At 44.6% G+C, this 98,439-nt stretch carries 84 protein-coding genes, 1 other RNA gene and 1 pseudogene (1 of these 86 cut by a window edge); 61 read left to right on the top strand and 25 right to left on the bottom strand.

Annotated elements, in window-relative coordinates; all coding sequences use genetic code 11:
• The first annotated feature begins 4 nt into the window (after positions 1 to 4).
• Together phoR and R7P67_RS13335 are read left to right on the top strand one after the other, a co-directional pair.
• The gene (phoR, locus tag R7P67_RS13340) at positions 5 to 1,303 is read left to right on the top strand and encodes a phosphate regulon sensor histidine kinase PhoR (protein WP_005383667.1); all 1,299 of its coding nucleotides are present in this window, start codon (positions 5 to 7) and stop codon (positions 1,301 to 1,303) included.
• Positions 1,303 to 2,262 (top strand): PstS family phosphate ABC transporter substrate-binding protein, encoded by a 960-nt coding sequence (locus tag R7P67_RS13335; protein WP_017821959.1) that lies wholly within the window; start codon positions 1,303 to 1,305, stop codon positions 2,260 to 2,262. The genes phoR and R7P67_RS13335 overlap by 1 nt, the downstream gene beginning before the upstream one ends.
• A 34-nt stretch (positions 2,263 to 2,296) precedes the next feature.
• Here the strand turns inward: R7P67_RS13335 and ppx are convergent, their stop codons facing one another.
• Both ppx and ppk1 read right to left on the bottom strand, forming a co-directional pair.
• The gene (gene ppx, locus R7P67_RS13330) at positions 2,297 to 3,802 is read right to left on the bottom strand and encodes an exopolyphosphatase (protein ID WP_262653860.1); all 1,506 of its coding nucleotides are present in this window, start codon (positions 3,800 to 3,802) and stop codon (positions 2,297 to 2,299) included.
• Positions 3,786 to 5,876, bottom strand: a complete 2,091-nt coding sequence (gene ppk1, locus R7P67_RS13325) for a polyphosphate kinase 1 (protein WP_262653858.1) — start codon at positions 5,874 to 5,876, stop codon at positions 3,786 to 3,788. The genes ppx and ppk1 overlap by 17 nt, the downstream gene beginning before the upstream one ends.
• A gap of 207 nt (positions 5,877 to 6,083) precedes the next feature.
• Here ppk1 and R7P67_RS13320 point away from each other — a divergent pair, with 207 nt between their 5' ends.
• The 5 genes and pseudogenes from R7P67_RS13320 (at position 6,084) to phoU (ending at position 11,542) form a co-directional block, all read left to right on the top strand.
• Complete coding sequence (locus R7P67_RS13320) at positions 6,084 to 8,288, top strand: ABC transporter permease subunit (RefSeq protein ID WP_262646160.1); 2,205 nt, start codon at positions 6,084 to 6,086, stop codon at positions 8,286 to 8,288.
• 30 nt (positions 8,289 to 8,318) lie between these two features.
• A pseudogene (locus tag R7P67_RS26800) lies at positions 8,319 to 8,550 on the top strand (phosphate ABC transporter, permease protein PstA); the annotation flags it as partial.
• 128 nt (positions 8,551 to 8,678) lie between these two features.
• Entirely contained in the window at positions 8,679 to 9,992 is a 1,314-nt protein-coding gene (gene pstA, locus R7P67_RS13315) for a phosphate ABC transporter permease PstA (protein WP_406707384.1), read from the top strand.
• A 2-nt stretch (positions 9,993 to 9,994) separates the two neighbouring features.
• Positions 9,995 to 10,813: a phosphate ABC transporter ATP-binding protein PstB gene (gene pstB, locus R7P67_RS13310; protein ID WP_005381745.1), complete on the top strand. Its 819-nt coding sequence runs from the start codon at positions 9,995 to 9,997 to the stop codon at positions 10,811 to 10,813.
• Between the two features lie 30 nt (positions 10,814 to 10,843).
• Positions 10,844 to 11,542, top strand: coding sequence for a phosphate signaling complex protein PhoU (gene phoU / locus R7P67_RS13305; protein WP_005381744.1), 699 nt, complete (start codon positions 10,844 to 10,846; stop codon positions 11,540 to 11,542).
• 62 nt (positions 11,543 to 11,604) lie between these two features.
• Here phoU and ppk2 read toward each other — a convergent pair whose 3' ends face one another.
• The 3 genes from ppk2 to R7P67_RS13290 all read right to left on the bottom strand — a co-directional run bounded on the left by ppk2 (position 11,605) and on the right by R7P67_RS13290 (position 14,090).
• Positions 11,605 to 12,381 (bottom strand): polyphosphate kinase 2, encoded by a 777-nt coding sequence (gene ppk2, locus R7P67_RS13300; protein WP_318086000.1) that lies wholly within the window; start codon positions 12,379 to 12,381, stop codon positions 11,605 to 11,607.
• Positions 12,382 to 12,451: 70 nt separating this feature from the next.
• Positions 12,452 to 13,195: a copper homeostasis protein CutC gene (locus tag R7P67_RS13295; protein WP_395228340.1), complete on the bottom strand. Its 744-nt coding sequence runs from the start codon at positions 13,193 to 13,195 to the stop codon at positions 12,452 to 12,454.
• A gap of 283 nt (positions 13,196 to 13,478) precedes the next feature.
• Positions 13,479 to 14,090 (bottom strand): peroxiredoxin C, encoded by a 612-nt coding sequence (locus R7P67_RS13290; RefSeq protein ID WP_005381738.1) that lies wholly within the window; start codon positions 14,088 to 14,090, stop codon positions 13,479 to 13,481.
• Positions 14,091 to 14,289: 199 nt separating this feature from the next.
• Between R7P67_RS13290 and R7P67_RS13285 the strand changes: the two genes are divergently transcribed.
• The 3 genes from R7P67_RS13285 (at position 14,290) to aceA (ending at position 18,864) form a co-directional block, all read left to right on the top strand.
• Complete coding sequence (locus R7P67_RS13285; RefSeq protein ID WP_005383681.1) at positions 14,290 to 15,195, top strand: hydrogen peroxide-inducible genes activator; 906 nt, start codon at positions 14,290 to 14,292, stop codon at positions 15,193 to 15,195.
• A 606-nt stretch (positions 15,196 to 15,801) separates the two neighbouring features.
• Complete coding sequence (aceB, locus tag R7P67_RS13280) at positions 15,802 to 17,430, top strand: malate synthase A (RefSeq protein ID WP_017820561.1); 1,629 nt, start codon at positions 15,802 to 15,804, stop codon at positions 17,428 to 17,430.
• A 120-nt stretch (positions 17,431 to 17,550) separates the two neighbouring features.
• A complete protein-coding gene (gene aceA, locus R7P67_RS13275) occupies positions 17,551 to 18,864 on the top strand; it encodes an isocitrate lyase (RefSeq protein ID WP_005381733.1) in 1,314 nt (437 codons plus the stop codon).
• Positions 18,865 to 18,987: 123 nt separating this feature from the next.
• On the opposite strand, the gene R7P67_RS13270 is transcribed toward aceA, so the two are convergent.
• Positions 18,988 to 19,437 carry a CBS domain-containing protein gene (locus R7P67_RS13270; RefSeq protein ID WP_017820562.1) on the bottom strand — a complete coding sequence of 150 codons (450 nt, stop codon included), beginning with the start codon at positions 19,435 to 19,437 and terminating at the stop codon, positions 18,988 to 18,990.
• A gap of 312 nt (positions 19,438 to 19,749) precedes the next feature.
• Between R7P67_RS13270 and R7P67_RS13265 the strand changes: the two genes are divergently transcribed.
• The 8 genes from R7P67_RS13265 to R7P67_RS13230 all read left to right on the top strand — a co-directional run bounded on the left by R7P67_RS13265 (position 19,750) and on the right by R7P67_RS13230 (position 27,902).
• Positions 19,750 to 20,916, top strand: a complete 1,167-nt coding sequence (locus R7P67_RS13265; protein ID WP_053302967.1) for a trypsin-like serine protease — start codon at positions 19,750 to 19,752, stop codon at positions 20,914 to 20,916.
• Positions 20,917 to 21,184: 268 nt separating this feature from the next.
• Positions 21,185 to 22,237, top strand: a complete 1,053-nt coding sequence (queA, locus tag R7P67_RS13260) for a tRNA preQ1(34) S-adenosylmethionine ribosyltransferase-isomerase QueA (RefSeq protein ID WP_262653855.1) — start codon at positions 21,185 to 21,187, stop codon at positions 22,235 to 22,237.
• 147 nt (positions 22,238 to 22,384) lie between these two features.
• On the top strand, positions 22,385 to 23,521 hold the full coding sequence (gene tgt / locus R7P67_RS13255) for a tRNA guanosine(34) transglycosylase Tgt (RefSeq protein WP_005381727.1): 1,137 nt from the start codon (positions 22,385 to 22,387) through the stop codon (positions 23,519 to 23,521).
• A gap of 177 nt (positions 23,522 to 23,698) precedes the next feature.
• Positions 23,699 to 24,028 carry a preprotein translocase subunit YajC gene (yajC, locus tag R7P67_RS13250; RefSeq protein WP_005381725.1) on the top strand — a complete coding sequence of 110 codons (330 nt, stop codon included), beginning with the start codon at positions 23,699 to 23,701 and terminating at the stop codon, positions 24,026 to 24,028.
• Positions 24,029 to 24,049: 21 nt separating this feature from the next.
• Positions 24,050 to 25,906, top strand: a complete 1,857-nt coding sequence (secD, locus tag R7P67_RS13245; RefSeq protein WP_005381724.1) for a protein translocase subunit SecD — start codon at positions 24,050 to 24,052, stop codon at positions 25,904 to 25,906.
• Positions 25,907 to 25,920: 14 nt separating this feature from the next.
• Entirely contained in the window at positions 25,921 to 26,868 is a 948-nt protein-coding gene (secF, locus tag R7P67_RS13240; protein ID WP_005383689.1) for a protein translocase subunit SecF, read from the top strand.
• Positions 26,869 to 27,032: 164 nt separating this feature from the next.
• Positions 27,033 to 27,449 carry a hypothetical protein gene (locus R7P67_RS13235; protein WP_017633921.1) on the top strand — a complete coding sequence of 139 codons (417 nt, stop codon included), beginning with the start codon at positions 27,033 to 27,035 and terminating at the stop codon, positions 27,447 to 27,449.
• Positions 27,450 to 27,590: 141 nt separating this feature from the next.
• Positions 27,591 to 27,902, top strand: coding sequence for a hypothetical protein (locus R7P67_RS13230; protein ID WP_017633920.1), 312 nt, complete (start codon positions 27,591 to 27,593; stop codon positions 27,900 to 27,902).
• A 70-nt stretch (positions 27,903 to 27,972) separates the two neighbouring features.
• On the opposite strand, the gene suhB is transcribed toward R7P67_RS13230, so the two are convergent.
• A complete protein-coding gene (gene suhB, locus R7P67_RS13225; protein ID WP_005381722.1) occupies positions 27,973 to 28,776 on the bottom strand; it encodes an inositol-1-monophosphatase in 804 nt (267 codons plus the stop codon).
• A gap of 231 nt (positions 28,777 to 29,007) precedes the next feature.
• On the opposite strand from suhB, the gene trmJ reads away from it, so the two are divergent.
• The 20 genes from trmJ (at position 29,008) to R7P67_RS13125 (ending at position 47,790) form a co-directional block, all read left to right on the top strand.
• A complete protein-coding gene (gene trmJ, locus R7P67_RS13220; RefSeq protein WP_238854681.1) occupies positions 29,008 to 29,727 on the top strand; it encodes a tRNA (cytosine(32)/uridine(32)-2'-O)-methyltransferase TrmJ in 720 nt (239 codons plus the stop codon).
• Positions 29,728 to 29,852: 125 nt separating this feature from the next.
• Positions 29,853 to 30,359 (top strand): Fe-S cluster assembly transcriptional regulator IscR, encoded by a 507-nt coding sequence (gene iscR, locus R7P67_RS13215; protein ID WP_005381720.1) that lies wholly within the window; start codon positions 29,853 to 29,855, stop codon positions 30,357 to 30,359.
• A 28-nt stretch (positions 30,360 to 30,387) separates the two neighbouring features.
• Entirely contained in the window at positions 30,388 to 31,602 is a 1,215-nt protein-coding gene (locus R7P67_RS13210) for an IscS subfamily cysteine desulfurase (RefSeq protein WP_005381719.1), read from the top strand.
• A 38-nt stretch (positions 31,603 to 31,640) separates the two neighbouring features.
• Entirely contained in the window at positions 31,641 to 32,024 is a 384-nt protein-coding gene (gene iscU / locus R7P67_RS13205; RefSeq protein ID WP_005381718.1) for a Fe-S cluster assembly scaffold IscU, read from the top strand.
• A 70-nt stretch (positions 32,025 to 32,094) separates the two neighbouring features.
• Complete coding sequence (gene iscA / locus R7P67_RS13200; RefSeq protein WP_005381717.1) at positions 32,095 to 32,418, top strand: iron-sulfur cluster assembly protein IscA; 324 nt, start codon at positions 32,095 to 32,097, stop codon at positions 32,416 to 32,418.
• A 55-nt stretch (positions 32,419 to 32,473) separates the two neighbouring features.
• Positions 32,474 to 32,989, top strand: coding sequence for a co-chaperone HscB (gene hscB, locus R7P67_RS13195; RefSeq protein WP_017820566.1), 516 nt, complete (start codon positions 32,474 to 32,476; stop codon positions 32,987 to 32,989).
• Positions 32,990 to 33,010: 21 nt separating this feature from the next.
• Positions 33,011 to 34,864, top strand: coding sequence for a Fe-S protein assembly chaperone HscA (hscA, locus tag R7P67_RS13190; protein ID WP_053302969.1), 1,854 nt, complete (start codon positions 33,011 to 33,013; stop codon positions 34,862 to 34,864).
• Between the two features lie 13 nt (positions 34,865 to 34,877).
• Positions 34,878 to 35,216 carry an ISC system 2Fe-2S type ferredoxin gene (gene fdx / locus R7P67_RS13185; RefSeq protein WP_005381713.1) on the top strand — a complete coding sequence of 113 codons (339 nt, stop codon included), beginning with the start codon at positions 34,878 to 34,880 and terminating at the stop codon, positions 35,214 to 35,216.
• Between the two features lie 44 nt (positions 35,217 to 35,260).
• Positions 35,261 to 35,455, top strand: coding sequence for a Fe-S cluster assembly protein IscX (gene iscX / locus R7P67_RS13180; protein WP_005381711.1), 195 nt, complete (start codon positions 35,261 to 35,263; stop codon positions 35,453 to 35,455).
• A 161-nt stretch (positions 35,456 to 35,616) separates the two neighbouring features.
• Positions 35,617 to 36,915 carry an aminopeptidase PepB gene (pepB, locus tag R7P67_RS13175; protein ID WP_262653851.1) on the top strand — a complete coding sequence of 433 codons (1,299 nt, stop codon included), beginning with the start codon at positions 35,617 to 35,619 and terminating at the stop codon, positions 36,913 to 36,915.
• Positions 36,916 to 37,010: 95 nt separating this feature from the next.
• A complete protein-coding gene (gene ndk / locus R7P67_RS13170) occupies positions 37,011 to 37,436 on the top strand; it encodes a nucleoside-diphosphate kinase (RefSeq protein ID WP_262653849.1) in 426 nt (141 codons plus the stop codon).
• A gap of 373 nt (positions 37,437 to 37,809) precedes the next feature.
• The gene (locus R7P67_RS13165) at positions 37,810 to 38,937 is read left to right on the top strand and encodes a bifunctional tRNA (adenosine(37)-C2)-methyltransferase TrmG/ribosomal RNA large subunit methyltransferase RlmN (protein ID WP_017633913.1); all 1,128 of its coding nucleotides are present in this window, start codon (positions 37,810 to 37,812) and stop codon (positions 38,935 to 38,937) included.
• Between the two features lie 435 nt (positions 38,938 to 39,372).
• Positions 39,373 to 40,323, top strand: a complete 951-nt coding sequence (rodZ, locus tag R7P67_RS13160; protein WP_005381700.1) for a cytoskeleton protein RodZ — start codon at positions 39,373 to 39,375, stop codon at positions 40,321 to 40,323.
• Between the two features lie 6 nt (positions 40,324 to 40,329).
• Complete coding sequence (gene ispG, locus R7P67_RS13155) at positions 40,330 to 41,448, top strand: flavodoxin-dependent (E)-4-hydroxy-3-methylbut-2-enyl-diphosphate synthase (RefSeq protein ID WP_005381699.1); 1,119 nt, start codon at positions 40,330 to 40,332, stop codon at positions 41,446 to 41,448.
• A 26-nt stretch (positions 41,449 to 41,474) separates the two neighbouring features.
• Positions 41,475 to 42,743: a histidine--tRNA ligase gene (gene hisS / locus R7P67_RS13150; RefSeq protein ID WP_262653846.1), complete on the top strand. Its 1,269-nt coding sequence runs from the start codon at positions 41,475 to 41,477 to the stop codon at positions 42,741 to 42,743.
• Positions 42,744 to 42,869: 126 nt separating this feature from the next.
• Complete coding sequence (locus R7P67_RS13145) at positions 42,870 to 43,484, top strand: YfgM family protein (RefSeq protein WP_005381697.1); 615 nt, start codon at positions 42,870 to 42,872, stop codon at positions 43,482 to 43,484.
• A 12-nt stretch (positions 43,485 to 43,496) separates the two neighbouring features.
• On the top strand, positions 43,497 to 44,657 hold the full coding sequence (gene bamB / locus R7P67_RS13140; RefSeq protein WP_005381696.1) for an outer membrane protein assembly factor BamB: 1,161 nt from the start codon (positions 43,497 to 43,499) through the stop codon (positions 44,655 to 44,657).
• 167 nt (positions 44,658 to 44,824) lie between these two features.
• Entirely contained in the window at positions 44,825 to 46,321 is a 1,497-nt protein-coding gene (gene der, locus R7P67_RS13135) for a ribosome biogenesis GTPase Der (RefSeq protein ID WP_017820569.1), read from the top strand.
• 59 nt (positions 46,322 to 46,380) lie between these two features.
• Positions 46,381 to 47,256 carry an alanyl-tRNA editing protein gene (locus R7P67_RS13130; protein WP_262653844.1) on the top strand — a complete coding sequence of 292 codons (876 nt, stop codon included), beginning with the start codon at positions 46,381 to 46,383 and terminating at the stop codon, positions 47,254 to 47,256.
• Positions 47,257 to 47,565: 309 nt separating this feature from the next.
• The gene (locus R7P67_RS13125) at positions 47,566 to 47,790 is read left to right on the top strand and encodes a zinc ribbon domain-containing protein (RefSeq protein ID WP_031780210.1); all 225 of its coding nucleotides are present in this window, start codon (positions 47,566 to 47,568) and stop codon (positions 47,788 to 47,790) included.
• A 13-nt stretch (positions 47,791 to 47,803) separates the two neighbouring features.
• On the opposite strand, the gene xseA is transcribed toward R7P67_RS13125, so the two are convergent.
• The gene (gene xseA / locus R7P67_RS13120) at positions 47,804 to 49,135 is read right to left on the bottom strand and encodes an exodeoxyribonuclease VII large subunit (RefSeq protein WP_262653842.1); all 1,332 of its coding nucleotides are present in this window, start codon (positions 49,133 to 49,135) and stop codon (positions 47,804 to 47,806) included.
• Between the two features lie 231 nt (positions 49,136 to 49,366).
• Here xseA and guaB point away from each other — a divergent pair, with 231 nt between their 5' ends.
• The 5 genes from guaB (at position 49,367) to R7P67_RS13095 (ending at position 56,885) form a co-directional block, all read left to right on the top strand.
• Positions 49,367 to 50,833, top strand: coding sequence for an IMP dehydrogenase (guaB, locus tag R7P67_RS13115; RefSeq protein WP_017633908.1), 1,467 nt, complete (start codon positions 49,367 to 49,369; stop codon positions 50,831 to 50,833).
• Positions 50,834 to 50,953: 120 nt separating this feature from the next.
• A complete protein-coding gene (guaA, locus tag R7P67_RS13110; protein ID WP_262653839.1) occupies positions 50,954 to 52,507 on the top strand; it encodes a glutamine-hydrolyzing GMP synthase in 1,554 nt (517 codons plus the stop codon).
• A 165-nt stretch (positions 52,508 to 52,672) separates the two neighbouring features.
• Positions 52,673 to 54,196 carry a Na+/H+ antiporter NhaC family protein gene (locus tag R7P67_RS13105; protein ID WP_054730033.1) on the top strand — a complete coding sequence of 508 codons (1,524 nt, stop codon included), beginning with the start codon at positions 52,673 to 52,675 and terminating at the stop codon, positions 54,194 to 54,196.
• A gap of 212 nt (positions 54,197 to 54,408) precedes the next feature.
• Positions 54,409 to 56,112 (top strand): chitinase, encoded by a 1,704-nt coding sequence (locus R7P67_RS13100; RefSeq protein WP_262592590.1) that lies wholly within the window; start codon positions 54,409 to 54,411, stop codon positions 56,110 to 56,112.
• 182 nt (positions 56,113 to 56,294) lie between these two features.
• Positions 56,295 to 56,885 (top strand): acetate uptake transporter, encoded by a 591-nt coding sequence (locus tag R7P67_RS13095; RefSeq protein WP_005381682.1) that lies wholly within the window; start codon positions 56,295 to 56,297, stop codon positions 56,883 to 56,885.
• Between the two features lie 100 nt (positions 56,886 to 56,985).
• Here R7P67_RS13095 and R7P67_RS13090 read toward each other — a convergent pair whose 3' ends face one another.
• Positions 56,986 to 58,533, bottom strand: coding sequence for an alanine/glycine:cation symporter family protein (locus R7P67_RS13090; protein ID WP_005381681.1), 1,548 nt, complete (start codon positions 58,531 to 58,533; stop codon positions 56,986 to 56,988).
• A 307-nt stretch (positions 58,534 to 58,840) separates the two neighbouring features.
• Positions 58,841 to 60,097 carry a D-amino acid dehydrogenase gene (locus R7P67_RS13085; protein WP_025768866.1) on the bottom strand — a complete coding sequence of 419 codons (1,257 nt, stop codon included), beginning with the start codon at positions 60,095 to 60,097 and terminating at the stop codon, positions 58,841 to 58,843.
• A gap of 106 nt (positions 60,098 to 60,203) precedes the next feature.
• On the opposite strand from R7P67_RS13085, the gene R7P67_RS13080 reads away from it, so the two are divergent.
• From R7P67_RS13080 to R7P67_RS13065, 4 genes are all read left to right on the top strand, one after another.
• The gene (locus tag R7P67_RS13080) at positions 60,204 to 61,115 is read left to right on the top strand and encodes a LysR substrate-binding domain-containing protein (protein ID WP_262653836.1); all 912 of its coding nucleotides are present in this window, start codon (positions 60,204 to 60,206) and stop codon (positions 61,113 to 61,115) included.
• Between the two features lie 119 nt (positions 61,116 to 61,234).
• The gene (locus R7P67_RS13075; RefSeq protein ID WP_054579031.1) at positions 61,235 to 62,503 is read left to right on the top strand and encodes an O-acetylhomoserine aminocarboxypropyltransferase/cysteine synthase family protein; all 1,269 of its coding nucleotides are present in this window, start codon (positions 61,235 to 61,237) and stop codon (positions 62,501 to 62,503) included.
• Between the two features lie 208 nt (positions 62,504 to 62,711).
• On the top strand, positions 62,712 to 64,043 hold the full coding sequence (locus tag R7P67_RS13070; RefSeq protein WP_262653835.1) for an aspartate aminotransferase family protein: 1,332 nt from the start codon (positions 62,712 to 62,714) through the stop codon (positions 64,041 to 64,043).
• Positions 64,034 to 64,873: a 3-keto-5-aminohexanoate cleavage protein gene (locus R7P67_RS13065; protein WP_053306537.1), complete on the top strand. Its 840-nt coding sequence runs from the start codon at positions 64,034 to 64,036 to the stop codon at positions 64,871 to 64,873. The genes R7P67_RS13070 and R7P67_RS13065 overlap by 10 nt, the downstream gene beginning before the upstream one ends.
• A gap of 74 nt (positions 64,874 to 64,947) precedes the next feature.
• Here R7P67_RS13065 and R7P67_RS13060 read toward each other — a convergent pair whose 3' ends face one another.
• The 4 genes from R7P67_RS13060 to R7P67_RS13045 form a co-directional block, all read right to left on the bottom strand.
• Positions 64,948 to 66,315 (bottom strand): Na+/H+ antiporter NhaC family protein, encoded by a 1,368-nt coding sequence (locus R7P67_RS13060; RefSeq protein ID WP_017635705.1) that lies wholly within the window; start codon positions 66,313 to 66,315, stop codon positions 64,948 to 64,950.
• Positions 66,316 to 66,495: 180 nt separating this feature from the next.
• Positions 66,496 to 67,083: a DedA family protein gene (locus tag R7P67_RS13055; protein ID WP_262653833.1), complete on the bottom strand. Its 588-nt coding sequence runs from the start codon at positions 67,081 to 67,083 to the stop codon at positions 66,496 to 66,498.
• Positions 67,084 to 67,287: 204 nt separating this feature from the next.
• Positions 67,288 to 68,823, bottom strand: coding sequence for a bifunctional GNAT family N-acetyltransferase/carbon-nitrogen hydrolase family protein (locus R7P67_RS13050; RefSeq protein WP_104978836.1), 1,536 nt, complete (start codon positions 68,821 to 68,823; stop codon positions 67,288 to 67,290).
• Between the two features lie 120 nt (positions 68,824 to 68,943).
• Entirely contained in the window at positions 68,944 to 69,825 is an 882-nt protein-coding gene (locus tag R7P67_RS13045) for a LysR family transcriptional regulator (protein ID WP_226083927.1), read from the bottom strand.
• 398 nt (positions 69,826 to 70,223) lie between these two features.
• Between R7P67_RS13045 and R7P67_RS13040 the strand changes: the two genes are divergently transcribed.
• Positions 70,224 to 70,787: a porin family protein gene (locus R7P67_RS13040; RefSeq protein WP_138940408.1), complete on the top strand. Its 564-nt coding sequence runs from the start codon at positions 70,224 to 70,226 to the stop codon at positions 70,785 to 70,787.
• 121 nt (positions 70,788 to 70,908) lie between these two features.
• Here the strand turns inward: R7P67_RS13040 and R7P67_RS13035 are convergent, their stop codons facing one another.
• The 4 genes from R7P67_RS13035 to smpB form a co-directional block, all read right to left on the bottom strand.
• A complete protein-coding gene (locus R7P67_RS13035) occupies positions 70,909 to 72,048 on the bottom strand; it encodes a lipase family protein (RefSeq protein WP_005383744.1) in 1,140 nt (379 codons plus the stop codon).
• Positions 72,049 to 72,051: 3 nt separating this feature from the next.
• Positions 72,052 to 72,603, bottom strand: a complete 552-nt coding sequence (locus R7P67_RS13030) for a DUF6795 domain-containing protein (protein WP_017820578.1) — start codon at positions 72,601 to 72,603, stop codon at positions 72,052 to 72,054.
• Between the two features lie 821 nt (positions 72,604 to 73,424).
• Positions 73,425 to 73,792: a transfer-messenger RNA gene (gene ssrA, locus R7P67_RS13025) on the bottom strand.
• A gap of 66 nt (positions 73,793 to 73,858) precedes the next feature.
• Positions 73,859 to 74,344, bottom strand: a complete 486-nt coding sequence (gene smpB, locus R7P67_RS13020) for an SsrA-binding protein SmpB (RefSeq protein ID WP_005381642.1) — start codon at positions 74,342 to 74,344, stop codon at positions 73,859 to 73,861.
• Between the two features lie 119 nt (positions 74,345 to 74,463).
• Between smpB and R7P67_RS13015 the strand changes: the two genes are divergently transcribed.
• The gene (locus R7P67_RS13015; protein ID WP_005381641.1) at positions 74,464 to 74,907 is read left to right on the top strand and encodes an SRPBCC family protein; all 444 of its coding nucleotides are present in this window, start codon (positions 74,464 to 74,466) and stop codon (positions 74,905 to 74,907) included.
• Positions 74,897 to 75,256, top strand: a complete 360-nt coding sequence (locus R7P67_RS13010) for an RnfH family protein (protein WP_005383746.1) — start codon at positions 74,897 to 74,899, stop codon at positions 75,254 to 75,256. Before R7P67_RS13015 ends, R7P67_RS13010 begins: the two co-directional genes overlap by 11 nt.
• A 100-nt stretch (positions 75,257 to 75,356) precedes the next feature.
• On the opposite strand, the gene bamE is transcribed toward R7P67_RS13010, so the two are convergent.
• The 5 genes from bamE to nadK form a co-directional block, all read right to left on the bottom strand.
• On the bottom strand, positions 75,357 to 75,716 hold the full coding sequence (gene bamE, locus R7P67_RS13005) for an outer membrane protein assembly factor BamE (RefSeq protein ID WP_005383748.1): 360 nt from the start codon (positions 75,714 to 75,716) through the stop codon (positions 75,357 to 75,359).
• Positions 75,717 to 75,958: 242 nt separating this feature from the next.
• A complete protein-coding gene (locus R7P67_RS13000) occupies positions 75,959 to 76,441 on the bottom strand; it encodes a GNAT family N-acetyltransferase (protein WP_005381636.1) in 483 nt (160 codons plus the stop codon).
• A 21-nt stretch (positions 76,442 to 76,462) separates the two neighbouring features.
• Positions 76,463 to 78,127 carry a DNA repair protein RecN gene (gene recN / locus R7P67_RS12995; protein WP_005383750.1) on the bottom strand — a complete coding sequence of 555 codons (1,665 nt, stop codon included), beginning with the start codon at positions 78,125 to 78,127 and terminating at the stop codon, positions 76,463 to 76,465.
• Positions 78,128 to 78,293: 166 nt separating this feature from the next.
• On the bottom strand, positions 78,294 to 79,484 hold the full coding sequence (locus R7P67_RS12990; RefSeq protein WP_005383752.1) for a DUF3103 domain-containing protein: 1,191 nt from the start codon (positions 79,482 to 79,484) through the stop codon (positions 78,294 to 78,296).
• Between the two features lie 265 nt (positions 79,485 to 79,749).
• Positions 79,750 to 80,634: an NAD(+) kinase gene (nadK, locus tag R7P67_RS12985; RefSeq protein WP_005381631.1), complete on the bottom strand. Its 885-nt coding sequence runs from the start codon at positions 80,632 to 80,634 to the stop codon at positions 79,750 to 79,752.
• A 146-nt stretch (positions 80,635 to 80,780) separates the two neighbouring features.
• Here nadK and grpE point away from each other — a divergent pair, with 146 nt between their 5' ends.
• The 4 genes from grpE (at position 80,781) to dnaJ (ending at position 86,683) form a co-directional block, all read left to right on the top strand.
• The gene (gene grpE, locus R7P67_RS12980) at positions 80,781 to 81,377 is read left to right on the top strand and encodes a nucleotide exchange factor GrpE (RefSeq protein WP_021034134.1); all 597 of its coding nucleotides are present in this window, start codon (positions 80,781 to 80,783) and stop codon (positions 81,375 to 81,377) included.
• Positions 81,378 to 81,794: 417 nt separating this feature from the next.
• Positions 81,795 to 83,069, top strand: coding sequence for a dicarboxylate/amino acid:cation symporter (locus R7P67_RS12975; protein ID WP_005381625.1), 1,275 nt, complete (start codon positions 81,795 to 81,797; stop codon positions 83,067 to 83,069).
• 347 nt (positions 83,070 to 83,416) lie between these two features.
• Positions 83,417 to 85,330: a molecular chaperone DnaK gene (dnaK, locus tag R7P67_RS12970; protein ID WP_005381623.1), complete on the top strand. Its 1,914-nt coding sequence runs from the start codon at positions 83,417 to 83,419 to the stop codon at positions 85,328 to 85,330.
• A gap of 204 nt (positions 85,331 to 85,534) precedes the next feature.
• Complete coding sequence (dnaJ, locus tag R7P67_RS12965) at positions 85,535 to 86,683, top strand: molecular chaperone DnaJ (protein ID WP_005381620.1); 1,149 nt, start codon at positions 85,535 to 85,537, stop codon at positions 86,681 to 86,683.
• Between the two features lie 69 nt (positions 86,684 to 86,752).
• Here the strand turns inward: dnaJ and R7P67_RS12960 are convergent, their stop codons facing one another.
• A complete protein-coding gene (locus R7P67_RS12960) occupies positions 86,753 to 87,184 on the bottom strand; it encodes a type IV pilin protein (RefSeq protein ID WP_262653864.1) in 432 nt (143 codons plus the stop codon).
• A gap of 103 nt (positions 87,185 to 87,287) precedes the next feature.
• On the opposite strand from R7P67_RS12960, the gene R7P67_RS12955 reads away from it, so the two are divergent.
• The 6 genes from R7P67_RS12955 (at position 87,288) to tadA (ending at position 92,655) form a co-directional block, all read left to right on the top strand.
• Complete coding sequence (locus R7P67_RS12955; RefSeq protein ID WP_262653862.1) at positions 87,288 to 87,797, top strand: GspH/FimT family pseudopilin; 510 nt, start codon at positions 87,288 to 87,290, stop codon at positions 87,795 to 87,797.
• Positions 87,778 to 88,395 (top strand): PilW family protein, encoded by a 618-nt coding sequence (locus R7P67_RS12950; RefSeq protein WP_262653828.1) that lies wholly within the window; start codon positions 87,778 to 87,780, stop codon positions 88,393 to 88,395. The genes R7P67_RS12955 and R7P67_RS12950 overlap by 20 nt, the downstream gene beginning before the upstream one ends.
• On the top strand, positions 88,392 to 89,645 hold the full coding sequence (locus R7P67_RS12945; RefSeq protein ID WP_005381607.1) for a hypothetical protein: 1,254 nt from the start codon (positions 88,392 to 88,394) through the stop codon (positions 89,643 to 89,645). Before R7P67_RS12950 ends, R7P67_RS12945 begins: the two co-directional genes overlap by 4 nt.
• The gene (locus R7P67_RS12940) at positions 89,635 to 90,045 is read left to right on the top strand and encodes a prepilin-type N-terminal cleavage/methylation domain-containing protein (protein ID WP_213966985.1); all 411 of its coding nucleotides are present in this window, start codon (positions 89,635 to 89,637) and stop codon (positions 90,043 to 90,045) included. Before R7P67_RS12945 ends, R7P67_RS12940 begins: the two co-directional genes overlap by 11 nt.
• Before the next feature lie 288 nt (positions 90,046 to 90,333).
• Positions 90,334 to 91,893 (top strand): AbgT family transporter, encoded by a 1,560-nt coding sequence (locus R7P67_RS12935; RefSeq protein ID WP_017635695.1) that lies wholly within the window; start codon positions 90,334 to 90,336, stop codon positions 91,891 to 91,893.
• 213 nt (positions 91,894 to 92,106) lie between these two features.
• Positions 92,107 to 92,655 (top strand): tRNA adenosine(34) deaminase TadA, encoded by a 549-nt coding sequence (gene tadA / locus R7P67_RS12930; RefSeq protein ID WP_213874906.1) that lies wholly within the window; start codon positions 92,107 to 92,109, stop codon positions 92,653 to 92,655.
• Between the two features lie 588 nt (positions 92,656 to 93,243).
• Here tadA and mltF read toward each other — a convergent pair.
• Entirely contained in the window at positions 93,244 to 94,821 is a 1,578-nt protein-coding gene (mltF, locus tag R7P67_RS12925; RefSeq protein ID WP_031779069.1) for a membrane-bound lytic murein transglycosylase MltF, read from the bottom strand.
• Positions 94,822 to 95,120: 299 nt separating this feature from the next.
• Between mltF and purL the strand changes: the two genes are divergently transcribed.
• Positions 95,121 to 98,439, top strand: the 5' portion of a protein-coding gene (gene purL, locus R7P67_RS12920) for a phosphoribosylformylglycinamidine synthase (RefSeq protein ID WP_137281754.1). Its footprint extends 575 nt past the window's final position; the window shows 3,319 of its 3,894 coding nt (coding positions 1–3,319); the start codon lies at positions 95,121 to 95,123; its stop codon lies beyond the right edge, outside the window.

The following is a 98,439-nucleotide window of genomic DNA, read 5'->3' as shown; positions in this document are numbered from 1 at the left end:
ATGAGTGGTTGAAAGATTAACGTGGAAAAAGCTGGCCTGGGAGCTGGCTTTTTTTTACACCCCATGGGTGATAGTAGGTTGGATATTCGGTTATATGCCGTGGTTGCTTTTGGCAGCTACGGCATTGCAGCTTGTGTGGCATTTGCATAACCAAGTACGTTTATCTTCTTGGTTATGGGATGAAAAACGCCTCACGCCACCGTCTGGTAGCGGTAACTGGGAATCTTTGTTCAATGGGTTGTATCGCTTACAACAGCGCCAACGCCGCAAACGAAAAGAGCTTACTAATCTTATTCGTCGATTCAGAAATGGTGCAGAATCGCTACCCGATGCGGTAGTGGTATTCCGTGCTGAAGGCAATATTGTTTGGTGCAACAAGCTGGCTCAGCACTTACTGGGCTTCCATTGGCCAGAAGATTCAGGTCAACCTATCTCGAATCTCATTCGTACACCTGATTTTATCAAGTACCTCAACAAGAAAGACTTCTCAGAGCCATTAGAAATGCGTTCACCACTCAACGTCGAACGGATGCTGGAATTGCGTATCGTACCGTATACCGAGGGGGAGCACTTGATGGTAGTGCGTGATGTGAGCCAGTTAAAACAACTTGAGGGAATGCGTCGCAACTTCTTTGCCAACGTATCTCATGAACTGCGTACACCAATGACGGTGCTACAAGGTTATTTGGAGATGACTGAAGACCCTGATATGGTCGTGGGTCCAATGTGGAGCAAAGCTCATGGTGTCATGACGGAGCAGCTTAACCGCATGAACAGTTTGGTGAACCAACTACTGACACTATCTAAAATTGAAGCGGCACCTATGCATGAGCTTGAGGAAGTCGTGAATGTGCCCGCGATGCTTGAAGTGTTAGAAAAAGAGGCGGTTAGCCTTAGTGGGGACAACCAACATAAATTGAAATTTGATGTTGATGCTAGCCTACGCGTGCTGGGCGATGATGACCAGTTACGTAGTGCTATCTCTAACCTCGTTTATAATGCCGTCAAATACACACCGCCTGGTGCGAACATTAATGTTCGTTGGTTCCAGACCTCTCAAGGCGCATGCTTAGAGGTGGAAGATAGTGGTGATGGTATTGAACCTCAGCACCTCCATCGACTTACTGAGCGTTTTTATCGAGTGGATAAAGCAAGATCACGTGATACTGGAGGAAGTGGTTTAGGGCTTGCCATTGTAAAACACGCGCTGAGTCACCATGACTCTCATTTAGAAATTCACAGTGAAGTAGGCGTGGGCAGTAAGTTTTCTTTCGTATTGCCTGAGCGTTTGGTGGTGAAATAATGGCTTTACGATTGGCAAAAACATTCAGTTTATTCGCGCTTGTTTGTTCCTGTATGGCTGGCGCTCAAGATAAACCATTGCCGAGTTATCATAAAACGACGGGGATTGTCGGGAACTTGCTCTCTGTTGGCTCCGATACACTTGCGGGTATGACAACGCTTTGGGTTGAAGAGTTTAAATCCATTTACCCGAATATTAATGCGCAAGTCCAAGCGTCTGGCTCTTCTACTGCCCCCCCAGCATTGACCGAACAAACAGCTCAGTTTGGTCCCATGAGCCGCCCTATGCGTTTAAGAGAGGTTGAAGCGTTTGAACGTGAACATGGCTACAAGCCAACTGCGCTCAGGGTCGCCATCGATGCAATCGGTATTTTTGTTCATCAAGATAATCCAATTCAAGGGCTTAACTTTAGTCAGTTAGATGCTTTGTTTTCTGCCACGCTACGCTGTGGTGAAAGTCAATTTGTCACAAACTGGCAGCAACTCGGTCTTGAATCACAGTGGGCAAAGCGAAACGTCCAGTTGTTTGGTCGTAACTCCGTTTCTGGAACTTACGGTTACTTCAAAAGCAATGCCTTGTGTGGCGGCGATTTCAAGACCCGAGTTAACGAGCAGCCAGGCTCCGCGTCAGTTGTGCAAGCTGTAGCGTCAACCATCAGTGGAATTGGTTATTCCGGTGTCGGTTATCGAGTGGCAGGCGTGCGCTTAGTCCCTGTAGCTAAAATGGGAAATGACTATGTGACTCCAACGCGAGAACATATTGTTAGCGGTAAGTACCCACTATCACGTTACTTATATGTTTACGTGAATAAGCATCCTGATTACCCATTAACACCAATTGAAGCTGAGTTTATTCGCTTTATCTTTTCTGCTCAGGGACAAGCGTTGGTTGAGAAAGATGGTTATGTGCCCATTACGGCAGACTTTGCAGAAGAAGAGTTAAAAAAAGTCGGCCTGTAAGCCGACTTTTTATTTAGGTATGGACAGTACGAGATCAGAAAGTGAGTGTCCACTTCGCGCTGTCCCAACGTTCTTGTTCTTCCTGTAAATCCGCGTGAAGTAATTTATTGTTTTCTAGCCATGCTTCATCTGTGCAGGTGAGAATCCATTCGTCATTTTTGATAGATAAGGTGATATCAGGCAATGGATCTTCATTACGCTGCCCATTTAATACGACAGAAAGTCGTAATATTTTGATGAGGCTTATAACGTCACTCTGTTTATAGAGGTTGAAATCTGGTAGTTCTTGCAATTTGAGCGCTTTACGCTGGAAGCGAGCTAATGTTGCAAGCACTAATTGCTGCTCACGGTTGAAGCCTTGTAGGGTGGAGTGCAACAGAATATAAAAAGAGTGGCGATGGAAACTACGCAAGTTGATACTTAATCCGACTTCATGAAGCAACGCTGCCCACTCTAGTAAGTCAAATAACTCACTCTTTTTCTTAATGCCTAGTTCAGAGCGTACCTGACATAACATCTCACGTGCATGCCCCTTAACACGAGCGGCATGCTCTAAGTCGACTCGGTGCTTGTTGGCTAAATTTTCTGTGGTGCGCATGCGAATATCGGAGCGTGCGAAACGTTCTTCCATTTCGTACAACAGGCCTTCGCGTAGAGCACCATCGGAGAAAAACATTTGCTCAATGCGAAGCGCTTTGAAAATCGCGGACAAAATCGCTACGCCTGCTGCGAATACGGGTTTACGTTCTTCTGTTAGACCCGCCAGCTCAATATCTTCAATGGAATCAAATTTACACAGAGTTTCGATAAGTGTATCCAGTCGACTCGCTGTGATCAGGCCATCTTCAAAACCTAATCCTACTAGCACTTCTTGAATCGCTTTGATGGTTCCTGATGAGCCGAGAGCAATATCCCAGCCCTTTTTACGATATGTTGAAGCGATGGACTCGAGTTTTTGTTCGGCAGCTAACATCGCCTTGCTGAAGTTCTTTCCTGACAGTTTGCCGTTTTTAAAGTGTTGCTCTGTAAAACTGACGCATCCCATCTGTTTACTGTTGAGAAGTTCAGGCTCAAATTCTTGTCCAATAATCATCTCGGTACTGCCGCCTCCGATATCGATGACTAGTTTGGAGTTGGATTCTACTTGAGTGTGCGCGACGCCTAAGTAAATCAGGCGGGCTTCTTCTTCTCCAGGGATAATTTCTATTGGGAAAGGCATCACTTCTTTCGCACGCTCGATGAAAAGGTGGGCATTTTTAGCGCGTCTTAGTGTGTGTGTGGCGGCGATACGTACATTTGACTCATCAAGCCCTTGCAACCTTTCAGCGAACATGGCTAAGCATTCTAGCGCACGCTCCATTGCGGCGTGACTTAAGTTCAATTCACTGTCGAGTCCTGATGCTAAGCGAACACGTTGTTTATGACGACTAACCAGTTGTAGGTCACTGCCGACAACTTTGGCCACCACCATATGGAAACTGTTTGAGCCGAGGTCTATCGCGGCAATGTAGCGAGTATCTTGTTCAAGTATTTGAGGCATCTGAATTTTGTTTTCTAGTTTGCTTTTCTATATTTTTAAGATAGTCATAGATAGCGATTTGAGAGCGAACTTTTTTGCGATTACCTCGTGGTACGTAAGCGTTACTCATTTCTTTATCTATTAAACGAGCCTTTACTGTATCGGTAAAATGGATATTCGTTATATCAATAATTCTCTGTTTCAAACGTGGATCACGGACTGGTACTGCTACCTCGATACGGTGATCAATATTTCTTGTCATCCAGTCTGCGGAGGAGATATAAACTTGCGGATCGCCATCATTGTGGGTGATCACCACGCGAGGGTGCTCAAGAAAGCGGTCAACAATACTGATGATGCGAATATTGTCGCTGATCCCCTCAATGCCCGGTACTAATGAGCACATGCCTCGAATGATCATGTTTATTTTTACACCGGAAGTACTTGCTCCATAAAGCTTATTGACGATGCCTTTATCGACTAGGTTATTGACCTTAATCGTAAGAGCGGCTTTTTTCCCTAGCTTGGCATTCGCAATTTCATTATCGATTAAGCGGTAGATTTGGGTTCGAGAATTACGAGGAGATACCATAAGGTGATTGAACTTCACTGGTCGGTATGGATTCTCAATGTAACCGAAGACATTACGGACTTCATTAGTGATTTCTTGATCTGCCGTAAGCAGGGAGAAGTCGGTATAAATTCGTGCCGTCTTCTCATGGAAGTTGCCTGTGCCGATGTGTGCGTAGCGAATAATTTCTTCACCTTCGCGGCGGCTAATCATCAGTAGCTTTGAGTGAATCTTAAGACCAGGCGCACCAAAGATGACGTGCACACCCGCTTCGGTTAATACTTTTGACCATTCGATATTGGCTTCTTCATCAAAGCGAGCTTGCAGTTCGACGACTACAGTGACATTTTTGCCGTTGTGCACCGCATCAATTAAAGAGTTCATCAAGCGAGAATCTTTCGCGACGCGATAAATGTTAATCTTGATACTAAGTACTTTTGGATCGAAGGAGGCTTGGCGCACTAATTCACTAATGTGGTCAAAAGTGTGGTAGGGATAATAGAGCAGAATATCTTTCGCTTTAATCGCGTCAAAGCTGTTGGCATAACCTTCGAAATCGGCACATTTCATTGGCGGGAGAGGTTTATTTTCAAGATACTCTCGTCCAACATTTGGAAACCCGATGAAGTCTTTAAAGTTGTGATAGCGTCCGCCGGGGATAAGATTATCGTAGTTAGAGATATTAAGTTTGTTACACAGAAACTCTAACATTTGAGGCGGCATATCGCGTTCGTAGACGAAGCGAACGGGCTTTGCTGTCAGTCGCTGATTGACACCCTCTGACATTTGTTCAAGCAAGCTGTACTCGATTTCATTGCGTAAATCGTATTCAGCGTCACGCGTCATTTTCATCGCATAGCCGCTAAGCTCATCATAATCAAAAAAGCCTTTGAACAGCTCGTCCAAACAGTGGCGGATAATATTATCAAGTAAGATGATGGTTTTTCGACGCTTTCCTTTCTTTTCTGGTACCATCACAAAGCGGGGAAGGTGATCGGTCGGAATTTCGATCAGAGCGTACTGGTAATGTTCTTCTTTACGCAGTTCTACGGCGATGTAAGCGTACTCGTCTTTGAGAAATTGCAGAACATCGATCTCGTCTTTCATTAGGAGGGGAGTGATATGCGGCATTACCTCTCTACGGAAGTATTTCGCGATCCACTTTTGTTGCGATTCATCCAGTTGTTGCTCGTTGACCAAGAAAATGCGACGTCGTGCCATTTCTCGAATCAATTCGCTGTAAAGCTCATCAAATTGTTCGTTAAGCTTTAGTGCTTTCGACTGCATTTTGGTTAACAGTCGTTTAGGGCTATCACTGCCACCGCGCTCTTGGCTGATTAGGATTCTGCGCTTCACGTCCGCAAAGCGTACTTTGTAAAATTCATCTAAATTGTTGGAAAAGATCCCAAGAAAGCGAATACGTTCGATCAAAGGGACGGTTTTATCGGCAGCTTCTTGTAATACTCGTTCGTTGAAAGACAACCAACTCAGCTCTTTTTCTATATATAGTTTTTCTGCGCTCATAACCTTACCTAGCCAAAAGTGAAGTAATACGTACTCATCTTGGAAAAATGGATGAGTGAGAACATTATGAGATTTTCATTACAGATTTATTTCATACCACGCATTGCATAAGAGTTGTATTCTTTTCAGGTGTTTAATGTGATCTGTAATATAATTGTCATCTTAACGACATATTCTAGTACTAAGTCAAAAAAGGTAGAGATTTAAATGGCACAAGCCGAGTTTTCATTGCAGGAAAAAGATAAGAAACGACTGATAAAAGATCGTTTAGTTCGACTTGCAGTGACATCCGGTGGTGTCGGCGTACTCGCGGCGCTTATTTTGATCTTTGTCTACCTCGCCATGGTGATCATTCCGCTTTTTTCTGATGCGGAGATCAAAACCAACCAAGCCATTCGAGCCACTCATATTGAAACACCACTTGCGATTTCAGTGGATGATTACGCTCAGCTTGCGTTCGTCCTAACCCAAAGTGGTGAGATTCAATATTTGTCGATGGACGAGCCTACGAAACCTGCGGTGTATAAACAGCAAATCGTCCAGAAACCCGTCGCTTTCTCTCAATCTGCTCCTGGGCTAGGTTGGTATGGATTTGTTGATGGGCAGGGTAAAGCGAACCTTTTCAAGCCAGAATTTAATGCCACGTTGAGAGAAAATACACGTCCTCCGGAAGTGATTGAACTAGACACCAGCATGGATCTGACACTAAGTACGCCTCAAGATCCTGTGACTCAGTTTGTATTTGCAGCTTCGACGCCCTTACCAACGGTTGTTTGGCAGACGCAAAGCGGTGAAGTGAAAGCTCGCTGGCAAGTGGCTTCGTCTTTGGGTACGCCTCCTACAACGATCGATTTTACGTTCTCTTCAGGTTTTGATACGCCTCAGCAAATGTTATTGACACCTGACGGTGAAACGCTTTATTTGCGCGATGGCTCTGAGTTGATCGTGTTAAAGAAAACCGCACGTAAATTTGCTGTGCGAGAGGTGGTCGATCTCACTCAAGGTGATAAGAAGCATTCCGTTCGTACGATAGACTTATTGGCTGGTGCTTACTCGCTTTTGGTGACGCACAACGATGGTCGGGTGTCGCAATGGTTTGATACGCTGCAAGAAGAAAAACGCACGTTAACGCATATTCGTGATTTTAAATTGGCATCAGAGCTTAAGTATTTGTTGCCGGATTCTCATCGAAAAGGATTTTATAGCTTTTACACCAACGGCACGTTGCAAAGCCATTATACAACCAGTGAAAAACTGGTGTTGTTTAAGCGTGCGTACAATCAAGCGCCCGCAATCGCAGCAATGTCTAACAATGAACGCTACTTAATCACTTGGCAAAATAATGCGTTAAATGTTGCGGAAGTGGACAATACCTATCCGGAAATTTCATTGTCTTCATTATGGCAAGAAGTGTGGTACGAAGGGTATCCTGAGCCTGAATTTGTGTGGCAATCGACTTCGGCGAGCGATAACTTTGAGGCTAAGTTCAGCCTAGTACCTATTGCGTTTGGAACGATAAAAGCGGCGATGTTTGCGATGCTGTTTTCAGTACCGCTCGCAGTGCTAGGTGCTATTTATACGGCTTACTTTATGTCGCCACGCATGCGTCGTGTAGTAAAACCGTCGATTGAGCTAATGGAAGCACTGCCGACGGTGATCATAGGTTTCCTCGCGGGATTGTGGTTCGCGCCTATTGTCGAAGATCATTTGATTACGATCGTCGTTATGCTGTTTGTTTTGCCCTTGAGCACCATGATTATGGGCGGGCTATGGGCATTAATACCGCAACCTTTGCGGAATCGTCTGCCTAATGGTTGGCATGCTTTAGTGCTCATGCCTGTCATATTGGTACTGATTGGGCTTGGAGTGTGGATTTCGCCTACGATTGAGCAGACGTTCTTTGGTGGCGATATGCGCTTATTCTTAACCGAGCATGGTATTGGTTACGATCAACGCAATGCATTGGTGGTGGGGTTAGCGATGGGGTTTGCTGTTATCCCGACGATTTTTACCATTGCCGAAGATGCCATTTTCTCTGTACCGAAGCATTTATCGGATGGCTCTTTGGCATTAGGGGCCACGCCTTGGCAAACTTTAATCTATGTTGTCTTGCTTACTGCAAGCCCAGGTATTTTTTCTGCCATTATGATGGGCCTGGGACGCGCTGTTGGCGAAACCATGATTGTGTTAATGGCAACGGGCAATACGCCATTAATGGATTGGAATATTTTGGAAGGATTGCGCAGCCTGTCGGCGACCATCGCCGTTGAGTTGCCAGAGTCGGAAGTTGGAAGTTCGCATTATCGCCTGCTGTTCCTAGCTGCATTGATTTTATTTGTGTTTACGTTTGCAGTAAACGCGCTTGCGGAGTGGGTTCGTCAGAGACTGAGAGATAAGTACCGTGCGTTGTAATAATGGTTTGAATAAAGAGCGAGTAATAACGTGTTAAATTGGATTCGTTCTGGCGCACCGTGGATATGGCTAACAGGCGGTGCAGTCAGCATCAGTTTGTTGTCGGTATTAGGGTTGTTACTCCTTATCGGCTGGAAAGGCCTGACTTACTTTTGGCCAGCGCCCTTGTATCAGTGGAATGTTGCAGCGCTGACTCCTGTACAAGGCGAAGTGCTACATGAAAATACTATTCTGATTGGTCAGGTGTATGAGCGCAGCTTTGTACCGAAGAGTTATTTGCCTGAAAGCGCAGCACAACAGTTAGAAGACGATGAAGATTTTGCCACGCGACTCAGTATCAAAATCGCTAACCGAGAGTTGTATCCCGCCGATTTTATCTCCGTATTACAAATGCAGTTGGATGAGCCCACGACGCCAAAAGAGTGGGCGGTGATAGAGCGCAGTAGCGGTGGTTATTTCTTTGGTAAGCTGGTGGCGTTTCAAGATGGCGATAATATATACACCAGTGATATTCAATCGGTACTAAATAAAAAGCTTGATGATGCAGAAACTCTGCGCCATGAGATTGATTCTTTGGTGGTCGATCAGCTCAAAGAGCTTGGTTGGAAGCTAGAGCAGTTGCGATTAGAAAAGCGCAAGCATGAATTGAATGACACGCTGACAGAAAGCTTCTTAAAGGAAAATCAGACGAAAAAAGAGCAGATAGAAAAAGCGCTTGCGACGTTAGATTTGCAACTTGATGGTTTACGACTTCAGCTCTCTGACTACGCCTTGATTGCCGAGGATATGACCGGGTTACAAGTATCGATTCCGCTCGAAGATATTTTGGACTACTGGTATCCAAACCAAATGTCACTGCCTGATAAAGTCATGCATTGGGGAAAACAGGTTTGGAAGTTTTTATCTGAAGATCCAAGAGAGTCAAACTCCGAAGGAGGCGTGTTCCCTGCGATATTTGGTACGGTTTTCTTAGTACTCATTATGTCGATCATTGTGATGCCACTTGGGGTGATCGCCGCTATCTATCTACATGAATATGCTAAGAATAACGCTCTAACCAGAGTTATTCGTATTGCGGTTATAAACCTAGCGGGTGTTCCATCGATTGTTTATGGCGTGTTTGGTTTAGGTTTCTTCGTTTATACGATTGGTGCCTCTATCGACAACGTATTCTATGCGGAGAAGCTACCGGCACCAACCTTTGGTACGCCGGGTTTGTTATGGTCAGCACTAACTCTTGCTGTGCTGACGCTTCCAGTTGTGATTGTGACGACAGAAGAAGGTTTAACTCGAATTCCGAGCTCCGTACGACATGGCTCTCTGGCACTTGGTGCAACTCAGTTCGAAACGCTATGGCGCGTGGTTTTGCCTATGGCGACGCCAGCTATTATCACAGGTTTGATCCTTGCGATTGCGCGTGCAGCTGGCGAAGTAGCGCCACTGATGCTGGTGGGAGTCGTGAAATTGGCATCCAGTTTACCGGTTGACGGACAATTCCCTTATGTGCATTTGGATAGAAAGTTCATGCATTTAGGTTTTCACATTTACGATGTTGGCTTTCAAACCTCCAACATCGAAGCGGCGCGACCATTAGTTTATGCTACCTCTTTCTTACTCGTGACAGTGATTGTCGGGCTAAACTTAACAGCAATCAGTATTCGCAATAATTTACGAGAAAAATACAGAACGTTAGGACAAGATTAAGTATGTTTAATTTTGATAGTACATTAGGTTATGAGCCACCATTGGATGTTCATAATTTAACGGATGAACAAACAGCCATCTCAATCGAGAACCTTAATCTGTTCTATGGTCAAACTCAGGCGCTGCATGATATTTCGATGCGAATTCCCAAAGGGCGAGTCACCGCTTTTATCGGTCCTTCAGGGTGTGGAAAGTCGACGTTATTACGTTGCATCAATCGCATGAACGACTTAGTGGAAGGATGTCGAGTCACAGGCAAAGTGCGTCTCCATGGCAAGAATGTTTATCATCCTAATGTCGATGTTGCGACACTTCGACGCCGAGTGGGAATGGTGTTTCAAAGACCCAATCCATTTCCTAAGTCTATTTATGAAAACGTAGTTTATGGCTTACGCTTACAAGGTGTAAAAAACAGCCGCAGTTTAGATGACGCAGTGGAGCGATCCTTGCGCTCGGCGGCGTTGTGGGATGAGGTAAAAGACCGCTTGCATGAGAACGCATTTGGCTTATCTGGTGGTCAGCAACAGCGCTTGGTCATTGCGCGCGCGGTGGCGATTGAGCCGGAAGTCCTGTTATTGGACGAGCCAACATCAGCATTGGATCCAATCTCAACTTTAACTATTGAAGAGCTTATCAATGAGCTGAAGACTCAATATACTGTGGTTATCGTTACCCATAACATGCAACAAGCGGCGAGAGTGAGCGATCATACTGCATTCATTCATATGGGTAAGTTAATTGAATACTCTGACGCGGACTCGATCTTCACTTCGCCAATGAAGAAACAGACCGAAGATTACATTACGGGTCGCTACGGTTAAGTCGCGACTCTATACGGAATAAGGAACATCATGCACTTTGGACGTCATATTTCAGGACAATTTAACGTAGAGCTAGAATCGATTCGTACTCATGTATTAACCATGGGAGGCTTGGTAGAACAGCAGCTTTCGTATGCTATTCAAGCCTTGCATAAAGAAGACATCGAACTGGCGCGTAAGGTTGTGCGTGACGATCATAAAGTGAATGCGATGGAAGTCTCGATCGATGACGCTTGTACACGCATTATTGCTAAGCGTCAGCCAACGGCAAAAGACTTGCGCTTAATCATGGCTATCATCAAAACGATCACTGATTTAGAACGTATCGGTGACGTGGCGACACGTATTGCTTACGTTGCCATTGAAAGCCCATCATCAAAAGAACGACAATTCCAAGTGTCGTTAGAGCCTCTCTGCCGTCAGGCAATTAATATGCTGCATCAGGTTTTAGATGCGTTTGCCCGCATGGATGTAGAAGCGGCAGCAGAGGTGCATAAACAAGATGACAAACTAGACGCCGAGTATGAAGCGGTGATTCGTCAGTTGATGACTTACATGATGGAAGATCCAAAAAATATCCCTAATATTCTGCAAGTGATGTGGTCGGCACGCGCGATTGAACGCGTGGGGGACCGCTGCCAGAACATCTGTGAATACATTATTTACTTTGTGAAAGGGAAAGATGTACGCCACCTAGGTGATCAAAGTATTGATGACGTACTGAAGTAACTGACTTCAACAAATAGACCAGCTTTTAGGCTGGCCTATTTATTAGAGAGAAGGAAAGCACGTTAATATTTATCAGGAACGAAGGTCTGATCATCAATGGGCGCTCTGACGTAACCTTCTTTATTGAGTTCAGGTAATTCGATAGGTGAGTACTCAAGTGCTTTGTAATCAATCTGGCTTAGTAAATGACTGATACAGTTCAAGCGCGCTTTCTTTTTGTCATCAGAAGGGACGACCCACCAAGGGCAGTTTTTCGTGTCTGTATAGGCAAACATCTTATCTTTTGCTTCCGAATACTCCGCCCAGCGATGACGTGACTCTAAATCCATTGGGCTGAATTTCCAACGTTTGATCGGCGTATTAATTCGACCTAGAAAACGTTTTTCCTGCTCTTCGTCTGAAACCGAAAACCAATACTTAATCAGAATAATCCCAGAGCGTTGCAACATTCTCTCGAATTCAGGGCAAGAGCGTAAAAACTCCTCGTATTCGTCTGGAGTACAGAACCCCATGACTTTTTCGACACCTGCTCGGTTATACCAACTTCGGTCAAATAAAACGATTTCACCAGCAGATGGTAAATGAGCGACGTAACGTTGGAAGTACCATTGCGTTTTTTCTTTTTCTGTCGGTGCAGGCAGAGCCACTACGCGACAAACACGCGGGTTTAGCTTTTCTGTAATTCGCTTTATCACTCCGCCTTTGCCCGCAGAATCACGTCCTTCAAACAGAACCACCACTTTTAACCCTTTGTGTTTGACCCACTCTTGAAGTTTTACGAGCTCAACTTGAAGGTTTTTGAGCTCCTTTTCGTATTCCTTTTTCTTCAATTTAGACATACACCTTTCCTCACTCCTTGATAAACAATATGTTAGCACTCAAAAGCTATGCGCGTGAGGTTACGGTCGTCTATTTGAGAGCTGCTACGACATCGGTAATGGCTTGTGTACTTGTGATGGGGATTAAAAAATCATCGACATCGGATGCGCCCATTTTGCTTTGTTCAGCAACAAAGGTCATTTGGCTAGGGCGTGTGGTTTTGCCTGACAGATGGATTTCAGGAACTTGAGTGTCTTCTACTAACGCACGTGCGTTACTCGCATTAACGCCAGCCCCCGCCATGATTGCTATGCGTCCTTGGGCTTGCTTAACCAAAGCTCTAAGCACATCGATCCCTTGTGGTGCTGAAGGCGAAAGACCGGAGGTTAAAATACGTTCACAACCTAAGCTGATCACTTCTTCCAAAGCTTTTTCAGCGTCACGACACTGGTCAAAGGCACGATGGAAGGTCACGCCTAAGCCAAGCGCTTGAGCAAATTCACACAGCGTAGCCGCGTAAGGCATATGAATATCACCGTCTTGAGTGAGCACGCCGAACACGACACCGTTCAAGCCTGATTGGTGAGCTGCTTCAATATCCCAACGCATCATTTCGATCTCTTCTTCATTGTAGAAGAAGTCACCTTGGCGTGGGCGGATCATGGCATAAACTGGAACACTCGAAAGCTTAGCCGCTTGCTGCATAAAGCCATAACTGGGTGTTAGTCCGCCTAAAGCCAAAGAGGAGCAAAGTTCAATCCGAGTGGCGCCGCCAGCAATGGCGTAGTGCAGAGATTCAATATTATCAATACAGACTTCTAGGTGAGTAACCACGTTCATTCATCCTGCTAACGTTACAAATAGGTGTTGTGGCTAAGATATTAACAGGGCAAGTAAGCAGAATCTGTATGGAGGGGATGATAAATAGAGGTAAAGTTTACGCTGAAGCGTTACCTCATTTTGGCGGTTTATCTGAAGGAAAAAGAAAGCCCAGAGCAGAGGCTCTGGGCTTTGATAGGACTTTACTTAGACTGATTGGCGTTTGCGGTTTTCCGCATTAGCTTATTGCTTTATATACATCCAACCATCACACCCGTTGAGCTAGGGTGAAGGTCTATTATTTTTTGCCTAGGTCAGCTGCGTGCTCAGATAGGAACGCTGCAACACCTTTTGGAGATGCGTCCATACCTGCTTTACCTTCTTCCCATTGTGCAGGACATACTTCGCCGTGCTTCTGGTGGAAGTTAAGAGCGTCAACCATGCGTAGCATTTCGTCGATGTTACGGCCTAGTGGTAGGTCGTTAACTACTTGGTGACGTACAACGCCTTCTTCGTCGATTAGGAAAGAACCACGGAAAGCAACGCCTGCTTCTGGGTGCTCAACGTCGTAAGCTTTACAGATTTCGTGCTTAACGTCAGCAACTAGTGGGTACTTAACTTGACCGATACCGCCATCTTCGATAGCAGTGTTACGCCATGCGTTGTGAGAGAACTGAGAATCGATAGAAACACCGATTACTTCAACACCTTTAGCTTGGAAGTCAGCTAGACGGTTGTCGAATGCGATTAGCTCAGATGGGCAAACGAAAGTGAAATCTAGTGGGTAGAAGAATACTACTGCTTTCTTACCTTTAGTGAACTCTGCAAAGTTGAAGTTTTCAACGATTTCACCGTTACCTAGAACAGCTGCTGCAGTAAAATCAGGGGCTTGACGACCTACTAGTACCATTTTTTTGCTCCTAAAAAGTATGGTTAGCTCCAAACCGAATTCAGTTGTGTCGGTTTGGTTCGTGTTTGTACGAGACAAACTATAGTACAGATTGTAGTATTGAAAAAAGCGAAATAAATAGATTGAGTTAATCGAAAAAAACGATAATAACAAAACTCTTAACTCGATCACTGGAACGGCGGTAGATACAAATACAATTATGAATAAATGGCCCAGTTTGAAGCAGTTACACTATTTAGTCACACTGCATGAAACAAGACATTTTAGTGACGCTGCAGAGCGTTGTTTTGTCAGTCAGTCGACTTTAAGTAAGGGTATTCAAAACTTAGAGGAATTGATAGGTTGTCCCTTATATGAAAAGAAAGATAAGAAAAGTCCACTGGTTTTTACCCAAACAGGAGAAATGGTAGTAAAGCAGGGGCGAGAGCTGTTAGCAAAAGGGCAAGATTTGGTCGAGCTTGGACGTATGTGCCAAGGCGACGATATGCAAGGCCAGCTAAAAGTAGGATGTATACCAACAATTGCTCCGTTTTTACTGTGTGATTTGGTACAAGAGGTGAACTACCGTTTTCCACAACTGAATCTTTTATTAAGAGAAGACACGACGACAAACTTACTTCAAGCGCTCAGACATGGTGAGCTGGATGTGCTTATTTTAGCGTTACCAGTCGAAATTGATGGGATGGAAAGCCGAGTAGTGGGTAAGGATCCGTTTCGAATGGTTATAAGCGCTAATCAAGCCCAATCGGTCCCTGTGCCGATTCGTTACGCGGATTTACCTGACGAATCCGTCTTTCTACTAGAGAAAGAACATTGCTTAACGGAACATGCGGTATCAGCGTGTAAATTAACAGACAAAGAAAAAATCAATCCGTTTACGGCAACCAGCCTCCATACACTGGTGCAAATGGTTGCGAATGGTTTGGGAACAACGTTCATTCCTCAAATGGCTATCGACCATGGCTTGCTGCATAACCAGAATTTAGTCGTGATCGATCCTCCTGGTAAACAAGCTTATCGCGAAATCGGCTTAGTTTGGCGTCCGAGCTCGTCAAGAACGAAAACATTTAATCAACTTGCAGAAGTCGTTTCAGAGCTGCTTTAGCTATTAGTATTAGCCCTTACTTCTCCATTATTTATCTAAAAGCGCACTGGAAACAGTGCGCTTTCTAGTATTTTATTCTGTTGGTAAACTTTGACTTGTAAAATTTTACAGCTCTTCTTTGATGAAGCTTTCATAAAATAGTGAAATTTCACAATGTTAATTTTACACAAAGCCCTGCATACCTTGTTTGACCCCTGTTTAAATACATCTCTTCAGCCCTTGTGAATACAAGGTGTTTGTTTACCAGTCTATATTCATACGCTTGTTTGAAATGATAAAACGACTTTAAATTTAATGTAATTTTATTACGTAATAACTTACAAAATAAGGCGCTTGATAGATGGTTTTTACCTTGCGGAATAAAACTTTGAATTTTCTGTTTTGTTTATATTGGGGGTTTCACTAAACCCCTTGTTGATATAGCTTATTTAAAGGCCGATACGACTTATGTCTAGATTGAAAATACACGTAGCATTACGCAATCTATCGGCATGGCTAGACGAGTTGAACACAAAGTTAAAGGATGTAATTTGTTGTTCATAACTTACAAATGTAGCTTTACGCTGACTGCCCAAGATTGATAAAGCACGTTAAGGATGAATGATTATGCTTGCTCAGACAGAACAAAAAACACAACAACTAAAGCAAACCCAAGGCATGCTTGAGGTGAATGGAGTCGTTGCTCCAGAACATCAAGCAATTTTCCCTGTTGAAGCCCAAACCTTTTTATCTCTACTGTGTGAAAAATTTGCCGGACGTGTTGAACAGTTGCTGGAAGCAAGAGAAGAGAAGCAAGCACGTATTGATGCTGGTGAGCTACCAGATTTTCTACCAGAGACACAAGACATCCGTGAAGGAAGTTGGAAGATCCTAGGAATCCCACAAGATCTGCAAGATCGCCGTGTGGAGATTACCGGACCAACTGACCGCAAGATGGTGATTAACGCACTGAATGCGAATGTAAAAGTGTTCATGGCAGACTTCGAAGATTCAATGTCTCCTGCATGGAGTAAAGTGCTAGATGGTCAAATTAACTTGCGCGATGCTGTTAATGGCACCATCAGTTACACCAATCCTGGCAATGGCAAACATTATCAGCTGGAAGATGACCCAGCGGTGTTGATCTGCCGTGTTCGCGGCCTTCATTTAAAAGAAAAACACGTTACGTGGCACGGTCAGATCATTCCAGGTGCGCTATTCGATTTCGCTCTGTATTTCTATAACAACTACAAAGCGTTACTTCAAAAAGGCAGCGGCCCTTATTTCTACCTTCCAAAACTGCAATCGCATCACGAAGCGAAGTGGTGGAGCGAAGTGTTCCATTTCACGGAAGACTATTTCGGTTTGGATACAGGCACGATCAAAGCGACTGTGCTGATTGAAACCTTACCAGCGGTATTTGAAATGGACGAGATTCTGTTCTCGCTTAAAGAACACATCGTTGGTTTGAACTGTGGTCGCTGGGATTACATCTTTAGCTACATCAAAACATTGAAAAAACACTCAGACCGAGTACTGCCAGATCGCCAAGTGGTAACGATGGACAAGCCATTCTTAAACGCTTACTCGCGATTATTGGTACGTACTTGCCATAAACGAGGTGCTTTCGCGATGGGAGGAATGGCCGCATTTATCCCAGCTAAAGACCCGAAAGAGAATCAAAAAGTATTAGACAAGATCCAGACTGACAAATCGTTAGAAGCTAACAACGGCCACGACGGTACTTGGGTGGCTCATCCAGGTTTGGCTGACACTGCTATGGAAGTCTTTAGTGCTGTGCTGGGTGAACGCACCAACCAGTTGGATGTGAGCCGTGCAGAGGATGCGCCTATTACAGCAGCTGAACTGCTTGAGCCTTGTGAAGGCGAGCGCACTGAAGGCGGAATGCGCCACAATATTCGCGTTGCGCTGCAATACATCGAAGCTTGGATTTCTGGCAATGGTTGTGTGCCGATTTACGGACTGATGGAAGACGCAGCAACGGCAGAAATCTCACGCGCCTCTATCTGGCAATGGATTCAACACGGCAAGTCGCTAGACAACGGATTAAAGGTCACTAAAGAGCTGTTCGAGCTCTATCTCAAAGAGGAGATTGAAGTCGTGAAGCAAGAAATTGGCGAGCAGCGCTACCATGCGGGTCGATTTGAAGAAGCAGCAGACTTAATGGCAAGGCTCACGACGAGCGATGAACTGACCAACTTTTTGACAGTTCCTGGTTATGACTACCTGGATTAATAAAGAATAACTGTAACACCAATAACGTGAAGGATTTTCAAGGCAGATAGGGAAGTACTGCCTGAGAACGGAAACTCAACGCACACGCATAAAGTGCAAATTATAAAGAGGGATAGACCAATGACTAACTTAACTCGCCGCCAACAAATTGAAGCTCTGGAAAAAGACTGGGCAACTAACCCACGCTGGAAAAATGTGAAGCGTACTTACACTGCCGAGGAAGTGGTGGAACTGCGTGGCTCTATGGTGCCTGCAAACACAATTGCACAACGTGGTGCAGACAAACTTTGGTCACTGGTCAACGGTAGTGCGAAAAAAGGTTACGTAAACTGTCTTGGTGCGCTAACGGGTGGTCAAGCCGTTCAACAAGCTAAGGCAGGTATTGAAGCGATCTATCTGTCAGGCTGGCAGGTAGCGGCGGATAACAACACCGCTTCGACGATGTATCCAGACCAATCTCTTTACCCAGTAGATTCTGTACCGTCAGTAGTAAAGCGTATCAACAACTCATTCCGTCGTGCAGACCAAATTCAGTGGGCTGCTGGTAAGACGCCTGAAGATGAAGGTGGTATTGATTACTTCCTACCTATCGTAGCGGATGCTGAAGCGGGCTTTGGTGGTGTGCTTAACGCTTACGAACTAATGAAATCGATGATCGAAGCCGGTGCCGCGGGCGTTCACTTTGAAGACCAGTTAGCATCGGTGAAAAAGTGTGGTCATATGGGGGGGAAGGTATTAGTTCCTACGCAAGAAGCGGTACAAAAGCTCGTTGCAGCTCGTTTGGCTGCTGACGTAGCGGGAACAACAACATTAGTTATTGCTCGTACTGATGCGAATGCGGCGGATCTCATTACTTCAGATTGCGACCCATATGATAAAGACTTTATTGAAGGTGAGCGTACTCAAGAAGGTTTCTACCGCGTTCGCGCGGGTATCGACCAAGCTATCTCTCGCGGTCTGGCTTACGCACCATATGCAGACTTGATTTGGTGTGAAACGGCTACGCCATGTTTGGAAGAAGCACGTAAGTTTGCAGAAGCAATTCACGCTGAATACCCAGATCAATTGTTGGCGTACAACTGCTCGCCTTCATTCAACTGGGAGAAAAACCTAGATGCAGAAACCATTGCTAAGTTCCAACAAGAGCTTGCAGACATGGGCTACAAGTACCAATTCATCACGCTAGCAGGCATTCACAACATGTGGTTCAACATGTTTGAACTGGCACACGCTTACGCTCAAGGTGAAGGTATGCGTCATTATGTTGAGAAAGTTCAGCGTCCTGAATTCCAAGCAGCTGAAAAAGGCTATACGTTTGTTGCGCACCAACAAGAAGTAGGTACAGGTTACTTCGATAGAATGACCAATACTATCCAAGGTGGTAACTCTTCAGTGACAGCATTGACAGGTTCGACCGAAGAAGACCAATTCTAATTGGCAGAGAAACACTTCCTTAATCAGCGTCAGTAATGGCATTTTGAGCGGCAACCCTGCCGCTCTTTTTTCGTTTAACCGGTGTAAAAACGAAACTTACAACAAAGAGAATACGCTTGCGTACTACTCTTCCTGCTCGATTTCTTCAGGTTCCACTTCTTCTTGTAGTTCCAATAAGTTAATCGCAATCGTCACGAAGTCACTATCAGTAATAATGCCGACCAATCGACCTTTGGTGACAACAGGTAGACAGCCAACTTTATGCTTTTGCATATAGATAGCGCTCTCTTTGAGCCCCGCGATAGGCTCTGCCGTCATGATGTTGGTGTGCATCATTTCGTAGAGCGGTGTGTCTAAAGTAAAAGATTGTTCAGCCTCATCTGGGTGCAAGCTCGATTCTTGAGCAGCAAGAATGTCGCGTTGAGTCACCAAGCCTTGTAAGTGGTTATTGGCATCAACAACCGGAATGTGTCGAATATCAAGCGCATCCATCATGCTTTTTGCATCACGCAAGGTGTGCGTGCGCAGTAAGGTATGAGGATTACGAGTCATCATGTCTTCAACCTTGATCATAGAGACCTCCAGCGGCATTGTCCTTCTCTTAAATATAGAGAATATTTTTCTGTATATCTGGGAGCTAACTCGTTTTTCATCAATTAAATAGCACAATGCTGATGGGCTGCGTAATCTGTGTTTTATTGGTGTTTTTATTAATTTGAATAAGTCGGTTTGTGTGCGAGTCAGTTGGCATTTTTAGTTGATATTGAATGTGTTCCCAAGGTAATCCAATGAATTGAATCGCACATTTTTATTCGCTGGATTTTCCAAGATTCTTCTCTCGAAGAAGATACGTCCAGGCTTACCAAATTGAAGACAGCAACCTAGATGAAACGAACAACGTGTAACAAACTTATTGCGCTGGCAGTGGCGGCATTCAGTGTGCCATCAACACAGGCGATTGTGTTAGGAGATGAACAAACCGATCCTGTTGACCGCGTTACTTTGCGAGCAAGTAATATGGCAGAGTTTCCGCTGTGTGGTGGAACGATGCTGACAGAGCAATGGGTACTGACTGCGGCGCACTGTGTGGTGATGGGACAAGGAACCAATGAAGCAACCTACTATGTGACCCCGCCGGGTGAGCTGTCGGTGAATGCGAATGTGTATGAACTTAATTCTGCAGGGCTTGATAACTTCTATCCGGTGTCTCACGTTGTGGTTCATCCGGATTACACTCGGATTTCAAAAGCTGAGACCGACAGTAATGGCAACGTGAAACCTATCCAAACCGGTTTAGATTCAGACATCGCGTTGCTGTATCTCACGCGCCCAGTGGCAAACGCGAGCTTTGCTGACCTAGCGAGTAAAGTTGACATGGAGAGTATCGAAGCACGTTTGGTGGCGGATTGGAATGATAATTACCTGACCAATCAACGTGTCGAAAATGTGCAAGTGTTTGGATGGGGGACTACTCAGCCGGATGCTTCTGAACCTTCTAATACGCTCAAAACCACCATTAGCACATTTTTACCCATCGACAAATGTTATGAGCGTTTAGAAATTGGCAGCAGTTTTCCGGGGATCATTGATTCAAGAGACAACCAAACCAAAATTTGTACGCTACCAACACAAAACCATGTATTGGAGCCAGATAGCCATACTCAATATGGCAACTCTGCATGTAAAGGTGACAGTGGTGGCCCGTTGGTCGATGTGGCGACCGGCAAACAAATTGGTATTGTTAGTGGCGGCCCCCTTATTCTACCAACGTGTGGCTCTTTGACGATCCCAAGTTTCTACACCAAGGTGAGCCACTATTACGACTGGGTACAGTCTTACATCACTGCCGATGCGCCACCAAGTCGTTACATCATTGCGCCGAATTTTATCAAAAGTGCTAACAATGAAAGTGGTGACAATAAAGAGTGTCACGATGGCATTGCGACCAATAACTGTGATTTCAAAGGCTCAGATGATGAAGGTGGCAGTCTAGGGTTTTGGTTATTGGGTTTATTCGTGCCGTTATTCTTGTGGCGAAAGCGTGAGGTTTGATAGGGCGATTGGAATGCCAAACTAATAAGCAGCGGTATACGCTGCTTTGCTTTTTTCATGTTCTCTCTTTTGGGCTCAAATTAAAAATAGTGCCAAGTAATCGAGGCTTTTCACGTTTTATTACACTCTTCACCATGGCTTTTACTGCTATATTCTGGTGATTTGCTTGCTATTGCAGCATGTAAACATATACTAGTCTGCTGCGAAAAACTCGTCGCAATTTTATCGTCGCCTAGACGTGATTTGACCAATAGATAAGACAAGTAACATGCAAGTATCAGATTTCCATTTCGACCTTCCAGATGAACTCATCGCTCGCTACCCTCAACTAGAGCGTACCGCTAGCCGACTGCTGCAAATGGACGGCAATACCGGAGAGCTCATTGATGGCACATTTACTGATGTATTGGGCCAAGTTCAACCCGGTGACTTAGTGGTGTTTAATAATACACGTGTTATTCCTGCTCGTCTTTTTGGCCGCAAGGAATCGGGCGGTAAATTAGAAGTGCTAGTGGAGCGCATGTTGGATGAGAAAAGCATCCTCGCGCACGTTCGTTGCTCTAAATCACCAAAACCAGGTACAACCATTATTGTTGGCGAGAATGATGAATATTCAGCAGAAATGGTTGCACGCCATGATGCTTTATTTGAACTGAAATTTAGTTCTGATAAGACGGTACTAGAAATTCTGGAAGAAATCGGCCATATGCCGCTTCCTCCTTACATCGACCGTCCAGACGAAGATGCAGATAAAGAGCGTTACCAAACGGTATATAATCAAAAGCCAGGTGCGGTTGCGGCACCGACGGCGGGCCTTCACTTTGATGATGTTCTCTTGGAGAAAATCAAAGCGAAAGGTGCAGAGTTTGCTTACGTTACTTTGCACGTTGGGGCGGGTACATTCCAGCCAGTAAAAGTGGAAAATATCAACGATCACCACATGCATGCCGAGTACGTAGAAGTACCACAAGAAGTCGTCGACGCAATTAAAGCGACGAAAGCGCGTGGCGGACGAATTATTGCTGTTGGTACCACATCTGTGCGTTCACTTGAAAGTGCAGCGCAAGACGCATTGCAAAAAGGGACTGAGCTGGCCCCATTCTTTGGCGATACTGAAATCTTTATTTTCCCTGGTTACGAATATCAGCTAGTGGATTGCTTGATCACAAACTTCCACTTGCCTGAATCAACACTGATCATGTTGGTGAGTGCATTTGCTGGATACGAGAACACCATGAATGCTTACAAACATGCGGTGGAAAACAAATACCGTTTCTTCTCGTATGGCGATTCAATGTTCATCAAGAAGAAAACGGCGTAGTTAAAAATAGATTTACGAGTGCTAGCAGTAAGCTAGGAAATAAAGCATCCATTGCTTTGTCTCTCGCAAGGAAAAGCGACCGCTCCTTAAAGTAGGGTAGAGCCCTAAACACTCAGTCAGACTGTTTCTCTGACACCCGGAGGCATCGTGAAATTAAAATTCGATCTTAAGAAGAAAAACGGCAATGCACGTCGTGGTCAACTGACTTTCGAACGCGGCACTGTTCAAACTCCTGCGTTCATGCCAGTAGGTACTTACGGTACCGTTAAAGGTATGACACCAGAAGAAGTAAAAGGTACTGGTGCAGAAATTCTGCTAGGTAATACGTTCCACCTGTGGCTACGTCCTGGTCAAGAAGTGATGAAAATGCACGGTGACCTGCACGATTTTATGAACTGGCACGGTCCTATTCTTACTGATTCAGGCGGCTTCCAAGTATTCAGCCTTGGTAAGATGCGTACGATCACTGAAGAGGGTGTTCACTTTCGTAACCCAGTAAACGGTGACAAGATTTTCATGGACGCAGAAAAGTCGATGGAAATTCAAAAAGACCTGGGCTCTGACATCGTTATGATTTTTGACGAGTGTACGCCTTACCCAGCGACACACGATGAAGCGAAGAAATCGATGGAAATGTCATTACGCTGGGCACAGCGTTCACGTGACCACTTCGAGAAGCTAGAAAACCCGAACAACCTATTTGGTATTGTCCAAGGTGGTGTTTACGAAGATTTACGTGATGTGTCGGTAAAAGGTCTAACGGAAATCGGTTTTGACGGTTACGCGGTTGGTGGTTTGGCAGTAGGTGAGCCTAAAGAAGACATGCACCGTATTCTTGAGCATACTTGTCCTCAACTTCCTGAAGACAAACCTCGCTACTTGATGGGCGTAGGTAAGCCAGAAGACTTGGTTGAAGGTGTTCGTCGTGGTATCGACATGTTTGACTGTGTAATGCCAACGCGTAACGCACGTAATGGTCACTTATTTGTGACTGGTGGTGTGATCAAGATCCGTAATGCGAAACATAAAACGGATACAACACCATTGGATCCGCATTGTGACTGTTACACTTGTCAAAACTACAGCAAGTCGTACCTTCACCATTTAGAGCGTTGTAATGAAATCTTAGGCGCTCGCTTGAATACAATCCATAACCTGCGTTACTACCAACGTCTGATGGAAAGCATTCGTAAAGCAATTGATGAAGATCGCTTCGATGAATTTGTTACTGAGTTCTATGAGCGTCGTGGCCGTGAAGTGCCACCACTAGCAAAAGAGCAGTAATTGAAAAACTAAAAGAATTAAAGCCTTTGGCATGTCGCCAGAGGCTTTTGCTAATAAAGTAGGCTAACGCACGTTATTTTTGAGAGAGCGATCTCTATTAGTTACTCTCAGACTTGAATCTAAAATGCGAAAGCCCAATTTGTTTGATTATCAATAAAATATAATGAGGATGTTTTAATGTTTATTTCTCAGGCTCACGCAGCAGCAGAAGGCGCGCCAGCAGGCGGTGGTTTTGAAATGCTAATCATGCTTGGCATGTTCGCAGTGATCTTTTACTTCATGATTTATCGCCCACAAGCGAAACGCGTAAAAGAACACAAAAACCTAATGGCTTCTATGGGCAAAGGCGACGAAGTTTTAACTAGCGGTGGCCTAGTGGGTAAAATCACTAAGATTGCTGAAGACAATGACTACATTTCAATTGAGCTTAACGCGAACAATGAAGTAGTAATCAAGAAAGACTTCATCACTGCAGTGCTACCAAAAGGTACGCTTAAGTCTCTATAAAACAGCTAAAGGATCCTCGCTGTGCTAAACCGTTATCCATTATGGAAGTACTTGATGGTGCTTTTTGCCATCATCACCGCTGCGTTATACGCACTTCCAAATATCTACGGTGAAGATCCGGCTATTCAAGTTACAGGGGCGCGTGGCGCCTCTGTAGATATGTCAACGCTGGATGCTGTCACTACTGCTCTTAACAAAGAGCAACTTTCTCATAAATCCATTGCTCTCGAAGATGGATCAATTCTTGTTCGTTTTAACGACACTGACACACAAATCAGTGCTCGTGATGTCATCAGCGAAGCGCTAGGCAAAGACACAATTGTTGCACTTAACCTTGCACCTTCTACACCCGATTGGCTAGAAGCGATTGGCGCGTCACCATTGAAGCTAGGTCTTGACCTTCGCGGTGGTGTTCACTTCTTAATGGAAGTGGATATGGATGCAGCGATGGAAAAGCTTGTTGGTCAACAAGAAGAAGCTTTCCGTAGCGAACTTCGTGACGCCAAGATTCGTTACCGTGCAATCCGCCCTTCTGGAAAAGAAGCGGTAGAAGTGTTGTTGCGTAACGAAGAGCAATTAGCAGAAGCGAAAGCAACGCTAGAAAAGAATCACCCGGACATGATTTTTGTCGATTCTGATTCAAATGGCCGTTACGCTCTTACTGCCACCTTTACTGAGCAACGTTTACAAGAGATCCGTAACTATGCTGTTGAGCAAAACATTACGATTTTACGTAATCGTGTCAACGAACTAGGTGTTGCGGAACCATTGGTTCAACGTCAAGGTGCTAGTCGCATTGTGGTTGAACTGCCTGGTGTTCAAGACACTGCTCGTGCAAAAGAAATTCTCGGAGCTACGGCAACGCTTGAATTCCGTGAAGTTGATGATAAAGCTGACCTATCGGCAGCGGCAAATGGTCGTGCGCCAGCAGGTAGTGAAATCAAGATGGACCGTGATGGTCGCCCAGTTGTGCTTAAGAAGCGCGTTATTCTTGGCGGTCAAAGCATCACAGATGCAAGCTCAAGTGTTGATGAATATGGTCGTCCACAAGTTAACATCTCGCTAGACAGCGAAGGTGGTAATAAGATGTCTGCGTTCTCTAAGAAGAACATTGGTAAGCTAATGGCTACCGTGTTTGCAGAATACAAAGACAGTGGCCGTCGTACGCCTGAAGGCAAAGTTATTCTGGATAAGCATGAAGAAGTCATCAACCAAGCAACGATTCAATCGGCTCTTGGTCGTAACTTCCGTATCACAGGTATCGACTCTGCTGCAGAAGCACACAACCTAGCACTTCTACTACGTGCTGGTGCACTGATTGCACCTATCTCTATCGTTGAAGAACGTACCATTGGTCCATCAATGGGCCAGCAAAACATCGATATGGGTATCCAAGCATGTATCTGGGGTATGGTTGCCGTAATGCTATTTACGCTGCTTTACTACCGCGGCTTTGGTTTGATTGCAAACATCGCTCTAATGGCAAACTTGGTGCTTATCATTGGTGTTATGTCGATGATTCCAGGCGCTACCATGACGCTTCCAGGGATAGCCGGTATCGTGTTAACAGTCGGTATGGCGGTTGATGCGAACGTACTGATCTTCGAGCGTATCCGTGAAGAAATTCGTGATGGACGCAGTCCACAACAAGCAATTCACCAAGGTTACGCGAATGCATTCAGCACGATTGCTGATGCGAACATCACAACACTAATTACTGCAATCATTCTATTTGCGGTCGGTACAGGTGCGGTGAAAGGTTTCGCAGTTACTCTATCTATCGGTATCTTAACTTCAATGTTCACCGCCATTATTGGTACACGTTGTATCGTGAACCTGATCTACGGTGGCAAACGCGTTGATAAATTGTCGATCTAAGGCTGGGAATTAATATGTTTCAAATTCTAAAAGCAGAGAAGACGATCGGCTTTATGCGTTGGTCGAAAGTAGCATTCGTTTTTTCAATTATAATGATTGCTGCTTCTATCTTCACTTTGTCAACCAAGTGGCTTAATTGGGGTCTAGATTTCACTGGCGGTACGCTTATCGAGGTCGGTTTTGAACAGCCAGCAAACCTTGAAGAGATTCGTGCAGCACTAGATTCAAAAGGCTTTGGCGATGCGACAGTACAAAACTTCGGTAGTGCTCGTGAAGTCATGGTCCGTCTTCGTCCACGTGATGACGTTTCTGGTGAAACGCTAGGTAACCAAATCATTGGTGCTATCAAAGATGGTACTGGCGAAAGCGTAGAAATGCGTCGTATTGAGTTCGTAGGTCCCAATGTTGGTGATGAGCTAACAGAAGCTGGTGGTCTAGCGATCTTGGTATCGCTGATCTGTATTCTGCTTTATGTATCGATGCGATTTGAATGGCGTCTAGCGGCTGGTGCGGTAATGGCATTGGCTCACGATATAATAATCACGCTAGGTGTCTTCTCGTTTCTACAAATTGAAGTTGACCTGACCATCGTAGCTGCGCTACTGACGGTTGTGGGCTACTCACTCAACGATACCATCGTTGTATTTGACCGGATTCGTGAAAACTTCCGTAAGATGCGTAAGGGTGAACCTTCAGACATTATGGACGCCTCAATCACTCAGACGTTGAGCCGTACATTGATTACATCTGGTACGACTTTGTTCGTGGTAATTGCACTGTTCATGCAGGGTGGTGCTATGATTCACGGCTTTGCAACCGCACTTTTACTCGGTATCACTGTAGGTACTTACTCTTCTATCTACGTAGCATCAGCACTGGCTCTGAAACTGGGTATCCAGAAAGAGCACTTGATGCCACCTCAAGTAGAAAAAGAAGGTGCAGAGTTCGACGAGATGCCATAAGGCAGATTGAGAACCGAAAACAAAAACCGCTGAGCAATCAGCGGTTTTTTTATGCCTGATAGATTTGAAAGTTTCATTTTTTTTTGAGGTACTTCCAGCTTGAATTGTAGTTTTTTGATTGAGTTGAATATCGGAAGTATGTTCAACAATTTCGGGAGGAAATAATGTCAAGGCAAGCTGAAATAAAAGTACAGTTACTGAAGTTTGTAGAGATTTCTTACAAGCACAATAAAGGTGTTACCACCAAGCTAGTTACTGGAGGGAAAAGGTTCAAGTTAGCAGTTGATGAGTCAGGTAAAGTAACTTTATCTGGTGAGCTTGGATTTACTAAGTTTGAAGTTTCAAAAGAAATGGTTGAAGAGCTGGGCATAAAATTAAAAGCCGTTTCTGTTACTTTTAAAACTACTCGTGATGGTGTTTTGACATACAGTGGGAGTGTTTCTCTTTTTGGTGTTGTTTCCTTTGGAGTTACTGGGCAGGTAAATGTCCGTGAGCTTTTAGAGCAGTGCGAGTGGGGGCTTTGTAAGTACAGATTTAAGCCGAGTAAAATTGATCAAGCGCTCCGTGAAGCTGGGGTTTAGTTGGTTATGCTAAATAGAATTCTACCTATTCCGGTTTTACTAAGTGTTTCAACGCCCTGCATCGCAAGTCCACTCCACGATACTTACCTTGATATACGTAATAATTTATACAAGATGCAGTATATAGAGGTGGTAGAAGCTATGGCAGGACCAAATCTATCGATTGAAGAGCTGAACAGTATTAAGTCTCACCCAATAAAATTTGGTCATCAATTTCCATTTTTATCATCTATCCCATCAAGTTTGGTTACAGAGCTGTCTTACTTTGAAGAGTACAGTGAGGATGGAGGAGTTGGATGTCTTTCTGTAAACGGCTTTGGTGATGTATACCAGCCAGTCACGGTTTCGCTGCAGTTTTTAATGAAGGAACAAATATGGAAGGTTAAGCACGTAAAAATAGACCACTTATCTGACTACGACCGTTTCTACAAACAGGCTGATTGTTCGAAATAAAAAAGCCCCGCTCAATGAGCGGGGCTTTCTAAAGTCATCAGCGTGACGGGCTATATATGACTTTCAAATCTTACTTAAGGATCGCGCTGTTACCGTTTTCGCGGATGTGCTTAAGGATAGATTTTACGCCACGAGCGCTTGAAGCAACGATGTTACCAGACTTCATGTAGTCAGTGCCGCCAGCAAAGTCTGTTAGGATTGCGCCAGCTTCACGAGCAATAAGCTCACCTGCTGCCATATCCCAAGGTTTTAGGCCTAGCTCGAAGTAACCATCAACACGGCCAGCAGCCACGTAACAAAGGTCAAGAGCAGCAGAGCCGCTACGACGGAAATCAGCACATTCAGTGAATAGCGCACCAACGATCTTGATGTAAGACTCAGCGTGTTGTTTCTGCTTGAATGGGAAGCCTGTTGCTAGAACAGTACCTTGAAGGTCTTTTAGTTGAGCAACACGAATACGTGCACTGTTTAGTTGAGCGCCGGCACCGCGTTGTGCAGTGAATAGCTCGTTTTGCATTGGATCGTAAACACAAGCAACTTCAGTTTTGCCCTTAATACGAACAGCGATAGAAACCGCGAAAGTTGGGTAACCTTTTACAAAGTTAGTGGTGCCATCCAGTGGGTCGATGATCCATTGTACGTCTTTATCTTTACCTTCGATAAGACCTTGTTCTTCAGCAACGATACAGTGCTCAGGGTAAGACTGCTTGATAGTATCGATGATGATGTATTCTGCTTCTTTGTCTACGTTAGTGACAAAGTCATTAGTGCCTTTAAGAGTAGATTCTACTTTATCAGTGTTTTCTAATGATTTAGCAATATGATTGCCTGCCTTTCGCGCAGCGCGAATAGCAATGTTTAGCATTGGATGCATACGAATTTCCCAACGGATGTTAAAGAACAAATGAAAGCGGCGGCGAGTATACCAGAGATAATCAAAAAGGGAAGTGGTTATTTTTTACTCTAATTGCGGCCGACTGAGTGTACAGATCATACTGCGGACGAGAACAATAACCAAGAATGAGAAGAGAGGTCTGCTTGCCTCTAGGGTGTCTTAAAAAACTATGATAACATTCTGCGGTTTTAATTTAGGTAGCAAACACAGATGTTGGATCAAGTAAAAATTGTACTCGTAGGTACCTCTCATTCAGGCAATATTGGCTCAGCAGCTCGAGCAATGAAAGTGATGGGTTTAAACCAACTAGTATTAGTCGATCCACAATGTGAAGTGGATGAACAAACTCTTGCTTTAGCTGCGGGTGCTGGTGATATTGCTCAAAATGCAAAGATTGTCGGCACATTAGAAGAAGCGGTTGAAGATTGTGGCCTTGTTGTGGGTTCTAGCGCCCGCTCTCGTACATTAGAATGGCCAATGCTCGAGCCACGTGAATGCGGTGAGAAATTTGCAGTTGAAGGCCGAAAGCATCCGGTTGCGCTCGTGTTTGGCCGAGAAAGAACTGGTTTGACAAACGAAGAGTTACAAAAGTGCCACTACCATGTTTGTATTCCCGCTAATCCTGAGTACAGCTCGCTTAACCTAGCGATGGCTGTACAAACTCTCAGTTACGAAGTGCGAGTTGCACACTTGAACTTAGAGCAAAGCCAGTTTTCCCCAAATGAATCGGACGAATACCCGCGTCATCGAGAACTCGAAATGTTCTTCGAGCATCTTGAAAAGGTGATGGTTGAGACCCAGTTTATTAACAAAGAGCAACCTGGACAGGTGATGAATAAGTTGCGCCGTTTGTTCTCTCGTGCTCGACCAGAAACCCAAGAACTTAATATTCTACGAGGCGTTTTGACTTCGATAGAAAAGAAGTTCTGAGTGAATAATAACCACTTTAGATGTGAGGATGAATACCTGAGTAAAATGGTCAAATAAATACTTGACCAAATTACTCAGGTATGGAAAAATCTTAACCATTACAAACCATGTGGATACGGTGTGGTATGAAACTTACATCTAAAGGAAGATATGCGGTGACAGCCATGCTGGATGTGGCACTGCATTCGCAACAAAACCCTGTACCTCTGGCTGATATTTCAGAGCGTCAAGGGATCTCGCTCTCTTACTTAGAGCAGCTATTTTCAAAATTGCGTAAAGCAGGTCTCGTTGCCAGCGTTCGTGGTCCTGGTGGTGGTTACCGACTTGGTGCCGACGCTCACAGTATCGCTATTGGTACCGTGATTGCTGCCGTTGATGAGTCAGTAGATGCAACCAAATGCCAAGGTAAAGGAGATTGCCAAGGTGGAACACGTTGCCTTACTCACACGCTGTGGCGTGACCTAAGCTCTCGCATTAGTGACTTTTTGAATAACATCACTCTTGGTGAGTTGATGACAGACAATGAAGTACTCGAAATTTCTGATCGTCAGGACATTGATCTGGCGGTAACCCATGGGCTATCAAACAAAAATACAACCGCCGCGCCCATCGGTGTAAACGTCCGCTCTTAGCGGTCAGCTTTTTACATTGGAGTAGAGAATGAAACTGCCGATTTATCTTGATTATTCCGCTACATGTCCAGTTGATCCACGTGTTGCTGAAAAAATGGTTCAGTACATGACAATGGATGGCACATTTGGCAACCCAGCGTCACGTTCGCACCGTTACGGCTGGCAGGCAGAAGAAGCGGTCGATACTGCTCGTGAGCAAATTGCTGACCTTCTAAATGCAGATCCTCGCGAAATCGTATTTACATCTGGTGCGACAGAATCAGACAACCTTGCGATTAAAGGTGCAGCGCACTTTTACTCGAAGAAAGGCAAGCACGTAATCACTTGTAAAACAGAGCACAAAGCCGTTCTTGACCCATGTCGTCAACTTGAGCGTGAAGGCTTTGAAGTGACTTACCTTGAGCCAGAATCAAATGGCTTGATCGATCTAGAGAAGCTTAGAGCAGCCATGCGTGATGACACCGTGCTTGTGTCTATTATGCATGTAAACAACGAGATTGGTGTGGTTCAAGACATTACAGCGATCGGCGAACTGTGCCGTGAGCGTAAAATTGTTTTCCACGTGGACGCTGCGCAATCTGCAGGTAAATTACCAATCGACGTTCAAGAGATGAAAGTTGATCTAATTTCACTTTCTGCTCACAAAGTTTACGGTCCTAAAGGTATCGGTGCACTTTACGTACGTCGTAAGCCTCGTATTCGTCTTGAAGCGCAAATGCACGGTGGCGGTCATGAGCGTGGTTTCCGCTCTGGTACACTACCTACTCACCAAATCGTAGGCATGGGTGAAGCATTCCGCATTGCAAAAGAAGACATGCAAAAAGATTACGATCATGCTTTAGCGCTTCGTAACCGTCTTTTTGATGGCGTGAAAGACTTAGAAGCAGTGACGGTAAACGGTGACTTTGAGCAGCGTGTACCACACAACCTAAACATCAGTTTCGCATTCGTAGAAGGTGAATCACTACTAATGTCGCTTAAAGATCTAGCGGTATCTTCTGGTAGTGCTTGTACGTCTGCAAGCCTTGAGCCTTCTTACGTTCTTCGTGCCCTAGGCATGGATGACGAATTGGCTCACAGCTCGGTTCGTTTCTCGTTTGGTCGTTTCACGACTGAAGAAGAAATTGATTACGCAATTGAACAAATCCGCGTTGCAGTGACTAAGCTACGCGACATGTCTCCTCTATGGGATATGTACAAAGAAGGGATTGATTTGAGCACTGTTGAATGGGCTCACCATTAATCTCAGGGATTGAAATAGAGGATTCGAGGTAATTTATCATGGCATACAGCGAAAAAGTAATTGATCACTACGAGAACCCACGTAACGTTGGTTCATTCGATAAAGAAGATCCATCAGTAGGTAGCGGCATGGTTGGCGCTCCTGCGTGTGGTGACGTAATGAAGCTTCAAATCAAAGTGACACCTGAAGGTATCATCGAAGATGCGAAGTTCAAAACATACGGTTGTGGTAGTGCAATCGCATCAAGCTCACTAGTAACTGAGTGGGTAAAAGGTAAGTCAGTTGATGAAGCGGCAGCAATTAAAAACTCTGAGATTGCTGAAGAGCTAGAGCTTCCACCAGTGAAAGTTCACTGTTCTATTCTTGCTGAAGATGCAATCAAAGCAGCGGTTGCTGACTACAAGAAAAAACACCAAGAATAATTATCCCGTAATATAATGGGAGCTTTGACGCTCCCATTCCAATCGAAATTTAGACAGACTAAGGTGCAGTATGGCCATCACAATGACAGAATCAGCGGCAAGTCGCGTAAGAGCATTCCTAGATAACCGAGGCAAAGGTATCGGTTTACGTCTTGGAGTGAAGACGACTGGTTGTTCCGGCATGGCATACGTACTTGAGTTTGTTGATGAGCTCAATGAAGAAGACGAAGTATTTGAACTCTCTGGAGTGAAAATTATCATCGATCAAAAGAGCTTAGTGTACCTAGATGGTACTGAATTGGATTACGTGAAAGAAGGGTTGAATGAAGGTTTTGAATTCAACAACCCTAACGCGAAAAGTGAATGTGGTTGTGGTGAAAGCTTCAACGTCTAATTGATTGTCCTTCTGGGCAAACGAGTCCGGAAGGCTTTACTAGGACCCGAACTTAATGAATCACTTTGAATTATTTGGGCTACCAAGTCAGTTTAAGCTGGATGGTAGCCTTCTTTCTTCTCAGTTCCGAGAACTACAAAAACGCTTCCACCCGGATAACTTTGCAACGGGCTCAGAACGTGACCGTTTGATGGCGGTGCAAAAGGCGGCGCAAATCAACGATGCCTATCAAGTTCTGAAAAATCCTATTTCTCGCGCCGAGTATATCCTCGCAGAGCAAGGTGTTGAGATCCGAGGTGAACAGCAAACAATGCAAGATCCGATGTTCTTAATGGAGCAAATGGAACTGCGCGAAGAACTGGAAGAGATTGCTGACAGCTCCGATCCTGAATCGGCGCTTTTTGACTTCGACTCTAAGGTCAGCAAAATGTACAAACAGCATCTGGCAAGCGTCGAGCAAGAGCTTGATGATGGTCTATGGGCTGAAGCCGCAGACCGAGTTCGTAAGCTAAAATTCATTGCCAAACTAAAGAACGAAATTGAGCTAGTCGAAGACAAACTCCTCGGCTAGTAAGCGTGACAAGGACCTATCATGGCACTACTTCAAATCGCAGAACCGGGCCAAAGCTCGGCACCTCATGAGCATAAGTTAGCAGCGGGTATCGACTTAGGTACTACCAACTCTTTGGTTGCTTCTGTACGTAGCGGCGATGCAACTCCACTTGCGGACGAGCAGGGCCGTACTATTTTACCTTCAGTCGTTAATTACGCTGAGGAAACGTTAACGGTCGGCCACGAAGCCAAAGCCAAAGCAGAGTTTGAACCAGAGAACACGATTATCTCTGTAAAGCGTTTGATCGGTCGTTCATTAAAGGACATTCAGTCCCGTTACTCTTCACTTCCTTATCGTTTTAAAGAGAGTGAAAACGGCCTGCCAATTCTGCAAACACCTCAAGGTGACAAAAACCCGATTGAAGTATCTGCGGACATCCTAAAAGTATTGGGTAAGCGAGCTGAAGATACGTTAGGTGGTGAGTTAGCTGGTGTAGTTATTACCGTTCCTGCTTACTTTGATGACGCGCAACGTGCAGGTACAAAAGATGCGGCGAAATTAGCTGGTCTTCATGTTCTCCGTCTACTTAACGAACCAACCGCTGCGGCAATTGCTTATGGCCTAGACTCTGGTCAAGAAGGTGTGATTGCGGTTTACGATCTAGGTGGCGGTACTTTTGATATCTCTATCCTACGTTTATCGAAAGGCGTATTTGAAGTATTAGCAACAGGTGGCGATTCTGCATTAGGCGGTGACGACTTCGACCATCTATTTGCCGATTATTTAATGGAGCAAGCGGGTCTAGAAGCGCCGCTTTCTGCAGAAAAGAACCGTACACTGTTGAACATTGCTACTGAAGCTAAGATTGCTTTCTCTGAGCAAGACAGTGTTGACGTTGACGTTTTTGGTTGGAAAGGCACCGTGACTCGCGAGCAGTTCGAAGATCTGATTCGTCCGCTAGTGAAGAAAACCCTGATGTCTTGCCGCCGTGCGCTGAAAGATGCAGATGTAGATGCGGAAGATGTACTTGAAGTAGTAATGGTCGGTGGCTCAACACGCACATTGCTTGTACGAGAAATGGTTGGCGAATTCTTTGGCCGTACACCACTGACAAGCATTAACCCTGATGAAGTTGTTGCAATCGGCGCGGGTATCCAAGCAGACATTCTCGCGGGTAACAAGCCTGACTCTGAAATGTTGCTTCTTGATGTGATTCCACTGTCGCTCGGTATTGAAACCATGGGTGGTTTGGTCGAGAAGATCATCCCCCGCAACACTACGATTCCCGTTGCGCGTGCGCAAGAATTTACCACATTCAAAGATGGCCAAACGGCGATGAGTGTTCATGTGGTACAAGGTGAACGTGAAATGGTTGATGACTGTCGTTCGCTTGCTCGCTTCTCGTTAAAAGGTATTCCTCCGATGGCAGCGGGTGCGGCACATATTCGCGTGACTTACCAAGTTGACGCAGATGGCCTTCTTTCTGTTACGGCAATGGAGAAGAGCACTGGTGTTCAATCAGAGATTCAAGTAAAACCTTCTTACGGCTTAAGTGACAATGAAGTGGCGGATATGTTGCGTGATTCAATGACGCACGCAAAAGAAGACATGCAAGCTCGTGCCTTAGCTGAGCAGCGTGTTGAAGCCGACCGAGTGATAGAAGGTTTGATTGCAGCGATGCAAGCTGATGGTGATGACTTACTATCAGAACAAGAGAAACAAAACTTGATTAAAGCCATCGAAGCCTTGATTGAGCTGCGTAATGGTGATGATGCAGATGCGATAGAGCAAGGCATTAAAGATACCGATAAAGCGAGCCAAGATTTCGCATCACGCCGTATGGATAAATCGATTCGAGCTGCGTTGTCAGGTCAATCAGTAGACGATATATAAGAGATAAGTAGTTATGCCTAAGATTATTGTATTACCACACGACGATTTGTGCCCAGAAGGTGCAGTGTTGGAAGCAAACTCTGGTGACACCGTTCTAGACGTAGCGCTAAAAAACGGTATCGGTATTGAACATGCGTGTGAGAAGTCATGTGCGTGTACTACCTGCCACGTAATCATCCGTGAAGGTTTTGATTCACTAGAAGAAAGTGAAGAACTAGAAGACGACATGCTAGATAAAGCGTGGGGTCTAGAGCCTGAGTCACGCCTAGGGTGTCAGGCGAGAATTGCTGATGAAGACTTGGTGGTAGAAATTCCTAAATACACACTAAACCACGCTTCAGAAGATCACTAAAACTATCTTCCCAATATAGGGAAGAAGCAAAAGGAAGATGAGCAATGAAATGGACAGATTCTCGCGATATCGCGATTGAACTTTGTGACAAGTTTCCAGATGTCGATCCAAAAACAGTGCGTTTTACCGATCTTCATCAATGGATCATGGAGTTAGATGAGTTTGACGATGAGCCAAACCGTTCTAATGAAAAGATTCTAGAAGCCGTTATCATGTGCTGGATGGACGAAGCGGACTAAGTCTGTAAAACACAGCCTAGTTAACAATTCTTACTAAAAAAAGCGGACCTTTAGGTCCGTTTTTTTATCCAATTGACATTTTTGCCCTACATAATGCTAACATCCGTGAGTTATTAAAAAGAAGCAGCGTAGGCAACGCTGCTATAAGACAAGGAGAAACCATGTCTACACAGATGTCTGTATTTTTAAGTCAAGAGTCGGCAGCACCACATTGGGGTGAAAAAGCACTGCTTTCATTCGCTGAAAACGGCGCAACTATTCACTTAGGTGAAGGTCATGATCTCGGCGCAATTCAACGTGCAGCTCGTCAGCTAGATGGCCAAGGAATTCGTTCTATTTTTCTTTCTGGTGATAACTGGGATCTAGAGAGCGTATGGGCTTTCCACCAAGGGTTCCGTAACCCTAAAAAACATGGCTCAGTTGAGTGGGCAGCATTGTCTGATGAAGATCAAGCAGAGCTTCAAGCTCGTATTACTTCGACTGATTTTACCCGCGATATTATCAACAAAACGGCAGAAGAAGTTGCTCCTCGTCAGCTAGCGACAATGGCTGCTGAATTCATTAAATCTGTTGCGCCGAAAGGCACGGTGACAGCACGTATCGTCAAAGACAAAGACTTGTTGGCAGAAGGTTGGGAAGGTATTTACGCAGTAGGCCGTGGTTCTGAGCGTACTTCTGCGATGCTTCAGTTAGACTACAACCCAACTGGTGACGAAAACGCACCTGTATTCGCATGTCTTGTGGGTAAAGGCATCACCTTTGATTCCGGTGGTTACAGCTTGAAGCCTTCTAACTTCATGAGTGCAATGAAAGCAGATATGGGTGGCTCGGGTACTATCACTGGTGGCCTAGGGTTAGCTATCTTACGCGGTTTGAACAAGCGCGTAAAACTGATCTTGTGTTGTGCTGAGAACATGGTTTCTGGCCGTGCCCTTAAGCTTGGCGACATCATCACTTACAAAAACGGCAAAACCGTTGAGATTATGAATACCGACGCGGAAGGTCGCTTGGTGCTTGCAGACGGTCTTATCTACGCTAGTGAGCAACAGCCTGAGTTAATTATTGACTGCGCGACGCTAACAGGCGCAGCGAAGAATGCGTTAGGTAACGATTACCATGCGCTAATGAGCTTTGATGATGAGCTATCGCATCAAGCGCTTACGGCGGCAAACCAGGAAAAAGAAGGCTTGTGGCCGCTACCACTTGCTGATTTCCATCGAGAAATGCTGCCATCTAATTTTGCCGATTTATCGAATATCAGCTCTGGTGATTATTCTCCGGGTGCAAGTACTGCAGCTGCATTCTTGTCTTACTTCGTTGAGGACTACAAAAAAGGCTGGTTACATTTCGACTGTGCGGGTACGTATCGTAAAGCCGCTTCTGATAAATGGGCTGCGGGAGCAACGGGTATGGGTGTTCGTACACTTGCTCGTTTCCTCAATGAGCAAGCTGGAAAATAAGATTGATTGCAGCACTCTCTTGTTTGAGTGCTGCTCTTACCCAGTAAGTCACTTTAAAAGCACAACTATTATTACAAGTACAGAAAGGAAATTTTATGGCTCTAGAAAGAACATTTTCAATCATTAAGCCTGATGCTGTAGAGCGAAACCTAATTGGTGAAATCTACAATCGTATTGAAAAGGCTGGCCTACGTATCATCGCTGCCAAAATGGTTCACCTGACAGAAGATCAGGCAAGTGGCTTTTATGCAGAGCATGAAGGTAAAGAGTTTTTCCCTCCTCTAAAAGAGTTCATGACATCTGGTCCTATTATGGTTCAGGTATTGGAAGGTGAAAATGCGATTGCACGTTACCGCGAGCTAATGGGTAAAACCAACCCAGAGGAAGCGGCATGCGGCACTTTGCGTGCTGATTACGCACTCAGCATGCGTCACAATTCAGTTCATGGTTCCGATAGCCCTGAGTCTGCCGCTTGTGAAATTGAGTTTTTCTTCCCTGAATCAGAAGTTTTCTCTCGCTAACTCGTTCATGCATCACTTTTGCGTGATGATCTAGTTCGTAACAACCTCGGATTTGTCCGAGGTTTTTTATTCCGCGTTCTCCATTTCACCGGCGAGTTCATTCGTAATTATTCGCGAAGACGTTGGCTAATCTGAGCATCTTACAGGGGGGAAAGCTTAGTTAAGTGTGTTTGTTCTCACTGTTTTCTCTGTATCACTTCTACGCTTTTGCTGTCGGTTGTCTAATCATTATTCTCACCGCAAAGTCTGTTTAAAATTTAATCGTTTTTATTTTAATGCCTTAGCAAACTCAGGGTCTTACACCCCTTGTTGTAGCTGCATAAAGGCTGTACAATTCGCGCCCTTATTCTTGTTTCAGTCATTGAGAGGCAACATGACCACTGAAAAAATCAATCTACTCGACTTTGATCGCAAAGGCATGCGTCAGTTTTTCGCGGAAGAACTTGGCGAGAAAGCGTTTCGTGCCGATCAGGTTATGAAGTGGATCTACCATTTCGGTGTAGATGACTTCGAAAAAATGACAAACATCAACAAGAAGCTGCGCGAAAAGCTTTTACACAAGTGTGAAATTAAAGCACCAACTGTAGCAGAAGCCCAGCATTCTTCAGACGGCACGATCAAGTGGGCAATGAAGGTTGGTGATCAGGATGTAGAAACGGTTTACATTCCAGAAGATGATCGCGCAACGCTTTGTGTATCTTCTCAAGTAGGTTGTGCATTGGAATGTAAGTTCTGCTCAACAGCACAGCAGGGCTTTAACCGTAACTTGAAAGTTTCAGAGATCATCGGTCAGGTGTGGCGTGCTGCACGTGAAATTGGTCTTGAGAAAGAAACAGGCCGTCGCCCAATTACGAACGTCGTGATGATGGGCATGGGTGAGCCGCTTCTTAATATGAAGAACTTGATTCCTGCATTGGAGTTAATGCTGGATGACCTTGGCTTTGGTTTGTCGAAGCGTCGTGTAACCGTATCAACATCAGGTGTGGTTTCTGGTCTTGATCAGATGACGGGCAAAATCGACGTTGCGTTGGCGATCTCTCTTCATGCGCCAAACGATAAGCTGCGTAGTGAAATCATGCCAATTAACGATCGTTGGGATATTCAAGATTTCCTAGCATCCGTTCGTCGTTACATTGCTTCATCGAATGCAAACCGTGGCAAAGTAACAGTCGAGTACGTGTTGCTTGATCATGTGAACGATGACATGGACCATGCTCGTGAACTGGCTGAGCTGATGAAAGACACACCATGTAAGATTAACTTGATTCCGTTTAACCCGTACCCAGGTTCACCTTACAAGAAACCAAGTAACTCACGTATTGATCGCTTCCAAAAAACATTGATGCAATACGAGCACACAGTTACGGTTCGTAAAACACGTGGTGATGACATTGATGCCGCATGTGGTCAGTTGGTCGGTGATGTAATTGACCGAACTAAACGTACGGCAATGCTGAAAGCGTCACGCGGTGCCGATACCATTGAAGTGAAAGCTGTATAAACGACCGGAATTCAAAAATAGCCAGAGCCATTCGCTCTGGCTATTTTGTTTATTGTTTAGGACATTTTCGCCAAGATTTGGGACTATCACTCTTCAACCTAAGGTTATTTGGGTATAATTTCGAATTCCTTTGTCAAAGTTTGGACAAAAGCTTGAGCTATCTGTTAGTTTGAGTGTAAAGAGTTTTTGTCTTCGTTGCGCATTCGCTTATCATGATATGTAACACTAACGATGACACCGATAATTCTCAGCATTTTCTCACATACGTTTTGCTGATTTTTGCAAAACGGGTATTCGCACTCAGATCGCTGAGAGTTTCTTAAAATTATTATTTTTGGTTAACGCGTTTAGGCTAGCTATCTTTAAAGAGGCTTAAGAACAATAACGAAAATACATGACCACGTTAGCCACTAAAACAGATTAAATACCGCCATTATGACAGAACACGAAAATACGAATGAAGTGCCACTCTCTATTGAAGCTGGCACATTACTGAAAAACAAACGTGAATCCTTGGGAATGAGCCAAAAGCAAGTTGCCGATCGCCTGAGGCTTCGCATTTCTGTGATTGAAGATATTGAAAATAACCGATTTGAATCTCAACAAGTCGCGACATTTACGCGTGGTTACTTACGCTCTTACGCTAAATTCGTAGGTCTTGATGAGAAGGTGGTTTTGACGGCGTTAGAGCAGACTGCCGATGCTCAGCCTCAAGAGCAAGAAATTGAAATGCAAAGCTTCTCTCGTAAAACAAAAGACGAGAAGCACAATAGCCGTATTATGCTCCTTACTTGGGTTATCGGGCTGGTCATTATTGGCATCTCAGCGGCATGGTGGTGGCAAAACCAACAAGAGAATAGCCTAACTAAGGAAGTAACGGATTCAAGTGTTGAAGCGCCGCAGCCCACTGCTCAAGAATTAGCTGATATCGATTTGATGACGGCTGAAGAGTTAATCGCAAGCACTCCTGAAGAAGTTGCTTCAACTAATGAAGGCGTTGCTGAATCGACTGAAGCATCCGTTGAGCAAGGGGCGGATCCTTTGCTGACTGAAACTGAAAATACAACAAGCGTAGATTCTGAAGAACCTGTTGCCGTGATTGAAGCGGCGGAAGAGGAACAGCCTGCGCCAGTAGTACCTGAAGGCATGACACTTCTTACTATGAAGTTTAAAGCGGACTGTTGGATTCAAGTAAAAGACACCAATGGTAAAACGCTGGTAAGTGGTACTCATAAGCCAGGACAAGATGTAGAACTTACCGGAAAAGCGCCATTTAAAGTGATATTGGGCGCACCGGAAGGGGTTACAATGACATTTGCAAGTGAACCTGTCGACCTTTCTGGGTATACTTCAGGCAAAGTAGCTAGATTCACTCTACCGTTATAAAAAATTATGCAACACGAATCTCCAATTATTCGTCGTAAATCGACGCGTATTTATGTGGGTGATGTGCCAATTGGTGATGGTGCGCCAATTGCAGTACAGTCAATGACTAACACTCGCACGACTGACGTAGAAGCGACAGTCGCTCAAATCCGAGCACTAGAAAAAGTCGGCGCAGATATCGTTCGAGTTTCTGTACCTACGATGGACGCAGCAGAAGCTTTCAAACTGATTAAACAGCAAGTTTCTGTACCATTAGTGGCTGATATTCATTTCGACTATCGTATCGCGCTGAAAGTGGCGGAGTACGGAGTTGACTGTTTACGTATCAACCCAGGTAACATCGGCAATGAAGAGCGCATTCGCGCCGTTGTTGATTGCGCTCGTGATAAAAATATCCCGATCCGTATTGGTGTCAATGGTGGATCTTTGGAAAAAGACCTACAGATGAAATACGGTGAGCCTACGCCAGAAGCCTTGGTTGAATCGGCGATGCGTCACGTAGATCATCTCGATCGTCTTAACTTTGACCAATTTAAAGTTAGCGTGAAAGCTTCAGACGTTTTTCTTGCGGTGGATTCATATCGTCTGCTGGCGAAGAAAATCGATCAGCCTCTTCATTTAGGTATCACAGAGGCGGGTGGTGCTCGAGCTGGCGCTGTTAAGTCATCTGTTGGCTTAGGTATGCTGTTATCTGAAGGGATAGGCGATACGCTGCGTATCTCTTTGGCTGCCGATCCAGTTGAAGAAATCAAAGTCGGTTTCGACATCCTTAAATCTCTGCGCATTCGCTCTCGAGGCATCAACTTTATTGCGTGCCCAAGCTGCTCACGCCAAGAATTTGATGTGATTGGTACGGTGAATGCACTGGAGCAACGTTTAGAAGACATCATCACGCCAATGGATGTGTCTATCATCGGTTGTGTGGTAAACGGCCCTGGTGAAGCAGAAGTTTCTCACTTAGGTCTAGCAGGTAGTAACAAGAAGAGCGCATTCTACGAAGATGGTAAACGCCAGAAAGAGCGCTTTGATAACGATGACCTTGTGAATAAGCTAGAAGCTAAGATCCGTGCGAAAGCAGCTATGATGAATGGCGAAAACCGCATCGAAGTTAAAGTACAAGATTAATCTCAACGAGAATTACGGTAAGTATTGTGGCAAAAACAATTCAAGCAATTCGAGGCATGAACGATTGCCTCCCAACTCAGTCGCCACTGTGGCAAAAATTAGAAAACACAGTGAAAAATGTAATTAGCGCATACGGTTATAACGAAGTGCGCATGCCAATCGTTGAAGAAACAAACCTATTCAGCCGCGCTGTTGGTGAAGAAACAGACGTCGTTTCAAAAGAAATGTACACCTTTGATGACCGTAACGGCGACAGCCTAACACTTCGCCCTGAAGGTACGGCGGGTTGTGTACGTTCATGTATCCAAAACAGCCTGATCAACCGTGATGAACAGCGTCTGTGGTACATGGGACCTATGTTCCGCCATGAACGTCCGCAGAAAGGTCGTTACCGTCAATTCCACCAGTGTGGTGTTGAGGTGTTTGGTCTAAATGGTCCAGATGTTGATGCAGAGCTTATCATGATGACGGCGCGTCTATGGCGTGAGCTAGGTATCAATGAATATGTCCGTCTTGAGCTGAACTCTATCGGTTCTCAAGAAGACCGCGCAGACTACCGTACTGCACTGGTTGCATTCCTTGAGCAACATATTGATGTGCTAGATGAAGATTGTAAGCGTCGCATGCACACGAACCCACTGCGTGTTCTGGATACGAAGAACCCAGACGTTCAAGCTATTTTAGGTGATGCGCCTCGCCTTTCAGATTACTTAGGTGAAGAATCTAAAGCACACTTCGCAGGTCTATGTGAACTTTTAGACGCCGCAGGTATCAAATACACAGTTAACGAACGTCTAGTTCGTGGTCTGGATTACTACAATCGCACGGTATTTGAGTGGATCACTGAGAGCCTAGGTGCTCAAGGCACTGTATGTGGCGGTGGTCGTTACGATGGCCTTGTAGAGCAATTAGGTGGTAAACCAACACCAGCGGTTGGCTTTGCAATGGGCCTAGAGCGTCTAGTACTGATGCTAGAAACGTTGGAACTGACAGACGTTCGTCGCAGTGTTGACGTGTACGTAGTCACAGCGGGTGAAGGCACCATGATGGCAGGAATGAAGCTAGCAGAACAGCTTCGCGAGTCTGTTCCATGCGTTCGTGTGATGAATCACTTCGGTGGCGGTAACTTCAAGAAACAGTTTAAACGCGCAGACAAAGTTGGTGCTGTTGTAGCATTAGTTCTGGGTGAAAACGAAGTTGCGGATAATACCGTAGTACTGAAAGACTTAGCTGGTGGTGAGCAAGAGACTTACAACCAAGCAGAAGTTGCAGAAAAGATCGCAGCACTGATTTAAGTCTTTTAGTAATCTAACAAAATTACATCCTAGTTCGTAAGCTAAGGCTCCCAAATGTGGAGCCTTTAAACGAAATAGGAACAATGGCAGCTAAGCTGCCATTTACATGTTTTAAGAGGACAGGAAGTGGAACTTTACGATACTGAAGAACAACAAGTTGAAGCCATTAAAGACTGGTGGAAGGAAAACGGCAAAGCCGTCATCATCGGTGCGGTTGTTGGTTTAGGTGGTCTATTCGGCTGGCGTTACTACCAGGATTCTGTGATTCAGGCGAGTGAAGCAGCTTCTCAAAGCTACACGACAGCAATGAATGCTTTGCAAGACAAAGGCACTGATGCTCAAGCTGACGTGAAAGCTTTCATTGAGTCAAATGAAGTAAAAGAATATTCAGTATTGGCTGCGCTACAACTTGCTAAAGCACAAGTTGAAGCTCAAGACCTTTCTGCTGCATTGGAGCAACTGAAGTGGGCGCAAAGCAACACTCAAGATGCTGCGTTGTTACCATTGATTAGTTACCGCATTGCGCGTATTGAGACGGAAATGGGTAACTTCGACGCTGCAACGGCAGAGCTAAGTAACGTCACTGATACAGCATGGACAGGTCGTATTGCTGAACTTCGTGGCGATATTGCGATTCGCCAAGGTGACAAAGATGCTGCGTACGCTGCGTATACTGAAGCTCAGCAAGCGGCAGATGCAAGCCCGACACTACAAATGAAATTGGACGATCTGGCGAAATAAGGACCGCATTGGATGAAAAGAGTCTTTAAGAAAGCCTTGCTAGGGGCGTTAACAATGGGAGTACTTGCCGGTTGTGCAGGTGAGAAAGACACCATTGTAATGGCGCCACTACCTCAGGTAGACAGTCAGTTTACAACCAGTAGTGAGTGGAGCACGTCGGTTGGCGATGGTGTTGGTCATTACTTTTCAAAACTATCCCCTGTATTTGCGAATGATACATTGTTCGTGGCAAGTCGTGATGGCTTAGTAAAAGCGCTGGATCCTGAGAATGGTAAACAACGTTGGCAAACGGACCTAGAAGAAGATGTCATTGCTCGTCTCTCTGGTGGTATCACAGCGGCATACGGAAACCTTTACATTGGCTCTGAGAATGGTGAAGTCATCTCTCTTGACCAAGAAACAGGTGAAATTGTTTGGCGTGTAAAAGTTGGTGGTGAGGTACTGGCGAAGCCTGTTGCAGATTCAGGCCTTATTATCATCAATACTAGCCGAGGCATGTTGATTGCCCTTAATGAGAGTACAGGTGAGCAACGCTGGGCATTGAGTACAGAAGTGCCGAACTTAACTTTACGTGGCGACAGTACTCCGACTGCAATTGGCGGCGGTGTATTTTGGGGAACGGCAAATGGCCGACTCGCAGCTGCTATCGTTGAGCGTGGTCAGTTGATTTGGCAACAGCCTGTTGGTACGCCAAAAGGCGCGACAGAAATTGATCGTTTGGTTGACGTTGATTCATCGCCAATTGTGCTAGGCGGTACTCTTTTCACCATTGGATACAATGGCCAACTTATCGCTATTGACTTGCGTTCAGCGAACCCGATTTGGAAGCGTAATTACTCATCTGCGACAGACATTTCTACAGATGGTAGCCGCATCTTTGTGATAACGGAAAAAGATCATGTTGTTGCCGTTGATTCACGAAGCGGAACTGAGTTGTGGGAAAACAGCTTGCTTGAGCACCGACAACTTACAGCGCCAGTTATTGTTGGCAATTATCTCGTTGTCGGTGACACGCTTGGTTACCTTCACTGGATGGATCGTTCAACGGGCGAATTTGTTGCGCAGCAGTTTGTCGATGATAGTGGCTTGGCAGTTGGCCCGACGTTATTGTCGGATGGTTATGTGATTACAACTCGCAACGGCGATGTAAAGAAACTAACCATTAACGAATAATATCGTGATATAATTCACATTCGGCTCCTGGCTGGTGACAGCTAGGAGCCGTTTTGTTGTTTGAATTTATTAACCCTGACGTGGTTATAGGTAAAAATCTGGTTTGATTTGGCATCGAGCAAGTCGTTACCTATAACTACAGAAGAAAGATTATTGTAGAGGTTGTTATGGTACCTGTTGTAGCTCTAGTAGGGCGTCCGAACGTAGGTAAATCTACACTATTTAACCGATTGACTCGCACTCGTGACGCGTTGGTTGCGGACTTTCCAGGCCTAACGCGAGACCGTAAATATGGCCAGGCGAGACTTGGTGAAGAGCACGAATTCATTGTGATTGATACCGGTGGTATCGATGGCACAGAAGAAGGCGTGGAAACAAAGATGGCAGAACAGTCATTAGCCGCGATTGATGAGGCTGATGTTGTGTTGTTCCTTGTTGACGGTCGTGCTGGTCTGACACCTTCAGATGAAGCAATTGCTGCGCATCTGCGTAAAATTGAAAAGCCAGCGATGCTGGTAGTAAACAAAATCGATGGTATTGATGCCGATGCGGCGTGTGCTGATTTTTGGCAGCTCGGAGTGGATGATATGTACCAGATTGCGGCTGCTCATGGCCGTGGTGTGACCGCTTTGCTTGAGCGTGCTTTATCTCCATTCTTTGATGATCTATTAACAAGTGAATCTGAAGAAGGTGAGATTGAAGACCTGACTGGATTCGAAGACGAAGAGCCTCTTGTTGAAGATTACACTGAAGAAGACGCAGAAGCTGAATTCAAGCGCCTTCAAGAGCAGCCGATTAAGTTGGCGATCATCGGTCGTCCGAATGTAGGTAAATCGACACTGACTAACCGTATTCTGGGTGAAGAACGTGTGGTTGTATACGATATGCCAGGTACAACGCGCGATTCTATCTACATCCCGATGGAACGTGATGGACGCGAATACGTACTAATTGACACCGCAGGTGTTCGTCGTCGTGGTCGTATCAATGAAACGGTTGAAAAGTTCTCTGTTGTTAAGACGCTGAAAGCGGTAGAAGATGCAAACGTCGTTCTACTGGTGATTGATGCACGTGAAAATATTTCAGACCAAGACCTAAGCTTGCTTGGTTTTGCACTGAATGCTGGCCGCTCAATTGTCATCGCCGTTAACAAGTGGGATGGTCTAGACAGTGACGTGAAAGAAAGCGTGAAGAAAGAACTGGACCGCCGTCTAGGATTCGTCGATTTCGCGCGTATCCACTTTATCTCTGCGCTGCACGGTACTGGCGTTGGTCACTTGTTTGAATCTATCCAAGAAGCATATAACTCGGCGACAACGCGCGTGGGTACGTCAGTACTGACGCGTATCATGAAGATGGCAGTGGATGATCACCAGCCGCCAATGGTTCGTGGTCGTCGTATCAAACTCAAATACGCACACGCAGGTGGCTACAACCCACCGATCGTTGTTATCCACGGTAACATGGTTCGTGAATTGCCAGATTCGTATAAACGTTATCTGATGAACTACTTCCGTAAGTCTCTGGAAATTATGGGAACACCGATTCGCATTAACTTCCACAATAGTGATAACCCATACGAGAACCGTACGAATAAGCTTACGCTATCACAAGAGCGTAAACGTAAGCGTATGATGTCGATGGTGAAAAACCGCAATAAATAATGAAATTCGAATACCCAAGTTTCTACTTGGGTATTTTTTTATCAAAAGTAATCGTAAAAATGACTATCACAGCAACAAAGACTCGTTTTTGTCATCAAACATGGCAATTAGAAGCACAAATACAGCTCGTTCAATCTACGGAAAAAGTGACTTACGTTATTACAGATGTCACGCCGTTCCATCCCGTTAGTCACATATGGCCGGATCACCCTGCAGACAAAGGAACGTTGAAGGTGAATGGGGCTGAGCATGACGTAGTAGATTGCCAAGTTGGAGCAGTGGAGCAGGAGAGTGGTGCTTTGTATGTGGGTAGTGACATCCCTGTAAAGCGTGATGCTGAAGGTTGGGTGTTTGTCGTCGTGCATGTTTTATCACGTACGGAATCATTTGCAATTAATGACTTGGTAACATTAGCGGTAGATAAACACTATCAAAATGCTGTGAGTCGAGGCCACACTGCAGGACACTTAGCGTATTTGGCGTTGAATAAAGTACTATCGGAAGACTATTGGCGAAAAGACGCAGACCGCAAAGACCCACATGGTTATTATGACTTTAATAGCTATGCGCAAGTTACTAGTTATGTCACTCCAGACAAGTGCCTCGATACGTACCGTTTAGGCAAAACACTCCGTAAAAGAGGATTAAACAGTGCAGATATGCTGAATGACCTCCAGGCGATTGCAGAAAAAGTGAATGGCCAACTGGTTGAATGGCTTCAAAGAGATGCGATGATCACCATGGAATGCCACGGCGATAGATTAACGGATTCTCGCTATTGGAAGTGCGATTTAGGGGAAGGTCAATTAGCGGTAATCCCTTGTGGTGGAACGCATGCGAGCCATTTAAATGAGTTTGCTTTTATCCAAGTTAAACTCGTTGAGCTCGACGCTCAAACTATCGAAATGCACACCAATGTAAACACTGCTTTCTGAATAAGATCTTTTTATTAAATTCTAATTTTTCGTTTAATTAAATCCCTATAGGGTTTTTTATTCTGCCTTAAATTGGAATGCAGAATATGTAACTTATGCTTTCGGTGTGTGGTTATATAAATATTCTTTTAAGGGGTGATCGCTGATCAAGGAGTAAATATCAGACGATCAGTATAAGATCCTACGTATCAAGTATGATTATCGCCTCGTGAAACTTGTTAGGGCGGTGATGAAGATCAACATACTTGTTCGTTATTTTGAGTAGCATGCGTTACTCGAAATTGCTTAGTTTAGAGAGAGGAACGGGATATGCAGCAGAACATTTGCCCGACTTGCAATGTCGAACTGGAATGGACAGGACAATACCATTGTGAACAGTGTGAATCGGATTTTAAAAAAGTAGGTTTTTGCCCTGATTGTGAGGCGGAGCTGGAGAAGCTGCAAGCATGCGGTGCTGCGAGTTACTTTTGCAATGTGTGTAATGAACTCAAGTCAAAATCACGTGTCCGATTTGAGTTCCAGAAAATCAGTTAACCAGAGTTTGTATTCAGTTAACGGTAGAGCGAACGTCGCCTTCGGCTAATCGAGTAATCAATACATCTCCCGATTTTACATCTGAAGATTGAGTAATCACTTTACCTTGCTCAGTTTGAGTAATTGAGTAACCTCGTTTCAATGTCGCTAGTGGGCTGACGGTGTCTAACTTTTCTGCGGCAATCGCGAGTTGATGGCGCATAGTCAGTAATTTGCGATCCATTGCATCCATGAGCTTTTGCTCAACACGTTCTAGCTTCGACTTCTGCTCGGCAAGGCGTGTTACAGGAGAATTTAATTGCAGCCGATAATGTTGACGCTCGATTCGCTGTTGACGCAAGGCAATAAAACGACTCATCGCTCGCTTTAAGCGCATGTCCAACTCATCTAACTGTTGCGTCTGACGTTGCAAGCGATAGCTTGGGTGCTGTCTCTCTAGACGGTGCACTAATTGAGCAGATTGCTGCTTTTGTTGTGCTAGGTAGTAACGCATCGCGCTCGCTAACTTATGCTGGCGGGTAACTAAAGCTTGATCTTTGTGGCTGTTATCACGGCTTACTAGCTCAGCGGCTGCTGATGGAGTAGGCGCGCGTACGTCGGCGACAAAATCAGCTATTGTCACGTCAACTTCATGTCCAACGGCGCTAATAATAGGAATTTGGCTTGCTGCAATCGTGCGAGCTAATATCTCGTTGTTAAAGCACCATAAGTCTTCTAATGAACCACCACCTCGGCCCACAATTAGCACATCACATTCATCACGGCTGTTAGCGCGACCAATGGCTTGTGCAATTTGAATGGCTGCGTCCTCACCTTGTACCACTGTCGGATAAATCACAACAGGTAGGGAAGGATCACGACGTTTCAATACGTCTAAGATATCGTAAAGCGCGGCACCAGTTTTCGATGTGATGACGCCAACACGTTTAGGGTGCTCAGGCAAAGATTGCTTATTGATTTGCGCGAACAACCCTTCTGCTGCAAGCTTCATTTTCAGCTCTTCAAACTCTTGTTGAAGACGGCCATCACCTTCCGGTTGCATGCTTTCGATGATCAATTGGTAGTCACCGCGAGGCTCATAAAGAGACAGACGAGCTTTTACTAGGACTTGATTACCGTTAGCGGGTTTGAAAGTAATGCGGCGATTGTTACCACGAAACATGGCACATTTAACTTGAGCGCGAGAGTCTTTAAGAGTTAGGTACCAGTGACCAGAGACAGGAGCTGAAAAGTTGGATATCTCTCCGACGAGCCAAACGATCCCCATTTCGTTTTCAAGGAGTAAACGAACTTCTGCGTTGAGACGAGAAACAGTAAAGATGTTTTGATTGGTCTTGGAGAGCACAGCTAATCTCTTAGACGTGAGTATGGAAATTAGCGGCAATATAATACATAGCAAGGGGGTAATTGCAAGAAAAAAATTAAAAAATTTGTGGTCAAGCGATTGCGTTAACCGTATAATCCCTCCGCAATATCTAATCCAAATGTAGCTAGTTGCTAACGCAGGTTACCCTCATTATGCGAAACGATGAGATTGGATTGTTCTTTTTACTCCTCTAATTGTGAGATATTGCAAATGCTAAGAATTGCCAAAGAAGCGCTGACATTCGATGACGTACTACTTGTGCCAGCACACTCCACCGTTCTCCCAAACACAGCTGATCTTCGCACTCAGCTAACTAAGAACATCACCCTAAACATCCCAATGATTTCAGCGTCTATGGACACTGTTACTGAAGCTCGTCTAGCAATTGCGCTAGCGCAAGAGGGTGGCATTGGCTTTATCCACAAGAACATGTCTATTGAGCAGCAGGCAGCCGAAGTTCGTAAAGTTAAGAAGTTCGAAGCTGGTATGGTAACTGACGCGGTTACTGTAAACCCTGACGCGACCATCGCTGATGTTGTTGCACTCACTGAAAAGCATGGTTTTGCAGGTTTCCCTGTTGTCACTGAGAGCAATGAGCTTGTTGGTATTATCACTGGTCGTGACGTTCGTTTTGTGACGGACCTTTCTAAGAAAGTATCTTCAGTAATGACGCCAAAAGAGAAGTTGGCAGCAGTTAAAGAAGGTGCAACACGAGAAGAAGTGCAAGAGAAAATGCACGAAGCTCGTGTAGAGAAAGTATTGGTTGTGAATGATGAGTTCCAACTAACCGGTATGATTACTGCGAAAGACTTCCACAAAGCAGAACGTAAACCAAACGCATGTAAAGATGAGCGTGGTCGCCTACGTGTTGGCGCAGCCGTTGGTGCTGGCGCTGGTAACGAAGAGCGTGTTGCTGCTCTAGTTGAAGCAGGCGTTGACATTCTACTTATCGACTCTTCACACGGACATTCTGAAGGTGTTCTAAACCGCATTCGCGAAACACGTGCAGCTTACCCAGATCTAGACATCATCGGTGGTAACGTAGCAACAGGTGCTGGTGCTAAAGCACTAATCGAAGCTGGCGTAAGCGCAGTGAAAGTTGGTATCGGCCCTGGTTCTATCTGTACAACTCGTATTGTAACGGGTGTAGGAGTTCCACAAATCACTGCAATCGCAGATGCGGCAGAAGTGGCTAATGATTATGGTATTCCGGTTATTGCTGACGGTGGTATCCGTTTCTCAGGTGATATCTGTAAAGCAATCGTAGCTGGCGCATCATGTGTGATGGTTGGTTCTATGTTTGCTGGTACTGAAGAAGCGCCGGGTGAAGTAATTCTATACAATGGCCGTTCTTACAAGTCTTACCGCGGCATGGGTTCTCTTGGTGCTATGTCTCAAGGTTCTTCTGACCGTTACTTCCAGTCTGACAACGCAGCGGACAAGCTAGTACCAGAAGGTATTGAAGGTCGTATCGCATACAAAGGCCGTCTAAAAGAGATCGTACACCAACAAATGGGTGGTCTACGTTCAAGCATGGGTCTAACTGGTTCTGCAACTATCGAAGATATGCGTACGAAAGCTGAATTTGTACGTATCTCTGGTGCAGGTATGCAAGAGTCTCATGTACACGATGTTCAAATTACTAAGGAAGCGCCGAACTACCGTCTAGGGAACTAGAACTACCGTCTAGGGAACTAATTACCCAACGGAAACGTTTGCTTTTTCCTTGAAGCATTAAGAAGAGGCGAGTACACTCGCCTCGGTTTTAATCACTTAGCCTTAAAAAGACTGCTCAAAATGACTAAAAATATCCATGACCAACGTATTCTGATCTTGGACTTCGGTTCTCAGTACACTCAATTAGTAGCACGCCGCGTACGTGAAATCGGCGTTTACTGTGAACTATGGAGCTGGGATGTAGAAGAAGCGGATATTCGCGAATTCAACCCAGATGGCATTATCCTATCTGGCGGTCCAGAAAGCGTAACGGAAGAGAACTCTCCACGCGCGCCTCAATATGTGTTTGACTCTGGCGTTCCTCTACTTGGCGTATGTTACGGCATGCAAACTATGGCGGAACAACTAGGAGGCAAAGTAGCGGGCTCTAACGAACGTGAGTTTGGCTACGCTCAGGTTAAAGTTTCTGGTGAATGTGCTCTATTTAAAGACCTTGAAGCAACTCAAGACGTTTGGATGAGCCATGGCGACAAAGTAGTAGAGATCCCAGCCGATTTCGTAAAAGTTGGTGAGACAGACACTTGTCCTTACGCTGCGATGGCGAACGAAGAGAAGAAATACTACGGTGTTCAGTTCCACCCAGAAGTGACACACACAAAAGGTGGCCTACAAATGCTTGAGAACTTTGTTCTTGGAGTATGTGGCTGTGAGCGTCTATGGACTTCGGAATCTATCATCGAAGACGCGGTTGCTCGCATTAAAGAGCAAGTGGGTGACGACGAAGTTATCCTAGGTCTATCTGGTGGTGTTGATTCATCGGTAGTTGCGATGCTGGTTCACCGCGCAATCGGCGACAAGCTAACGTGTGTATTTGTTGATAACGGTCTACTTCGTCTAAACGAAGGTCAACAAGTAATGGATATGTTCGGCGACCAATTTGGTTTGAACATCATCAAAGTTGACGCTGAAGAACGCTTCCTAAAAGCACTTGAAGGCAAGTCTGACCCAGAAGAGAAGCGTAAGACTATCGGTCACGTATTCGTAGATGTATTCGATGAAGAGTCTAAGAAGCTGAAAAACGCGAAATGGCTAGCTCAAGGTACGATTTACCCTGATGTAATCGAGTCAGCTGCATCTAAGACTGGTAAAGCGCACGTGATCAAATCGCACCACAACGTGGGCGGTCTTCCAGATGACATGGAAATGGGTCTTGTTGAGCCACTACGTGAGCTGTTCAAAGATGAAGTTCGTAAGATTGGTCTAGAATTAGGCCTGCCTTACAACATGCTTTACCGCCACCCATTCCCAGGTCCTGGTCTAGGTGTTCGTGTTCTTGGTGAAATCAAGAAAGAGTACTGCGACTTGCTACGCCGTGCTGATGCTATCTTTATTGAAGAGCTTCACGCAGCTGATCTATACAACAAAGTATCTCAAGCGTTTACGGTATTCCTACCAGTACGTTCTGTTGGTGTAATGGGCGATGGCCGTAAATACGACTGGGTTGTATCACTGCGTGCAGTAGAAACTATCGACTTTATGACGGCACACTGGGCGCACCTACCATATGAGTTCCTTGGTAAGGTATCTAACCGTATTATCAACGAAGTTGATGGCATTTCTCGTGTTGTTTACGACATTTCTGGTAAGCCACCAGCGACTATCGAGTGGGAATAATTTTCCTCTAGACAGTTGAGTTTATAAGAACCAGCCTTCGGGCTGGTTTTTTTGTACTTCAAGTTTGTGAAGAGGTGGCTCAACTTTTTTGTGAGAGATATATACATGCGGTTAAATTAAATATATATTCATTTTAATTGTTTAATTATCATAAATGGTATTGCTATGGAACAGGCTGACGTTACCTCTCTCATTCCCATCCTTATTACTCTTTTCCTCGCGCTGACCACAAGAAATGTCGTTGTTGGTTTATTCGCCGGTGTGGTGAGTGGTGTCGCTATGCTTGAAGGGACATTTGTCGAAAAAGGGCCACTAGACTCGTTTAGTGCATTGATGAAAAGCTATCTACTGCCGCAATTAACTGACAGCTACAATGCGGGCGTCATTTTGCTCTTGGTCTTTATTGGTGGCTTTGTTGCCTTGATGGAGAAATCTGGCGGTGGTGTGGCGTTTGCTAAAAAGGTCACTCAATGGGTGGCGAGTAAGTGCCAAGCTCAACTGTCCGCATGGTTCGGTGGTGTGGTTATTTTCTTCTCTGACCTTGGTACACCACTGATTGTTGGCCCTGTTTTTCGCCCTTTATTTGATAAGTTAAAAGTATCACGCCAAAAATTAGCTTTTATTATCGACTCTACTTCCTCTCCCGTCGCAATCTTGATCCCTTTTATCGGATGGGGCGTTTACATCATGGGATTGATTCAAAAAGAGTTTACTGCCCTGAATGTCAGTATGAGTGATTGGGATGCTTTCATTGGTGCGATCCCGTATCAGTTTTACGCCTTTCTTGCGATCGCGATTGTGCCGATTGTCTCTTTCTTCAAATTAGATTTCGGACCGATGGCGAAGGCTGAACAACTAGCAGAGCAGGGCTCCGACTTTGGGAAAGTGCAGGAGTCCATGAATGTGTTTACGCATAAAAATGCAAAATCTAGTTTTGTATGGGCACCTTTGCTCGTTATGCTGGTGGTTCTATGTACCATCCTCGTGCCACACGGTTTTCCATTTCAAAAAGTAGCAGGCTCAACGTTCAGGGCTGCACTTTCTTCGGCATATTTCTTCGCAGCCTTTACTTTGATTGCGCTGATGGCGTTTTATGGCGTAAGAAAACTCTCTGATGGCATTCAGGTTTACCTAAAAGGGATGTCGAACATGATGTCTGTAGCCGTGATTTTGGTATTGGCTTGGGCACTTAGCTCGGTTGGGAAAGAATTAGGTGCAGCTGCATACATTGCTGAACAAGCTCAAGCCGGTTTCCCGTACTGGCTATTGCCAGCAGTCGCCTTTTTGCTTGCTGGTGTTATCTCATTCGCTACGGGATCATCTTGGGGGACGTTCGCCATCATGATGCCATTAGTGATCCCAACTGCCGTTGCGATTGATGCACCACTGTTGGTTTGTATTGGTGCGGTATTATCTGGTGGCTTGTTTGGCGATCACTGTTCTCCCATCTCTGAAACTACGATTTTGTCGTCGACAGGAGCGGGGTGTGAACAGTATGAGCACTTCCGTACACAATTGCCCTACGCATTACTCAATGGAATGATCGCATTAGGGTGTTTTCTTTTAGCTGGAATCAACGCCTCACCAGTGATTGTGCTTGCCGCAATTATTTCTCAGTGTGTGGTTTATTTTGTGCTGTCTAAACAAAAGTCAACCGCGAAGCTAGAGGTGGTTTCGGCAGAACAATAAAGAGAGAAACATCACAAAGCGGAGGCTCACAGGGTCTCCGCTTTTCTTTTGAGTCAAGGTAACATTTTTCTTGTGACAAAATGTGTGTGAGGACCTATTTATTCATTTTGTCTCGCAGAATCAACGTACTTGGCTCGGTGTTTCGTATATATGATCCACTATATGTCTAGTTATTCCTCGTATATTGTATTGTTGAAATCCGGAGACTAGACATGTTTGCACTCAAACATCTTCCTCTTGCATTGAGTTGTGTCTTAGCAGCACAAGTGAATGCGAGTATGAATATTCAGCCCGATCCGCAAAATCCGAATGGTTATGTTATTGCTCGTGGTGACGTTCAAGCCGTAGAGCAAAGCAAAACTTCTGATCCTATGTATGCCATTTGGTCACAAGCATTAGAGACACGCCCGAACTCAGTGGTTGAAGCGATTGTTCCAGGGGCGGCAACCAACCCAGAAAACGTGAAGCGTGTAGAGCGTGTATTCCCCGAAAGTGAGTGGGACTTCCTGACTCAAATGGCGGCACCTGAATACACTTACACGCGTTTCCTACGTGCAATTGGTAAGTTCCCTGCATTCTGTGGTGAGTACACAGACGGTCGTGATTCGGATGCAATTTGTAAAAAATCGATCGTGACAGCGTTTGCTCACTTTGCACAAGAAACCGGTGGCCATATTTCGATTGATAACGTATCGGATAATCCGCTAGGGTTGGAAGAGTGGCAGCAAGCTTTGGTGCATGTGCGAGAAATGGGATGGTCTGAAGGGCAAGAAGGTTACACAACAGGTTGTGGTCAAAATGACTGGCAAAACAAACGCTGGCCATGTGAGTCTGGACAAGGTTACTTTGGACGTGGTGCAAAGCAGCTTTCTTACCATTTTAACTATGGCGCGTTCTCTGAAGTGATGTTTGATGGCGATGCATCTGTATTGCTGAAAAATCCAGGCTTGGTTGCGGATTCGTGGCTGAACTTAGCATCGGCTATCTGGTTCTTCCTAACCCCACAAGCACCGAAACCTGCAATGCTACATGTGATTGACCGTACTTGGGTGCCTTCACAGCGTGAGCTTGATGCTGGCATTGGTTACGGCTTTGGTACCACCATCAACGTGATCAATGGTGGTATTGAGTGTGGTGAGCAAAACAAGGATAAAGGTCAACCTGTTAACCGTATTCGCTATTGGGAAGGTCTTGCCGCCCATTATCAAATTCCAATTGAAGCTGATGAAACAAACACTTGTTGGCAGCAGACGCCTTACGGCAGCTTAAATCTGAATGGTGCGACAGACGTGTTGTACACCAACTGGGATGGGAACTGGAAATACTACTCAGATCGTCCTGGAGGTCACTCATTTGAATGTGAGCTTGTTGGTTTCCAAACGGCTTATTCTGCGCTAGTTGCGGGTGATTATGAGAAATGTGTAACTAACTTCTACCAATCTCATGCGGGTTGGCCAGAAGTTCGTGTAGTTGACAAGTTAGATCCAGTGGATCCGGTCGATCCGCCTGTAGGTGGTGTGGCAGCTTGGGATTCTGGCAAAGTATATAACACGGGGGAACAAGTCTCTTACCAAGGTGCTGTTTACGAAGCGAAATGGTGGTCACAAGGTAATGAGCCAACGAAAGGAGACCCGTGGAAGCTGGTTTCAGGCACTCCTACGGAGCCGCCTACAACGGAACCTGAACCACCGGTGACTGAGCCAGAGCCGCCCGTCACAGAACCTGAGCCGCCAGTAACCGAGCCAGAACCACCAGTGACAGGCAATTTTATTCAGTGGGAGCCGGGTGTAACGCAAGTCGCTAACGGCGATAAAGTGACGTACCAAAACAAATGTTTTGTTGCGAAAAATGGCCCAGGAGTGTGGGAAAGCCCAACGCAAAGCAACTGGTTCTGGGACGAGATTTCTTGTCAGTGATTGAGTGAAAAACAACCTAACTATCTATAAAGACTCTGCTTTTTTGCAGGGTCTTTTTTTATATATGTAGTGGTTTATTTATGGAATCTAAGTTTTCAATAACAGCTTTTCTCTTTTGTTCTGGAGCCCATTAAAATTCGCGCGCATTTTTTATCAACATTTTTGAAAAAAGGTATTTGTACATGTCGACAAAACTGGCTAACCCAGCACCGCTAGGTCTAATGGGTTTCGGTATGACCACTATTCTGCTCAATATTCATAATGCAGGATTTTTCCCAATTGACTCTATGATCCTAGCGATGGGCATCTTTTACGGTGGCCTTAGCCAAGTAATCGTTGGCATCATGTGCTTTAAACGCGGTGATACATTCGGCACAACTGCGTTTACTTCTTACGGTCTATTTTGGCTAACATTGGTTGGTCTAATCGTAATGCCTCACATGGGTCTTCCTGCAAGCCCTGCAAGCTTTATGGGTTGGTACCTAGCGCTTTGGGGCATCTTCACTGGTTTCATGTTCATTGGTTCTCTATGTTACCCAACAGCGAAGCAAGTGGTATTTGGTTCTCTAACTATCCTGTTCTTCTTGCTTGCTGCTCGTGATTTCACTGGTAGCGAAGTGATCGGTGCTATCGCTGGCTTCGAGGGTATCTTCTGTGGCGCAAGTGCAATTTACTTCGCAATGGCGCAAGTACTGAACAACGAATTTGGTCGTGAAGTGTTACCTGTGGGTAAAGCAAAAATCGCTCGTAAAGTTGAAGCGGTTATCGCCTAAGCTGTTACTCATAAAGAAGAAAGGGGGATTAACCATTGGTTAATCCCCCTTTTTTATGTCCTTAATCGGACCACTGCTTTTTCTTATTTATGTGATAACGCTATGTTGATGGTTGCTCAACAGTTTCTGCGCTATTGCTGTCTGCCGTTGGTGCTTTACCCGTTTTACGTCGGTACTTATCTTCCCAGTAATCTGCGCCTTTAATGCCCAGTGCAACAGGGTTAAATGTAAAATCGGTCACACCACGTTTTTGTTGCTCTTCGTAGTCGTTCAGTGCTTTGAGTGCAGGCTTCGACATAAAGAAGATGATCAAAATACCGATGATGTTTAGCCACGCCATCAGTCCTACACCTACATCACCCATCGCCCATGCTAAGTTGGCGGTTTTCACGGTTCCGTAGAACACGGATGAAATAATGATGACTTTCAGAATAAACATCAGTCCATTTACTTTGAACGTACGACGAATGTAAGCAATGTTCGTTTCTGCAATGTAGTAGTAAGCCAGAATGGTCGTAAACGCGAAGAAGAATAGAGCGATTGCGATGAATGGTTTACCCACGCCAGGTAGTGCGCTTTCGATCGCCATCTGTGTAAACACAGGGCCATTTGCACCAATATCCGCTGGTAGGTTTTGAACCAGGAATGTACCTTCAATCGCACCATTTACGTTGTACGCGCCAGTGATAAGAATCATGAACGCGGTTGCTGAACACACAAGTAGTGTATCGATGTAAATAGAGAAAGATTGAACAAGACCTTGCTGAGCAGGGTGATCAACACTCGCTGCTGCTGCTGCGTGAGGACCAGTACCTTGACCTGCTTCGTTGGAGTAGACACCACGTTTTACACCCCAGCCAATTGCTGCACCAACGCCTGCCATTGGTGTGAACGCGTCACCAATAATCATGCCGAAAATGCGCGGAACCTCACCAATGTTTAGAAGGATGATGACAAACGCAGTAATGATGTAAGCTAACGCCATAAATGGCACAACGACTTGGGTAAAGTTCGCGATACGCTTTACACCACCAAAAATGATGAAGGCCAAAATGACACAAACAACCGTACCAGTGAAAATTTTAGCAAAACTGAAGGTACCAATAGCGGTTTCAATCATGTCACCTGAGCCAAATGCGGCTTCTACTGCGTTACCGATACTGTTCGATTGAACGCCAGGAAGTAGAACACCACAAGCAAAGATGGTCGCGATAGCAAAGATCCAAGCGTACCACTTTTGTCCCATTGCTTTCTCAATATAGTAAGCAGGGCCACCACGGAACTCGCCTTCGTCTTCTTCTTTATAAATTTGTGCAAGTGTTGATTCTGCGTATGCGGTTGCAGCGCCAAAGAAGGCCACGACCCACATCCAGAATACGGCGCCTGGGCCACCGAAACCGATAGCAGCGGCAACACCAGCAATGTTACCTGTACCTACACGGCCAGACAGTGAAACGGCAAGTGCCTGAAATGATGATATCCCTTTTGTTGAACTCTTCCCAGAAAGTAATAAGCGCCACATCTCAAAGAAGTGACGAATTTGTACAAAACGCGTCATGATTGAATAGAACAAACCTGCGCCAAGGCACAAATAGATCAGTACCGGGCTCCAAATAATTCCATTCAGAAAATCAACTAATGACTGCATGAGTATTTTCCCTGTTAGTTGTGTTTGTGGTTGTTTTTCACACAATACATTACCCTTTATGTAATGCAATTGTTAACTTTTTTAGCTACAAATCCTTTGTAGCGTGATGATGAACACAGAATGGAGAGTAGTTGTTAAAATTTGGTTCTTGTTGCTTATTTGCTCCTTTTAGGTAGAAGATTTGCCTGATGATTAATTATGCAGCACATTGTCATTTAAATGTGCTGCGATTTTGATGAGTTAAAAATGCCAGTGGTTATGCATTTTGTGGAGTAAGTGTCTGCCTGTTTTTTGTTCAGTCATGTCCTCAGGAGTAACGACAAAGGTTAAGCTCCGCATTATCCATCACTTTTGCTTTTTCACCTTTCATTACGCTTGCTAGCAATTGACCTGAACCACAAGCCATCGTCCAGCCCAGAGTTCCGTGTCCGGTGTTAGTAAAAAGGTTATCGTATTTAGTCGCGCCGATAATTGGTGTGCCATCAGGCGTCATTGGCCTAAAGCCGCTCCAAAACTCAGCTTGGCTGAAGTCACCACAACGAGGAAAAAGATCACGGATGACCATTTCGATGGTGTTTTTGCGCTTTTGTGGAAGGGAAGCATCAAACCCTGCTAATTCTGCGGTGCCAGCTACGCGAATTCGGTCATCAAATCGAGTCATAGCGACTTTATAGGTTTCATCCATCACAGTAGATCGAGGAGAGAAGTGTTCATCTTCCATCGGGATGGTGAGTGAATAGCCTTTGACAGGGTAGACCGGAATATCAATATCGAGTTGCTTGAGTAGCGCTGTAGAGTAGCTTCCAGAGGCCACCACATATTGGTCTGCTTTAAATTGTCCTCGGTTCGTTTGGACACCTATGATCTTTTTGCCTACTGTAACCCAATTGCTTACTTCAGTATCGAATTCAAATCGGACACCGTGTGCCTTAGCAAGCTCCGTTAGTTGTTGGCAAAATTGATGGCAATCGCCCGTTTCGTCATCAGGTAGATGCAAGCCACCAACCAGTTTGTCTTTCACAAGTGCAAGCCCTGGCTCTTGTTCAATACATTGTTCGACGTCCATTAGCTTAAATCGGGTTCCGCTTTGTTCAAGGAGCTGCATGTCCTTTTCAATGGCTTGCAGCTGTTGATGTGTTCGGAATACTTGCAAGGTCCCAAACTGACGTCCTTGATACTCAATGGCGTGTTCTTGGCGTAACTGTTCTAAGCAAACACGGCTGTGGTTAGCGATCGAAAGCATGCGAGCCTTGTTAACTTGATAGCGAGGTAGGGTGCAGTTCGCGACCATTTTACTCGCCCAGCGGATCATGTCGGCATTCAGAGTGGGTTTGATTTTAAGTGGAGCATGCTCCTCCATTAACCACTTAATGGCTTTAACAGGAACACCAGGCGCAGCCCAAGGCGAAGAATAGCCATATGAAATCTGCCCGGCATTGGCGAAGCTCGTTTCCATGGCACTGCTTGGTTGGCGGTCAATGACGGTAACTTGATAGCCTGCTTGAGATAAATACCAAGCAGAGGTTAAGCCGATAACGCCGCTGCCTAATACGATGACTTCCATTGATGCACTCCACACATTTATCAGAGTGCTCAGTTTCTTTTCTTTACCTTTTGTTAACAATCGATATAAATTACACACAGCGTTTAGAAAAACTATAGGCTCAAGGATGAAAAGTAATCTGATAAGTGGTTTGTGTTTATTTAGCCAAGTCGCGGAGTACAACAGCTTTACTGGTGCTGCAAGACATTTACACCTCACCACTGGTGCCATAAGCCAACAAATTATTCATTTGGAAGCGTTATTAGGTTTTACTTTATTTGAACGCCATTCTCGCGGTATTCGTTTAACCGTAAAAGGCACTCAGTTACACCAAGCGACGCAGTTTCACTTTTCGGAACTGAGCAAATTGCTTGATGAGCTCAAAGTAGAAAAGCAAACCAATGAAATTCGTTTGAAGTTGACGCCTTCTTTTGCTTTCAAATGGTTAGTCCCAAAGCTCGAAAGCTTCCATCATGATAATCCGGATATCCAAGTACAAATCTTTGCGGAAGGTGCGCTGGTAAATAGTGAGATAAAAGACTATGACGTCGCAATTGACTATGGTCTTCATCCTTATAGAAATGCTAGCGCGGAGCTGATTTTGGATGAGCATCTGCTACCGGTGATGAGTCCAAAATACCTTGAGGATCATGGCTGGCTAAAAACGTTGTTTGGTGAGCAAAAAAACTCAATGCCAGTGAAGCAATGGCAAGAGGCGACGCTACTACACGATGCGATGCCATGGGAAAAAGCGACGCGTGACTATGAGTGGCTATATTGGGCGTCAGCGATGGGGTTGGATTTTAAAACCGATATCGGACACTTTTTTAATCGAACGGATATGGCAATGTCTGCAGCCGAAGCAGGCGTTGGGATTGCGATGGCACGAATGGCACTGATTGAGGATGAATTGACGACAGAGCGTTTGGTTTCTCCATTCAAACCGATTCCTGCTAATGCAGGGTATTACTTGATCATGAACACACGTACGAATGCGACAGAAACGTTTCGTCACTGGTTACTTGGACAGTTGAAATAGCGTTTTATCTCTGTGATTCATCCCTACGTTATTTGTTGAAAAGTTGGGCAATATAAGTTTTATAAGCAAGGTAAGTGCTTTGCTTGCCGCTATTTGAGTGATGAAAGACAGGGAAGAACATGAAAGACGAAACGCTATCCATCCATTTTGGTTACGAAACTGACCCTACCACTAAATCTGTCGCGACGCCGATTTATCAAACAGTCGCGTACGAGTTTGATAACGCGCAGCACGGCGCTGATCTGTTTAACTTGGAAGTGCCGGGTAATATCTACACTCGCATCATGAATCCGACTAATGACGTGCTGGAAAAACGCATGGCAGCGTTAGAAGGCGGCATTGCTGGATTGGTCGTGAGTGCGGGGAGTGCAGCGATTAACTATGCGATTCTGACGTTAGCGCAAGCGGGCGATAACATCGTTTCTACGCCGCAACTTTATGGCGGTACTTATACCTTGTTTGCGCACATGCTCCCAAATCAAGGTATTCAGGTGAAGTTTGCTAAAGATGACAAGCCAGAAAGTTTGGCCGAATTAATTGATGAAAATACCAAAGCGGTGTACTGCGAGAGCATTGGGAACCCTGCGGGCAATATCATCGATTTAGAACGTGTGGCGGAGCTTGCTCATGCACAAGGCGTACCTGTGATTGTGGATAACACCGTCGCGACGCCAGTGCTGTGCAAACCCATCGAGTTCGGTGCGGATATCGTAGTTCACTCTCTCACTAAATACGTTGGTGGGCATGGCACCACATTAGGTGGCGTGATTGTGGATTCCGGTAAATTCCCTTGGGCACAGCACAAAGACCGCTTTCCTGTTTTCAACCAACCAGAACCTTCTTACCACGGCGTGGTGTATACCGAAGCGTTTGGTGAGGCGGCATTTATCGGGCGTGCGCGTACCGTACCACTGCGTAATACCGGAGCCGCATTATCACCGATGAATGCATTTATGCTTATGCAAGGGTTAGAAACCTTACCGCTGCGTATGGAGCGCCATACCGAGAACACACTCAAAGTGGCTGAATTCTTGGAACAGAATGACAAAGTCTGTTGGGTAAGTTATGCCGGATTGCCAAGTTCTGAACACTTCCATCTCGCCGAAAAATACATGAAAGGTAAGCCTTCTGCAATTTTGTCGTTTGGTTTAAAAGATGGTTATGACGCTGGTGTGCGTTTTTATGATGCTTTGAAAATCTTTAAGCGTTTGGTGAACATTGGCGATGCAAAATCATTGGCTTGCCATCCTGCATCGACGACTCATCGTCAATTGAGCGAAGCAGAACAAAAACAAGCTGGTGTGTCTCCAGAGATGATTCGTTTATCGGTGGGTATTGAACATATTGACGATATTCTAGCCGATTTAGAACAGGCACTAAACTCGTAAAACGATTCTGTTTTTAGCTTTGGGTTACCCATAGGCCAGCCTTTAAAAAAGCTGGCCTATTTTTATTTTATTGTTTAAATATCAAGGGTTTTGGTGTTTTTGGTTTGTGGCATTCCAAAAGCTCATAGAGGGTGAGATTTATTCTCTTGTCACGTTTGGGTTTGTTCCTGATGATGTGTGCAAGTATTACACATTGGAAGGGACTCAAATGTCTTACGTATTTCACCGTCATTGCCATGCCACGCTACCAATCATCGATAGAGGTGAAGGTGTTTATCTATTCGATAAGCATGGAAAGCAGTATCTCGATGCTTGTGGTGGTGCTGCGGTATCAAACCTTGGCCACAGTCATCACGCCGTTAAAAAAGCCATGTTGGAACAGATCGAGCGAGTGCCATTTGCTCATACTGGATTTTTTACTAGTGACAACAGTGAGCGCCTAGCAGAATTGATTTGTCAGCACATGCCTGAACAGTTCAACCATGTGTATTTAGTCAGTGGAGGATCAGAAGCGGTGGAGTCGGCACTAAAAATGGCGCGGCAGTATTTCGTGGAATCAGGTAAGCCAGAGAAAAAGCAATTCATCGCGCGTCAGCAAAGTTATCACGGTAATACCTTGGGGGCTCTGGCTGTCGGAGGTAATGAATGGCGACGTGAACCGTTCAAACCCATCTTACACCCGAGCCATCATATCGCCCCTTGCTATGCTTATCGTTATCAGCAGAGTCATGAGTCGGAATTGGATTACTCATTGCGAGCGGCGAATGAGCTAGAGGCAAAAATTCTTGAGTTGGGGGCTGATAATGTCATGGCTTTTGTCGCTGAGCCCATTGTGGGAGCCACCGCTGGAGCTGTGCCTGCCACACAAGGTTACTTCAAGCGTATTCGCGAAATATGCGACCAGTACGATGTGTTATTGATCTTGGATGAAGTCATGTGTGGCGTTGGACGCAGTGGCAGTTTTTTTGCGTTTGAGCAAGAAGAGGCAGAACCCGATCTGGTGTGTATGGCTAAAGGGCTTGGTGCGGGTTATCAACCTATTGGCGCGGTGGTTGCGAATGATCGAGTCTATCAAGCTATTGCTGATGGAAGCGGTTTTTTCCAACATGGTCATACTTTTATGGCGCACCCTGTGGCGTGCGCTGCTGCCGTGGCGACCATTCAAACCATCTTCCAAGATAATTTGTTAACGGCGGTGAATCGGCAAAGTGCTTTGCTGCGTAATGAGCTTACTTCTGCATTGGCCCATTTACCGTACATTGGCGACATTCGTGGTAAAGGTTTGTTTTTTGGCATTGAGCTGGTGGCGGATCAAGAAAGCAAGGCGCCTCTGAGTAAAGCCACATTGGCAGACAAACACATCAAACAGCGAGCAATGGAAAATGGCTTAATGTGCTATCCAATGGGCGGAACGATTGATGGCGTTAATGGGCACCATATCTTGCTTGCGCCGCCATTCATTATTCAGCCTCACCATATTGATGAGCTAGTTGGCAAACTCTCATTAACGCTAAAAGAGGTAGCGAAGGAATGGAATTAGAAAATCGATGTATACGAGAGCCTATCGCTATTATCGTGGCCCCAAACGGTGCAAGAAAAACTAAGCACGATCACGCCAGCTTACCCATGACAAAAGACGAACTGGTTGCAGAGGCTATCGCTTGTCAAACGGCAGGGGCTGCCATGATCCATTTACATGCTAGAGACGCCAACGGACGTCATTCATTAGACATCGACGACAACATGGCAATTTACCATGCCGTGAAAGAAGCGGTGGGACAAAACATGATGGTACAGCTCACCACAGAGGCGGTGGGCTTGTATTCTCCGCCACAACAGATGGCGTTAGTTAAAGCTGTGAAACCAGAAGCGGCTTCTTTTGCATTGAGGGAGTTAATCCCTGATCGCGCAAGTGAGAAAGAAGGGCATGCCTTTTTCCATTGGGTGGCAGAACACAACATCGTGAGCCAAATTATTCTCTACGATGCAACCGACATTGAACGTTATTTCCAACTGCGTGATGCGGGCGTGTTACCTAAAACGCATCAGCATGCATTAGTGGTGTTAGGGCGTTATCACCAAGCTCAACAGTCTTCGCCATGGGATTTACGAGGTTTGAATTTGGCGCGTTTTGTCGAGGAAGAAATTCGATGTGCCATTTGTGCTTTTGGCGCGCGAGAGCAAGACTGTTTAGCGAGTGCGATGTTACTTGGATTCGATGTGAGAGTGGGGTTTGAGAATAACCACGTCGATGTGGCAGGCGAATTAGCAATCAGTAACGCGGCTCAGGTGGAAGCTCTACGCGATGTGGCGCATCGCTTTGCTATTCCTTTACACAGTGCGCAAAGTTTGCGTTCAGCTTTGAAGTAAATCTGCTCGCGGAAAAGAAAAAAAGAAGAAAGGAAAGTAAAAAGGCTCCATCGGAGCCTTTTCGGTATTTGTCGTTAGTTCTCAGTTTGCGCTACAGGTTGACGAGCGGGATGTTTGATAAACACCGCGACAACAGCCGCTATCGCTAATGCAAAACAGTAGTAAGAATTGGCAACTACTTCAAGTGGCGATAGGTTGAATACGGAACCTAGCAGCAGTACTTGAGCACCGTAAGGCAACACGCCTTGCACCACGCATGAGAAAATGTCTAACAAGCTTGCTGAGCGGCGAGGAGAGACATTATTCTCTTCCGCCAGTTGGCGAGCAACGCTGCCCGATACAATGATGGCTACGGTGTTGTTTGCCGTACAGCCATTGACCATTGATACCAAACCTGCAATACCTAGCTCGCTTGCACGACTGTTCGCATGCTTAGAGTGACTAGAGCCAAACGCGTGGATAAGGCTACTAACGAAATTTGTTAGAAAAGCAAGACCACCTTGGCGACGCATCAGTTCACTCAAACCACCAATCAGCATGGATAACAAGAAGATCTCTTGCATGTTACCAAAGCCTTTGTATACGTCTTGGGCTAGATTAGTTAGTCCGTAATTGTCAATCGATGCCAAGCTCACGCCGCCAGCCAAAAGAATGCCAATCGACAGAACCACAAACACATTCACACCAGATACCGCTAGGATCAAAATAGTGATGTACGGCAAGACTTTTAGCCACTCAATATCGCCAGTTTCAGGCACTTGAGTCGCGGTACTGTTGAAAGCGAACACTGCAATCGCGATCAACGCCGCAGGTAAAGCAATACGAATGTTCTCTTTAAACTTGTCTTTCATCTCACAACCTTGAGAGCGTGTCGCCGCGATGGTGGTGTCAGAGATGATAGAAAGGTTATCACCAAACATAGCGCCGCTCAGCACAACGCCTGCGGTTAACGGTAAGCTCATTCCTGCTGATTCAGCAATCCCCAACGCTACGGGGGCAACGGCTGCGATGGTACCCATCGAAGTCCCCATTGCTGTTGCGATAAAAGCAGAAATCAGAAAAATGCCCGGTAAAATCATGCTGGTTGGAATAGCGGATAAACCAAGGTTCACTGTTGCATCAACACCACCAGAGGCTTTTGCTACCGCAGCAAAGGCACCTGCAAGCAGATAGATCATACACATTGCGATGATGTCTGGGTGGCCAACACCACGCATGAAGTGTTCGATTGAGCGGTTAAGTTTCTCTTTACTTAAAAGAAACGCAATGATGATGGCTGGTAATACCGCGATGGGTGCAGGCAGCTGGTAGAAGGCAAATTCCACGCCTTGCAAAGATAAGTAAGTGCCTACGCCAATAAATAGTGCAAGGAATACAATTAATGGGATCAGTGCGACCGCAGACGGTGCAACTGTTTTAGTAGTTTGTTGGGAACCGGACATGTAAACGACAATGTTAATGATAAGAGAGAAGAGCAGACTAATATCACATTTCTACATTGTCAACGTCTAGACGTCTAAATGGCTGTTTAAATTTTGCACGTAAAGAAAAAGATAAAAGCTCGTGTTGCGTATCTCACTGATACCACGAGCTTTAGTTATGCGCTAATGAAGAGACTGTCGTTATTGCATTGATTTGGCTTTTTTGCGTTTAACAATACCTAAAACCATCCACGTAAATAAGACAGCAGCAAATGCCCATACCAGATATTTGTATTCGGTGTACAGGTTGCTCAACACGCTTAAATGTTCAAATGCAAAGTGAGTTGACAAGCTGAATACCAATACCCAAACCGTCGCCGCGAGGGCGTTACCGAGCAAAAACTCTCTACGTGGCATTTTCGCGATACCGCATGCAAGAGGCATAAATTGCTTCATTCCTTCAATAAAGCGGCTGACCACCAAGCACGTAGGGCCGTATTTCTGGATAGTCAATTGAAGCGTTTGCATCTTCGGGCTGGAAATGTAGCCTTTTTTATCTAACCACCCCTCAAAGTAATAACCGATTAAGTAGCCACAGGTATTACCAAAAAAGCAGCTCAGCCACGATACCATCATTACCATACTTAGGTTCATGACTTGTTCTGACGAGAGCAAAGATGCCGCGATCATCAGTGATTGACCAGGCATCGGGATACCTATCCCTTCTAGAAATATACTGACAATCAGCGCAACGTAGCCGTATTGCTCAAGCAAAGGCTTCATTGACATGAGAAGTTCGTTAATATGTTCCAAAAGCTTTCCCCTAATAAAAGCGGAACGAAGTTGGAGTGATACTCCGAATGTCCTATTGGGTCAATTCTTGTTTCTCACCGTTGAGAAAAACTGACATGCCTCTGATAATTGCGCAGAATCAACCTGCAGCTGGCTTTACTCGCCGCCACGCTCTTTGGTAGCGGCGAACTAGGGAGATCCTTATGACTCTTTGGCTTTGGTGAATGCGCCATACAAATCAAGGCGGCGATGACGTAAGTTGGTGACAGAGCCTTCGGTATTAAGCTGTTTCAACTTAGTCAAATCAACATCAGCGAAGATTATCATTTCGGTGTTGGCGCTTGCTTCTGTCAAGGTCGCATCGTGTGGGAAATAGATATCCGACGGTGAGAATACGGCAGATTGTGCGTACTGGATATCGACATTATCAACACGAGGTAAGTTGCCGACACTGCCCCCAATTGCAACGTAGCATTCGTTTTCGATGGCTCGTGATTGGGAACAGATTCGTACTCGTTGGTAGCCATTTTTTGTGTCTGTCCAGAAAGGAACGAACACAATTTGTGCGCCTTGCTCGGCGAGCATTCTTCCCAACTCTGGGAACTCGCTGTCATAACAAATCAGTATGCCGACTTTGCCTGCATCGGTTTCGAACACCTGAACATTGTCACCACCGTCGATCACCCAGTCTTTTTGCTCATGGGGCGTGATGTGAATCTTATATTGAGCGTTTATTTCACCATCTCGTTGCAGTAAGTAGGCCACATTATACAACTTGCCATCTTCGATGACGGGCATACTGCCAGCAATAATGTTGATGTTGTAGGTGACTGCCATCTGCGAGAAGCGGTTTTTGATCTCTTCTGTAAAGCTAGCCAAAAAGCGAATTGCTTCGACGGAATTTTGGTCGTTTTGCAAGCCCATCAGCGGCGCGTTAAAGAATTCAGGGAATAGGGCGAAATCGGCTTTGTAGTTCGCAAGAGAAGAAATGAAGAACTCAGCCTGATCGAGCAAGTCCTCTAAGTCATTCATGGCGCGCATTTGCCACTGCACAACACCAATACGAATCAGCGTTTTTTCTACATCATGTACGGATTGAATATCCTCTTCGTAGAAGAAGTTATCCCACTCCAGCAGAGTTGCGTAGCCTTTAGAAGCACTATCCTCTGGCAAGTAACCGCGCATAATACGTTTTACATCGAAGTCGTTTGCAAGCTGAAAAGACAAAATAGGATCGTGAAGCTCACGGCGTTTTATTTTGTCGATGTACTCTGCAACGCTCAGTTCATCTGCGTATTGGTGGTAATTAGGAATGCGACCACCGGCTAAAATTGCTTTGAAGTTCTTACTACGGCAAAGCTCTTTACGCGCATCATACAAACGTCGACCTAAACGTAGCCCTCGATAGTCCGGGTGGACAAATACATCGAGACCATACATGGCGTCACCGGTCACTTGGTTTTGGATGACGTTGTTCTCGGTGATGATGTCGGTGTACAGGTGAGGAAGTGAAAATCGGTTGTAGTCCACTTTGATTGTTAGCGCTGCGCCGACAATTTTTCCGTTATCCTCAATACAGATTTGTCCATCAGGAAACTGATGAATAAGATCCATGATGGTCAGGCGTGGCCATGAGCCACCAACATCAGGAAAAACAAGGTCCATTAATTCCGCGAGCTCTGGGTAATCGGTCGGCTCAATGGTGCGTAAAGAGAGTCTTGGCGTGTTGCTGTCCATATCCTACTATCCATTTATCCTTTTTAAATAGTATGGATGAGAATGCCATAAATTTGAGCAGACAGATACCGAAGTCTTTGAGTTGTTTTGGTTTACCTAAACGAGTTTAAAGAAACAACATTAACTTAGCTTGCTCTTCAGCCATTCGTGAAATGCCACTACTTTTTTAGCTGAAAGTCGATAATTTGGAATCATCACGTAATAACCATAACCGCTCTGTAAAGAGAGGTTGAGAACATGCTGAATGTCCCCTCTTAAAATCGAATACTGCGCCATAAAATCGGGAAGCAAGGCGAGCCCTTTTCCCATTCTGACAGCTTCGCAAGCTAGGTAAAAATGTTCGACGCCTACAGGTTGATAGGTAACGGGAGATTCTACAGTGTAGACAGCTTTAAATTGCTCCCATAGCTGAGGGCGAGTGATTTGAGGTATAAAAGGATAATTGCTAACAGCGTGCACACTCTCAATTGCAGGAGCATTTGTGCAACCGACTAATAACAATGTTTCTTCGCACAGTAAGTTGCTGTATTCATAATGTGTGGATAATGGAAGGCAGCGAATATGTAAGTCACTTTCGTTGCTCGAATCTTTGACGTTCCCATCCCCGGTACAGACTCTTACTCGGATGTTAGGATGTTGCTGGTGGAAGTCATCAATATTAGGTATCAACCAAAGGCTGGCAAAAGAAGGGGTTACGTCCACGGTGAGTAATTCTTGCTTTGAATCTGACTGGATTAAGTTGGCAGTTGCATGCTGAATAAGCTCCAAAGCTTCTGTGACTTGCGGCAGATAACGCTTGCCCTCTTCGGTTAACTCAATACCACTCGCCCCTCTTTGTATTAAAGGTAAACCCACCAATTGCTCCAGCGATGCGATTTGTTTGCTTACTGCGCTTTGCGTAATACATAGGGCATCCGCTGCTTTAGAGAAACTGAGGTAATTAGAGACCGCGACAAACGTCCTTAATGCTCGAATAGAAGGGTATTCACTGCCTTTTAACATACTTCTGTTCCATTAAACTCTGCTTAGGCAAAGAGTAGAATATTCACGGCTTGAAGCAAAGTAAGATGCAACGTATGTGTGATTAGCTTCCTTTCTTATAAAAACTAGCTAAGCGTTTTTTGACGGATTAATCTACAAGAGTATTTTAGATGTTTATTTAATTTCTTTGAAAAATCTACAAATTAACAAGAATCTTTTTCACATCAGAGATTAACCCCAATTTAGTATTGTTTATATAAAGTAAACAGACAGCTCTTTTTTTCTATTTTTGTTCGGCGATCTTTAGAGGATTGTCAGTATTCTATAAAATTAAATATATTTTTCATTAATTTAAAGTTGGCATTGCATTTGCTCTTTACTATTCGAACCTTCAATGGAACTTATATTAGGAGAACGAAATGAAAAGCAATGTTGTTACTTTGATTAGCCTTTTTTCTTTAGCAACGTTTAGTACTTTATCACATGCTGCGGACTCCAACGATCATGGTGTATATGTTGGCGCCAACTACGGTTACTTAAAAGTTGATGGACAAGATGACTTTGATGATGACAGCGATGTTATTCAAGGTTTAGTTGGTTACCGTTTTAATCCTTACTTAGCGTTGGAAGGTGGTTACATTGATTTCGGTAGCTATGGTAATAACCTAGCAAATGCCGAAACAGACGGCTATACAGCGGCTATAAAAGTTACCGCTCCCATTGCTGATCGTGTCGACCTTTACGCAAAAGGCGGTCAAATGTGGTACTCGACGGATTACAACGTTGCGGGCTTCCAAGGCAACAAAGATGATGAAGGTGTATTCGCTGGTGCTGGTGTCGGTTTTAAAGTTACTGATAACTTCTTAGTTAACGCAGAATATATGTGGTACGACGTAGAACTCAATGCGGAGAATGTCGCGAACGGTGCAAACACGGAAACAGACTTTAACCAAGCATCACTAGGTGTGGAATATAGATTTTAATATTGTTAACAACTCTAAGCCCTAATAAAAAGCGAAGCCTAAATAGCTTCGCTTTTTCTGAACTCAATCTAGTTGAGGATAATAGAGCGTTTTTTAGAATAATTGTTCGTGCCTTTTACTGTCACTCTACTATATTTAGAGCATTTCTAACATGACTATCTAACCTTCTTACTAGTCTCGAAAAACAAAGTTTTATCACTCTATAAGTAATACTCGATAGGTCGATCGCTGCGCTACCTGACATTACATTCATGTGACCTAAAATACCGCGAACGTGTTCTGTATACTCGTTTTTTAGTTTTGAGATGTACGCCATAGCTTTAGCTAGTTGATCCCAAGCAGTAAGGCCTACAGTTGCTATTTGTTGTATTATATGACCCAGACCTGAAATTCTTAATAAGGTCAAAATTGAAGAGACTATTTTACTTACCCAACCATCAGTCATCCGAGCATTATATCTATTGTTGAAGTCAAGAAATACGTTGCGTTCTAGGTAAGCTTGAGATTTGGGTTGTAGTGCCGACCACTCATTACTTGTAGCGGTATTGACATAACCCGGAACAGATTTTTTTCCTAGTCCATGAGCGCAGAAGTAGATGCCAGAACTTCCATCTAGCCGATACTCAATACCACCGTGAGTAAATGGCCAAAGAGGAGACATAGGAACTGGATCTGCGCCATGAGTGCAGCGATAGGAAGAATCTAACTCCCTTCTTGCGTATGGTTTAAAGCCAACTTTTGGTGCGCCAAAAGTATATAGGTGTACGCTATAGCCGTACTGACTCTTCACCCAATCTGCCGCTAATGAAGCAAGAGCACCACCTAAACTATGACCTACACAGTGTATTGCCTTCGGTGCTTTCATGTTCTTTTTCGAATAACCAGCGATGTATGCTGCAAGTTGTGGCTTTATCGTATTGAAGAGATTTACAAAACCTGCATGTACCCTGTAACCGGATGAGGTACCTGATATCCCAATGTTTCCATCGGTCATAATGTCGCCGATGTTTACTTGAGTGCCACGGAAGGAAAATACCAAAGTATCGGCAAACTCGCCCTTACCTCGACCTATCGCTACAAAATCTGATGTCATTCCACCAAATCCCATAAAGCCACTTGTCGTTCCTTTTTTGACATCATTCCTTAGATCAAATGTAAAAAACTTTGCTATATAACCACTAACGTTACGAACATTAGTTGCGAATACAGAATAGGGGATTTCTGCGATTCTAGATGATAGTTTTGGTGAGAGTGATTGCATTCTTTAATTTCCATATAAGTCAGAGTCAATATATCCAAATAAATCACATTGACTATTTACGTAGTAGTCATCGTTTTCGTCATCATCAATTGAAAAAGCAAAGTACTTAAGAGGGTTTGCTGCATCACAGACTAGATTAGCCATATTGTTTTTTACGTAATCCTCTATTTCATAGCCATCGAACGAACCTTCCCAAATAATAACGCTTTCATCAATATCTAGTTCTGTGGTTAAAACAATAGTTACATAATGTTCAATAAGCGGGATCTTAACGCTCTCTTTGTTCTCATACACAGGAGAAAATTCAAACCGACCATTGCTGTCAGTAAATGTTGATAAGTCTATTGATTTTCCTGAAGCGCTTAAACCAATATTAAGACTAACCTTTTGGTTATTAATCGGCTTCCCTTTTTTTGTTATCACACCATTGATTTGTGGTGTGTATTGGTTAACTTTATCGTTATTCAATATACTCTCTCCAAAACTCATATTAATGCTCAACAATATGATTGTAATAAATCCAAATAAGTAATTTCTCACATCGACTTTTTTCATTTTAAAAATCTATAAATCTATATGTATTGTGTGTTTTTACAATATTTAATTTTAACTATGTGATTCATATTGCATTGCTCTGTAACTTGTGAATTTGAAAATTACATTTTTAGATTTATGTTTATCTATTTGACCGATTTTTATTAGCATTAATAAAGTTTAAATCTGGAACACTCAGTCTGCGCTAATCTTAGGTAGTTATATTGTATTGGATTTTTGAGGCTTTCATCAGGTAATGTGAAAGCAAAATAAACGAGAGCTACCGAATGATAAAAACTCTATAAATACTAGGTTTCAGACAATGAAATCGTATTGAAAACAGTTAATTATTCGCTTTGTCAAGAGGTATTTTTATTGCTTTACATCGTAATGCTAGATTGACTTGATAATTTATTTTTCCGCCAATTGTGATAACCAAGAGCAAAAGAAAAGGCTTATTTAGTATCTTTTGATGGTTAGTGATAAACCCAAATTGTTCTACTTTAACCCATCATAATTCTATAACTTAGATTTAGCACTCGTAGTTGTTGATACCCCAAAAACTTAGAACACTTTAAATCGAAGAACATATAGACACACTTTTGTCCTTGGATGAGTTCTTCTGAACTTCCGTGTAGTTTTGGTGGTGTATTTATGAGCGTATCGTCTGTTACTTAATACTCAACGAGTTTTTAAATCGGCGTACGTTCAGAGTTATGCAGTAATGCTCGTGAAAAGTTATCAGGTAGCATGAGTGCGTGAGAAAAGAAGACAATGTGGATAGTGGATAGTGGGTTGTTGATACAAAAAAGGCCACCCGAGGGTGGCCTTTTCCATACGTTTGGTGGAGCTGGCGGGAGTTGAACCCGCGTCCGAAAACCGTTCATCATTGGTACTACATGCTTAGTCGATCTTTAATTTCGCCATCCACCTGCGAACCGACACGCTAATGAATGACTAGCCTGAATTAAAATTCGCCGTTCATCTCTCAGGCGGGAGAATCCGGGCTAGCGCGTTTGGGTTTGATCCCTCGTTGATCCCCGTCTTACGTGCGGAAGCTAGGGCGAGAGAGCTCTTAGCAGGTTATTAAGCTGCTAGTGCGTAGTTTTCGTCGTTTGCGACTATTTTTTTGCGGTTTGTTAACGAGGCCTACCGCACCTCGGCATGCACCTCAGACTTCTGAATTCCCGTCGAATCCTAAATCAGCCCCAGGTAATATTCGCATAGTAACAGAAAAGCATTGGCTGTCCAGTACTATGCGTTTAAGTGGTCAAGATTAACGCAGCGCGCTCTTCATTACGCGCGCTTTTTCTCTTGCCCAGTCTTTTTCTTTTAGATCCGTACGTTTATCGTGCAGCTTTTTACCTTTTGCTACGCCAATTTTTAGTTTCACCCAAGAGCGAGACCAGTACAGTGAGAGGGCCGTTAATGTCATACCTTCACGGTTTACACGTCCGAATAGGTTATCTAGCTCACGACGACTCATTAGTAGTTTACGCACACGTGTAGGGTTCGCCACAACGTGTGTCGATGCCTGATTTAAAGGAGTGATTGTCATGCCACTCACAAAGGCTTCACCGTCACGCATAAATACGTAACTTTCAGAAATATTGGCTTTACCTTGGCGAAGGGCTTTCACTTCCCAACCTTGGAGCTCCAAGCCAGCTTCGATTTCATCATCGATGAAATACTCGTGGCGAGCTTTTTTATTCAGCGCGATAGTATTGCTACCCGCTTTTTGTTTCGTTTTTTTCTTTGCCATAATAGCGTCATTATACGGGTTGGATATCGGATAGGAAATCCTTTTATTTGCGCAATCGTGGAATAAAAGTAAAATTGGCGAGTAGCTTTAAATCTGTACATGTATCGATAGGAGTATGTATGAAGCAAGTCAGCCGTTCTGCGCTTGTGTCTTTTAGCGCCGAACAGATGTTCAATCTGGTTAATGATGTTGCTAAATACCCTGAATTTCTGCCTGGTTGCTCGGGCTCTAGAATCATTGAGTCTTCGGGGAATGGTATGGTGGCTTCTGTCGATGTGGCGAAGGCTGGAATCAGCAAAACGTTTACGACTTCAAATGAGTTGATCCCCGGTCAGGCAATTATGATGAACTTGGTGGATGGCCCGTTTAAGACGTTGCGTGGTGGTTGGATTTTTACCGCGCTAGATGAGCAAGCTTGCAAGGTTGAACTAAAGCTTGAGTTTGAATTCTCAAGTAAAATGATTGAGATGGCCTTCGGTAAGATTTTTAACGAGCTTACTAGTAATATGGTAAATGCATTTACTAAACGCGCAAAACAGGTCTACGAGTGTTATGAGTATTGAGTCAGATATGATTCACGTTGAGGTTGTCTATGCTCTTCCTCATGAACAGCGTGTATTTAACTTAGTGGTAAATAATCACGCAACGGTAGAAGAGATCATTCGACAATCCGGTGTATTGGAGTTGTACCCTGAAATTGATTTGTCCAAGAACAAAGTGGGTGTGTTTAGTCGTAACGTGAAGTTGGATGTGACCGTTCGAGATCGAGACCGAATAGAGATTTATCGTCCGTTACTCGCCGATCCGAAAGAGATTCGCCGTAAACGGGCGGAGCAGGCTAAAGCCGAGGGAAGTGCAGACCCAGTCACCGGTGGCAAGCCTAGTTCTGTACGTAAAAATAAGCAGGATTAATATAAACCCAATAGCTCATGTGAGTTACTCAAAGTTTGACTAACGTGATTTCTATATAATAAAAAACCTCCCAAACGGGAGGTTTTTTGCAAAAGTCAGTTTACTGAATTTGCTCGTAAAATGCGTCACTTTTTGGAAAGTCACCACTGATGTCTGCGAGCGTGCCTTGGTCATTAAAGTTTACAATCAGATCTTTCTGTACTGGTTCGCCATGGCCAGGAGTATGATGATAGATGTAATACCAAGTGTTTGGATAGCCGTTTTCAATAAGCATTGGCGACCCTAATACGAAGCGAACCTGTGCTTTAGTCATCCCAAACTTTAATTTATCAACCGCACTTTGTTCTACATAGTTGCCTTGGTTGATATCAATACGATAAACCAGTTTTTCCAATACCGAACATCCTGTCAGCAATGTCATTGCTAATGGTACGGCAACTAACCACTTCTTTAATTGCATAATAATTTCTTAGTAACCTTTAAAATACTGCGCTGATAATAAACAAGCTCGACGCAGATGTAAAAAGCTATGCGTCGTATGGTAGACAATCTGACAACGAATTTTGAGTTGAGTTGCATTTATTCACCGATATTAGGCGGTAAATGTCACCACATGACGTATTAGTTAGGTGACGAAGAGCACATTTCAATCGGAGGTAGGGTGATGGACGCTTTCAGCGGTGAGCCAAGCCTAGTGACTCGTTAGTCGGTTTTGGCGAATTCGCGTAATGCATCACCTGAAAAACGATAATACTCTTTTTCATGAATTAGTGTTGCACCAATTGAGCGGTAAAACTGACCTGCGGTAGGGTTACTACTTTCAGCTGTCCAGTCCAACCTTTGGCATCCACACTTGATCGCCAAAGATGCCAGATACTTCATTAACTTGAGACCAACCCCTTTTCCTCGAACCTTCGAAGATACGAACAGATCTTTTAAGTACATCTGCCCTGAGAGTTTTGGGGCAGGGAACATGACGGTATAAGATGCAAAGCCTACGACGTCATCATTATCGTAAACCGCAATGATATTAACACCAGAATGTTCAGAGAAGACTTGGCTCTTTAGATAATGGACCAGATCGTGTTTTGATGAAGCTTTTTCTTTGAAGTAGTAATGTTCTAACTCAATAAAAATAGGGATGAGATCTAAGCAGTTGGTTTTGTGTATTGCTCTGATATCCATATCTCATCCCTTGTCGATCTATTAAGCGGCGATAAGCAGTTCTTTTGCGTTTGCCAACGTTGAGTCGGTTATTTGACTACCACCAAGTAAGCGAGCTAATTCTGCCACACGTTGTTGTTCATCTAATGCGTGCATTTGGGTTTCGGTTTGGCCTGCTTTGGTTTGCTTAGCAACAAACATTTGTTGATGGCCGCATCCGGCAACTTGAGGGAGGTGAGTGACACACAATACTTGAGTAGATTCGCCAAGCTTGCGTAGCATTTTGCCCACTACGGCAGCTGTTGGGCCACTAATACCTACATCCACTTCATCGAAGATTAAACTTGGTGTATCTACTTTCTGAGCGGTGATCACTTGGATCGCTAGAGAGATACGTGATAGCTCACCGCCTGACGCAACTTTTGCTATAGGTTGCAATGGTTGTCCCGGGTTGGTCGATACTAAGAAGCACACGCTGTCCATGCCAAGCGGCGATGGGTGCGTGTTGTCATTGCTAACTTCGATACTGAATACTGCTTTCTCCATGCTCAATTCGTGCATGCTTTGTGTGATCAGTTTGTTCAGTTCTTTTGCGTAACGGCTGCGTGATTTGTGCAGTTTTTCTGCTTGTGTTAGAAAGCTTTGGTACTTGTGTTCTACTTCTTGAGCAAGCTCATCTAAACGTTCATCGGAGCAATCTAACGCTTCTACTTGGGCCAGAAGATCTTGATGATGTTGGTATAGTTCTTCTGGCATTACGTGGTGTTTACGAGCTACAGACATCACTTTAGAAAAACGTTCTTCTACATAAGCCATACGAGCAGGATCAACATCGATGCCATCTAAGTAGCTGCGTAATTCATTCTTCGTTTCTTCAAGTTGAATCATCGCTTCTGACAGCATGTTAGGTAGCTCAGATAGCTTTTCATCTAATTCGGCTAATTGAATTAGGGAGTGATTGGCCGATTGCAAAATACCAAGCGCATTGACTTCTTCACCTTCGTAAATAAGTTCGATGGCTTGCTGACAGGTAGTGGCGAGTTCACCACTGTTGGATAGTCGTTTGTGCTCTTGCTCGAGCTCTGCAAATTCTTCTTCACCTAGCGATAACTCATTCAGTTCTTTGATTTGGTATTCAAGCAACTGTTTTTGCGCCTGGTTTTGCTGGCTATTTTCTTTTAGCTGCTTGAGGTTATTATCCGCCTGACGCCAATGCTGGTAAGCACTTCGTGTGCTTTTTAGTAGGTTTAAATGCCCAGCATATTGGTCGAGCATGGCCATTTGGTGCTCACTTTTCATCAATTGATGATGAGCGTGCTGCCCATGGATATTGATAAGTAGCTGCCCTAGAGATTTGAGTTGTGATAGTGGAACAGGGCTGCCATTAATGAAGGCTCTTGAGCGGCCTTCTTTTGTGATAATACGACGCAAAATACACTCACTGCCATCTAGCAGATCGTTATCTTCTAACCAACGTGTTGCATGTAAGTTGTTGTCCAATAAAAAAGCGGCGCTAACTTCGGTTTTCTCTTCACCTTGTCGCACCATGCCGGCATCGGCTCGTCCGCCTAAGCAGAGCCCTAAAGCATCGATAGCAATGGATTTACCCGCGCCTGTTTCACCTGTAATGGTGGTCATGCCCTTAGAAAGCTCGAGTTGTAAAGACTTAACAATCGCAAAATTATTAACACTTAGATGAGCCAGCATTTTATTTACCTGTATAACTGAACAATACTGTATAAGAGAACAGTATATACTGTTTCTTTATACAGTAAAGTCAGGTAAGGAAAATTTTCTTTGTAGGCTGTTTTTTTGTGATGAAGTGGGAAAAATGAGCCGATGTGATTACAACGACTCATTAAAATTGAACAGGTTACGGACGAGTTGGGTTAATCGTTAATGGTTCTAGTGTGACGACTGCATTCACACCTGCACCTGGGTGATCCACGTATGAAGTGTCTTGCATTAGAGTGTAGTAAACGTCGACGAAGTCATCATCATTCGTGAGTACACCATCGGGGATAGTGTCGATGATCTTGTTCGTGATTTGCGGAATAATCGCATAAGCCTGAACTTCTGGATCTGGAATCGCTTTCAATACTTCTTCGGCAACTTGAACAAGGAGTTTTGCCAATTGTTTATAGTCTGTGCCGTCATCTTGCTCCATGAGCACAATGTCTGCCGCACCCCAGCGGTAACGAGACCAGTGAATAATGATCTGATTTGGATAGTAATCTTGGTTATCGTAGTCTAAGTATGGAAGCTCCACCAAATCGAGAGTAGGTTCATCACGACTTGGATTGACGCCCGTTACGATAGCGTAGATTTCTGCCTTGCCAGAGATCCAAGGTTCTTTGTCATCGGCTAGACGGATCTTTTTCAACTGCGTGGTTTGAATTGGAGCCGCTTCGCCCACTGCGCTACTTGACAATAACGGTGTATTTTGGCGTTGTTCATCAGCAATATATGGTTGAACTAAAGCTGGTTGACCGAGTTTTTTCATCTCAGCTTGCATAGCTTGCAAGCCTGCTTTTAGCTCTGCAGAGCTATTGTTATCAACGACAAGTACAGGTACTTCAGGGAGCTGGTAAACATCGAGTTGATGGATGTTGCCATAAACATCAAATGCTTCGATGTATTGCCAATTCTCATCATCACCACTTGGTTCAAACGCAAATAATGGCTCGACCTCGCCACTTTGCCATGCTGTTATCATGGCTTCATTTGCCAAGCGAACTTCTAACAACTGATCTGAGTATTCAGAAATACCTTTCCAGCTACGAATTTGAGTGTCAGCTTGTACAAGCTGGCGGCTGAACTCTGAGTTAGGGTTTTGCTTAACAAATGCTGATACAGACACGTTAGTCTGTTGTGGAGTAATATCTCTTCTCAACATGGGTTCAATGGCAGCATAGTTCTCACTCAATTGTTGAGCTAGGGCACGCTTCGTCTTAGTGATATCTTCCGCTTTTGCGTTGGATACACTGTTGACTTGCGTTTCCTCTGATTGGCAGCCAATAAGTGCTAATGTACTGAGAACAGACAGAATGATGGTTTTCTTCATAATATGTCCTTTATTGATTGTATGAAATAGAGTTAATACTCTATTCATGGTGAGAATATCACCGGACATAGATCATTGAATTTGCTTTTCTATCTTTTGTGTAAAGTTTGCCCACAGGATCAAAATTTATAAGCTTCTCTTTAATGATGACAAATATCGTGTCGCCTCACTACTTTGTGTCTATTTCTTGTCTAAGAAAGCCAAAAGCCAGTAGCAATTAAGCTGCTGGCTTTTTTATTGAAGTTATTGCCCTGAGTAACAAGTGTTAGAACAATTTACTAGACCAGCCAAGCTTATTCCGTAAGACGTGATAGTAGCTGTAGTCTTTTGGATGGATGAGCTTTAGTACATTTGGACTTTGATAGATGTGAATTTCGTCGCCAGGGGTAACTGGAAGTGAGACTTGTCCATCACAGCTAACTTCTTGTGTTCCACGGTTTTCTGGTGATACCACCAATTTAATTCGACGTTTTCCATCAACCACCAAAGGTCGACTCGACAATGTATGAGGGAACATTGGCACGAGTGAAATGGCATTCAAGCTAGGAGAAAGAATTGGGCCGCCGCCAGAAAGTGAATATGCCGTCGAGCCAGTCGGAGTGGAGACAATCAAACCGTCGGCCCGTAAAGAGAAGGCGAAGCTTTCATCAATATACACTTCAAATTCAATCATATGAGCAATTTGCCCTGGGTGAAGTACGGCTTCGTTTAGCGCAGCGTTATGGCTCTTTATTTGTCCGTGGCGGTGTACTTCCGCCTCTAAAAGAAAACGTTCCTCTTCAATATACTCACCGTCGAGTACCGCTTGCAGAGACGCTTGGAAGTCGTCTGGGTTCAAGTCAGTTAAGAAGCCCAAATTTCCACGGTTCACGCCTATAACTGGCACATCAAATCGGGATAAAATTCTTGCCGCACCTAACATGTTGCCATCGCCACCAACCACAATGGCTAGATCGGCATTTTTTCCTAGTTCAACTAAGCTAGCAAACTGACTCTGTGGGATATCATCCAGTATTGCGGCAAGGCGATCGTCAATGAATACTTTATAGCCCTCAGAGGTCAACCATTGGTACAACTCTTTATGAGTTTGAATTGCTTGTTGATCTCTTGGTTTTCCGATAATCGCGATCACGTTACATGGATTTTTCATAGCATTTCCGCATTAAAGAGGCTTGAATCAGGAATCTTCATCCCCATAATAATGGCAAGTCACCTAAATATGCGAATTTTTATGTGGTTAAAGCCCGCAAAAACGCGCATGGCTTTAAGGGCATTATGTTGAATTCTGGAGATATCATGAGCAACGAAGAAAACAAAGTTACAGAAGAAGAGCTTGATCAAATCATCGAAGAGGCTGAAAAAGTAGAAGCTGAAGCACAAGAAGTTGAAGCTGAGCTTGAAGAGCTTGGTGATGAGACAGACGCTAAGATTGCTCAACTAGAAGCGGCACTATTGTCTAGCGAGGCAAAAGTAAAAGAGCAACAAGATGCGGTGTTGCGTTCTAAAGCTGAAGTAGAAAACATGCGTCGTCGCACTGAGCAAGAGATCGATAAAGCACGTAAGTTTGCGTTGAACAAGTTTGCAGAAGAGCTGCTTCCTGTTATTGATAACCTAGAGCGTGCAATTCAAGCGGCAGATACAGAGAATGAAACTGTGAAGCCGTTCCTAGAAGGCGTTGAACTAACCCATAAAACGTTTGTAGACGTTGTAGCGAAATTTGGCTTGAAAGCAATCAACCCTGAAGGTGAAGCATTCAATCCAGAGTTCCATCAAGCGATGTCGATTCAGGAGAGCCCTGATCATGAATCAAACACTGTTATGTTTGTTATGCAAAAAGGTTACGAACTAAACGGCCGTGTGATTCGTCCGGCAATGGTAATGGTTGCTAAGTAACTTTAACTCCCTGTTTTTTAAATATAAAAGCGCCCATCATTTTTGATGGGCGCTTTTTTGTTTTAAACATAAATGACTGCATCGAACTTCGTTGTATATCGATAAATGAAAATTTGATCCCCTTCATATTTTTTCCTATTGGTTAATTATTTTCCTATAGGAGATTTTCTCTCATCTCGCTGCGTGTTTATTAACGGGAAGGGCTATAAGTGATTGTAATCATTCGCTGCGTGAATGTTTGTTCTGCATAGGAATGTAAATATAGTCATTTTTTCTAAAACAATTTCGTTAACAAAAATGTAAATTATCACTTTATTTTGTAACTTTGGTGTGTATGATTTGCGACTAATGCTTTAAAAGTAAGCATATATAACTACAAAAATGTAAATAGCAAACACAACATATCGGAGATTTATAATGGATAAATCGCTTTCTAGTAAGATTTTTATAGGCTTGTTTGCCGGCCTTGTGCTGGGGACAGCAATTCAGTACTTATTTAGCGGTATTGCGATTTTTGATACATACCTACTTGGAGCTGCAGAAGGTGTTGGCGGCATGTTCGTCTCACTGATCAAATTGCTTGTTGTTCCTTTAGTTTACGTTTCAATCGTATGCGGCATTGTTGACTTGAAAGACATCAGTGCATTTGGTCGTCTTGGTGGAAAAACTTTTACCCTTTACATTCTTAACACCATCATTGCGATTACGGCGGCTTTGACTGTCGGCTTGATCTTCCAGCCAGGAGCGGGCGCTAATCTAGCAGGAACGGTATCTGAGGCTGTACAGCTGACAACGACAGAGACGCCGGACATTTTCTCTTTAGTTGTTAACATTGTTCCTAGCAATCCTGTACAAGCGTTTGCTAGCGGCGACATGCTGCAAATCATCTTTATGGCAATTTTGACGGGGCTTGCAATTCAAGCTTTGGATTCTCGTGGTGGCCCAGCTATTCGCACATTCAAAATGGCAAATGAAATCATGATGAAATTGGTTGGATTAGTGATGAGTCTTGCACCATATGGTGTGTTCGCACTAATGATTCAACTAGGTGCAACGCTAAACGCCAATACATTAATGTCCGTTGCCGGTTACGTGGCTTTGGTGGTTGCGATGTTGGTGTTCTGGATCTTCTTCTTCTACCCAATGGCAGTGAGTATTGCGACAGGAACTTCTCCAAAGACTTTCCTACGTGCAACTCGTGAGCAGATTCTTTTCTCTCTATCTACCGCGAGCTCAAACGCGACTATCCCGGTAACGATGCGCACACTGACAGAAAAGCTTCAGGTCTCTAAATCGGTTGCTGGCTTCGGTGTACCACTGGGCGCAACGATGAATATGTCTGGTGTGTCTATCTATATTGCTCTAGCAACGATGTTTGTTGCGAACGCTTTTGGCCAGCCAATTAACACCGCAGACATCTTCACACTTGGCTTAACTATTCTTCTGTTATCTATTGGTGCTGGCGGCGTTCCTGGGGGCGGCGTGGTAATGGTAGGTGTTTTGCTTCACCAGCTAGGCTTACCACCTGAAGGTTTGGCAATCATTGCAGCGGTCGACCGTATTAATGATATGTTCTGTACATCATCTAACGTTGTCGGCGACACGGCAGTGAACACCATTGTTGCAAAAACAGAAGGTGAGATAGGTAAAGAAGAAGGTGTTGATGCTGAGCCTGCTCAAGCGAACGCCTAATACCTTGAATCATTTATTTTAACCCTAATATTGAAGCGAGCTCTTATGAGCTCGTTTTTTATTTAGGAAGAGTCGGGCATAAATAAATTTATCTGGGAAATGACGTTTTGTTGCGCTACAGCAGTGTGACGAGTTCCCAACTAATCAGAAAGAAACACATAAATTTCGAAAAAAGACGCTTTTTTTTAATTCTGCCCTTGAAAAGCATTTTGCCGCCCTTATCTATGTGGCATAGAGAAGCAAACATTGATTATTTTTGTTTGTGAGCAAGGGTTGAAACCCGATTCTCCTCCCCCCACATTGGGGTTATAACCAAACGAAAATAGAATTTATTCGGAGATAGCCAGATGGGTAAAATCATTGGTATTGACTTAGGTACTACTAACTCATGTGTTGCTGTATTAGACGGCGACAAACCACGTGTAATTGAAAACGCAGAGGGCGAACGTACTACTGCATCGGTTATTGCTTACACTGACGGTGAGACGCTAGTAGGTCAACCAGCGAAACGTCAAGCAGTAACTAACCCAGAAAACACGCTATTTGCAATTAAGCGTCTAATCGGTCGTCGTTTTGAAGACGAAGAAGTTCAGCGTGACATCGAAATCATGCCTTACAAAATCGTTAAGGCTGACAACGGTGATGCTTGGGTAGAAGCGAAAGGCCAAAAAATGGCAGCTCCTCAGGTTTCTGCTGAAGTTCTTAAGAAAATGAAGAAAACTGCTGAAGACTTCCTTGGTGAGGAAGTAACTGGCGCAGTTATCACAGTACCTGCTTACTTTAACGATGCTCAGCGTCAAGCGACAAAAGATGCTGGCCGTATCGCAGGTCTAGAAGTTAAACGTATCATCAACGAACCAACAGCAGCTGCGCTAGCTTACGGTCTTGATAAGAAAGGCGGCGATCGCACTATCGCGGTATACGACCTTGGTGGTGGTACATTCGATATTTCAATCATCGAAATCGATGAAGTTGAAGGCGAGAAAACATTCGAAGTTCTAGCAACTAACGGTGATACTCACCTAGGTGGTGAAGACTTTGATAACCGTCTAATCAACTACTTGGTTGATGAGTTCAACAAAGAGCAAGGCATCAACCTTAAAAACGACCCACTAGCAATGCAGCGTGTTAAAGAAGCAGCAGAGAAAGCGAAAATCGAGCTTTCTTCTACTTCTCAAACAGACGTAAACCTACCTTACGTTACTGCAGATGCAACTGGTCCTAAGCACATGAACATTAAAGTGACTCGTGCAAAACTAGAATCTCTAGTTGAAGACCTAGTACAACGCTCTCTTGAGCCATTAAAAGTAGCTCTAGCTGACGCTGACCTATCAGTAAACGACATCACTGACGTAATCCTAGTTGGTGGTCAGACTCGTATGCCAATGGTTCAAGCGAAAGTTGCTGAGTTCTTTGGTAAAGAAGCGCGCCGTGACGTAAACCCTGACGAAGCAGTAGCAATGGGTGCTGCAGTTCAAGGTGGTGTACTTGCTGGTGACGTTAAAGACGTACTACTACTAGACGTAACTCCACTGTCTCTAGGTATCGAGACAATGGGTGGCGTGATGACTAAGTTAGTTGAGAAGAACACAACTATCCCAACTAAAGCGAACCAAGTTTTCTCTACAGCGGAAGACAACCAGAGCGCGGTAACTATCCACGTTCTACAAGGTGAGCGTAAGCAAGCGATGTACAACAAGTCTCTAGGCCAATTTAACCTAGAAGGCATCCAGCCTGCACCACGTGGTATGCCACAAATCGAGGTTACTTTTGACCTTGATGCGGATGGTATCCTACACGTGTCTGCGAAAGACAAGCAGACTGGTAAAGAGCAGAAGATCACTATCCAAGCTTCTGGCGGTCTAAGCGATGAAGACATCGAGAAAATGGTTCAAGAAGCAGAAGCTAACAAAGAAGCGGACAAGAAGTTCGAAGAGCTAGCGACTGCACGTAACCAAGCTGACCAAATGATTCACGGTACTCGTAAGCAAGTAGAAGAAGCTGGTGAAGCGCTACCTGCAGAAGAGAAAGAGAAGATTGAAGCAGCAATTTCTGAGCTAGAAACAGCACGTAAAGGCGAAGACAAAGAAGCTATCGATGCTAAAGTTCAAGCACTAATGACTGCTTCTCAAAAGCTGATGGAAATCGCCCAACAACAAGCTCAAGCGCAGCAAGCACAAGGTGCTGACGCAGGTGCACAGTCTAAAGAAGACGACGTTGTAGATGCTGAGTTCGAAGAAGTTAAAGACGACAAGAAATAATATTTCTTAACCAGATGGCTGCTTAGCCATCTGGGGTCGATAAGACTTCGTGTGCGGGCGTTTGGGGCAACTCTTACGCCCGTCTGTTTGTAAACGCTGTCTTTCTAGTTAAGTATGTTGCAGACAAGTGCACTTACCTAGAACGATACAAACACCAAGCGGTGAATCGATGCCGTTTGTAGTAATTAACTGGTGACGAAGAACATGTCAAAACGTGATTTTTACGAAGTATTAGGCGTAAGCCGTGATGCCTCAGAGCGCGATATCAAAAAGGCGTATAAGCGTCTAGCGATGAAATTCCACCCAGACCGAAACCAGGGTGATGATTCTGCGGCGGACAAGTTTAAAGAAGTAAAAGAAGCGTACGAAGTTCTGACCGACCCTCAAAAGAAAGCGGCGTACGACCAATACGGTCATGCTGCTTTTGAACAAGGCGGCGGTGGTTTCGGTGGCGGCGGCTTTGGCGGCGGCGGTGCTGATTTCGGCGACATCTTTGGCGATGTATTCGGTGACATCTTTGGTGGTGGTCGTCGTGGCGGTGGTGGCCACCGTGCCCAGCGAGGTGCTGACCTACGTTACAACATGGAATTGACGCTAGAAGAAGCGGTTCGTGGTGTAACGAAGGAGATCGAAGTACCGACACTAGTACACTGTGATACTTGTGATGGTAGTGGCGCGAAGAAAGGTTCATCTGCTGAAACATGTGGTACCTGTCATGGTCATGGTCAAGTACAGATGCGCCAAGGCTTCTTCGCAGTGCAGCAAACCTGTCCTACCTGTCACGGTAAAGGTAAAATCATTAAAGACCCTTGTAATGAGTGTCATGGTCAAGGTCGTAAGCAGAAAACAAAAACACTTAATGTTAAGATCCCTGCAGGTGTTGATACTGGCGACCGTATTCGTCTATCTGGCGAAGGTGAAGCGGGAGAAATGGGAGCACCTGCTGGCGACTTGTATGTACAAGTGCACGTGAAAGAGCACCATATCTTCGAGCGTGATGGCAACAACCTATACTGTGAAGTACCAGTAAGCTTTGCGATGGCAGCTCTAGGTGGTGAAGTTGAAGTACCAACCCTAGATGGTCGCGTAAGCCTAAAAGTGCCTTCAGAAACGCAAACAGGTCGTATGTTCCGTATGCGTGGTAAAGGTGTGAAAGGCGTTCGCGGTGGCGGTGTTGGTGATCTTATTGTTAAGTTGGTTGTTGAAACACCAGTAAACCTAAGCTCACGCCAAAAAGAACTGCTCAAAGAGTTTGAAGAGTCTTGTGGTGGTGAAGCGGCGACAAAGCACAAGCCTAAATCAGAAGGCTTTTTCAACGGTGTGAAAAAGTTCTTTGATGATTTAACCAGCTAAGACGTTAGTGAAAAGCACAAATACAAAGGCCTGCTAAAATGCAGGCCTTTTTGCATCTCGGTGTTCTTCCTAATTCCAGCAATCACTTGGTTCTTCGACATTTGTTGACGTTAAAGTAATCGTTTTAGAACCAGTCAAGCACTCGTCGTCGTCTTGTCCCAGAGACGATTTTGCTGTTGCTGTAATGGTATAGGCCGTACTTGCAGAGCTCGCAATATCGAAAGAAAATCTATTTGTGTCTGAGTCACATAGAGTGCATGTGCCTCCAGAGAGAATATGACTCCAGTCGTACCCACCATCATAAGATGTCTCTAGCTCTAGCTGAATTCGACTAAGATCGCTCAAGGCAACCGTCCTATGAGACTTGATTCCATGATTAGTGTAAGAGGGGTAGGCGACTGCAGCAATGATCCCGACAATCACGACAGCTATCAGTAATTCGATCAATGTCATCCCTCTCAATCCTTTTTTGTAGCCGTTACAACGAGAAATTCGAATCATCACGAGTAGTTTCCTTTTCACTTTTCCGCCTATTTTTGGCAGGTGATAGCATCTGTGCAAGATGAATTACGGCCCTTTTGCCGTTTACATAGGAATTTGGGAAATGCCTCGCGGGTTTACGTTGTTGGAGCTTCTTATTACTGTTGCTGTACTGAGTATTATATTGGCGTTTGCAGCTCCAAGCTTTAGCCGTGTTTCACAAACTGTGCAAATGCAGCGATTGGCAACTGAATTAGCTGGTTTTCTAAGCCAAAGTAAGTCCGAGGCGGTAATGAGAAATCAAAAGTTATATATACATTTCTCCATGGCTAAAAACGTTGTTGTCAGTCAAGGGGCATGGTCTCTACAGTTAACTGACTCAGCTAGCGGCTCAGGGGGAGTAATCTTAAACCTTTCCGGCTCTGCCTACTCTGAATTATCTTTGAAGCACAGCTACGATAATCAAAAAATAAGCTTCGATGAGGTCCGTGGACGACCCCAAGGAGGAAATATAGAGTTTTTCCCAACCAATGCTCAAAACATAAAACTACAAGCAAAGCTCTCCAACCCTCCCGGAAGGATTAAAATTTGTAGTAACTCTGGAGCTAAGTTATATGATTACCGTCAGTGCTAACAAACGTTATCAAATAGGTAGCTCTTTAATCGAATTGATGATTAGTTCTTTAATTGGATTAATTGTCCTTAGTGTAGTGGGCTCTATATTCTTGAGTTTACAAAAAACAGCAAAGGAAAAAAGCTTAGAGCTAAATTTATTGCAAGGTCTGAATATCACTTTATCTGTTATGAAAGAAGATATTCAAAGAGCAGGTTATGATGGTGGGAACGGTAGTTCACTCAAATTATCCGGAGCTACAGGAACCATAATGCTGAGCGGCGCCTCTTCTGTAGGGCTTGTGTATTTTAAAGAGGACTCAGCTGCCAATGAAGACTATCGAAATATTAAGTATGAGAAGAGAGATACTCGGTTTTTTATATGTGAAAAAGGCGTTGTGTCTCAAACACAAATATTATCTTTTGATGGTGTAGATTTTTGTCGTTCTCTATTTGATGATGATATTTTCCAAGTTACCCAATTCACCGTTAGTTCAGAAACAGTGACTAATGGAGGAAATGTAAGTTCGGTCACGAGCGTTAAGTTAGGTTTGAAAACGATTGATGGAGCCTTTAGTGAAGTTGCGGAGTTTTCTATCAAACAAAGGAATTGGCAATGACATCTAAATATAGCTATTCCGGTTATACCACTTTGCTTGTGACTTCTATACTTTTATTACTTGCTTTAATTGCATCATTAGCATCATCCAAAGGTGTATTTTTTCAAATAAAAGTTGCGCAAAACGAAATAAAATCTCGACAAGCACATTGGTTAGCGGAAGGAGGTGTTGAATGTGCATGGGCGCAATTTAGAGTTAATAATATTGTACCTGCCGTAATAACAGATTGTGGCTCAGGGCTTTGGACTATTCCGAATTTTACGAGTACTTCCAATGGGTATTTGGTTACTTCTAATGTTGGATTTACAAGCATTAGTAAGGAGATTATTTTGGGAGGTAACTTGAGTTATGGTGCAATGCAGTCTAGTGCCGACATTTATTTTCATTCTAGTGCAACGTTCTCTACTCCAGACCCAGGGGAATTGAGCAGCGATGGGTGGGAGTGTATTGCGTTAAGGTATAAAAAGCGCTTTTACTCCTCTTCAGTTGATAATAAAGGCGTAATTCATGGAGAGTCTCCCTATGCCGATTTTAACAACCCTACAAATAAAGATTGTGCAAACACGACGGCAAACCGTCATCTCTCATCTAGTGTTGGCGGGGTTGGTGCTGGTGATGATTTTACTCAAGATACAGATTTAAAGCCATTTGAATCCTTCTTTGGAGTAAAGGCTGAAGAGCATAACGATGTCCGAGATAATGGTGTATTTCATGTTATGACGGGCTCAGTGGCTGATGGTATACCTAATTGTGGTGCTGCTTTAACAGCAGAAATTCAGTCAGGGAAGCATCATTTATGGGTGGAAGGGAGCTGTGAAATCAAGCAATCGGAATACAATGATTTAGTGAATGCTACATCATCGACCAATGGCGTAACAGTGCTCATTCATGATGGTCTTTTCTCCGTGATGGGACCACCGAGCTCCGGCGCTACATCAAATAAGTTTAAAGGGGTCTTGTTTCATTTCAATCATGATTATACCCCGACAACAGCGGATTGGGTTGGGTTCGAAGCCAATGCTCACCTAAATCATGTGCCAAGTGTTGTAGAAGACTCATACAGGACAATAGCTTCTTATTATCAGCATGGTTCTTTTACGGTATCTGGTGGTCAATATTTTGATAGTGAAGATCAGGCAGCGGTTTTCTTCGATTCTTTGGACTTTAGATACAATAAAGATGTGATAGACAATTCAAGGAATGCGCATGCAATTCCTAGATGGAAAAAAGGCTCTTGGAATGATCTCTAAACAAAAAGGTTTTAACCTTCTTGAAGTTCTAATTTCTTTTCTGCTTATCGGTGTTGGGGCTCTAGGTTTAACTAAGCTAAACGTGTATCTAGAACGTGAATCTGAATATGCCATAAAAAGTATTGAAGCACTTCGTCTAGCAGAAAACCAGCTCGAATGGTTCCGGACGCGTGGTGCTTCTGCGGCGATGTCTACCATCACACCTGCAAATTTTGCTTCTATTGCAACAGGCTCTTCTGTTACTGGATCTTATGTCGTCGAGTGGGAAGTTCCAGCTGCCACGGTTTCAGGAACACTGAAAACTATCACCATTACCTCTAGCTGGAAGGATAGAATCGGCGAGATGCGATCAGTTCAGCTTAAAACGATGATCTCACAATACAGTGAATTCGAAAACTAAGTTCAATTGCATACATGGGCTGAGACAAATGCGGGTGTAATTCCTGCTTGATACCGGATTTGTCACGGTTAATAAATGGTTTTTGAACTGTTAATTGAGTTGATGTGCTACTGTTTTTATTATGTTTAATTGAAGTGGTGTTTTTGCAAAATATGTCTCCAATTATGAAAAAAAATCTAGAACCTTGTGCTTTCTCCATTAGTGTTTACTAGAATACTCGTTGGATAGTAGGTCGTTATAATTATTCAAATAGGCCTTGGCACCAACATCATTCACTATGGAGTTACCATGAGTAACCAAGCTGTAAATAAGGCACCATCATCGAAGCCGAGCGGGATGGAGCGCTTTTTAAACTTTATCGAGAGGACAGGTAACAAAATTCCTGATCCTGCGATTTTGTTCTTCTGGGCATTGATCATTACTTGGGCGGCGTCAGCACTTTTGTCGAATGTATCATTCGATCTTCCAAACCCTCGAACGGGCGAAGCTCTTACTATCACCAACTTACTTACGGGCGAAGCGCTAGCAAGTTTCCTTGCTAACATGGTGACGACGTTTACTGGCTTTGCGCCACTGGGTATCGTACTTGTCGCAATGCTAGGTGTGGGTGTTGCAGATTCTTCGGGCTTTATTACGACGGGTCTTAAGAAGATGCTGAACTTCACGCCAGCTAAGCTTCTTACTCCAATGCTTATTTTGGTTGCCATTGTATCGCATACTGCGGCAGATGCAGGCTATGTTCTGGTTATTCCTCTTGGCGGTATTATCTTCCATGCGGCAGGTCGTCACCCTTTAGCAGGTATTGCGGCAGCATTTGCAGGTGTATCTGGTGGCTTCTCTGCAAACTTTATCCCTTCAGGTATCGATCCGCTATTGGCTGGCTTTACGCAAACTGCGGCGCAGGTTCTTGATCCTGAATATGTGGTTAACCCATTAGCGAACATCTTCTTCACTGGCCTATCCTCTATCATTATTGTGGGGATTGGTTGGTACGTGACAGAGAAAATCATCGAGCCTCGTTTATCAAAAATGCCAATTGATGATGATGCGGAAACCGCGCCAAACCTAGGTTCATTTACTGAACTGGAATCAAAAGCATTCCGTTATGCAGGTTGGGCAATGATGGCGGGTATTGCTTTACTTGTTGCAGCGTTAATTCCAGAAACATCAGCACTTCGCTCGCCTGAAGGTGAAATTACTGCCTTCTCAGCACCGATAATGAAGTCTATCGTGCCGTTGATCTTTATTCTGTTTATCATTCCTGGTTACGTTTACGGTAAAGTGTCTGGAACGTTCAAGACCAGCAACGACATTATCAAAGCGATGGCTGATACTATGTCAACCATGGGCGCATACATTGTTATGTCATTCTTCTGTGCTCAGTTCCTATCTGCATTTGCTCAGTCAAACATCGGTACGATGCTAGCGTTGTATGGCGCAGAAGGCTTAAAAGCGATGAACCTACCAGGTGAAGTGACCATCATCGGTATGATCCTTCTAACCGCGTCTGTAAACCTACTTATTGGTTCGGCATCGGCAAAATGGGCTTTAATTGGTCCAATCCTAGTGCCAATGCTAATGGCGGTTGGTATCTCGCCTGAGCTGTCTCAGGCGGCTTACCGTGTGGGTGACTCTGTATCGAACATCATTTCGCCTCTAATGGTATTTTTCCCTCTTGTTGTGGTTTACTGTCAGCGTTATGTGAAGTCGGCTGGTATCGGTACGCTTGCGTCACTAATGATGCCATTCTCGATCGCAATGCTGATCGGTTGGTCTATCTTCCTAGTTGCTTATTGGATGGTAGGTATCCCGCTAGGCATTCAAGCTCCTTACACTTACACAATGTAAAAACGTGTAGGGTGTGAAAGCCACTAATTGGCAGCCGAAAAGCGCAGGTCTTCGATCGGCGCTTTTTTGTTCTCGCACAACAAACATCGATAGGTCTTGTAACTAGGTTTTTTGGGGTTGCAGACTTTGTCCCGTGATGTGTTGCTGTAGTGAAACCGAAGTTGGTGATAAAATTCCTGACTTCAATCGTTTTTTGTTTCTTTGGAGCCTCCTTTGTCTAACCATCCGTTTTCCCCTCAAGATGAATTGTTTATGCGCAGAGCGATGGAGCTTGCTGAGCAAGCAGAAGCTGAGGGGGAAGTACCTGTTGGCGCAGTGCTTGTCAAAGATGGTGAAATTATCGCTGAGGGGTGGAATCGCTCTATTGGTACTAATGACGCTACCGCACATGCTGAGATCCAAACGCTGCGTAAAGCAGGCCAAAAGCTAGAAAATTACCGCCTTCTGGATACGACGTTATATGTAACACTTGAGCCATGCCCAATGTGTGCCGGAGCCTTATTGCATAGCCGCGTTAAGCGGGTTGTTTTTGGAGCGCCAGATTTAAAAGCTGGAGCAGCAGGAACAGTGCTTAATTTGTTTGAAAGCCAAGCCGCTTACCATTACGCCTTAGTTGAAAAGGGGCTGCTAGAAGATGAGTGCCGTACTCAGCTACAAGCGTTTTTTAAGCGCCGCCGAAAGGAAATTAAAGCGAAGAAGCAAGCACAAAAAGCATTAGAAAATGGAGAGAGCGAACAAGGTAGTAGGAGTAGTGAGAGCTAGCAAACACCTACAACGTGGTAGATGTTTGCTTGGACGCACTAGTGATTGACTAAATGTACAAAAACACGATTACGTGAACTTACTTTCTTTTTCATACATGTCAGTTTACGTTTACGTCGGATAGCAGCTACTGTGTTATTTAAACGCTTTGACTGCACTCTACGTCTTCTCATATTCAAAACCTCCTGCAGACAAGACTTATACCAGTAAAGTGCGGCTCATCGATGCTTGGCAATAGGCTCGATAATCGCACTAAACATTGTATGGTTTAAACGTTCTTCATTTGACTTCTGCATTGCACAGAGCCAGCAAACAATTTCAATACGATGCTTAATAATAGGAGTGACGTTATTTCGGCAGAGTGTAGCCGAAAGCGCCGCTTCATCAAGTGAGCTAAACCATGTGGTTGTAAAGTAATCTGTTACAAAGCAATCAGTTTTACTAACGATGAAGAAAAGGCGACCAACCAAAGGAATGGTTGAGTGTGGTTGGTGTCACTCAGAATATTGGAGTCTAGATAAGTTTTCGTTAGGACTCAACAAAAATGACGAGCTTCATAGGCTCGTCATTTTTTAGTTTACCGCGGGTTTATTCTTCAATGCTTTCTTGTTCGGTGTCTTCTTCAACCGTGACGTCAGAAGCGCCAGAGACTTGTTCTACGACGGTCTCTACTGCGCCCGATATCAAAATGTCGGGGTTGAGCGGCGGAATCACTTGTAAGTCATCGCTATTCTCATCAATCGCTGGCTGTTGGCTGACATGACCAATGATGGATTGGTAGTAACGTCGAATATTTTCTACGTAATTACGCGCTTCATCGCCTCTGGCGTACCCATAGCGAGTTTGGCTGTAATAGCGCTTCTGACGCAGTAAAGGCAGCCTATCTTTTACATCGGCCCAAGCGTTCGGATCGCCACCTTGTGCTTTGGTGAGTCGTCGTGCGTCCATCATGTGGCCGTAACCAATATTGTATGAAGCTAACGCAAACCATATTTTTTCATGCTCGTTAATGCTATCAGGCACGCGACTTACAATACGACGTAAGTACTCGACACCACCACGAACAGATTGCTCAGGGTCTAAACGGTTTGTTACCCCGACGCTTTTCGCTGTTGGCAGAGTAAGCATCATCATCCCCCTAACACCCGTTGGCGATTTTGCTGTTGGTTTCCAGTGTGACTCTTGATAAGCCAATGCTGCAATTAATCGCCAGTCGAACTCTTCGCTGTATTTTTGGAATAAAGGTGCCCATTTAGGCAATTTGTCATCCAGAGCTCGAATGAATGCGCGAGTATCAACGTAGTCAAATGCTTCAATATGACCAATGTACTTTTCTTCGAGAGTGGACAGTTCTCCTGATTGTTTGATGTTACCGAAAAACTCTATCAGCATCGCATACAAGCTTTCGTCTTCAGAACGTCGAGTAAACCAAGACACTGGTTGATCTTCTGTAAGTTCAAACGCGAGCGCAAGATCGGGGTAAAGGCGTTGAGCTAGGGAAAGTTCTACCGAATCAGTCACAGTAAAACGTAACTCACCCGTCGATACGTATTTGAGTAAGTCTCTCGTGTCAGCATCACCAACAATTTCAAACTGAAGTTCTGGATACTGCTTCTTTAACGCTGTTAGGGTCGGAACATATTGCGATTGTTCAACGATCTTTAATGTTTGAGCGCCTGCATTTGTATCTTCGTCGGACTCGTCGTCTTTCGAGGCTTGGTATTCAATGAGTTGTTCGATATCTCGTGGTCGAAGTTGCCCTTTTTTATATACCACTTGTTGGCTTACATAATAATAGGCCGGGCCTGGTCTAAATCGTTTGACTGCTTGTGACGTTTGATTTAAACCCGTAGCGATGATATCGATATCTCCTTTCTTAAGAGCAGGAAAAAGCTCAGCCTGGCGAAAGGCTGGTTTAATCTCGAGTTTGACGCCGAGCTGTTCCGCAAACTGACGCGCCAATTCGTAATCCAACCCTGCGGGACCATCGGGACCTATGTAGTAGGAAAGCTGATTGTTTAGCGTGCCAACACGAAGCACACCACGTTCTTGAATTTTTTCAAATTCACTTTTGGGCTCCGACTCAATCTGGCAAGCTGAGAGCAAAAGAACAGAAACTAAAATTAGAGCACTGCGCTTGAGCCGGTTGAAGTGACTTATTTGCATTAATAGGTACATCTTGGAAAATTTCTATTTGCCTTTATATCAAAGCGAGCTCATGGGGCAAAGTGAATCACACACTTATAACGTGACATTGTGTGTTTTATCGACATTTTAGTTGTAATTCAAATTTGACAAAAAAAATGACGCAAACGGTTGCTTTTGGTGTTACATCACAAAAACAATTACTATATAATGCGCTCGCAATGACGAGGTGGAATCGGCATAGGTTCGACAGGGCTTATTTTAAGTGTCTGAATTTATTCCAATATCACCTTAATCAATTGCATAAGAGACCTAAGCACATGAGAATTTTGCGTGGCTCCCCAGCTCTTTCTGAGTTTCGTGTTAATAAACTACTGGAACTTTGTCGTGAACAAGATCTGCCTGTAACTGGCATTTATGCCGAGTTTATGCACTTTGCCGATCTAAAGTCAGACCTTGATGACCAAGAGTTAGAAAAACTTGAAAAGTTACTAACTTACGGCCCAACCATCGAAGAGCATGAGCCTGAAGGTCTTCTACTTCTTGTCACGCCTCGTCCTGGCACTATCTCGCCTTGGTCTTCTAAATCTACCGATATCGCTGTTAACTGTGGTCTGGATAAAGTGAAACGTCTAGAGCGTGGTACGGCTTATTATGTCGAATCTTCAGTTGTTCTATCAGAAGCTCAAGCTGACGCTGTTAAAGCGTTAATTCACGACCGTATGATGGAAACAGTATTCACAGAATTTGAAGCCGCATCAGCATTATTTACTGTTGCAGAGCCTAAGCCTGTCGCACATGTTGATATCTTAGCTGGCGGTCGTCTTGCGCTTGAAGAGGCAAACGTTTCCCTTGGCTTGGCACTCGCAGAAGATGAAATTGATTACTTGGTAGAGAACTTTACTAAGCTTGGGCGTAACCCAAACGACATTGAATTGATGATGTTTGCTCAGGCGAACTCAGAGCATTGTCGCCACAAAATTTTTAACGCAGATTGGACTATCGACGGGGTAGATCAACCTAAGTCTTTGTTCAAAATGATCAAAAACACTTTTGAAACGACACCTGACTATGTGCTGTCTGCATACAAAGACAACGCAGCCGTTATGACAGGTTCTAAAGCGGGGCGTTTCTTCCCTGACCCTAAATCTCGTCAATACACGTACCACCATGAAGATACGCACATCTTGATGAAGGTAGAAACGCACAACCACCCAACGGCAATCTCTCCGTGGCCGGGCGCATCGACTGGCTCAGGCGGTGAAATTCGTGACGAAGGCGCGACGGGTATCGGCGGTAAGCCAAAAGCGGGTCTGGTTGGTTTTACAACCTCTAACTTACGTATTCCTGGTTTTGAACAGCCATGGGAAACCGACTTCGGCAAGCCGGGTCGTATTGTGAATGCGTTAGACATCATGCTTGAAGGTCCTCTTGGCGGCGCGGCATTCAACAACGAATTTGGTCGTCCAAATCTATTGGGTTACTTCCGTACTTACGAAGAAAAAGTCACTTCTCATGCGGGTGAAGAAATTCGTGGTTACCACAAACCAATCATGATTGCTGGTGGTATGGGTAACATCCGCGATGAACACGTACAGAAGAAAGAGATTCCAGTGGGTGCGAGCCTCATCGTACTTGGTGGTCCGGCAATGAACATCGGTCTTGGTGGTGGCGCGGCGTCCTCAATGGCATCTGGTCAGTCAGCAGAAGATCTGGACTTTGCTTCAGTACAGCGTGAAAACCCAGAGATGGAACGTCGCTGTCAGGAAGTGATCGACCGTTGTTGGCAGTTAGGCGACGACAACCCAATCGCATTTATCCACGATGTGGGTGCAGGCGGTATCTCTAACGCATTGCCTGAACTTGTCGACGACGGTGAGCGTGGCGGTAAGTTCCAATTACGCGATGTACCAAACGATGAGCCAGGCATGAGCCCACTGGAAATCTGGTGTAACGAATCACAGGAACGTTACGTTCTAGCGGTAGCGCCAGAAAACATGGAAGCATTCGACGCAATCTGTAAGCGTGAACGCGCACCGTATGCAGTGGTGGGTGTAGCAACAGAAGAGCGTCATCTAACGCTAGAAGATTCTCACTTTGACAATACGCCGATCGATATGCCGATGGATATCCTGCTTGGTAAGCCACCGAAGATGCACCGTGACGCAACCACACTAAAAGTGGAAAGCCCTGCCATTGTTCGTGATGGTATTGAGCTTAATGAAGCGGTGGATCGCGTACTTCGTCTTCCTGCTGTTGCAGAAAAAACATTCCTAATTACTATCGGTGACCGAACAGTAACGGGTCTGGTTGCTCGTGATCAAATGGTTGGTCCTTGGCAGGTACCAGTAGCAAACTGTGCAGTAACAGCGGCAAGCTACGACACTTACCATGGCGAAGCAATGTCGATGGGTGAGCGCACGCCAGTGGCATTACTAGACTTTGGAGCATCGGCTCGCCTAGCCGTTGGTGAGTCACTAACGAACATTGCGGCAACAGACATCGGTGATATTAAACACATTAAACTGTCTGCGAACTGGATGTCTCCAGCGGGTCACCCAGGTGAAGATGCGGGTCTTTACGAAGCAGTGAAAGCGGTTGGTGAAGAATTGTGTCCTGCGTTAGGTTTGACTATCCCAGTTGGTAAAGACTCCATGTCGATGAAAACCAAGTGGGAAGAAAACGGCGAGAGCAAAGAAGTCACTTCTCCACTGTCGTTAGTTATCACGGCATTTGGTCGTGTGGAAGACGTACGTAAGACCGTGACTCCACAACTACGCACTGACAAAGGAAAGACTTCTCTAGTTCTTGTTGACTTGGGTAACGGCAAAAACCGCTTAGGTGCGACAGCATTGGCACAAGTATACAAACAGCTGGGTGACAAACCTGCTGACGTAGATAATGCAGAGCAGCTAAAAGGCTTCTTTGATGCAATGCAAGCGTTAGTACGTGATGACAAGCTAGTGGCTTACCACGATAAAGGCGACGGCGGTCTTTTTGTTACACTGGCTGAGATGGCGTTCGCGGGTCACTGTGGCGTAAAAGCGAACATCGCAGAGCTGGGTGATGATGCGCTAGCCGTTCTATTTAACGAAGAGCTAGGTGCGGTTGTTCAAGTTAAGAATGATGATCTAGATTCAGTTCTATCTACTCTGGCGGCAAACGGCTTAGAGGCATGCTCACATGTGATTGGTTCTGTTGAAGCTTCAGACGACTTTGTTATCACTTCTGGTGATGCAGTTGTGCTTGAACGTTCACGTACCGAACTACGCGTTATCTGGGCTGAAACAACGCATAAGATGCAAAGTCTACGTGATAACCCAGCGTGTGCAGACCAAGAGCACGAAGCTAAGAAAGACAACTCTGACCCAGGTCTAAACGTTAAGCTCAGCTTCGACGTAAATGAAGACGTTGCAGCACCGTACATTGCGAAAGGTGCTAAACCTAAGATGGCAATTCTACGTGAGCAGGGCGTTAACTCCCACGTCGAAATGGCAGCAGCGTTTGACAGAGCTGGTTTTGAAGCAACCGACATCCATATGAGCGATATCCTAACAGGCCAAGCGGTACTGGATGAATACCATGGCCTAGTAGCTTGTGGTGGCTTCTCTTACGGCGACGTACTAGGTGCGGGTGAAG

This window comes from Vibrio sp. Vb0937 (genome assembly GCF_033338855.1).
This window is presented reverse-complemented; position numbering and strand designations above follow the sequence as displayed.

Coding starts and splice junctions, on each gene's coding strand:
- aceA (WP_005381733.1), top strand. CDS start 17,551: ATGACTAACTTAACTCGCCGCCAACAAATTGAAGCTCTGGAAAAAGAC.
- R7P67_RS13285 (WP_005383681.1), top strand. CDS start 14,290: ATGAATAAATGGCCCAGTTTGAAGCAGTTACACTATTTAGTCACACTG.
- bamE (WP_005383748.1), bottom strand. CDS start 75,716: ATGCAATTAAAGAAGTGGTTAGTTGCCGTACCATTAGCAATGACATTG.
- yajC (WP_005381725.1), top strand. CDS start 23,699: ATGTTTATTTCTCAGGCTCACGCAGCAGCAGAAGGCGCGCCAGCAGGC.
- R7P67_RS12935 (WP_017635695.1), top strand. CDS start 90,334: ATGAGTAACCAAGCTGTAAATAAGGCACCATCATCGAAGCCGAGCGGG.
- R7P67_RS13165 (WP_017633913.1), top strand. CDS start 37,810: ATGACCACTGAAAAAATCAATCTACTCGACTTTGATCGCAAAGGCATG.
- pepB (WP_262653851.1), top strand. CDS start 35,617: ATGTCTACACAGATGTCTGTATTTTTAAGTCAAGAGTCGGCAGCACCA.
- der (WP_017820569.1), top strand. CDS start 44,825: ATGGTACCTGTTGTAGCTCTAGTAGGGCGTCCGAACGTAGGTAAATCT.
- ppx (WP_262653860.1), bottom strand. CDS start 3,802: ATGCCTCAAATACTTGAACAAGATACTCGCTACATTGCCGCGATAGAC.
- R7P67_RS13055 (WP_262653833.1), bottom strand. CDS start 67,083: ATGTCAATGAAGCCTTTGCTTGAGCAATACGGCTACGTTGCGCTGATT.
- iscR (WP_005381720.1), top strand. CDS start 29,853: ATGAAACTTACATCTAAAGGAAGATATGCGGTGACAGCCATGCTGGAT.
- R7P67_RS13075 (WP_054579031.1), top strand. CDS start 61,235: ATGAAAGACGAAACGCTATCCATCCATTTTGGTTACGAAACTGACCCT.
- R7P67_RS13130 (WP_262653844.1), top strand. CDS start 46,381: ATGACTATCACAGCAACAAAGACTCGTTTTTGTCATCAAACATGGCAA.
- R7P67_RS13320 (WP_262646160.1), top strand. CDS start 6,084: ATGGCACAAGCCGAGTTTTCATTGCAGGAAAAAGATAAGAAACGACTG.
- R7P67_RS12950 (WP_262653828.1), top strand. CDS start 87,778: ATGATTACCGTCAGTGCTAACAAACGTTATCAAATAGGTAGCTCTTTA.
- R7P67_RS13090 (WP_005381681.1), bottom strand. CDS start 58,533: ATGCAGTCATTAGTTGATTTTCTGAATGGAATTATTTGGAGCCCGGTA.
- hscB (WP_017820566.1), top strand. CDS start 32,474: ATGAATCACTTTGAATTATTTGGGCTACCAAGTCAGTTTAAGCTGGAT.
- nadK (WP_005381631.1), bottom strand. CDS start 80,634: ATGAAAAATCCATGTAACGTGATCGCGATTATCGGAAAACCAAGAGAT.
- grpE (WP_021034134.1), top strand. CDS start 80,781: ATGAGCAACGAAGAAAACAAAGTTACAGAAGAAGAGCTTGATCAAATC.
- R7P67_RS13265 (WP_053302967.1), top strand. CDS start 19,750: ATGAAACGAACAACGTGTAACAAACTTATTGCGCTGGCAGTGGCGGCA.
- R7P67_RS12990 (WP_005383752.1), bottom strand. CDS start 79,484: ATGAAGAAAACCATCATTCTGTCTGTTCTCAGTACATTAGCACTTATT.
- guaB (WP_017633908.1), top strand. CDS start 49,367: ATGCTAAGAATTGCCAAAGAAGCGCTGACATTCGATGACGTACTACTT.
- R7P67_RS13125 (WP_031780210.1), top strand. CDS start 47,566: ATGCAGCAGAACATTTGCCCGACTTGCAATGTCGAACTGGAATGGACA.
- R7P67_RS12960 (WP_262653864.1), bottom strand. CDS start 87,184: ATGATTCGAATTTCTCGTTGTAACGGCTACAAAAAAGGATTGAGAGGG.
- R7P67_RS13235 (WP_017633921.1), top strand. CDS start 27,033: ATGTCAAGGCAAGCTGAAATAAAAGTACAGTTACTGAAGTTTGTAGAG.
- bamB (WP_005381696.1), top strand. CDS start 43,497: ATGAAAAGAGTCTTTAAGAAAGCCTTGCTAGGGGCGTTAACAATGGGA.
- queA (WP_262653855.1), top strand. CDS start 21,185: ATGCAAGTATCAGATTTCCATTTCGACCTTCCAGATGAACTCATCGCT.
- R7P67_RS13060 (WP_017635705.1), bottom strand. CDS start 66,315: ATGTCCGGTTCCCAACAAACTACTAAAACAGTTGCACCGTCTGCGGTC.
- R7P67_RS12975 (WP_005381625.1), top strand. CDS start 81,795: ATGGATAAATCGCTTTCTAGTAAGATTTTTATAGGCTTGTTTGCCGGC.
- ppk1 (WP_262653858.1), bottom strand. CDS start 5,876: ATGAGCGCAGAAAAACTATATATAGAAAAAGAGCTGAGTTGGTTGTCT.
- ispG (WP_005381699.1), top strand. CDS start 40,330: ATGCAACACGAATCTCCAATTATTCGTCGTAAATCGACGCGTATTTAT.
- aceB (WP_017820561.1), top strand. CDS start 15,802: ATGCTTGCTCAGACAGAACAAAAAACACAACAACTAAAGCAAACCCAA.
- R7P67_RS13105 (WP_054730033.1), top strand. CDS start 52,673: ATGGAACAGGCTGACGTTACCTCTCTCATTCCCATCCTTATTACTCTT.
- R7P67_RS13095 (WP_005381682.1), top strand. CDS start 56,295: ATGTCGACAAAACTGGCTAACCCAGCACCGCTAGGTCTAATGGGTTTC.
- iscX (WP_005381711.1), top strand. CDS start 35,261: ATGAAATGGACAGATTCTCGCGATATCGCGATTGAACTTTGTGACAAG.
- R7P67_RS12945 (WP_005381607.1), top strand. CDS start 88,392: ATGACATCTAAATATAGCTATTCCGGTTATACCACTTTGCTTGTGACT.
- rodZ (WP_005381700.1), top strand. CDS start 39,373: ATGACAGAACACGAAAATACGAATGAAGTGCCACTCTCTATTGAAGCT.
- smpB (WP_005381642.1), bottom strand. CDS start 74,344: ATGGCAAAGAAAAAAACGAAACAAAAAGCGGGTAGCAATACTATCGCG.
- R7P67_RS13065 (WP_053306537.1), top strand. CDS start 64,034: ATGGAATTAGAAAATCGATGTATACGAGAGCCTATCGCTATTATCGTG.
- secF (WP_005383689.1), top strand. CDS start 25,921: ATGTTTCAAATTCTAAAAGCAGAGAAGACGATCGGCTTTATGCGTTGG.
- ndk (WP_262653849.1), top strand. CDS start 37,011: ATGGCTCTAGAAAGAACATTTTCAATCATTAAGCCTGATGCTGTAGAG.
- phoU (WP_005381744.1), top strand. CDS start 10,844: ATGCACTTTGGACGTCATATTTCAGGACAATTTAACGTAGAGCTAGAA.
- ppk2 (WP_318086000.1), bottom strand. CDS start 12,381: ATGTCTAAATTGAAGAAAAAGGAATACGAAAAGGAGCTCAAAAACCTT.
- R7P67_RS13290 (WP_005381738.1), bottom strand. CDS start 14,090: ATGGTACTAGTAGGTCGTCAAGCCCCTGATTTTACTGCAGCAGCTGTT.
- R7P67_RS13335 (WP_017821959.1), top strand. CDS start 1,303: ATGGCTTTACGATTGGCAAAAACATTCAGTTTATTCGCGCTTGTTTGT.
- iscU (WP_005381718.1), top strand. CDS start 31,641: ATGGCATACAGCGAAAAAGTAATTGATCACTACGAGAACCCACGTAAC.
- R7P67_RS13015 (WP_005381641.1), top strand. CDS start 74,464: ATGAAGCAAGTCAGCCGTTCTGCGCTTGTGTCTTTTAGCGCCGAACAG.
- fdx (WP_005381713.1), top strand. CDS start 34,878: ATGCCTAAGATTATTGTATTACCACACGACGATTTGTGCCCAGAAGGT.
- R7P67_RS13040 (WP_138940408.1), top strand. CDS start 70,224: ATGAAAAGCAATGTTGTTACTTTGATTAGCCTTTTTTCTTTAGCAACG.
- recN (WP_005383750.1), bottom strand. CDS start 78,127: ATGCTGGCTCATCTAAGTGTTAATAATTTTGCGATTGTTAAGTCTTTA.
- guaA (WP_262653839.1), top strand. CDS start 50,954: ATGACTAAAAATATCCATGACCAACGTATTCTGATCTTGGACTTCGGT.
- R7P67_RS12940 (WP_213966985.1), top strand. CDS start 89,635: ATGATCTCTAAACAAAAAGGTTTTAACCTTCTTGAAGTTCTAATTTCT.
- R7P67_RS13000 (WP_005381636.1), bottom strand. CDS start 76,441: ATGGATATCAGAGCAATACACAAAACCAACTGCTTAGATCTCATCCCT.
- R7P67_RS13270 (WP_017820562.1), bottom strand. CDS start 19,437: ATGATCAAGGTTGAAGACATGATGACTCGTAATCCTCATACCTTACTG.
- R7P67_RS13080 (WP_262653836.1), top strand. CDS start 60,204: ATGAAAAGTAATCTGATAAGTGGTTTGTGTTTATTTAGCCAAGTCGCG.
- dnaJ (WP_005381620.1), top strand. CDS start 85,535: ATGTCAAAACGTGATTTTTACGAAGTATTAGGCGTAAGCCGTGATGCC.
- R7P67_RS13030 (WP_017820578.1), bottom strand. CDS start 72,603: ATGAAAAAAGTCGATGTGAGAAATTACTTATTTGGATTTATTACAATC.
- iscA (WP_005381717.1), top strand. CDS start 32,095: ATGGCCATCACAATGACAGAATCAGCGGCAAGTCGCGTAAGAGCATTC.
- suhB (WP_005381722.1), bottom strand. CDS start 28,776: ATGCATCCAATGCTAAACATTGCTATTCGCGCTGCGCGAAAGGCAGGC.
- R7P67_RS13230 (WP_017633920.1), top strand. CDS start 27,591: ATGGCAGGACCAAATCTATCGATTGAAGAGCTGAACAGTATTAAGTCT.
- R7P67_RS13210 (WP_005381719.1), top strand. CDS start 30,388: ATGAAACTGCCGATTTATCTTGATTATTCCGCTACATGTCCAGTTGAT.
- R7P67_RS13085 (WP_025768866.1), bottom strand. CDS start 60,097: ATGGAAGTCATCGTATTAGGCAGCGGCGTTATCGGCTTAACCTCTGCT.
- R7P67_RS13035 (WP_005383744.1), bottom strand. CDS start 72,048: ATGCAATCACTCTCACCAAAACTATCATCTAGAATCGCAGAAATCCCC.
- mltF (WP_031779069.1), bottom strand. CDS start 94,821: ATGCAAATAAGTCACTTCAACCGGCTCAAGCGCAGTGCTCTAATTTTA.
- R7P67_RS13050 (WP_104978836.1), bottom strand. CDS start 68,823: ATGGACAGCAACACGCCAAGACTCTCTTTACGCACCATTGAGCCGACC.
- pstA (WP_406707384.1), top strand. CDS start 8,679: ATGCAGTTGGATGAGCCCACGACGCCAAAAGAGTGGGCGGTGATAGAG.
- hscA (WP_053302969.1), top strand. CDS start 33,011: ATGGCACTACTTCAAATCGCAGAACCGGGCCAAAGCTCGGCACCTCAT.
- R7P67_RS13010 (WP_005383746.1), top strand. CDS start 74,897: ATGAGTATTGAGTCAGATATGATTCACGTTGAGGTTGTCTATGCTCTT.
- R7P67_RS13045 (WP_226083927.1), bottom strand. CDS start 69,825: ATGTTAAAAGGCAGTGAATACCCTTCTATTCGAGCATTAAGGACGTTT.
- R7P67_RS13070 (WP_262653835.1), top strand. CDS start 62,712: ATGTCTTACGTATTTCACCGTCATTGCCATGCCACGCTACCAATCATC.
- pstB (WP_005381745.1), top strand. CDS start 9,995: ATGTTTAATTTTGATAGTACATTAGGTTATGAGCCACCATTGGATGTT.
- trmJ (WP_238854681.1), top strand. CDS start 29,008: ATGTTGGATCAAGTAAAAATTGTACTCGTAGGTACCTCTCATTCAGGC.
- dnaK (WP_005381623.1), top strand. CDS start 83,417: ATGGGTAAAATCATTGGTATTGACTTAGGTACTACTAACTCATGTGTT.
- R7P67_RS13100 (WP_262592590.1), top strand. CDS start 54,409: ATGTTTGCACTCAAACATCTTCCTCTTGCATTGAGTTGTGTCTTAGCA.
- R7P67_RS12955 (WP_262653862.1), top strand. CDS start 87,288: ATGCCTCGCGGGTTTACGTTGTTGGAGCTTCTTATTACTGTTGCTGTA.